The 90,270-nt window shown below is 70.2% G+C and carries 86 protein-coding genes and 2 pseudogenes; 47 read left to right on the forward strand and 41 right to left on the reverse strand.

The window, feature by feature from the left end; translation table 11 throughout:
- Positions 1-170, forward strand: a pseudogene (locus LY13_RS19165) (peptidase M20); the annotation flags it as partial.
- Between the two features lie 282 nt (positions 171-452).
- Here the strand turns inward: LY13_RS19165 and LY13_RS19170 are convergent.
- The gene (locus tag LY13_RS19170; RefSeq protein WP_253829982.1) at positions 453-1,004 is read right to left on the reverse strand and encodes an FxsA family protein; all 552 of its coding nucleotides are present in this window, start codon (positions 1,002-1,004) and stop codon (positions 453-455) included.
- Between the two features lie 160 nt (positions 1,005-1,164).
- Here LY13_RS19170 and LY13_RS19175 point away from each other — a divergent pair, with 160 nt between their 5' ends.
- Positions 1,165-1,632: a VOC family protein gene (locus LY13_RS19175; protein ID WP_253829983.1), complete on the forward strand. Its 468-nt coding sequence runs from the start codon at positions 1,165-1,167 to the stop codon at positions 1,630-1,632.
- A gap of 15 nt (positions 1,633-1,647) precedes the next feature.
- Here LY13_RS19175 and LY13_RS19180 read toward each other — a convergent pair whose 3' ends face one another.
- Positions 1,648-2,202, reverse strand: a complete 555-nt coding sequence (locus LY13_RS19180) for an SCP2 sterol-binding domain-containing protein (protein ID WP_253829984.1) — start codon at positions 2,200-2,202, stop codon at positions 1,648-1,650.
- Positions 2,203-2,827: 625 nt separating this feature from the next.
- The gene (locus LY13_RS19185; RefSeq protein ID WP_253829985.1) at positions 2,828-3,124 is read right to left on the reverse strand and encodes a hypothetical protein; all 297 of its coding nucleotides are present in this window, start codon (positions 3,122-3,124) and stop codon (positions 2,828-2,830) included.
- A 554-nt stretch (positions 3,125-3,678) separates the two neighbouring features.
- Here LY13_RS19185 and LY13_RS25720 point away from each other — a divergent pair.
- A complete protein-coding gene (locus LY13_RS25720; RefSeq protein ID WP_301299370.1) occupies positions 3,679-3,801 on the forward strand; it encodes a hypothetical protein in 123 nt (40 codons plus the stop codon).
- Positions 3,798-4,448, forward strand: coding sequence for a TetR/AcrR family transcriptional regulator (locus LY13_RS19190; RefSeq protein ID WP_253829986.1), 651 nt, complete (start codon positions 3,798-3,800; stop codon positions 4,446-4,448). Before LY13_RS25720 ends, LY13_RS19190 begins: the two co-directional genes overlap by 4 nt.
- Before the next feature lie 13 nt (positions 4,449-4,461).
- Here LY13_RS19190 and LY13_RS19195 read toward each other — a convergent pair whose 3' ends face one another.
- A complete protein-coding gene (locus LY13_RS19195; protein WP_253829987.1) occupies positions 4,462-5,040 on the reverse strand; it encodes a TetR/AcrR family transcriptional regulator in 579 nt (192 codons plus the stop codon).
- A 150-nt stretch (positions 5,041-5,190) separates the two neighbouring features.
- On the opposite strand from LY13_RS19195, the gene LY13_RS19200 reads away from it, so the two are divergent.
- On the forward strand, positions 5,191-6,054 hold the full coding sequence (locus tag LY13_RS19200; RefSeq protein WP_253829988.1) for an NmrA family NAD(P)-binding protein: 864 nt from the start codon (positions 5,191-5,193) through the stop codon (positions 6,052-6,054).
- Between the two features lie 115 nt (positions 6,055-6,169).
- Here LY13_RS19200 and LY13_RS19205 read toward each other — a convergent pair whose 3' ends face one another.
- Complete coding sequence (locus tag LY13_RS19205) at positions 6,170-6,817, reverse strand: isochorismatase family protein (protein ID WP_253829989.1); 648 nt, start codon at positions 6,815-6,817, stop codon at positions 6,170-6,172.
- A gap of 149 nt (positions 6,818-6,966) precedes the next feature.
- On the opposite strand from LY13_RS19205, the gene LY13_RS26015 reads away from it, so the two are divergent.
- Entirely contained in the window at positions 6,967-7,947 is a 981-nt protein-coding gene (locus LY13_RS26015) for a GlxA family transcriptional regulator (protein WP_253829990.1), read from the forward strand.
- Here LY13_RS26015 and LY13_RS19215 read toward each other — a convergent pair.
- Both LY13_RS19215 and LY13_RS19220 read right to left on the reverse strand, forming a co-directional pair.
- Entirely contained in the window at positions 7,934-8,779 is an 846-nt protein-coding gene (locus LY13_RS19215) for a MaoC family dehydratase (RefSeq protein ID WP_253829991.1), read from the reverse strand. The two genes, LY13_RS26015 and LY13_RS19215, sit on opposite strands and share 14 nt — an antisense overlap.
- A 1-nt stretch (position 8,780) precedes the next feature.
- The gene (locus tag LY13_RS19220; protein ID WP_253829992.1) at positions 8,781-10,127 is read right to left on the reverse strand and encodes a 3-oxoacyl-ACP reductase; all 1,347 of its coding nucleotides are present in this window, start codon (positions 10,125-10,127) and stop codon (positions 8,781-8,783) included.
- Between the two features lie 193 nt (positions 10,128-10,320).
- Here LY13_RS19220 and LY13_RS19225 point away from each other — a divergent pair, with 193 nt between their 5' ends.
- Positions 10,321-11,649 (forward strand): acetyl-CoA C-acetyltransferase, encoded by a 1,329-nt coding sequence (locus tag LY13_RS19225; protein ID WP_253829993.1) that lies wholly within the window; start codon positions 10,321-10,323, stop codon positions 11,647-11,649.
- On the opposite strand, the gene LY13_RS26020 is transcribed toward LY13_RS19225, so the two are convergent.
- Both LY13_RS26020 and LY13_RS19235 read right to left on the reverse strand, forming a co-directional pair.
- Positions 11,646-12,047: a DUF4190 domain-containing protein gene (locus LY13_RS26020; protein WP_253829994.1), complete on the reverse strand. Its 402-nt coding sequence runs from the start codon at positions 12,045-12,047 to the stop codon at positions 11,646-11,648. The two genes, LY13_RS19225 and LY13_RS26020, sit on opposite strands and share 4 nt — an antisense overlap.
- Positions 12,048-12,248: 201 nt before the next feature.
- Complete coding sequence (locus LY13_RS19235; protein WP_253829995.1) at positions 12,249-12,806, reverse strand: DoxX family protein; 558 nt, start codon at positions 12,804-12,806, stop codon at positions 12,249-12,251.
- Between the two features lie 499 nt (positions 12,807-13,305).
- Between LY13_RS19235 and LY13_RS19240 the strand changes: the two genes are divergently transcribed.
- From LY13_RS19240 to LY13_RS19250, 3 genes are read left to right on the forward strand one after another with little or no spacing between them, the layout of a single operon-like run.
- Positions 13,306-13,611, forward strand: a complete 306-nt coding sequence (locus LY13_RS19240; RefSeq protein ID WP_253829996.1) for a hypothetical protein — start codon at positions 13,306-13,308, stop codon at positions 13,609-13,611.
- On the forward strand, positions 13,608-14,009 hold the full coding sequence (locus tag LY13_RS19245) for a hypothetical protein (RefSeq protein ID WP_253829997.1): 402 nt from the start codon (positions 13,608-13,610) through the stop codon (positions 14,007-14,009). The genes LY13_RS19240 and LY13_RS19245 overlap by 4 nt, the downstream gene beginning before the upstream one ends.
- A complete protein-coding gene (locus LY13_RS19250) occupies positions 14,006-14,215 on the forward strand; it encodes a hypothetical protein (RefSeq protein ID WP_253829998.1) in 210 nt (69 codons plus the stop codon). The genes LY13_RS19245 and LY13_RS19250 overlap by 4 nt, the downstream gene beginning before the upstream one ends.
- Positions 14,216-15,032: 817 nt before the next feature.
- Here the strand turns inward: LY13_RS19250 and LY13_RS19255 are convergent.
- From LY13_RS19255 to LY13_RS19285, 8 genes are all read right to left on the reverse strand, one after another.
- The gene (locus LY13_RS19255) at positions 15,033-16,172 is read right to left on the reverse strand and encodes a phage major capsid family protein (RefSeq protein ID WP_253829999.1); all 1,140 of its coding nucleotides are present in this window, start codon (positions 16,170-16,172) and stop codon (positions 15,033-15,035) included.
- Positions 16,162-16,731, reverse strand: a complete 570-nt coding sequence (locus LY13_RS19260; RefSeq protein WP_253830000.1) for an HK97 family phage prohead protease — start codon at positions 16,729-16,731, stop codon at positions 16,162-16,164. The genes LY13_RS19255 and LY13_RS19260 overlap by 11 nt, the downstream gene beginning before the upstream one ends.
- Positions 16,732-16,839: 108 nt before the next feature.
- Positions 16,840-17,049, reverse strand: a complete 210-nt coding sequence (locus LY13_RS19265; protein ID WP_253830001.1) for a hypothetical protein — start codon at positions 17,047-17,049, stop codon at positions 16,840-16,842.
- Positions 17,050-17,183: 134 nt separating this feature from the next.
- Entirely contained in the window at positions 17,184-17,309 is a 126-nt protein-coding gene (locus LY13_RS25740; RefSeq protein ID WP_301299372.1) for a hypothetical protein, read from the reverse strand.
- Between the two features lie 1,157 nt (positions 17,310-18,466).
- On the reverse strand, positions 18,467-18,739 hold the full coding sequence (locus LY13_RS19270) for a hypothetical protein (protein ID WP_253830002.1): 273 nt from the start codon (positions 18,737-18,739) through the stop codon (positions 18,467-18,469).
- Positions 18,740-18,829: 90 nt separating this feature from the next.
- Positions 18,830-19,111: a hypothetical protein gene (locus LY13_RS19275; RefSeq protein WP_253830003.1), complete on the reverse strand. Its 282-nt coding sequence runs from the start codon at positions 19,109-19,111 to the stop codon at positions 18,830-18,832.
- A 104-nt stretch (positions 19,112-19,215) separates the two neighbouring features.
- A complete protein-coding gene (locus LY13_RS19280; protein ID WP_253830004.1) occupies positions 19,216-20,112 on the reverse strand; it encodes a tyrosine-type recombinase/integrase in 897 nt (298 codons plus the stop codon).
- Between the two features lie 53 nt (positions 20,113-20,165).
- Positions 20,166-21,221, reverse strand: a complete 1,056-nt coding sequence (locus LY13_RS19285; protein ID WP_301299379.1) for a glycerophosphodiester phosphodiesterase family protein — start codon at positions 21,219-21,221, stop codon at positions 20,166-20,168.
- Between the two features lie 201 nt (positions 21,222-21,422).
- Here LY13_RS19285 and LY13_RS19290 point away from each other — a divergent pair, with 201 nt between their 5' ends.
- The 6 genes from LY13_RS19290 to LY13_RS19315 all read left to right on the forward strand — a co-directional run bounded on the left by LY13_RS19290 (position 21,423) and on the right by LY13_RS19315 (position 28,385).
- Positions 21,423-22,616: an ATP-binding protein gene (locus LY13_RS19290; protein ID WP_253830006.1), complete on the forward strand. Its 1,194-nt coding sequence runs from the start codon at positions 21,423-21,425 to the stop codon at positions 22,614-22,616.
- Positions 22,617-23,231: 615 nt separating this feature from the next.
- Positions 23,232-23,393: a hypothetical protein gene (locus LY13_RS19295; protein WP_183647746.1), complete on the forward strand. Its 162-nt coding sequence runs from the start codon at positions 23,232-23,234 to the stop codon at positions 23,391-23,393.
- 353 nt (positions 23,394-23,746) lie between these two features.
- Complete coding sequence (locus tag LY13_RS19300; RefSeq protein WP_253830007.1) at positions 23,747-24,652, forward strand: septum formation family protein; 906 nt, start codon at positions 23,747-23,749, stop codon at positions 24,650-24,652.
- Positions 24,653-24,763: 111 nt separating this feature from the next.
- Positions 24,764-26,434, forward strand: coding sequence for an alpha/beta hydrolase (locus LY13_RS19305; protein WP_253830057.1), 1,671 nt, complete (start codon positions 24,764-24,766; stop codon positions 26,432-26,434).
- Positions 26,435-26,782: 348 nt separating this feature from the next.
- Entirely contained in the window at positions 26,783-27,076 is a 294-nt protein-coding gene (locus LY13_RS19310; RefSeq protein ID WP_253830008.1) for a helix-turn-helix domain-containing protein, read from the forward strand.
- Between the two features lie 10 nt (positions 27,077-27,086).
- A complete protein-coding gene (locus LY13_RS19315) occupies positions 27,087-28,385 on the forward strand; it encodes an Nramp family divalent metal transporter (protein ID WP_253830009.1) in 1,299 nt (432 codons plus the stop codon).
- Positions 28,386-28,416: 31 nt separating this feature from the next.
- Here LY13_RS19315 and LY13_RS19320 read toward each other — a convergent pair whose 3' ends face one another.
- From LY13_RS19320 to LY13_RS19330, 3 genes are read right to left on the reverse strand one after another with little or no spacing between them, the layout of a single operon-like run.
- Positions 28,417-29,586 (reverse strand): DUF6297 family protein, encoded by a 1,170-nt coding sequence (locus LY13_RS19320; protein ID WP_253830010.1) that lies wholly within the window; start codon positions 29,584-29,586, stop codon positions 28,417-28,419.
- A gap of 15 nt (positions 29,587-29,601) precedes the next feature.
- On the reverse strand, positions 29,602-30,225 hold the full coding sequence (locus tag LY13_RS19325; RefSeq protein WP_253830011.1) for an ABC transporter ATP-binding protein: 624 nt from the start codon (positions 30,223-30,225) through the stop codon (positions 29,602-29,604).
- Positions 30,225-31,064, reverse strand: coding sequence for a TIGR03621 family F420-dependent LLM class oxidoreductase (locus LY13_RS19330; RefSeq protein WP_253830012.1), 840 nt, complete (start codon positions 31,062-31,064; stop codon positions 30,225-30,227). The genes LY13_RS19325 and LY13_RS19330 overlap by 1 nt, the downstream gene beginning before the upstream one ends.
- A 107-nt stretch (positions 31,065-31,171) precedes the next feature.
- Here LY13_RS19330 and LY13_RS19335 point away from each other — a divergent pair, with 107 nt between their 5' ends.
- Entirely contained in the window at positions 31,172-31,909 is a 738-nt protein-coding gene (locus LY13_RS19335) for a class I SAM-dependent methyltransferase (protein ID WP_253830013.1), read from the forward strand.
- A gap of 69 nt (positions 31,910-31,978) precedes the next feature.
- On the opposite strand, the gene LY13_RS19340 is transcribed toward LY13_RS19335, so the two are convergent.
- From LY13_RS19340 to LY13_RS19360, 5 genes are all read right to left on the reverse strand, one after another.
- Entirely contained in the window at positions 31,979-33,808 is a 1,830-nt protein-coding gene (locus LY13_RS19340) for a phosphoenolpyruvate carboxykinase (GTP) (RefSeq protein ID WP_253830014.1), read from the reverse strand.
- 459 nt (positions 33,809-34,267) lie between these two features.
- Positions 34,268-34,978, reverse strand: coding sequence for an MSCRAMM family adhesin SdrC (locus tag LY13_RS19345; protein WP_253830015.1), 711 nt, complete (start codon positions 34,976-34,978; stop codon positions 34,268-34,270).
- Positions 34,979-35,157: 179 nt separating this feature from the next.
- Complete coding sequence (locus tag LY13_RS19350; protein ID WP_253830016.1) at positions 35,158-37,023, reverse strand: dynamin family protein; 1,866 nt, start codon at positions 37,021-37,023, stop codon at positions 35,158-35,160.
- 33 nt (positions 37,024-37,056) lie between these two features.
- On the reverse strand, positions 37,057-37,458 hold the full coding sequence (gene grpE / locus LY13_RS19355; protein WP_253830017.1) for a nucleotide exchange factor GrpE: 402 nt from the start codon (positions 37,456-37,458) through the stop codon (positions 37,057-37,059).
- Positions 37,459-37,461: 3 nt separating this feature from the next.
- Positions 37,462-39,351 (reverse strand): dynamin family protein, encoded by a 1,890-nt coding sequence (locus LY13_RS19360; protein ID WP_253830018.1) that lies wholly within the window; start codon positions 39,349-39,351, stop codon positions 37,462-37,464.
- Between the two features lie 265 nt (positions 39,352-39,616).
- Between LY13_RS19360 and LY13_RS19365 the strand changes: the two genes are divergently transcribed.
- Entirely contained in the window at positions 39,617-40,975 is a 1,359-nt protein-coding gene (locus tag LY13_RS19365; protein ID WP_253830058.1) for a sensor histidine kinase, read from the forward strand.
- Positions 40,972-41,625 (forward strand): response regulator, encoded by a 654-nt coding sequence (locus LY13_RS19370; RefSeq protein WP_253830019.1) that lies wholly within the window; start codon positions 40,972-40,974, stop codon positions 41,623-41,625. The genes LY13_RS19365 and LY13_RS19370 overlap by 4 nt, the downstream gene beginning before the upstream one ends.
- Before the next feature lie 133 nt (positions 41,626-41,758).
- Here LY13_RS19370 and LY13_RS19375 read toward each other — a convergent pair whose 3' ends face one another.
- Positions 41,759-42,685, reverse strand: coding sequence for an SDR family oxidoreductase (locus tag LY13_RS19375; protein ID WP_253830020.1), 927 nt, complete (start codon positions 42,683-42,685; stop codon positions 41,759-41,761).
- Positions 42,682-43,413 carry a TetR/AcrR family transcriptional regulator gene (locus LY13_RS19380; RefSeq protein WP_253830021.1) on the reverse strand — a complete coding sequence of 244 codons (732 nt, stop codon included), beginning with the start codon at positions 43,411-43,413 and terminating at the stop codon, positions 42,682-42,684. Before LY13_RS19380 ends, LY13_RS19375 begins: the two co-directional genes overlap by 4 nt.
- Before the next feature lie 430 nt (positions 43,414-43,843).
- Here LY13_RS19380 and LY13_RS19385 point away from each other — a divergent pair, with 430 nt between their 5' ends.
- The 4 genes from LY13_RS19385 to trmB all read left to right on the forward strand — a co-directional run bounded on the left by LY13_RS19385 (position 43,844) and on the right by trmB (position 47,400).
- On the forward strand, positions 43,844-44,794 hold the full coding sequence (locus LY13_RS19385) for an ABC transporter ATP-binding protein (protein WP_253830022.1): 951 nt from the start codon (positions 43,844-43,846) through the stop codon (positions 44,792-44,794).
- Between the two features lie 47 nt (positions 44,795-44,841).
- Positions 44,842-45,603 (forward strand): hypothetical protein, encoded by a 762-nt coding sequence (locus LY13_RS19390; RefSeq protein WP_253830023.1) that lies wholly within the window; start codon positions 44,842-44,844, stop codon positions 45,601-45,603.
- Between the two features lie 584 nt (positions 45,604-46,187).
- Complete coding sequence (locus tag LY13_RS19395) at positions 46,188-46,682, forward strand: hypothetical protein (protein ID WP_253830059.1); 495 nt, start codon at positions 46,188-46,190, stop codon at positions 46,680-46,682.
- Between the two features lie 22 nt (positions 46,683-46,704).
- Complete coding sequence (trmB, locus tag LY13_RS19400) at positions 46,705-47,400, forward strand: tRNA (guanosine(46)-N7)-methyltransferase TrmB (RefSeq protein ID WP_253830024.1); 696 nt, start codon at positions 46,705-46,707, stop codon at positions 47,398-47,400.
- A gap of 357 nt (positions 47,401-47,757) precedes the next feature.
- On the opposite strand, the gene LY13_RS19405 is transcribed toward trmB, so the two are convergent.
- Positions 47,758-49,977, reverse strand: coding sequence for an FtsX-like permease family protein (locus LY13_RS19405; protein ID WP_253830025.1), 2,220 nt, complete (start codon positions 49,975-49,977; stop codon positions 47,758-47,760).
- A complete protein-coding gene (locus LY13_RS19410) occupies positions 49,974-50,711 on the reverse strand; it encodes an ABC transporter ATP-binding protein (protein ID WP_253830026.1) in 738 nt (245 codons plus the stop codon). The genes LY13_RS19405 and LY13_RS19410 overlap by 4 nt, the downstream gene beginning before the upstream one ends.
- A 145-nt stretch (positions 50,712-50,856) precedes the next feature.
- On the opposite strand from LY13_RS19410, the gene LY13_RS19415 reads away from it, so the two are divergent.
- The 3 genes from LY13_RS19415 (at position 50,857) to LY13_RS19425 (ending at position 54,877) form a co-directional block, all read left to right on the forward strand.
- Positions 50,857-52,716, forward strand: a complete 1,860-nt coding sequence (locus tag LY13_RS19415) for a sensor histidine kinase (RefSeq protein WP_253830027.1) — start codon at positions 50,857-50,859, stop codon at positions 52,714-52,716.
- Positions 52,713-53,372, forward strand: coding sequence for a response regulator (locus tag LY13_RS19420; RefSeq protein WP_253830028.1), 660 nt, complete (start codon positions 52,713-52,715; stop codon positions 53,370-53,372). Before LY13_RS19415 ends, LY13_RS19420 begins: the two co-directional genes overlap by 4 nt.
- Before the next feature lie 194 nt (positions 53,373-53,566).
- Positions 53,567-54,877, forward strand: a complete 1,311-nt coding sequence (locus LY13_RS19425) for an amidohydrolase family protein (protein WP_253830029.1) — start codon at positions 53,567-53,569, stop codon at positions 54,875-54,877.
- A 172-nt stretch (positions 54,878-55,049) separates the two neighbouring features.
- Here the strand turns inward: LY13_RS19425 and LY13_RS19430 are convergent, their stop codons facing one another.
- The 3 genes from LY13_RS19430 to LY13_RS19440 are packed head-to-tail and all read right to left on the reverse strand — an operon-like array spanning position 55,050 to position 57,024.
- Complete coding sequence (locus LY13_RS19430; protein ID WP_253830030.1) at positions 55,050-55,751, reverse strand: hypothetical protein; 702 nt, start codon at positions 55,749-55,751, stop codon at positions 55,050-55,052.
- A complete protein-coding gene (locus LY13_RS19435; RefSeq protein ID WP_253830031.1) occupies positions 55,748-56,668 on the reverse strand; it encodes an ABC transporter ATP-binding protein in 921 nt (306 codons plus the stop codon). The genes LY13_RS19430 and LY13_RS19435 overlap by 4 nt, the downstream gene beginning before the upstream one ends.
- Positions 56,665-57,024: a GntR family transcriptional regulator gene (locus tag LY13_RS19440; RefSeq protein WP_253830060.1), complete on the reverse strand. Its 360-nt coding sequence runs from the start codon at positions 57,022-57,024 to the stop codon at positions 56,665-56,667. The genes LY13_RS19435 and LY13_RS19440 overlap by 4 nt, the downstream gene beginning before the upstream one ends.
- Positions 57,025-57,220: 196 nt before the next feature.
- On the opposite strand from LY13_RS19440, the gene LY13_RS19445 reads away from it, so the two are divergent.
- On the forward strand, positions 57,221-57,931 hold the full coding sequence (locus LY13_RS19445) for a YwaF family protein (protein ID WP_253830032.1): 711 nt from the start codon (positions 57,221-57,223) through the stop codon (positions 57,929-57,931).
- Between the two features lie 87 nt (positions 57,932-58,018).
- On the opposite strand, the gene LY13_RS19450 is transcribed toward LY13_RS19445, so the two are convergent.
- A complete protein-coding gene (locus LY13_RS19450) occupies positions 58,019-58,711 on the reverse strand; it encodes an SDR family oxidoreductase (protein ID WP_253830033.1) in 693 nt (230 codons plus the stop codon).
- A gap of 70 nt (positions 58,712-58,781) precedes the next feature.
- On the opposite strand from LY13_RS19450, the gene LY13_RS19455 reads away from it, so the two are divergent.
- The gene (locus LY13_RS19455; RefSeq protein ID WP_253830061.1) at positions 58,782-59,525 is read left to right on the forward strand and encodes an alpha/beta fold hydrolase; all 744 of its coding nucleotides are present in this window, start codon (positions 58,782-58,784) and stop codon (positions 59,523-59,525) included.
- Positions 59,526-59,719: 194 nt separating this feature from the next.
- On the opposite strand, the gene LY13_RS19460 is transcribed toward LY13_RS19455, so the two are convergent.
- Together LY13_RS19460 and LY13_RS19465 are read right to left on the reverse strand one after the other, a co-directional pair.
- Positions 59,720-61,789 carry a PhoX family protein gene (locus LY13_RS19460; protein WP_253830034.1) on the reverse strand — a complete coding sequence of 690 codons (2,070 nt, stop codon included), beginning with the start codon at positions 61,787-61,789 and terminating at the stop codon, positions 59,720-59,722.
- A 107-nt stretch (positions 61,790-61,896) separates the two neighbouring features.
- Positions 61,897-63,108, reverse strand: coding sequence for an MFS transporter (locus tag LY13_RS19465; protein ID WP_253830035.1), 1,212 nt, complete (start codon positions 63,106-63,108; stop codon positions 61,897-61,899).
- 309 nt (positions 63,109-63,417) lie between these two features.
- Here LY13_RS19465 and LY13_RS19470 point away from each other — a divergent pair, with 309 nt between their 5' ends.
- Entirely contained in the window at positions 63,418-64,059 is a 642-nt protein-coding gene (locus LY13_RS19470) for an HAD family hydrolase (RefSeq protein WP_253830036.1), read from the forward strand.
- Between the two features lie 100 nt (positions 64,060-64,159).
- On the opposite strand, the gene LY13_RS19475 is transcribed toward LY13_RS19470, so the two are convergent.
- Together LY13_RS19475 and LY13_RS19480 are read right to left on the reverse strand one after the other, a co-directional pair.
- Entirely contained in the window at positions 64,160-65,248 is a 1,089-nt protein-coding gene (locus LY13_RS19475) for an inositol-3-phosphate synthase (protein ID WP_253830037.1), read from the reverse strand.
- Between the two features lie 13 nt (positions 65,249-65,261).
- Complete coding sequence (locus LY13_RS19480; protein ID WP_253830038.1) at positions 65,262-65,906, reverse strand: PadR family transcriptional regulator; 645 nt, start codon at positions 65,904-65,906, stop codon at positions 65,262-65,264.
- A gap of 266 nt (positions 65,907-66,172) precedes the next feature.
- On the opposite strand from LY13_RS19480, the gene LY13_RS19485 reads away from it, so the two are divergent.
- The 3 genes from LY13_RS19485 to LY13_RS19495 all read left to right on the forward strand — a co-directional run bounded on the left by LY13_RS19485 (position 66,173) and on the right by LY13_RS19495 (position 71,830).
- Entirely contained in the window at positions 66,173-66,592 is a 420-nt protein-coding gene (locus LY13_RS19485) for a DUF5318 family protein (protein WP_253830039.1), read from the forward strand.
- Positions 66,593-66,697: 105 nt separating this feature from the next.
- Positions 66,698-69,961, forward strand: coding sequence for a transglycosylase domain-containing protein (locus tag LY13_RS26025; protein WP_253830040.1), 3,264 nt, complete (start codon positions 66,698-66,700; stop codon positions 69,959-69,961).
- A gap of 99 nt (positions 69,962-70,060) precedes the next feature.
- Positions 70,061-71,830, forward strand: a complete 1,770-nt coding sequence (locus LY13_RS19495) for a glycosyltransferase family 87 protein (protein WP_253830041.1) — start codon at positions 70,061-70,063, stop codon at positions 71,828-71,830.
- Positions 71,831-72,189: 359 nt separating this feature from the next.
- On the opposite strand, the pseudogene LY13_RS19500 reads toward LY13_RS19495, so the two are convergent.
- Positions 72,190-73,209 (reverse strand): annotated as a pseudogene (locus tag LY13_RS19500) (glycosyltransferase 87 family protein); the annotation flags it as partial.
- Positions 73,172-73,936 carry a deoxyribonuclease IV gene (locus LY13_RS19505; RefSeq protein WP_253830042.1) on the reverse strand — a complete coding sequence of 255 codons (765 nt, stop codon included), beginning with the start codon at positions 73,934-73,936 and terminating at the stop codon, positions 73,172-73,174. The pseudogene LY13_RS19500 and the gene LY13_RS19505, both read right to left, overlap by 38 nt.
- A 181-nt stretch (positions 73,937-74,117) precedes the next feature.
- On the opposite strand from LY13_RS19505, the gene LY13_RS19510 reads away from it, so the two are divergent.
- From LY13_RS19510 to dnaB, 12 genes are all read left to right on the forward strand, one after another.
- Positions 74,118-75,203 carry a hypothetical protein gene (locus LY13_RS19510; protein WP_253830043.1) on the forward strand — a complete coding sequence of 362 codons (1,086 nt, stop codon included), beginning with the start codon at positions 74,118-74,120 and terminating at the stop codon, positions 75,201-75,203.
- 69 nt (positions 75,204-75,272) lie between these two features.
- Positions 75,273-76,379: a hypothetical protein gene (locus LY13_RS19515; RefSeq protein WP_253830044.1), complete on the forward strand. Its 1,107-nt coding sequence runs from the start codon at positions 75,273-75,275 to the stop codon at positions 76,377-76,379.
- Between the two features lie 182 nt (positions 76,380-76,561).
- The gene (locus LY13_RS19520) at positions 76,562-77,515 is read left to right on the forward strand and encodes a hypothetical protein (RefSeq protein WP_253830045.1); all 954 of its coding nucleotides are present in this window, start codon (positions 76,562-76,564) and stop codon (positions 77,513-77,515) included.
- Positions 77,516-77,675: 160 nt separating this feature from the next.
- A complete protein-coding gene (rpsF, locus tag LY13_RS19525) occupies positions 77,676-78,008 on the forward strand; it encodes a 30S ribosomal protein S6 (protein WP_253830046.1) in 333 nt (110 codons plus the stop codon).
- Between the two features lie 10 nt (positions 78,009-78,018).
- On the forward strand, positions 78,019-78,528 hold the full coding sequence (locus LY13_RS19530) for a single-stranded DNA-binding protein (protein ID WP_253830047.1): 510 nt from the start codon (positions 78,019-78,021) through the stop codon (positions 78,526-78,528).
- A 59-nt stretch (positions 78,529-78,587) separates the two neighbouring features.
- A complete protein-coding gene (rpsR, locus tag LY13_RS19535) occupies positions 78,588-78,836 on the forward strand; it encodes a 30S ribosomal protein S18 (RefSeq protein WP_183647620.1) in 249 nt (82 codons plus the stop codon).
- Between the two features lie 14 nt (positions 78,837-78,850).
- The gene (gene rplI, locus LY13_RS19540) at positions 78,851-79,309 is read left to right on the forward strand and encodes a 50S ribosomal protein L9 (protein ID WP_253830048.1); all 459 of its coding nucleotides are present in this window, start codon (positions 78,851-78,853) and stop codon (positions 79,307-79,309) included.
- A gap of 322 nt (positions 79,310-79,631) precedes the next feature.
- Entirely contained in the window at positions 79,632-80,033 is a 402-nt protein-coding gene (locus tag LY13_RS19545) for a hypothetical protein (RefSeq protein WP_253830049.1), read from the forward strand.
- The gene (locus tag LY13_RS19550) at positions 80,030-80,671 is read left to right on the forward strand and encodes a DUF3558 domain-containing protein (RefSeq protein ID WP_253830050.1); all 642 of its coding nucleotides are present in this window, start codon (positions 80,030-80,032) and stop codon (positions 80,669-80,671) included. The genes LY13_RS19545 and LY13_RS19550 overlap by 4 nt, the downstream gene beginning before the upstream one ends.
- A gap of 61 nt (positions 80,672-80,732) precedes the next feature.
- On the forward strand, positions 80,733-82,292 hold the full coding sequence (locus LY13_RS19555; RefSeq protein WP_253830063.1) for a PPE domain-containing protein: 1,560 nt from the start codon (positions 80,733-80,735) through the stop codon (positions 82,290-82,292).
- A 176-nt stretch (positions 82,293-82,468) separates the two neighbouring features.
- The gene (locus LY13_RS19560; RefSeq protein ID WP_253830051.1) at positions 82,469-83,254 is read left to right on the forward strand and encodes an ESX secretion-associated protein EspG; all 786 of its coding nucleotides are present in this window, start codon (positions 82,469-82,471) and stop codon (positions 83,252-83,254) included.
- A 565-nt stretch (positions 83,255-83,819) separates the two neighbouring features.
- Positions 83,820-86,411 carry a replicative DNA helicase gene (gene dnaB / locus LY13_RS19565; RefSeq protein ID WP_504965338.1) on the forward strand — a complete coding sequence of 864 codons (2,592 nt, stop codon included), beginning with the start codon at positions 83,820-83,822 and terminating at the stop codon, positions 86,409-86,411.
- 17 nt (positions 86,412-86,428) lie between these two features.
- Here the strand turns inward: dnaB and LY13_RS19570 are convergent, their stop codons facing one another.
- Entirely contained in the window at positions 86,429-87,154 is a 726-nt protein-coding gene (locus tag LY13_RS19570) for a dienelactone hydrolase family protein (protein WP_253830053.1), read from the reverse strand.
- A 158-nt stretch (positions 87,155-87,312) separates the two neighbouring features.
- Between LY13_RS19570 and LY13_RS19575 the strand changes: the two genes are divergently transcribed.
- Together LY13_RS19575 and LY13_RS19580 are read left to right on the forward strand one after the other, a co-directional pair.
- Positions 87,313-87,672, forward strand: coding sequence for an ArsR/SmtB family transcription factor (locus LY13_RS19575; RefSeq protein WP_253830062.1), 360 nt, complete (start codon positions 87,313-87,315; stop codon positions 87,670-87,672).
- Positions 87,665-88,156 (forward strand): SRPBCC domain-containing protein, encoded by a 492-nt coding sequence (locus LY13_RS19580; protein WP_253830054.1) that lies wholly within the window; start codon positions 87,665-87,667, stop codon positions 88,154-88,156. The genes LY13_RS19575 and LY13_RS19580 overlap by 8 nt, the downstream gene beginning before the upstream one ends.
- A 192-nt stretch (positions 88,157-88,348) precedes the next feature.
- Here LY13_RS19580 and LY13_RS19585 read toward each other — a convergent pair whose 3' ends face one another.
- Positions 88,349-88,936, reverse strand: a complete 588-nt coding sequence (locus tag LY13_RS19585) for a helix-turn-helix domain-containing protein (RefSeq protein WP_372493861.1) — start codon at positions 88,934-88,936, stop codon at positions 88,349-88,351.
- Positions 88,937-89,060: 124 nt separating this feature from the next.
- Between LY13_RS19585 and LY13_RS19590 the strand changes: the two genes are divergently transcribed.
- Positions 89,061-89,675 carry a class I SAM-dependent methyltransferase gene (locus LY13_RS19590; RefSeq protein ID WP_253830056.1) on the forward strand — a complete coding sequence of 205 codons (615 nt, stop codon included), beginning with the start codon at positions 89,061-89,063 and terminating at the stop codon, positions 89,673-89,675.
- The last annotated feature ends 595 nt before the right edge of the window (positions 89,676-90,270 follow it).

The raw sequence follows: 90,270 nt of genomic DNA on the forward strand, positions 1-90,270 counted from the left end.
CGTTCATGGGCCTGCTCGGCGAGAAGTACCCGGAGGCGCAGTTCCTCGTCACGGGTGCGCTCGGGCCGGACTCGAACGCCCACGTGCCCGACGAGTGGCTGCACGTCCCGCAGGCCACCCGGGTCACCGAGGCGGTCGCCCACTTCCTGGACGCCCACGCCCGCGGCTGACGAACACCGCGCGTGTTGCGGATCCCCGGGACCGTGTTGCGGATTCCGGGGGTCGTGTTGCGGATTCCGGGGGTCGTGTTGCGGATTCCGGGGGTCGTGTTGCGGATTCCGGGGGTCGTGTTGCGGATTCCGGGGGTCGTGTTGCTCCCACCCGTCACCCGGCCACCGCCCCTCAACGACGCGCTACCGCGCGACTGCGTTTTCCGGGCGGGCGGGCACGGAACCTGACCGGCCTGCGACGTCGCGAGCCACGTGGCGTCGCAGGCCGGGACCGGCCCTCCGTCAGCCTTCGATGATGCGGGGCGGGCCGTCGTCTCGGTCGTCGTCGCCGGAACGGCCACGCTCGCCGGAGCCGGAACGGCCACGCTCGCCGGAGGTGCCGTCCGCATCGGGTCCGTCGGACACGACCTCGCTGTCGACGACGATCACCCGGCTGCGCATGCCAGGGCCGAACGGGCCTCGGCCGTAGGCGGCCCCGCCCACCGGCGCACGCTTCTCCGCACGGCGCAGCCATGCCCTCCGCACGACCTTGCGCGTCGGCGGAATCAGGAACAGCAGGCCGATGACGTCGCTGACGAATCCGGGCAGCAGGATCACCATGCCGCCCACGCCGACGAGCATGCCGTCGGTGATCTCCTCGTGCGGCGACTTCCCGGAACGCGCCGTCGCGCTGAACGCGCGCATCGCCTTGCCTCCCTCGCGGCGCGCCAGCCACGACCCGACGAACGCACCCGCGATCAGCAGTCCGATGGTCGGGAGGAAGCCGATGAGGGACGCCACCGTCCACACGGCGGCCACCTCGGCGATCACGTACAGCAAGAGCAGAACGGCCATATCGGGTCAACGTACGGGACGTCCGTTTTGATCCTGGTCGTGATCACCGCGTGAAGCCCGGGCCCGCCACATCCGCCCAAACCGGTCATCTCCGGACCAGCTCGACAGCACCGGGTATGGGTGGTCGACGGCGCATCCGGGGCGGGCACAATCGGTGACCATGACCGAAGCGAACGAACCCACCACCACCACCGAGGCCGAACGGACCGTGCCGCCGCAGATGAGCGTGGTCACGGTGGCCGCAGGCAACATCGGCGAGCTCCGCGAGTTCTACCGTGCGCTCGGCTGGGAGGAGGTGCCCGGCAGCAGCGACGACTGGGCCGGCTTCCTGCTCGGCGGTGTCGTGCTGGCGCTGTATCCGCGTGCGACGCTCGCCGAGGAGACGGGCGCCGGTATGTACGGTTCCGGGTTCACGCTTGCCGTGAACGTCGACAGCCCCGAGAAGGTCGAAGAAGCCTACGAGACGGCCCTGTGGGCCGGCGCGGGAGCCGTCGCCGAGCCGCAGGAACGCAAGTGGGGCGGCAGGTCGGCCTACTTCGCCGATCCCGAGGGCAACCGCTGGGAGATCGCCTACAACGAGCGGGTCGCCTTCGGGGAGCGCGGCGAGATCGTCGCCTACGGCGAGTGACGAGGTGAGCGGCTGTCAGGCCGCTCCGGGGAGGTCGAAGAAGCCGAGCATGCGCACGGCGGGCGTGTAGTCGCCCTTGACCTTGAGCCGTCCCCTCATGAACTGCGACGCCGGACGGGCGTTGCCGGTGGCCACGCGGAGGAAGTCCTCGAACTGCGCGGTGATCGTCGTGTCGGGCGTGAGCACGCAGTCGGCGGTCGACACGCAACGCCCGTCCTCGATGACCGTCTGGTAGCGGTCGAAGTCGTCGCCGTTGGGGAATCGCCAGGTCACGACGATGTCGGCGTCGCCGGCGCGTTCGGCGTTGAAGTGGTCGGCCATGCGACGGAACACCTCTTCGAGGAACAGCGCACGCAACTGCGGATGCCGCGCCAGCCCGCGGAGCTGCTCCTTCGACGCCCCGGCCACGACCTCGGCCAGCACCTCCGTGGACAACGAACTGAGCTCGATGCCCGACCCGGTGGCGTCCAGCATGTGCAGCGTCTCCAGCACGCGGAGGAACTGTTCGGTGCTCAGGACCCCCACGTCGATGCTGCGCGCGAACTCGTCGAGCACACTTCCCGTCGGCACGGCGTCAGGTTACTCAGGGGTATACAGCCCGGCAAATGCACCTGCCGGGTACTCCTGGCGCCGGGGATGACGCCGGGGAGAGTCGTCACGCGGCGTTACCACCGGGTCGAGGCGCGTCGCGGGGCCGCTGTCGTCCCGGTCGGTTCCGTCACAGATCGCCCGTGTTCACCGGCGACGAATCCTGCGGAGGCATTCCCGAACCTCCCGACGAAAACCGGAGGAGAAGACCCTCACGCGCCCGCCGCACCCCTTTCAGGCAAGACATTTCTGACGAAAAGGTTCGCATCACAATACATTCCGGGGAGATGTACGGATTGCGACCGACCGGCCGGGGCCGGATTATTCTCGAATTCCGTACCGTCGATCACATCACGCCGGGACCCGAATGGCGGATGACAACGAAAAGTGGTCGACTTAGTTTCGGACGGTCCGGATTTTCCGGAATGCCGCGCCGCCGGTCCGCTCGATTCTCCCCCTCGGCCGGCGATGCGGCGGAAGAGGCCTCGCACGCCCACCCTCCCCGCGACTGACCGGGCGTGCGGGGTCCTTCCACTTCACGGCCCGACACCTCCTCGACACCCCGGCGCCACTCGGGTCAACACCACGGCGGTCAACACCACGGCGGTCAACGCCACGGCGCCCGTTCCCTCGGTACGCAATGCGAACGGGGAGACTCCCCGGGGATGCGCACCAGCCGGGCCGTGACACCGGGGCCGCTGTAGAGGAACGGACCCGTGCGCACCCAGCCGGCGCGAACCAGCGCAGCGTCGACACCGTGTTCCCAGCTTTCCCATTCGTCGGCGTCCGGGATGTCCACGGCCTGCACCGGCGTGCGGTGCTCGTCGGTGGCAGGGATGATCCAGCCGGTGCGGCCGTCGGCCCCGGTGAGGTCGAGCTCGAACGTCGCGACACAGGTAGCCATCAGGACCCCGAAACAGTTCGTGGGGAACACATTCCGCTCTCCGCAGACACTCGGGCCACGTCCGGAATGCGGACAACTGCGCCTGTGAAATCGGGCGCAGCAGGCGGCGTCCGGCCCACCTCGAAAAACCTGCCAACCGTGGGCGGAACCGCCTTCTCACAACGGTGGCGCAACAGCGCCCTCCTCGTCCGAATCAACGTACTCAGGAAGGGAGGTTCAAGCCGGTGCGCGGCCACATTTCAAGGCGCCACCAGGCGAAGAAGGGGCGAGACATTCTTCACCGATACAATTTTTGGCTGACCGGAAATTCTCGCCCGGAAACAGTTTCCGATAGTCGCACCGCCGTACGCAGCAGGTACCGTCACGTCGGCGGGCGGCGGATCCTCGCCACACGGCCGGGTCGAGGGGCGGGCGGCGCCGAGTCCCGTACCGCACGTTGGCGAGAGTCACTCGCAGTTCTCGCGGACACGGGTGGCAGGCGCCGCGTAAGGTTACGCAGCGGTCTGTCGCAGGGGTCTCGTCGCAGGGATCTCGTAGCGCGAGCACGAGCAGCGGTGCAGGGCCTCCTGCCGCAACTGCACGGCACTGCACTGCACTGCACGGCACTGCACGGCACGGCACTGCACCGGGCTGCACTGGGCGACGCCGACGGGTACATCGACAGGGAGGAAGCGTGACGGAGAGCCGGCCGCAGGCGGAGAAGTCGAAACGCCTGCCGAGGGCGGTGCGGGAGAAGCAGATCCTCGACGCCGCCGTCACGGTGTTCGCCCGCCACGGCTACCACCCCGCATCGATGGACGAGGTGTCCGAGGTCGCGGGCGTGTCCAAGCCGATGATCTACAGCTACCTGGGCTCGAAGGAGGACCTGTTCCTCCAGTGCATCCGCCGCGAGGCGAACCGGTTGATCGACGCCGTGCAGACGGGCATCGACGTCGACGCCGCCGCCGACATGCAGCTCTGGACGGGACTGCGCGCGTTCTACGGATTCGTCGCCGAGCACCGCGCGTCGTGGACGGTGCTGCACCAGCAGGCGCTCGCCGTGGGCGGCACCTTCGCCTCGGAGATCAACGCGTTGCGCTCCCACGCGATCGAGATGGTGACCAAGCTCGTGGTGTCGGAGGGCTCTCGCAAGGGTCTCGGCGAGCAGGCGGAGTTCTCCGGCGAGGGCATGGCCGCCGCACTCGTGGGTGCGGCCGAAGCGCTGGCCGACTGGTGGCTGGACCACCCGGACCTGTCACCCGGCGTGCTCGCGTCCTGGCTGATGAACCTGACGTGGCTGGGCTTCAACGACCTCGTCGAAGGGCAGGTGTGGCGGCCCAGCTGACCGCCCCCTGTCGTCACGACCGGCGGATCCCGTCGAGGAGGAACGTGGTGCGGCGTTCGTAATCGGCCGCGGAAGGCCGGGTTCCGTACTTGAGTGCGAGCGCACCATCGTGGATGAGCGCCTGCAGATCGTCGGCCCGGAACTCCGGTCGGAGCTCACCCGACACGTGACCCGCGGCGATGACCTCGGCGTTGAACTCGCCTGCCACGTGGCAGATCGCCATGAGCTGCTGCGATTCGGGGTACATCTGAAGCAGCACGTCGTTGGCGGCGGGCTGGCGGTATTGGATTTCGCGAATCGCGGTGATGTAGTACGCGATCCGCTCACCCGCGTTCGCGATGGTCCTGGCGTGGTCGATGACGGCGTACAGCTCGTTCGCGACGAGTTCTTCGATGACGGCCTCGATGAGTCCGATCCGGCCGCCGAACCTGTTGAAGACCGTCGCCTTGCTCACGCCCGCGGCCTTGGCCACGTCTTCCAGGGGAACGGCAAGGCCCCGGCCGCGGAACGCATCGATCGCGGCACGACGAATCTGCTCTGCGTTGCGCTTGGCATCGGCGCGCAGCCGAGACCCCTCAGGCGCGTCGGTCATGCCTCACCTCCCACCTCGACCGAACACCGCAAGTTGACCCGCTTCGTCAGTTTATCTACCGTTGACAGGCGAGACAAAACTGACCGACAGAGTCAAGTTACAGGGGCGGGCCGATGGACCTCGGCGCGACCCCTGGGAAAGGTCGCCGGAATGATCGTTGTGACGGGCGCAACCGGCACTCTCAACGGGGCCACCGTCGAGCATCTCCTCGACCGCGTACCGGCCGAAAACATCGGGGTCAGCGTCCGCGACGTCACCAAGGCGCAGCACCTCGCCGAACACGGCATACGGGTGCGGCAGGGCTCCTACGACGATCCTGTCGCGCTACGCGATTCCTTCGAGGGCGCCGAGCAGGTGCTACTGGTGAGCTCCAGCGACATGTCGGCCGATGTCGTCGGCCAGCACCGCGCGGCGATCGAGGCCGCCGTCGCGGCCGGTGCCACCCGGATCCTCTACACCAGCCAGCAGAACCCCGTGGACACCTCGTACCCTCCGGCTGCCATGCACGCCGCCACCGAGGCCACCCTCGCCGGTGCCGCCCTCACCAATGCCGGGGTCACGTGGACCGCGCTGCGCAACGGCTTCTTCGGCGACCTCGACCAGTTGCTGGGCCCATGGCGGCAGACCGGCGTGATCGCACAACCGGCCGCCGGCCCCATCCCGTGGACCGATCGCCGAGACCTCGCCGAGGCCGCAGCGGTCATCCTCGCCGGGGACCGTCCGTTCGACGGCCCCGTGACCCTCGCCGCGCCGCCCGTCACCCTCCACGATTTCGCCGCGATCCTGACCGAAGCGACCGGCCGCACGATCGAACGCGTCGTCGTCGACGATGCGCAGTGGCTCGCCGGCCGGATCGCGGAGGGCATGCCGGAGTTCGTGGCCGAGATGACGCTCGGCATGTTCCGTGCCAGCCGGAACGGCTCCTACGCGGAGCCCGCCCCGCTGCTGGGCGACCTGTTCGGCCGCGAGCCCCGCAGCGCCGCCCAGCAGGTCATCGACCACATCGCGACCTGACGTGCGTCACCCCTCGCCGGGTACGCGCATCGAACGCGGCACCGGCGAGGGGAACGTGCGCTGCGGATCGCAGGTGGCGGCCCAGGCGACCGCCGACCCGGCGACAGGTGCCGGTTCAGACCGCGGTGGCCCGCGCGGCCCGCCGAGCACCGTCGACGGCCGAGCTGCCCAGGTCGCCCTTCGGCAGGGGTTGCCGCGCTTCGAGTGCTCGGACCCAGTCCTCCGTCGAGGCGACGGCGGCCCAGTTGGAGTTGAGCAGCGTCATCAGTGTCGTGTGCACCGTCTCGGCGTCCGCCGCACCGGCGTCATTGGCCAGGTTGATCGCACCGGTCGCGTCCGCGAGCACCTCGGTGGCGAATCCCAGGTACTCGGCCTCCACCGCGGAGGCCAGGACGCAGTTGTTGGTCATGTAGCCGACCAGGGTGACGGTGTCGACGTCGTGACCACGCAACCAGTCGGCGACGTCGGTGCCGGCATAGATCGAGCTGTTCTGCTTGACGACGTGTTTCCAGCCGTCACCGCGACGGCGGGCGATCTCAGGGTGCAGCTGGTAGTCGGGCTGGGTCGGGTTGAACAGGGGCGCGTCCTCGCCCATGGTGTGCTGCACCGCGGCGACGGGGATCCCGCCGGCGTCGGCGGCGTCGATGGCCTGGGTGACACGGGCCAGCGATTCCGTGTGCGGCGGGTACTGGATCTCCAACGGGCCGTCGAAGTAGACCTGCTGGACATCGATGACGACGAGGGCACGTCGAGGGGTGGTCACGGAGTCCTCCTTGGACCGGAATCGAGCTCGGACTGGTGTCGCTGCGCCGCTGAGGACGCCGCACAACCGATCGTCGCGATGTTGCCGCCGACCGGCGAGTGGCGTGAATGCCGACATACGATGAGTTCACGCCATTACGGAGGTGACGGGTGCGGATCGGGATCTACGCGTTCGACGACGTCACGATGTTCCACCTCTCGGTACCGCAACTCGTCTTCGACGAGGTCGCCCATCAGGGCCTCGGAACCTGGACGACGTTCCTGTTCGGCGACGGCGCCCCCACGATCCGCACCGCGGAGGGCTACCGCATCGGGGACCTGGCCGGACTCGACGAGGCCCGAGAGGCGGACGTCGTCGTGATGCCGTCCTGGTTCTTCGACGGCCGTCCGGCCGGCGCGGCCGTGCGCACGACACTGACAACCGCGCACGAGGCCGGCGCGACGGTCGTCGGGCTCTGCCTCGGCGCGATCCCCGTCGTCGACGCCGGTCTGCTCACCGGACGCGCGGCCGTCACGCACTGGCAGGCCTTCGACCTGCTGTCGCAGCGACACCCCGAACTCGATCTCGACGACTCCGTGCTGTACATCGACCACGGCGACGTCCTCACCTCGGCGGGTACCGCCTCCGAGCTGGACGCGTGCCTGCACCTGGTCCGCTCGCGCCTCGGTGCGACCGCCGCCAACAAGGTCGCCCGCAGCCTGGTCATCGCACCACACCGCGAGGGCGGGCAGGCCCAGTACATCGAACGCCCCATGCCTCCGCGGTCGGAAGGCGACGCGATCTCCCGCTCGATGGAGTGGGCCGAGCAGCGGCTCGCGGAACCGTTGCCGGTCGAGCGGCTGGCCGCCACCGTCCACATGAGCACACGCACGTTCGTGCGGGCGTTCCGCGCGGCGACGGGTGCGACCCCTGCCGCATGGGTGCGCACGCGCCGACTGGACGAGGCCCGCCGACTACTGGAGACCAGCGAGCTGCCGATCGACCGGATCGCCGTGGACTGCGGCTTCGGCAGCGCGGTGACGATGCGGCAGAACTTCTCCGCCCGGTTCACGATCTCGCCCTCGCAGTACCGCCGACGCTTCCACGCCACTGCGGACGGAACCGGGCCCGCGCCGACTACAGGTGCGTGATCGTGCCCGACAGGTGCGGCTTCGGCTTGCGCGCGTTCCACACCTCGAAGGCATTGCCGTCGTCGGTGCGCCAGGCCGTGAACGCCACCTTCGCGGGCAGCAGCACCGGCAGCTTGAACTTGACGTCGACCGTGTAGGCCTCGGGCAGCCTGCCCTCGAACGCGGCCAGCGCGCGGGCCTTCGTCCACATGCCGTGGGCGATCGCGGAGGGAAAGCCGAACGCCTTCGCCGTCAGCGGGTGCAGGTGGATGGGGTTGCGGTCGCCGGACACCTCGGCGTAGCGGCGCCCGATGTCACCGGGCACCCGCCAGATCGCACCGGGCGTCGGCGCCGCGAGCTGCTGCCCGCCGCCACCGGAGCCGGAACCGCCGCCCCGCCGCAGGTACGTGCTCACGTCCGACCACACGACGTCGTCGCCCGCCAGCGCCTCGCTGATGACGTCGAACTGCGTGCCCTTCTCGTGCGGGCGCAGGTCGGCCACGCGCACGCGCAGCGTCACCGCCTCGCCGAGCCGGACCGGCCGGTACTGGGTGATGCGGTTGGCGACGTGCACCATGCCGAGCAGGGGGAACGGGAAGGACGGTTCGGCCATGAGGGCCATCTGCATGCCGAACGCCTGGACGTGCGGGTAGGTGATCGGCAGTTCGTCGGAGAGCCGGAAGCCGCACACCTGGTTGTAGGCGGCGAGCTCGCCGGGGTCGGCGACGACACCGGTGCGCACGAACTCCACGTCCGGCAGCCGGTCGCCCCCGCTCTTGCGCAGTCCGCCGAGCACGACCTTCGGGTACAGCGCCGCCACGTTCGGGGCGCTGTCGAGCTCCTTGACCGTCATGTCACGCCCCCAGGAACGCCTGGCCGCACACGCGCACGACGTTGCCGTTGACCGCGGCCGACGCCGGGTTGGCGTACCAGGCGATCGTCTCGGCGACGTCGATCGGCAGACCGCCCTGCGACAGCGCCGACAGCCTGCGGCCGAACTCGCGGATCATGATCGGCACCGCGGCGGTCATCTGCGTCTCGATGAAACCGGGTGCGACGGCGTTGATCGTGGCGCCGTGGTCGGCCAGCCGCGGCGCCGTGTCGTCGACCATGCCGATGACGCCCGCCTTGCTGGCGGCGTAGTTGGTCTGGCCCACGTTGCCTGCGATGCCGGCCATCGAGGACACGCCGATGATGCGGCCGCCCGTGCTGAGCACCTTGTCGGCGACGAGCTTGTCGTTGACGGCGAGCTGCGAGACGAGGTTAACGCTCAGCACCGAGTCCCATGCCTTGTCGGTGAGGTTGCCGAGCGTCTTGTCGCGCGTGATGCCCGCGTTGTGGACGACGATGTCGACACCGCCGTGACGCTCGGTGAGGTACTCGGCGAGCTTTGCGGGCGCGTCGCCCGCCGTGATGTCGAGCTGCAGCGCGGAGCCGCCGATCTTGTTGGCGACCTGCGAGAGGTCGGCGCCCTGCGCCGGGATGTCGAGCACGACGACGTGGGCACCGTCGCGGGCGAGGGTCTCGGCGATCGCGGCGCCGATGCCGCGGGAGGCACCCGTGACCAGGGCCGTCTTGCCTTCGAGGGGTGTGTCCCAGTTCTCCGGCGCGGTCGCGGTCGTCACGCCGCCGGTGCCGACGCGGATGACCTGGCCCGCGACGAACGCCGACTTGGCCGACAGCAGGAATCGGATCGTCGACTCGGTGGCCTCCTCGGCACCTTCGGCGACGTACACGAGCTGGGCGGTCGCGCCGCGCTTGAGCTCCTTGCCCACCGACCGGGTGAAGCCTTCGAGCGCGCGCTGGGCGATGCGCTCGCGGCCGCCGACCAGTTCCGGCGGCGTGCCGAGCACGACCACGCGCGCCGACGGGGCGACCTTGCGGATCACGGGCTGGTAGAAGGCGTACAGCTCCCGCAGCTGCTCCGGGTCCTTGATACCGGTGGCGTCGAAAACGAGCGCGCCGTAGCGGGTGTCGTCGCCCGCCGCCGCGGTGAGCACGTCGATGCCCGCGGCACCGATCTGCTTGGTGAGGGTCTTCTCGAGCCGGCCGCCGGGCGCCGCACCGAGCAACGCCGGGCCCGCCAGCGGCGGCTCACCCGGACGGTAGCGCCGCAGTTTCGGCGGGTTGGGCAGGCCGAGCTTCGGAACCAGGAACTTGCCCACCGCGCTCGTGGTGAACTCTTGATACTTGTCCGCCATCGGCTGCGTCACCGCCTTCGTCTGAGTGCCTGTTGCCTCACACCCTAACCTACTCGCCAGTAAGTTACACTCGGACTCGCGAGGCCGAGAGCGCGACCCGACACTGACCAGTGCACAGGCCGCCCAGCGCCCACGACATCAGCGAAGCCCTGTACCAGCCAGCAGGAGCGAGCCCAGCCAGCAGGAGGAAGTCATGACCTCAGCGGAGAAGCCGAGCGGCGGCAAGGCCCGGTCGAGCAAGCCGAAGGCGCCGACCGCGCGCAGGGTCGCGATCGTCGGAGCGAACCGGATCCCGTTCGCACGGTCCAACGGCCCGTACGCGAACGCCTCCAACCAGGACATGCTCACCGCCACCGTCGACGGCCTCGTCAGCCGCTACGCGCTGCAGGACGAAGAGCTGGGCGAGGTCGCCGCGGGCGCGGTGCTCAAGCACTCGCGCGACTTCAACCTGGCCCGTGAGGTCGTGCTCGGCAGCAGGCTGGCACCGACCACGCCCGCGGCCGACGTGCAGATGGCGTGCGGCACCGGGCTGCAGGCCATCGTCAACACGGCGAACAAGATCGCGCTCGGCCAGATCGACTCGGCGATCGCGGGCGGCGTCGACACCACCAGCGACGCCCCGCTGGCCGTCAACGACGACCTGCGCCGCGTGCTCGTGAAGCTCAACTCCGCGAAGACGATGGGGCAGCGGCTCAAGCTGCTCGGCAAGCTCCGGCCCGGCCACATCGTCCCGGAGATCCCGCAGAACGCCGAGCCGCGCACCGGCCTGTCGATGGGCGAGCACGCCTCGCTGACGGCGAACTCGTGGGACATCCAGCGCGCCGACCAGGACGAACTCGCCGCCACGAGCCACCAGCGCCTCGCGGCGGCCTACGACGCGGGCTTCTTCGACGACCTGCTCACGCCGTTCCTCGGCCAGACGCGCGACCAGAACCTGCGCGCGGACTCGACGGCCGAGAAGCTCGGCAAGCTGAAGCCCGTGTTCGGCGGCAAGGACGGCACGATGACGGCGGGCAACTCGACGCCGCTGTCCGACGGCGCCTCCGCCGTGCTGCTCGCCACCGAGGAATGGGCCAAGGCGCACAACCTGCCCGTGCTGGCGTACCTGACGTTCTCGCAGACCGCCGCCGTGGACTACGTGCACGGCGACGAGGGCCTGCTCATGGCGCCCGCCTACGCGGTGCCGAGGATGCTCGACCGTGCCGGCCTGGCGCTCGGCGACTTCGACTTCTACGAGATCCACGAGGCGTTCGCGTCACAGGTACTGGCCACGCTGAAGGCGTGGGAGGACCCGACGTTCGCCAAGGAGAAGCTGGGGCGCGACGAGCCGGTCGGCTCGATCGACCGCGCGAAGCTGAACGTCAACGGTTCGTCGCTCGCCGCGGGGCACCCGTTCGCCGCCACCGGCGGCCGCATCGTGGGCACCCTCGCCAAGCTGCTGGCGGAGAAGGGCTCGGGCCGCGGCCTGATCTCCATCTGCGCCGCGGGCGGTCAGGGCATCACGGCGATCCTCGAACGCTAGTCGACGGCGATGCTCACGGCGGCGACCCCCAGTATCGCGAGCAGGATGCCGACGCCGACCCAGCCGAGCACGATGCCCGCCGTGGCCATCCCCTCGCCGCCCTCGTTCCGTTGCTTGATCTGGCTCTTCGCGATGTAGCCGAAGATCAGCGCGAGGATGCTGCCGAGCCAGTACAGCCACAGGATCCCGAGCACCATCGAGGCCACGGCCATACCGTTGGTCGGCCGCGGCGCCCACGCAGGCGGGTACGGCCCGTACGGCTGGCCCTGCGGATAGGGCCCGTACGGCTGACCCGGTGGGTACGGCCCGTACGGCTGACTCGGCGGTGCGGCGTACGGGTACGGCTGCGGCTCGGGCGGCATCGGGCCGCCGTACTGCGGCTCGTTCGGATCGGACACGAACGGATCTTCTCACGGTGGACGGCGGCGTACCGCTCGGTACGGGCGCGGCCCGGTACGCCGCCGCGTGAGCCCGTTCCGAGGCAGCCACCCGTGGGTGTGGTCACACCCACGGGTGGCGTCCGCGCTACGGCCACGACCGGTCGAGCGCGGGAGTAGGCGCCGGGGGTGGGTCAGCGGGGAGTGGGCGCCGGTGAGTGATCAGCGGGCGGTGACGGCCTTGCCCGCCTTGTCGAGCTTGCTCTCGGCCTTGCCCTTCGCCTTGACGGTCGTGTGCTGCAACGAATCCGTGGTGTCGGCAACCTGCTTGCGCGCCTTGCGGGCGGCGCGCTTGGCGCGCCAGCCGACGGACGGTTTGCCCTCGGTGTCGGCCATCGCCAGGATCAGCCCGCCCGCCAGGCCGGCGTTCTTGAGGAACTGGACCTGTTCCTGAGCGCGCTCGCCCTCGTCGGTCTTCTCCCAGAACGGGTGTCCCGCCACGGTGGTCGCGGTGATGCTGGTGAGCAGCGCCAGCGACGACAACCTGCGGAACCTGCCGAGCGCGAGCATCGTGCCCGCCGCGACCTTCACCGCACCGTCGAACTTCACGACGGCCACGGGGTCGGTCTCCACGGGCAGCGCCTCGGCCACCGGCAGCACGTTCTCACTGAGGAACGGCTCCGCGACCTGGGCGTGTCCCTCCGCCTGGCGGAGGGCGTTCAGTCCACCCGAGATGAAGACGGCGGCGAGCAGGGGCCGGGCCACACGGCGCAGGATCATCGGTGTTCCTCCGGTCGAACGGGGAGTCGCGCTGGGCGAACTTCTGGTCGGCTGAGATCTCTCTACGGATCTTCCGAAGATCTCTGTTCCAAACCTACCCAGCGACACCCGTCTCCCGCTCTCTACCACTTTCTAGCGATGCGACTAGACAGTGGTAGAGAACGGTATGGAGGAGCCCCCAGGGGCACATTGGTGGCACTCAACGCAACCAATGTGCCCCTGGGGGCGTCGTCAGGAGCGTCGACAGGACGTGTCAGCGGCGGTAGCGCTTCGGGAGTTTGAAGCCGTACTCCGCGGCCACCTCACGCAGCCGGTTCGGATAGTCACTGAATAGAACCGCGCAGTGCGGCTTGCTAATCACGTGTTGTTGCAGGTCGGCGAGCAGCGGCGATGGTGAACTATCCCGAACCAGGACCGGGGTCCTTGCGCTAACAAGGCGGCCCCCGGTGGTGCTCACAACACCGCTCCGGGGGCCTTGACCGAGAAGGGACCTCGGCCCGTGCTCACCATAGGTCTCGCGGTCGCGTGCGCACTACTCGTCGCGACTGCTCTCACGTTCGCGTTGCGTTCCCGCCACTGGCGACGCAAGGCCGATGCGTACAAGGGCTTGATGGCCCATCACCAGCAGGGCGCCGGCGACGCCGTGACGCTGCACGAGCTCGACGTGCTGAGCCGCCTTGACGACGTGCGGGTGTTGGCGGCGCGGATGCAGCAGCACGCCGAGCCGGACGGGCTCACCGCGGCCGACGTGCGCGTGTTCGCCGCCAAGCTGCGCGTCGCCGCGATGGGCGGTGAGCAGCGATGACCGGCGACGATCTGCACGCGCTGCGCGGCGAGCTCGACGCCGTCGAACGCCGGCTCTCCGACATTCGCGCACGCCTCGACGAGCACCGCGGTGCCCCTCCCGCCGGCGCCGGCGGCATCCGGTCCACCCACCTCAGCACCGGCGAGGCGCTGGAACGTGTCGAGGCGATGCACGAGGGCGGCACCGTGGCCTACCGCGTCACCGTCGACGGCGAGTGGGTCGGTTGGGTCGGTGACGGCGCCCCGTGGCGCGGCCACCGGTACGGCGGACGCCGCTGGTGGGCCTGCTGGCGGCAGGACGGCGACACCGCCGCCCGCTGGTCCTCCGAACTCGAATACCCGACCCGCAAGCGCGCTGTGGCCGCGCTGGTCGCCCGCATCGGGGGTGATGGGTCGTGACGACATGGAAGTGCAGCCGGTGCCGCCGGCCCTACCGCGGCCGCGGTGACTGGAACATCACCGTCGAGGACGGCGTGGTCGTCGGGGCGTTGTGCCCCCGCTGCCAGACCGTCGACGAGAACACCGAAGCCGTGATCAACGAGGCCACGACGGACTACCTCGGCGCCGGCCCGGACGGCCGACTGAGGGGCCGCCCGAAGTCCTGAGCACCTGCCCGCAACGTCGACGACGTCAGACCCGCTGACGTCGTCGGCCTTGTCGGCAGTGTGCCGGCGATTCCCGGTTTCCTTGACACCGTCCGCCGGGATCACCGCCCGTTGCCGGTCGCCGTACACGACCGCGCGCGGGTAAGACGGGTCCGCTCGTAAACCACCCTGACGAGCGCAGGGCTCCCGGGCCGCAGGCCACGGCTCCGGGCGACATATCCGCACGCCGCGCGTCCACAGTCGACGCGCGGCCGGTCGTGCGGGCGGTGACGCGAATGGTGTGGGAACGTCCCGGCAGGGACCAGGGGAAGGGCCCTTCAGTGTGTCCAAATCCGGGCGAGCGGCAGGGGTACGCACCTCTGCGCACCCTCAACCCCCACAGTGCGCGTGTACGTTGCGCCGCCCGCCACGTGCGCGAGGTTTCCCTGTTTAGTAGACGGTGAAATCGTCGGTGCCGTCCCCGCGTGCGCGGGCACGAGGGGCAGGTGCGTCATATGACGCACCTGCGAGATCACGCCGTCCCCGCGTGCGCGGGCACGAGGGCCTGTTTACTAAACAGACCCCTCCGGTCGTTCGCGAGCGCCAAGGGTGTCCACAGTGGTGACACCCTTTGCCGGCCGTGCCCTATCCACTACATATGTCACCGTTCTGGCGCTGAGCGTGTCTGTGCGGCCCGCAACCCCGGCGGCCAGGGGTTCACACCACCGCGCCACCGAACGGGCACACACGGCGCCAGCAGACGCGAAAGCGGCCACCCGCCCCCGGAGACAGTGGGGACGGGTGGCCGCCTTTCTGTGCGCGCCTGCCAGGGTGCGCGTTACGCGGTGTCGAACGTGATCTCGGCGAAACCGTCCGGCTCGTCGACGGCGAGGTTCACCGCTTCCTCACCGAGGATGGTCACGATGTTGTTCTTCATCTGCGAGTACGGATCGACCATGAACGTCGGCGACAGTCCCACGACGAGCTGAGACGCCGCGCGCCACGAGCCCACCAGGGCGGTACCCGCGCCGACCGCCGACGACGGGTAGACCCGCAGACCGTGCAGCGTCAGCCGCAGCGCGTTCTCCGGGGACTCGCCGGACATGCCCACCGACCCGTCGAACACGTCGACGACGTCTTCCGGATTCATCACGATCACGTCGGGGTCGGCGCCCACCGCGGAGTCGACCACCATCGTCGCGCCGGCCAGCACGCTGGTCGTCTTGGACTCGCCACTGCCGGCGGTGTGGGTCTGGATGCCGTCCGTGCCCAGCGCCGTGGTGATCAGCAGCTCATCCTCCCGGCGCGCGATCAGCGCCGACAGCTTGCGCCGCAACCGGCCCTCGAACCCGCCCATCGAACGCAGCTGCATCGTCACATCGGTCCACGCGGCGATGATCTTCGGCGACGCGTCACCGGAGGTGATGTTGTCGTACTCGCCCTTCGCCGATCCCTCATCGGCGGTGGTGGCCGAACCGTCACCGAACACCGGGAACGTCACCCGCGACCCCACGTCGACCGTTTCCGAGCCCAGCGCGGCGAACTCCGCCAGCCGGCGAATCGACACCGGCTGATTCTCCCGCACAGCCCACTGTTCCGAACTGCCCGCGTCGGCGGTGCCGACCGTGGCGAAACTCAACGCCGGCGTGCCCACCTTCAATGGCTGGCGCTGACTCGCCGCGCGGAACAGGCCAGCCATGTCCGAACGGGTCGGCGTCAGACTCGGCACGCCTTCCATCACGCCGTAGTCGGCCAACGGGTCGCGGCGCTCACCGTCCCCCGGCAGCGGACGCGCCGTCGGATCGACGAACCCCGGCCGCTGGTCCTGCTCGTCGCGCAACCGGTCGAGCTGATGCTCGATCTCCGAGAACCGCGTCGTCGCCTGCTCGTCGAGCGCGTCGCCGCCGGCGTCGGCAAGCAACTGCCGCGCCTCCACGATCAACCGCTCACGCTCCACCTCGGATGTCTCAGTACCCATGGATGAATCCCTTCTCGGCCAGGCGCAGCCGCAGCCGCGCCTGCATGATGTTCAGACCCTTGCGGTGCTCGCCGCTGCCGTCACCGGAGAACCCCGCACCCGCGAACGCCGGCTCGTTCACCAGCGACACCTCCCGCAGCCGGGCCTCGCTGTGCACCAGATCGCCCCGCCGGTCCTCGGTGAACCGCAACGGATCCACCCCCACCGACAAGCCGCTCACGTAGCCGTCGCGCACCAACTGCAACGCCTCATCACCCGAGGCGGTACTCGCGAACTCGAAACCGACCCGCAACCCCTCGGCGGTGTCGTCGAAATCCACCGCCCGCCCGATCGGCAACCGCTGCGTGTCGTGCTCCACGAACAGGCGCACCTTCGACCCCCGCTCGGAGATCGACCGTGCGAACGCGCCGGGCTGGAACCGGTGACGCTGCGGCTCGCCCTGAAACACGGTCGGAGAGGACGCCGTGCTGTACGGCACGGCCAGCCCCCGCAACATGCGGGACTGGCCGCCCTCATCCAGAGCGAACTCAGCAGAGAAGATCAGCAAATCGGCACTCATATGGGCATCTCCCAGGCAGCAACGGACAACCGTTCGCCGCATGGCGACCCTTCCGTCCGGACGGCCCAGGGGAACCGGGCACCGGCGCCGGGGATGCCGAGCGCGCGCTCACCGATCATCGTAGCTCACCTCCGAGACCACAGCCGCCCCAGCCGACTGCCAGAACCCCGGCATGTAGTCCTCGGACTCGTGCGGGAACCGCGACGCGCGCTGATCACACGGCGCATGCGCCACCGCATCCCGCATACCCCCAGGACTGCGCAGCCGCCCGCACACCATGCAGCGACCTTCCCGGGTCTTCTCGTTGCTTTCGGACATGATCGTTCCTTTCCTGTTGAAAACCCCCGCCGACCCCGCGCAAAAAAACGGACAGAGGGACGGGGGGTGTTCGGGGGTCCGGCTGTGGGGAAAACCGCAGGTCACAGCGCTACGATTCGTCGAGTTTGTGCTGGTCATGGGCTTACATGTCTGTCGTTTGTGGACGGTTTCGGGTCGAGGTGGTCGGCGACGAGTGCGGCGGCGTCGGCGAGTTGCCGCAGGGCGTCGGCGAGCAGCGCGGCCCGCTCGGCGCTGGTCATGGTGTGTTCCTTCCGGTGTCGTGTGCCCATACGGCGCGGCGCCGGCGGGCGGGGGACAGGTGGGGTTTGCAGATCAGGCACGGGCGCGGGCGCTCGGCGTCGCGGTCGAGCCAGCCGTGATCGCACTCGTGCGGCTCGGCAGGGGTGCGGCTACTGTCCGGCCCCTTCGACCACACATCCGTAGTGCGGATGTCGTCTCCGGTGGCCGGATCAGTAGTCCGCTCGTCGTCGTCGAGGGGTTCGCCGTAGCGGTCGAGGCGGCTCATGCGGCGTGCCTCCGGCATCCGCGGTTGCCGCACGTGCCGTCGGGGTCGAGGTACATGCCGCACCCCGGGCACTCCGGAGCGCGCGGACGCGAGCCGGCCCGTTCTTCCCCTTCCGAGCGTTCTTGTTCGGCGTCGGGAGTCTCGCGCGCGCGGTCGGGACTCACGTGGGGAAGCCCCGATTGATCCTCCCGTGTTCCTGAGTGGTTCCTCAGTGGTTCCTGGGGGGCTACCTGAGGTGGCCCCGTTGCGACCCCTGAGGTAGCCCCGTCTGACACCTCAGGTAGACCCGTTGCGTCACCTGAGGTAGCCCCGTTGCCCGCTCCCGGGCGGCTCGCAGGTGCGAGCGTTTCGCGATCCTCTGTGGAGGGTGCGGGGGTAACGGGGTCACCTGAGGTGGTCCCGTTGCCGTTGCTCACGGGGCTACGTGAGGTGTCCCCGTCGAGGCGTAGCGCGTACTCGCCCTGACGCCCCGGGGCCGGCTTCACAACCGTCTCGATCGCCCCGGCGCGCGACAGGGCGCCGACGGCCTTCTTGACGTTCCGCGTCGCCCGGGCGTACTCCCGTTGCGCCTCGTCGTCGGACACGGTCGCCGGCACGGCGTACCCGAGCGCGTCGGCGAGCGCGTCGCGGCCACCGAAGTAGCGCCGCGCCGGTTTCCCCTCCCGCGGGGTGTCGAGCGCCGTCAACGCCATGTACGCCAGCAGCCGGAACGGGGCGTGATCGAGGTGCGACCAGCGGGCGTAGACGGCCGCGACGTTGCTGGCACCCATCAGCGGCCCCCGCTCGGCCGCGCGTGCTTGTCGGGGCGGGGAGTTACGCTGGTGTCAGACCTTCCGTCGTCGGTCTGCTGGGCCGCCCGGTTCTCCCGTGCCGGGCGGCCTTTCTCTGCCCTCATGCCGCGTCACCGCCGGTGGTGCGGGCGCGGGAGGACTTGAACGCGAGCCGTTGCATGTGGAGCCGGCGGGCGGCCTCGGCGCGGCGGGAGAGTTCGGGCTCGACGATCTCTGGGTCGGCGTCGAGGACTTCGCGGCGGAACCGTTCGAGTAGGCCGGCCTGGCCGCGCGCGGCGTTGGCGCCGGGGGATTCCTTGGCCCAGCGTGCGAGCGCGGCGATACGCGCGCGTTGGGACCGTTGTTCAGGGGTGAGTGACGTGGACTTGGCCACGGGCTGACTCCTTCGGGCAGCAAAAACTCACCACCGATGGGTGGTCTGCCCGTGAAGTTCTAGCGGCCCACGTCCCGCATCACCGGCATCCTACCGCAAGGCGGAGATGTCGAGTTCCGGCACGTCGTTCTCAGCCAGTGCGGTGAAGCACCGGCGCGCGGTTTCCTGCCGCATTGGCACGTCGCGGCCGCATTTCGGGCACTTTGGACGGAAGGTGTCGCGGATGGTCGGCCGGTCGCCGTCGGCCGCTTGTTTCATCGGTGACCCCGGCGCCCACGGCACAAACGCGATGGTGACTTCGGGAGCGTCGAGTGCCGTCGCGGGCTCGGTCTGCACGGACGTGTGTTGCGGGTTGTCGAGCCACGCGGCCATGTCCTCGGCCGATGGGGTGGCGATCGGCCGTTCCGCGGTGAGCCAACCGAGGTTGCGGGGTGGGTGCTGGCCACGGCCGGTGCAGACGACCTTGACGCGTCCTGTCATCCGAAGTCTCCGAGGTTGAGCCGGCGGGCCTCGGCGTGCGCTCGTTGCTCGTTCGCGTGCTGCGCGTACCGGTCGATCATGTCGCGGCGCGACCATCCCGCCATCGACATGAGCGCGTTCTCGCTGCCGCCGTGCTGCAGCCATCGGGACGCGAACGCGTGACGGGTGCGGTGCAGATGAAACTCAGCGATACCGGCCGATTCGGCGCGCTGTTTCATCGCCTTGGCGAGCCCGTCGTATCCGAGACCTTGCCCGCGCTCGCCGAGCCAGAACGTCGCTGAGCCGGCGAGCGTGTGCCGGCGGCGGGCGCGGCGATACCGGTCGATCGCCGCCCCGGTCGCCGGCCCGAACGTGACCGTGCGTCCCTTGCCACCCTTGCCGCGGCGGACGACAGCGAGGCCGCGCACGAGGTCCACATCATCGGTCGTCATGGCGATTACCTCGCCGGCGCGGAGTCCGCATTCGAGCAGCAGACGGGCGATCGCTTCGTCTCGGCGGTCGCGGAATCCGTGGCCCTGGCATGCGGCCACGAGGTCGCGGCACTCCTCCTCGGTGAGCCCGTCGACCACCTTCTGGTCAAGCTTGGGCGGGGTGATATCGGTGAGCTCGTCCTGGGCGATCTCACCCTCACCGGCCAGCCACGCCGAGAACCGGCGGACGGCGAGTTGCCGCACACGAGCCGTCGCCGGTTCGTGGCCGGCCGCCAGGATCGAATCCGTGTAGCTGCTGACGCTGCGCCGATCGAGTGCCGGCTCGACGCCAGCCCGGGCGCAGTAGTCGAGGTACTGCTCGATGCCCCGCCGGTAGGAATCCAGCGTGTTGGCGCTCTTGCGCTCGGCCCGCAGCCGCAACAGCCACGAGTCGAGCAGCTCACGCAGCTCATCAACGTCCACAGCCTGTTATCTTGACTTAGACCGGCTTGCTATGCAAAGCTTCCCAGCGTTGGCTAGTAAAATGGCTGGTCAATGGCGTTAAGTACCTCACGCAGCCGGTTCGGATAGTCACTGATGATGCCGTCCACGCCGTGGTCGATGAGCTTGCGCATGGTCGGCTTGTCGTTGATCGTCCAGGGGATCACGTCGAGACCCTCGGCGTGCGCCTCGTCGACCAGTTCCTTCGTCGTGAACGGCACGTAGTCGGGATCGCCGACCGCACCGTCCTGCGGGTTGCCGTGCACCGGCGACAGCGCGCTCGCCCCGAACGACGCCGCCGCGCGCGCCGGGCTGCCGCCGAAGTCGTCGATGTCGAGACCGCCCAGCCACGGCGACGCACCCGGCTCGCCGACCTCGAGGAAGCCCGGTTCGGTCAGGGCGACGAGCGGCAGCTTCGGCATCCGCTCCTTCATGGCCATCAGCGCACCCCAGTCGAAGCTCTGGATGCTGACGTTCCGCGCCAGCCCACTGCGCTCGACCTCCGAGGCCACACGCTCGACGAACTGCTGCCGCGGCGCCGTCTCCTCGGGCGCGGCGGCCTCGACCTTCGTCTCGATGTTGAACTTCACGCCGTAGGCGCGGTGCTCGCGGACCAGCGCGAACAGCTCGGCGAGCGTGGGCATCGGTTCGCCGGGGGAGAGCACCTGATCCGGGTGACGCGGGTCCTGCTGCGACCCGCAGTCGAGGGTGCGCACCTGCGCGAACGTCAGATCCTTGACGTACTTGCCCGCGTAGGGGAACTGCGGATCACCCGGCGTCACCGGCTCGGTGTCGAGGCACTTGTCCGGGTCGATCCGCCGGTCGTGGGTGATCACTTCGCGGCCGTCGCTGGTGATCTGCACGTCGAGCTCGAGGGTGGTGACACCGAGGTCGAGTGCTCGGTCGAACGCCTTGAGCGTGCCCTCGACGGTCATGCCGATGCCGCCGCGGTGGGCCTGGATGTCGAAATGAGGGTTGCCGTGGGGTGGGGTTCCGTGGGGCGCGGTCGCGTGGGCATCGCCGGTCGGTGTGGTGCCGCCCGCCGCCCCGGGTGCCTGCGCGGCGGCGGGCGCCGCGCCCAATGCCGTCATGAGTGCCGTCGCGCCGAGCGCGATGGCCGTCTTCACTGTCGTGGTCACGAGCTCCGACGGTGACACGGCAGAGTGAAGGGAGGGTGTCCTCGACATGTAGACATACGGGCCCTTTCGGCCTGCGGCACGTCCGCAACACGCGGGTAGCGGTTTCTCGCGGAAAATCGGACCACCACTAGACAACCCAATAGTGTTGTAGCGATGGACCCCGTGCGGAACCCGTTCGCCCCCGGCGCAGGTCAGCGCCCACCCGAACTGGCGGGGCGTGAACGCGAACTGGACGCGTTCGACGTCGTACTGGAACGCGTCGCACGGGGCAGACCCGAACGCAGCCTGATGCTCACCGGCCTCCGCGGCGTCGGCAAGACCGTGCTTCTCGGCGAGCTGCGCTCGATGGCGATCCGCCGCCGCTGGGGTGCGGGGAAGGTCGAGGCGCGTCCCGACGCCGAACTCCGCAGGCCGCTCTCGGCCGCGCTTCACCGCGCGGTCCGCGACCTGGCCGTCCGCCATCGCGCACCCGACCGCGTCGACGAGGTCCTCGCCGTCCTCAAGGCGTTCGCCCTCAAGTCCAACAAACCGGACGCCAAGATGCGCGACCGCTGGCAGCCCGGCATCGACGTCCCACCCGCACAGGGCAGGGCGGACTCGGGCGACATCGAGATCGACCTCGTCGAACTGTTCACCGAGGTCGCCGAGCTGGCCACCGACGTCGGCTCCGGGGTGGCGCTGCTGATCGACGAGATCCAGGACCTGAGCCCCGAGGACGTCTCCGCACTGTGCGCGGCGTGCCACGAGTTGTCGCAGTCCGGGGCGCCGCTCGTCGTCGTGGGTGCGGGCCTGCCGCACGTACCCGCGGTGCTGTCGGCGTCGAAGTCGTACTCCGAACGCCTCTTCCGCTACACCCGGATCGACCGCCTGAGCAGGGAGGACGCCGACCGCGCCGTCCTGGCGCCCATCGAACGCGAAGACGCCGAGATCGCGCCCCACGCACTCGATGCGCTGCACACCGCGTCCGGCGGCTATCCCTATTTCATCCAGGCCTACGGCAAGGCGGCCTGGGACGCCGCACCCACGAATCCGATCACCGAGGAGGACGTGCGCGTCGCGGCACCCGAGGCCGAGGCCGAGCTCGCCGTCGGCTTCTTCGGCTCCCGCTACGAACGCGCCACGCCCGCAGAACGCGAGTACCTGCGCGCGATGGCCGAGCTGACGCAGGGCAAGGACGAAAGCGCCGTCACCTCCGACATCGCCGTCTACCTGGGCCGCAAGCCCTCGTCGTTGTCACCCGCGCGCGACAGCCTGATGAAGAAGGGCCTCGTCTACTCCGCCGAGCGCGGGCACATCGCTTTCACGGTCCCGCACTTCGGCAACTACCTCCTCACCCGCGCCGACTGAGCGCGTCCGTTCTTCGGCACGCCCACTGCGGCACGCCCACTGCGGCACACCCGCGGCGGCACGTCCACAACCGACGCGTCCGACACCGGCGCAGGCAGCGCCCGTATCGACTCGGGTTCTCGACGTGTGCCGCCTGATCCTGGGACACCGGCGACGCCTCATAGCCGTCGATACCCGCATCTACGGTCATATAGAGCCAGAGCTAGACAGTTCAAGACGGACCTAGCTTTCAATGTCACACGGATGGACCACGCGAAATGCGTAACGCTGCCGACGATCGTCCGGGAAGTAAGCCAGCTCACCGGATGATCAGTGGCGAAGACGGCGAAGATTGCGGATAATAAGTCATGTAGGGATCGAAGTCGAGAGGTGATCGGCCTTCCGTTCACACTCCGCCGGCGCGCAAGCGCCGACGACCCATCGATCAGCCACCGCCGGCCATCGCCATGGGGGCCGCGGCCGACGGGCCGCGAGCGGACATCCGGCCGTCGAAGGGTCCGCATCCGATCCCGACGTCGCGCAGCGGACCGCGCCGCGCGACGACACCGAGCAAGGCCGAACCACGGCCGCGACAGTCACAACCGAGTAGCTCTCGAAGGAGATGCCACACCACAGATGTCGAACCTCGCCGCACGCCTCCGCGCCCGTCGAGCCCACACCCGCACCCGCCGCGCCGTCAGCAAGGCGATCGACACCGCCACCACGACGACGATGCGCGACGAGCTGATCACCCTCGCCCAGACACACGGCTACCAGAAATCCAAGCCTCGGGTGTGACCTGAATTACAATGGGTTTCAGGTGTAACGCCACCGGTACCGGTGTCGATATGCCTCATGACCCCGCGGTGCTGGCGGACCCCCGACCTGGCAGCACCGCGGGGTTTCCATATGTCCAGACCCGCCACCGCACCACCTGCGACCTGCGGTTTTCTTGTAGTCGGGCCGAATTCGGCGGACAACCGCGTCGCGAGTGGACGAATCGGACACCGCGACGACGATCAGTGGGCGATCTTCGCCGTCCACGATGGACGAAGCCGCTCACCAGCGACGATCACGCCGGTGACCCTGCCGACGAGCCGCTGCACCCACTCCTACCGCCCGCCTGACATCACTCGATAGAGTGAGCCTCGATGTCGAGATCAGGGCGAATCACGCTGGCCGCCTCCGCGGTGGCCGCCGCCCTCGTGCTGGCCGGGTGCGCGGAGACGACGATCGGCCTGGCCGAACCCGACCGCATGCGCTCCGCCGAGACGCCCAAGGCCACTCCCGGCGACGTCCCCGCATCCGACGGCAGCGGCAACGACACCGCCCAGCGCACGATCGTCGCCGACGTCGGCGAATGCCTCGACGGTGACAACCCCGGCCCCGTCGAATGCTCCGACGAGCACACCGTGGAGGTCACCAAGAAGGGCACGTTCGGCGGCGACCTCGGTGCGACGCTGGAGGGCAGGCCACCGGAGGCGTCCACCGTGTTCCGCACCGTCTTCCCGCAGTGCCGCGAGGCCGCCGCCGACTACCTCGGCAGCGCATCCTTCGACGCCTCCACCCTCGGTGCCTGGCTCGTGTGGGCCGACGCCGAGGACTGGAAGGCCGGCCACCGCTGGTACCGCTGCGGTGTCGTCCAGCTCGACGGCCAGGGCGCTCCCGTCGAGCGCACCGGCTCGATCCGCCACGCGCTGGCCGACGACTTCGACCGCTACCGCGTCTGCTCCGCGACCCGTCCGTCGGCGGAGCTCCCCGAGACCGTCCCGTGCAGCGAGCCGCACCTCGCCGAGGCGGTCGGCGTCGTGAACGCGGGCAAGGCCGACAAGGCGATTCCGTCCGAACGGGAGTTCAACGACAAAGCACGCACCCCGTGTGGCACGAAGGTGCACCGATTCGTCGGTGCGGACCGGCGCGACGTGGCACCTTCGTGGCGTTGGCCCGACAAGACGAATTGGCGGATCGGGTTCACCAACATCACGTGCTACGCCGAGTTGAACCAGGCCACGACGGGTTCGGTCCGTGGCATCGGCTCCTCTCCGATGCCCAATTAGGACGCACGCGGCTGTCAAGTCCCGGTTTTCCCGACGATCGGCAGGTTGATACCACCGTTCCGGCCCGCTTGAATGTCCCCGATCATTTCGAGATTGAGGGACTCCATGACCATGACGACATTGCGGCGCAGCGTCGTCGCGGGATCGCTGGCGACCGCTCTGGTCGCCACGATCGCCCCCGCCGCCGGGGCCACCGACAGCACTCCCGAGGAACCGCCACGGCAGCGGGCGACCCCGCAGGCGACGACCGCCCAGCCGGAGATCGCCCACGACGTCCCGGAGCGCTACGCCGAGCAGCGGCTGAGCTGGCACCCGTGTTCCGAGGACGAGCTCGGCTCTCCGCCACCGGAGCAGTACGATCTCGAGTGCGCCACCTACCTGACGCCCAAGGACTGGAACGAGGCCGACTCGGGCGAATCCATCACGATCGCCGTGAGCAGGCTGAAGGCCGAGGGCGAATCCACCGCGAGCGTGCTCACCAACCCGGGTGGCCCCGGGGCTCCCGGCCGTGACTTCCCGTTGCGCCTGGCCGAGCAGGACCGCCTGCGCAGGCATCAGGACGTCATCGGCTTCGACCCGCGCGGCACCGGTCACAGCACCAACATCACGTGTGGCGGGGCGATCGGCACGGGCGATTCCCTCGACCCGCGGGACCGCAGCCGCGAGAACCTCGACCTGATCCTCGACGCGACCGAGTACGCCGCGGACTCCTGCCAGGTCAAGTCCGGTGACCTCGGCCCGCTGATCAACACGTTCCAGACCACGCACGACATGGATCTGCTTCGCACCCTGCTCGGGCGCGACAAGATCAACTGGGTGGGCTATTCGGCCGGTACGTGGCTCGGCGCGCACTACGCGCAGCGGTTCCCCGACCACACCGGGCGGTTCGTGCTCGACTCGTCGACCGAGTTCACCACGACGTGGCAGCGCTCGTTCGACTGGCAGCCGCTGGGCTTCGAACGCCGGTGGCGGGAGGACTTCCTTCCGTGGATGGCTCGCTACGACGAGCAGTACGGCTTCGGCGACTCCGGCGAGCGCGCCCGGCAGACGTACGAGCAGGTGCGCGCGGCGCTGGCGGAGAAGCCCGTCGAGCTGGACGGACAGAAGGTCGGGCCGAACGAGCTCGACTCGGCGATCGCGGGCATGCTCTACAGCAAGTCGGCGTTCCCGTCGCTGGCCGAGTACCTGGTCTCGCTCCGCGAGCTGACCGGTAAGGACCGGCGCATCGCCTCGACAGCGGCGTTGGACAACGTGCGCAAGCTGCTCGAGAACACCAAGGCACGCGGTCCGCAGCCGCTCGTCGTCGACAACGGTCACGGCGCGCAGCAGTACGACGACGCCTACGACGCCAGCTTCTGGACCATCCCCTGCAACGAGGGCCGCTGGTTCGGCAACCGGATGACCGCGACGTGGCAGTCCGAGCTGATGGGCCGCCAGTGGCCGCTGCTGGGCTGGGGATGGCTGATCCAGCCGTGCATCTTCTGGAAGGGCAAGCCGATCGACCTGCCGAAGCTGGACGGCGAGGGCGTGCCGCCGACCCTCATCGTCCAGTCGGAGAACGATCCGGCGACCCCGATCGAGGGCGCACGTCGTGCTCACGAGAAGTTCGCGGGCTCGCGCATGATCACCGTGACCGACGAGGGCGATCACGGCATCTACGCGGGCGACAACCCTGCTGTGGACAAGGTTGTCGAGGACTACCTTGTCGACGGCATCGTGCCGGAGGACCAGAGCATTCCCGGCTCGCCGTTGCCCACACCGAACGGCACGAACGGATCGTGATCGGGCGCCCGCACGCGTGACGCGGGCCGTTTTCGCAGCACACGAGGCCCGTCTCCCCGGTTCGACGTAGGGGAGGCGGGCCTCGTCGCGCGCACCGGCCGGTCCGCGCCGGGTCGCACACGCGGTCCGCAGGCGCGCCGACCTCAGCCACCCACACGTACACAGCCTTGTGCACAGCCTCCCCACGTTTTCCACAGAGTTGTCCACAAGCTGTGTCCACACGTCGGGTCGGCGACCCGCGTTCGCGGGTTCGGGTTCGGGTTCTGCGAGCGCTGGTCCTGCGGGGTTCTGCGACCGGTCGACCGTCACCGACCCGCCGTCCGGGCGATCGGTATTACTATTGGCGCCGTGGTGCGAGTGCCGTTGAGCGAAGCCGAACGCCTGCGTGGCGAGCGACTCGGCGTCGCACTGCGCGGCGCCCGCGGCGACCGCAGCATGGTCGAGGTCGCCTCCGAGGCCGGTATCTCGGTCGAGACGCTGCGCAAGATCGAGACCGGGCGCATCCCGACGCCTGCGTTCTTCACCGTGCTGGCGATCGCCGACGCGGTCGGCCTACCACTCGACGACCTGCGCACCGAGCTGGCCGAGACCCCGGGTGCCGACGGCGACACCGCCCTGTCCCGGAGCGCCGACGCCGGTTAGATTGCTGCGCATGTCCCCCGATCCCCGCCACGGTGAGGTGGCAGAACCCGAAGTCCCCGTCGGTCTGAAGGCGAAAGTGCGCCAGATCGGCCCCGGCATCATGGCCGCGGCGACCGGTGTCGGCGCCGGCGACCTCGTGGCCACGATGGTCGCGGGTTCGCGGTACGGCTACGCGCTGCTGTGGGCCGTGATCGTCGGAACGATCTTCAAGATCGCACTGGGTGAAGCCGTCGGCCGGTGGCACCTGACGTCCGGCCGCACGATGCTCTCCGGCTGGCGCACCCTCGGCCGCTGGGTCCTCGTCTACTTCGGCGCCTACGCCGTGGTGTGGGGCTTCGTCTACGGCGCCACGGCCATGTCGGCGAGCGGCCTGCCGCTGAACGCGCTCTTCCCCGCGATCGACGTGCGCTACTGGGCGATGATCTGCGGCGTCGCCGGGTTCGTGCTCGTGTGGTTCGGCCGGTACGCCGTGATCGAGAAGGTGATGACGATCCTCGTCGGCGTCATGTTCGTCGCCGTCGTCGGCACCGCCATCCTCGTGACGCCGAACCTGGTCGAGACCTTCGAAGGCTTCGTACCGCGGCTGCCCGACGGTTCGTTCGTGTACGTCCTGGGCCTGATCGGCGGTGTCGGCGGAACCATCACCATGGCCGCCTACGGCTACTGGACGCTCGCCAAGGGCTGGCGGTCGTCGGGCTGGCTGTCGATGATGCGCCTCGACAACACGACCGGCTACGTCACCACGGCGATCTTCGTCGTCGCGATGCTCATCGTCGGTGCGGAGCTGCTGGCGGGGCACAACGTCATCGACGGCGACGAGGGCCTGCTGATGCTCGGCAACACGCTCGCCGCCGACTACGGCCAGTGGGCACGCATCCCGTTCCTCGTCGGGTTCTGGGCCGTGTCGTTCAGCTCGCTCGTCGGCGTGTGGAACGGTGTCAGCCTGCTGTTCGCCGACTGGTGGCGCACGTGGCGGCTGCCCCGCTACACGGTGGGCGAAGCCGAGGAACTGTCCGACTACGACCACCGCGCGGGCGTCGGCAGCCCCGTGTTCCGCGGGTACGTGGCGTGGTTGACGTTCCCGCCGATGGCGCTGCTGTTCCTCGACCAGCCGTTCCAGCTGACCGTCGCCTACGGCGCGCTCGGTGCGCTGTTCATGCCGTTCCTCGCGGGCACGCTGTTGTTCCTGCTCAACTCCAACCGGGTCGACCGCGTCGGCCGGTCGGGCTGGCTGTCGAACACGCTGCTCACGGTCTGCCTCGGACTGTTCGGCTACCTGGCCGTGGACAAACTCATCGGCCTGTTCTGAGCGCCGCCGAGCCGATCGGCGACGGTCCCCATCAGCGCAGCAACGCCCAGCCGGTGCTCGCGGCCGCCACGATCACGGCCGCGGGCGCCGGCAGCACCGCGATCAACACGCCGCCCAGCACGACGAGGTCGGGCCCGCGCACCAGCTGCGCCACCAGGTGCACCGGTGCTTGACCGAACGGCGTGTCGGTCGCACCAGGGGTGGCGTACTCGACCGGCGGACGCGTCGCGGTGCGTACCACGCCGGCCGCCACTACGGGCAGCAGCGGCAGCACGTCCGTCACGCTCGAATGGCCGCCGCCGGTCGCCGTGACGACCAGTAGGAGCACCACCGCCCATCCCGCTGCGACGACGAGCAGCGCGGCCAAGGTCCAAGCCCGGAGGACGACATCCGATTCGTCCAGCCACCGCCGCAATCCCGGGGAACGCCACAGCCACGCGGCACCGCCGCCGAACGGCACCAGCGCGACGAACGCACACACACCCACGACCACGGCGTCAGGAACGGCGGGTATCACCGGACGGACCAGAGCCGCGATCACCGCACCGGCGACCGCAGCGGGTGCGAACCGCGCTCGGCCCACCACGCTCGCGACGACGAACGACCGCACCGAGCGCAAGCGCAGTCGAACGGGAGACGCGGGCGGAAACAGCAGCCCCGGGTCCAGGAACGTCACGCCCACCGCACGCACCACGTGTTCGCGCCAGCCTTCGACAAGACGCGCCCGGCCTGCCCGCGCCGCCGCGGGCAGTCGCCACGGAACGCCGACACCCGCCGCGATCGCCCATGCGAGCAGGCCGCCTGCACCGACGACGGACGCCATCACCTGCCACGCCCACGACGGCACCTGCCACACGACACCGAGGAACGCCCCGACGTAGGACAGGCCCGCGAGGCGGGCGAGCCAGCCGAACCAGACACGATCGCTGACGGCCCGCGCGCGGTCGTGACGCGGGGCGAAGTCGCGCCACGTCAGCTCGGCGGGGTCGGCCCAGAGGAATCGCCGTCGCAGCATCGAGGCCCAGACGGCGATCGCCGCCACACACACGAAGGCGACCACGCCGGCCGTCCGGGTACCCACATCGACGTCGAGGGCCTCACGCCACCAGTCGATGCGGTAGAAGGCGCTGACCAACCAGGCGCAGAGGAACAGGGCGAGGAGCGTGCTCGTGTCGCCACTGACGAGTTTGCGCAGTGTCATGGACAGGCCTTTTCGCTACCGGGCCGATTCGAGTGCCCCGAGGTCGAGCACGTGGTCGGCCGCGTCGAGCAACGGCGGATGGTGCGTCGCGAGCACCACGACCGTGCCGTTTCCCGTCGCGCGCGTGATGACGTCGGTCAGCCACCGCTTTCCCGCGGCGTCGAGAGCGCGCTCCGGTTCGTCGAGCAGGAGCACGTCGAACGGCCTCGCCGTCGCGCCCAGCAGGAGCAACCGCCGCCGCTGACCCGCCGACAGCGACCCGGCCGTGACATCTGCGCGGTCGGCGAGCCCGGCGTCGTCGAGCAGCGCATCGACGTCGAGGTCGACGCCGAACGAGCCCGCCATCAGTCGCAGGTGCTGAGTCGGCGTGCAGTCGGCGAAGAAGTCGGAGTCGTCGAACAGCACCGACACACGTCTGCGGAACCGGCGGTCCCGCTCGTCCGGCACGCCACCCCCGACGGTGACCGTTCCCTCGTCGGGTGCCTCCATGCCGTACAGGACGCGGAGGAGCGTCGACTTGCCGCTGCCGTTGGGCCCGGTGAGCACCAGACATTCGCCCGGCCGCACGCACAGGTCGACCTCGCGAAGCAGCCACACGTCACCGGCGCGAACACCGAGCCGGTCGGCGACGATCCCCATCAGCGCAGGCGTTCGATGACGTCGGCGAAGGCGGTCATGTCCTTCTCCAGCACGGTGATGTAGGTGAACCCGAACCGTTCCCGCTGGGCGCGCAGCCGGTCGGCGATCTGCTCGGCCGTGCCGACCAGCAACACCGGCAGCTCGCCCAGTTCGTCCGCCGACCTCGTCGCGTCGTACGGGCGGAGACGTTCCAGTGCGGCCGCCCGGTCATCGGTGACCTCGACGTGCTGGATCAACAGGTTCAGTTCGGGGTCCCGCTCGCCCGCCTCGGAGCGCACGAGCGCCACGCGTTCATCCAGTTCGGACGGATCGGCGAGCGTCGCACCGTCGCCGTCGCGGTTGAAGCGGGCGCCCGTGAACCCGACGACGTCGGCCTCCCTCGCCGCGATGCGCAGCATCCGGTCGCGCTGCCCGCCGAGCAGCACCGGCGGCAACGACCGCTCACCGTAGTGTTCCCGCAGCACGGTCAGGCACCGTTCGAGGTGGTCCAGACGTGCGCCGGGGCCTGGGAACGGCAGACCCGCCGCGTCGAACTCCGCCCTGGCGTACCCCGTGCCCAGACCGAGTTCGAGCCTGCCGTCGAGCAACTGGTCCGTGGTGTCGACGTCGCGGGCCAGCATGGTCGGGTTGTAGAACGCGGTGTTGACGACGAACGTCGCCAGCCGCACCCGCTCGGTCGCCTCCGCAGCGGCGACCAGTGACGGCAGCGGCGCGGGCATCCCCAGGTGATCGGGTACGGCGATGACATCGAACCCCAGACCCTCGGCCTTGCGGCACTTGTCGAGCCACTGCGTCCGCTTGCCGGTTGCGCGCATGTTCACGCCGAATCGGAACCCCATGACGGCACGCTACCGAAGTCGGGCGCCGAGCAGACCGCGCGAGCACCGGGTCCGCGACGGGCGAAATCCGTTCGCCGGTGTCGAGTGCCCGCTCGTACCCTCCGCGCATGCCCGACGCGATCTTCGCCGACCCACGCCTCGCAACCCTCTACGACACGTTCGACGGCCCTCGCGACGACATCCCGCTCTACGTGGCCATCGCCGATGAGCTGGGCGCCCGCCGCGTGCTCGACGTCGGCTGCGGTACCGGCGAGCCGGCCGTGGCGCTGGCGGCGGGTCGGGAGGTCGTCGGCGTCGACCCGGCGGAGGCGTCGCTGGACATCGCGCGCGGCAAGAGCACCGACGTCACGTGGCTCTGCGGAAGTGCCGACGTGGTGCCCGCGCAGCTGCCGGAGTTCCGCGCCGATCTCGCCGTGATGACCGGCAACGTCGCGCAGGTGTTCCTCACCGACGAGGACTGGCACCGCACGCTCGGCGCTATCCACGACGCGCTCCGACCGGGCGGTCACCTCGCATTCGAGACACGCCGCCCGGAGGCACGCGCGTGGGAACGCTGGTCGCAGGCTCCGGCCGTGACCCGCGACGTGCCGGGGGTCGGCACCGTGACCGGACAGCTCACGGTTACCGACGTCGACCTGCCGCTGGTGTCGTTCCGGCACATGTATCGCTTCCCGGACGGCACCACACTGGCCTCGGACTCGACCCTGCGGTTCCGCGACCACGACGAGATCACCACGAGCCTGCACTCCGCGGGGTTCGACGTCACCGACGTTCGCGACGCGCCCGATCGCCCCGGCATGGAGTACGTCTTCGTCACACAACGTGCAGACATCCCGGAGCCATAAAAGCCCCCAAGGGCACTGCCCTTGGGGGCTTGAAGGGGGTGACGGTGGTCGTCACCGCCTGTTACGGGGTCAGCCGAGGCGCTGCTTCAGCGCCGCGAGCTCGTCCTTCAGCGCGGACGGGATCTTGTCCTCGCCGATGGAGGCGAACCACTCCTCGATGAGCGGGATCTCCTGCTTCCACTCGTCGACGTTCACGTCCAGCGACGCCTGGATGTCCTCGATCGGCTCCGACAGGCCGGACGTCTCGATGTCGTCGGCGGTCGGCACGAGACCCACCGGCGTCTCCTGTGCGTTCGCCGTGCCTTCGAGGCGCTCGACGATCCACTTGAGCACGCGCGTGTTCTCGCCGAAGCCCGGCCACAGGAACCGGCCGTCGTCACCGCGGCGGAACCAGTTGACGTAGAAGATCTTCGGCAGCTTCGACTGGTCGGCGTTCTTGCCGGTGTCCAGCCAGTGCTGGAAGTAGTCGCCCGCGTGGTAGCCGAGGAACGGCAGCATCGCCATCGGGTCACGGCGCACCTCGCCGACCTTGCCCGCGGCCGCCGCGGTCTTCTCCGACGACATGGTGGCGCCCATGAACACGCCCTGCTGCCAGTCGCGGGACTCGTTGACCAGCGGCACCGTCGTCTTGCGGCGGCCACCGAACAGGATCGCCGAGATCGGCACGCCCTGCGGGTCGTCCCACTCCGGCGCCAGCGTCGGGATCTGCGAGATGGGCGCGCAGAACCGCGAGTTCGGGTGCGCGGCCGGCTCGTCCGAGTCCGGCGTCCAGTCGCGACCCTTCCAGTCAGTCAGGTGGGCGGGCGCCTCCTTGGTCATGCCCTCCCACCAGACGTCGCCGTCGTCGGTCAGGGCGACGTTGGTGTAGACCGTGTTGCCCTTTTCGATCGTCTTCACGGCCACCGGGTTCGTCTTCTCACCGGTGCCGGGCGCGACGCCGAACAGGCCGAACTCGGGGTTGATCGCGTACAGCCTGCCGTCCTCGCCGAACCGCATCCACGCGATGTCGTCACCGATGGTCTCGGCGCGCCAGCCCGGCAGGGTCGGCTGCAGCATCGCGAGGTTGGTCTTGCCGCAGGCGCTCGGGAACGCGGCCGCCACGTAGTAGGCCTTGTTCTCGGGCGAGATCAGCTTGAGGATCAGCATGTGCTCGGCGAGCCAGCCCTCGTCGCGCGCCATCGCCGACGCGATGCGCAGCGAGTAGCACTTCTTGCCGAGCAGCGAGTTGCCGCCGTAGCCCGAGCCGTAGCTCCAGATCGTGCGCGACTCCGGGAAGTGCGTGATGTACTTCGTGTCGTTGCACGGCCACGGCACGTCCTGCTCACCCGGCTCGAGCGGCTTGCCGACCGAGTGCAGCGCGGGCACGAACTCGCGCTCCGTGCCGTCCTCGGTCACGAACTTGTCGAGCGCCTTCTTGCCCATGCGGGTCATGACGCCCATGGAGGCCACCACGTAGGCGAAGTCGGTGACCTCGATGCCGAGCTTCGGGTCGTCGTCGCCGAGCGGGCCCATGCAGAACGGGATGACGTACATCGTCCGGCCACGCATGCAGCCCCGGTAGAGCTCGGTCATGGTGGCCTTCATCTCGCCCGGGTCCATCCAGTTGTTGGTGGGCCCGGCGTCCTCTTCGCGCTCGGAACAGATGAAGGTGCGCTCCTCGACCCGTGCGACGTCACTCGGGTCGGAAGCGGCCCAGTAGGAGTTCGGCCGCTTGTCGAGCTTGACGAACGTGCCAGCCTCGACCAGTTCCTGGTTGATGCGCTCGGCTTCTTCCTCGGACCCGTCGACCCACACCACGCGGTCAGGCGTGGTCAGCTCCGCGACCTCCCGCACCCAAGACAGCACGCCACTGTGCGTGGTCGGTGCGTCGTCCAGCCCTGGGATGGCTACTGCAGTCATCTCTTCTCCTGTCTTCGACGACAAGAGCCCACACCGAACTTCAGCGTCCTGGTGCGGGCTCCGTTGCCGGCGACCGAAATGGCTTCACACACCGCGGCCAAGCGGTGCGTGCGTTTCTTGGGGATTCCCAGAGACTAACGGCCGTATTGCGCCTTCAGGCAGGTCAGCGCTGTCGGTTCTCTCACAAGAACGATCAGGGAATCGATTCAGTTGCAGCCGATCGGCCGAGTTGAAGGATGACTTTCGCCAGGTAGAAGCGGTGAACGCCGACGAAAAGGGCCGCGAACAACTCCGACCCGACGCCACATCGGACGTCGGGCCGGAGAAAGCCGTGGACACGCGCGGAAATGCCGCCACAGAGCCGACAATCCTCACCCGATCGGAGCAAATCCATCGTTGCGCCGCCGATCCGGCGAGGTGGACCCACCCGTCAGCTCCGTGCGGGGGAGCCGCTGCCGGTCAGTTCTGGCTGATCCACTGGCCGGTGGCCGAGTCGATCTTCGCCACACCCTCGACGCCTGCCCCTGCCGAAGCGCCCTCGCCCCACGGGTCGGCCGCCTCGGGGGCACGCGCGGCACCGGACGTGCCGCCGTAGCCACCGCCGGACCCTTCGGTCTCGGTCCACTCGCCGTCGCCGTCGCTCTCGAGCACGACCTCGTTGCCGTGCTCGTCGATGACCACGGCGATGTCCGCCTCGCCGTCACCGTCCGCGTCGGTGAAGGCGATCGTCTTGCCGTCCTCGGTCTCGACGATGGCGGTGTCGTTCGTGCCGTCCTCGTTGGTGTCGATCGTCGCCGGTCCGACTTCGACATCCCCCTCACCCAGGTCGGCGGTGATCATGCCGCCGGCACCGGCGTCCGTCTCGGGCGGCGCGTCGTCGGCGGAGCCTCCGCCCATCTCGATCCACTGCCCGCTGGACTCGTCGTACTTCGCCTCGACGGTCACGTTGCGGTCGGAATCCGCCGCCGCGTACTGGTCGGCGTCGCCGTCGCCGTCGGTGTCGACGAACAGCTGAGCCGAACCGTCCTCGTGCTCGATGAGCGCGGCGTCGTAGACGCCGTCACCGTTGACGTCCTGGTTCAGCTCGGCCGTGTACTCCTCACCGTCGACCGTCACCGTCATCTCTTCGGTGGTGGCCGTGGTGTCAGCGCTTCCGTCGTCGACCCACACTGCAAACTCCCCCTAGCTCAGGGCTGATGATCCTTTCGGCACCCGCCGGCCGCGCCGCGGACTCCCACGGCGATCACCGGCCTCCCCGGTGCTCCCGCCTTGCGCGGGTCTTGTCAGTGGGACTCACGGTATGCCGGTTCGGTTCCCGCCACCAGACACCAGGGCCCGAACGCCGGACGTCATTCCTGTTCGCCGCCCCGGGGCCGGTCCCGTAGCGCCCGGATCCGCCCCAGCAGCGTCTCGGCACGCTCCCGCCCGTCCGCGAGGTCCTTGACCCGCTTCGTCGCGACGGCGAGCTTCTGCTTGCGTTCCTGGGCGTCCATCTTGATGCTCTTGTCGACCTCTTTGAGCTCGGCCTCGATCGACTCGATCCGCCTGCTCAACGCCTCGTCGAGCGCCAGTGACAACTGCTGTTCCGCCTCGATGAGCTGCTCGGACACGAGCTGGTCGAGCGTGGAGCGGGCGTCGGCGATCGACTCGACGAGCCACTGCTTCGAGTGCTGCTTGTCGGCCGAGTGCCTGCGCGTCCTGCCGACCCACCAGCCCGCGCCGAGACCGACGACGACCGTCGCGGGCAGCACGATCGGGTTGAACAGCGCGAACCCCGCCAGCGGCGCGGCCGCCAGTTTCGCCGCGCCGGCACCGCTGGTCAGACCCATGAACACCAGCAGCTTGTCCTCCGCCGACGACGGGCGCTTGTCAGGCGGCCGCAGCTCCACCGGCGGCGTCACCCCGCGCAGGAACTGCGACCGGATGACGGCCAGCTCCTCCTCGGAGAACAGCTCCGCCAGCGTCGCGTCGGCGACCTGGTTGAGCCGATGCGCCAGCATCGCCGAGATGTGCTGCGACGACGCCTGCAACACGGCGTCGACCTGTGCGGGCAGGTCCTTCAGGTCCTGTCGCCGCGCCCCGTCGATCTCCTGGCGGAACCGGGCCTGAGCATCCCGCATCCGCCGCGCCGACTCGTGCGTCAGATCGCTGCGGGCGCGCTGGATCTCCCCGCGCAGCTTGAGCTGCCACCCCCGCGTCGACGAACGACGCGCGGCGGTCAACTCGTCCCGGCGGGCACGCAGCGCGGCGGCCTCGTCCTCGCCGGACGTCAGGGCTCGCTGGTCGGCGACCGCCTTCGCCTGCCGCTCCGACAAGGCCGTGGCCAGGGAGCGCATCGTGTTCGCCTCGGACAGCATCGCCGCCCTGCCGACGAGCGTCTCCTGCAGGGCGCCCTGCAGCTCGGCGACCCCCGACTTCTCGCGCAGCGTCACCGCGGCCTGTTCGTTCGGCGCCTTCGCGGCCATCTCGAACATGCGCGCCGACACCGCGTGGAACGGTGCCTCGGCGAACCTGGGCGCGTGTTCGGCCAGCAGCCTGCGGTCGGCGTCGAGGATCTCCCGCCAGCCCCGGAACTGGTCGGTCTTGGCGAGCACGAACAGCACGGTCTCGACGCGGTCGCTCATCTCGGACAGGAACCGCAGCTCGCTCGACGTGAACGGGGCGGACGCGTCGACGACGAACAGCAGTGCCGTCGCGTTGGCCGCAGCCTCCATCGCGAGGTCGGCGTGGCCCGCGTCCAATCCGCCGACGCCGGGCGTGTCGACCACCGTGATGCGCTCCAGCAGCGGCACCGGGCCGTCGACCTGCACGTATCGCGGCGGCAGCTGCCCCGCGGGCAGTTCACGGGACGCGGAGGACCACGCGGGCAGTTCCTCCATCGGGAACCCCACCGGTGCGAGCTGCCCCGGGTAGCACGCCTTGGCGGACCACTCGTCGGCGTGATCGAAGACCAGGTACGTCGACGTCGCGACCTCGGCGTCGACCGGCGAGAGCCCCGGCGCCGCCAGCACGGCGTTGACCAGCGAACTCTTGCCCCGGTTCGTCTCGCCGACCACCACGACCGTCGGCTTGGCCGCAGCCGCCTTGCGCTGCTGTTCCACCCAGTCGGCGGACTCGGGGGCCTCGCCGCGCAGCAGCGTGAGCAGCGACTCCCGCGCCTGCTTCACCTGCGCGGGCAGCCCTGCCTTGCCGAGCGAACGTGTGGATGCCGTCACAGCGCGCAGCCTATCGGGGACCGGCCACCGGGATCAGCGACGCGTGTACACGGTGACGACGGGTGCGCGCAGCAGCCGGTCGTGGTCGACGAAGCCGGGCACCTCGGTCTCGGCGACCGTGCCTTCCAGCCGGGCCTCGTCGGTGCGCACGGCACCGCCCGCCTCGTGTTGCGCCGGGTCGAACCGCGCGCCGTCGGGCCGCAACGCGTGCACGCCGATGGCCGCGAGCCCCTTCTCGATGCGCTCGGCGACGCCGTCGCTGTGCGCACGGTCCATGGCGTACAGACAGAGCTGGATCAGCGCCTGGCGGTCGGCCAGTGCCTGCTCCGGCTCGATGCCGCTGGCGAGTGCTACTGGGTCCACATCGCATTCCGACGCGCTACGCGCCGGTACGGTTCCCTCGTCCCCGATCCCGTCGGCCACTCGGTCGCCCACGGGTCACCGGCCCTGTCGGCCGGGTCCCGCCGTGTGCGGAGGCGCGGCACCGGGACGGCCCGGCTGCGGCGGCGCCGATTGCGTGCGCGCCGGCTGTCGGGGAGCCCGTTGCGGGTGTGCCGGCTGAGGCGGAGGCGGTTGTGGGGGAGGCGGCTGTGGGGGAGCCGCCGGACGTGGCTGGGCGGCGGGACGAGGACCACCGGGCCGCGCGCCGGCGGCCGGCGCCTCGCCACCTCCCGCGGAGGCGGCACCGGCCTGGCTCGCCCGGGTCTTGAGCCGCTGCCACATCAGGAAGTACGCCCTGTGCACCACGTGCGCCACGCGGGCCTGGGCAGGCGTGGCACCGAACGACGCGAACGACCGCCACCAGCCCGCGCGCTCCAGCGCGAACGACGACAGGTCCTCGGCCGACGCGCCGGGCATGCCGAGCTGGGAGTCGACCTCGGCGCTGCTGCCGACCCGCAGTACCTCGTCGGTCAGGTCCTGCGGCATGTCGACAGCACCGGACGTCACCAGCGTCAACGCCTCGAGCAGGCGCAGCTGGTGCGCCTCGGGCCGGGCGAGCAGCATCTCGATCGCGTCGTGCACCCGCTGTCGTTCCGCCTGGTCACCGGACTGGTGGGCGAACGCCGTGATCGAAGCCAGCGCCGCGGCGGCCTTGATGCCGTCGGCGCGCGCGGCGAACACGGTCGACAACCGCCGGTGCACCGCATCGAGCCCCGAGACGTCGAGCAGCCGCCGGTGCAGCGCACCGACCGTGATCCGCTCGTCCTCACGGATGATCTCGATCGCACGCCGGATGCCGAACAGGTCGAGCTTCTCCAGCAGACGCACCCGCACGCCCGCCGGAACGGCGCACTCCCACGAGGTGAAGATGTCGGCCGAGACGAGCATGACCTCCAGGTCGCCGTCGTCGAGGCCCGCGAGGGTACGGAGGGCATCGGCCTCGGTGCCGGTGAACGCCCCGGTCTCCGTCGACTCGGCGAGCAGGCCGATCACCGGCAGCACGTCGGCCACACGCGGCCGCAGCAGGCTCGCCTGCTTCTCGGCGAGCTTCGTCGCGGCGGCCCACACGTCGCCGTCGGCGCCGTCGACCGACTCCGGCGGGATCGTGTCGGCCTTGTTCAGCACCGCGATGGCGTTGACAGGGCCTGCCTCGCGACTCGCCGTCGCCGCGGTGAACGCCGCGAGGGCCTGCTGGTCGTCGGCCCGGATGCCCTGCGTCACGACGTACAGCACGGCCTCCGCGCCGACCAGCGCACTGCGGGACGTCTCGTCGAGCGTGTCGGCGTCCTCCGAGAACTCGGCGTCCTCCGAGGACCCGCCGTCGCCGGGCTGTGCGGGCTGTTCGACGGCGTCGTCGTCATCGTCGTCGGTGAGCGAACCGCTGAGTCGGGTCGCGCCGAGCGCCCGCTGCGTACGCGCCACCGACGACGTGTCGAGCGACCCCAACCCCGGGGTGTCGATCACGGTCATGTCCCGCAGCACGGCGTTCGTCAGGTACGCCTCGATGTGCGACACCCGGTCGATGTCGACGCCCAACTCCGCCGGGATCCCGCCGTCGGGCGCAAACGGTTGCACCTGCTTGGTGCCGTCGGTGAACACGACCTCGATGCGGTCGACCGTGCCGTACTGGAACCGCGTGACCAGCCTCGTGCACTCGCCGACGGCCGTGGGCGCCACGCGCCTCCCGATCAACGCGTTGACCAGCGTCGACTTGCCGGACTTGATCCGCCCGGCGACCGCGACCTGCAGCGGCGCCTCGAGCCTGCGCAGCACCTCGGTGAAGCCCGCCGCCGTGCGCGGGGACACCTGACCGCGCAGCCGGTTGCACAGATCCGCCACCGACTCCGAAAGCGGGCCGGCCGGTCTGCCTTCACCTGCCGCCGTCATCGAACCCCCTGCCGGCCGTACCTGCCACCGCTGCTTGCGGGCACATCCTCCCACCCGGCCGCCCGCCCCGACCACCGCGGACGCGGGGACACGCCGGTGACGAACCGGACATCACGCCCGGAAGCGCCCGTCGCGCGGGGAGCGCGTCGTCCCGAGCGTGCTCCCGGGCGTCATCCCCCGCGACGACCCCGTGTGCGACCTCGGGGCGACGCGCGGGCACACCGTCGCCACCTACCGTGGGCGAGTGCGCCGGATCAGTCTCTGGATGAGGGCCCACCCCGCGGTGGGCGACAGCCTCATCGCCATCGTGTTGCTGGCACTCGACGTGCTGATCTACGGCCTGTTCGTGGCCTTTCCCGCGCCGGACGTCGCCACCCCGCCGTGGTACCTCGGCCTGCCGCTGATCGTGATCCTGCTGGGCGTCGTCCCACTGCGGCGCAAGTACCCGCTGGTCATGGCGTACTGGGTGCTCGTCTGGACGGTCCCGTACGTCGCCTCCGGGTTCGGCGACGTCGCGTTCAGCGTGGCCGTGGTCAGCTGCATCGCGCTGTACACGGTCGTGGTCTACAGCGGCCGCAAGCAGGCCGCGATCTACACCGCGTTGACGCTGGCCGTGAGCCTGGTGCACCAGGCGCTCCAGTACCCCGACGACTGGATCGTCAACACGGTGACCGTCGTGCTGGCGCTGGCGCTGTGCTGGGTGCTGGGCGAGTTCGTCGGCGCGCGGCGCGCGTACCAGGCGGAGGTCGAGGCGCGGCTGCACCTGTTGGAGAACGAACGCCACCAGGCCACGCGCATCGCCGTCGCCGAGGAACGCGAACGCATCGCCCGCGAGCTGCACGACGTCGTGGCGCACGCCGTCAGCGTGATCGTGGTGCACGCCGACGGCGCATCCTTCGCGGTGCGCAGAGACCCCGACCTGGCGGAACGTGCGATCGGCACCATCTCCGACACGGGCCGCAGCGCGCTGAGCGAACTGCGGCGGCTGCTGGCGATCCTGCGTGACGACACGTCCGACGACGGCGGTGACGAACAGAGCGGTGTCGGCGGGGAAGGGGCACGGACCCCGCAGCCGACGGCGGCCGACCTCGTCGAGCTGGCCGAGCGCATCGAGACGGCCGGGCTGACGGTGCGACTCGACCTGGACGAGGGCATCGACGACCTGCCCGCAGGGGTGTCGCTCGGCGTGTACCGGATCGTCCAGGAGGCACTGACGAACAGCCTCAAACACGCGGGCGTGGGCACGCGCGCGCAGGTGACGGTGCGTTGGGACCGCGGCGGGGGCGGCGACGGGGGCCGGGACCACGCCGGGTCGGTGCTCATCGAGGTGGAGGACGACGGCGCGGGGCGCGCGAACCCGGTGCTGGCGGGCGAGGCCGCCGGAGGCGGAACCGCGGGCCGCACCCCGTCGGCGTCGACGTCGGCGTCGGGATCGGGGGCGCCGGGCTCGTCGGCAGCGTCGGCAGCGTCGGCGACGGGGGCGGAATCGGGGGCGTCGAGCGGGAACGGGCTGATCGGCATGCGGGAACGCACGAACGTCCACGACGGCACCCTCACCGCCGGGCCCGCCCCCGGCGGAGGGTGGCGGGTGCGCGCCGAACTCACCGTTAGGTTGGGCGCATGATCCGGGTGCTCGTCGTCGACGATCAGGAACTGATGCGCGTGGGCTTCCGCATGGTGCTCGACGCGTCCGACGGCATCGAGGTCACCGGCGAGGCAGGCAACGGCGAGGAGGCGGTGCGGCTCGCCGAGGAGCTGGCCCCCGACGTCGTGCTGATGGACGTGCGCATGCCCGTGCTCGACGGCGTCGAGGCGACCCGGCGGATCGTGGCGGCCGCCGGCTCCCGTGTGCTGGTCATGACGACGTTCGACCTCGACGAGTACGTCTACTCGGCGTTGCAGGCCGGAGCTTCGGGTTTCCTGCTGAAGGACACGCCGCCGGACGACCTGATCTCGGCGCTGCGGTCGGTGGCGGGCGGCGACGCGGTCGTCTCGCCCGCCGTGACGCGGCGGCTGCTCGACCGCTTCGTCGGCACGGGAGCGATCGCACCGCGGGACGAGAGCGCGCTGGAGGCGCTGACCGAACGCGAACGCGAGGTGCTGGTCCACGTCGCGAAAGGGCTGTCGAACACGGAGATCGCGGGGGAGTTGTTCCTGTCCGAGGCGACCGTCAAGACCCACGTCGGCCGTATACTCACGAAACTCGACCTGCGCGACCGTGTCCAGGCCGTCGTCCTCGCCTACGAGACCGGCCTCGCCCGTCCCGGATCCTGACGCCCGCCGAAAATCTTCCGGAGCGAGCCGTGACTCCAATGCCCCAAGGGCACCTTGGTCGCGTTGAGTGCCACCAAGGTGCCCTTGGGGGCACTGCCGAAACGGGGCGGGGTGGAAAAGTTCCGGGAGGCGGTCAGCGGTACACCGACGTGTCGACCGTCTTCGGGTCGACGCCCGCCTGGAAGACCTCGCGAAAGTAGCGGCCGAAGTCGGGGCGGCTGCCGTCGACGTCGGTGACGTCGTACATCGGCGCCAGCGACCACGACGCGAGCGTGCGCCCCGCGAGCCGGCGCACCTCGGGATCCGCCGCCAGCGCCGCGACGCACCGCGCCAGGAACGCGGGCGTCTCCGACACGGCGAACTCCGGGCGCTCGTCGGTCACCGCGTCCCGCCAGTTCTCCTCGGTGACGCCGAACAGCTCGAGCATCGCCTCCGACCGCAGGAATCCCGGCGTGACCGACAACCCCGTGCAGTCGTGTTTCGCCAACTCCGCACCGAGAGCCCTGCCGATCGCCCGCACACCGCACTTGACGAGGTAGTACGGGATGCCGGCGCCGAGATACTCGTCGTCCTCCCCGTCGGTCACCTCGACGACCAGCCCACCCGGATTGCGCACCACGAGCGGCAGCAGCCGATGCAACGCGATCAGGTGCGTCTCCAGCCCACCGCGGACGACCGTCAGCGCACTGTCCAACGACGACTCCCAGTACGGGTTGTCGAAGTCGACGTACGGATCGCCGCCCCACACGTCGTCGACGAGCACGTCGACCCGGCCGCCCGCTTCCGCCTCGACCCTGGCGACGAGTCCGTCCACATCGGCCGCATTCGAGACGTCGCACCGGACCGGGATCCCACGGCCGCCCAGCTCCTCGACGAGTTCGGCCGTCCCCTCGATGGTCTCGGGCCTGCCCATCGGCGACGCGTGCTCGCGCGTGGTCCTGCCCGCGGCGAACACGGTCGCACCGGCCCGTCCCAGTTCCACGGCGATCGCCCGGCCGCAGCCGCGCGTCGCACCCGTCACGACGGCGACCTTGCCCGCCAGTGTTCCGGCTCCCGTCATGGCAGCCACCCCTTCATGATCACGTCGATGGTTTCGGCGAGGCAGTCCCGTAGCGCGGGCCTGCCTCCCGTGTCGGCGGTCGCCGCAGCCTCCGGGGGCACAGCCTCCGGGTGTGACGACGCCGCGTGGTTCGAACCGGCACCGTTCGAACCCGCGTCGTTCGAACCGGCACCGTTCGAATCGGCGTCGTCGGAATCCGCGCCGCCGCCCGGCAGAAGCGACCAGTCCAGCGCCGCGCCGTTGACCGCCGAGAGAAGTACGCGTGCGGCGACGTCGGGCTCCGGTCCACGCCACTCGTCCGCGGTGCCCGCCACCCGCAGCAACCCGGACAGCTCCTGTCGCAACGCCGCGTAGTGCAGACCGAGCAGTCCGCGCAGTTGTGGGTCGGCAAGGTCGGTGCCGAGCTGGGCCAGGTGGTTGGTCACTCCGGAGTCACCGCCGCTGTCCAGACCTGCGAACACCGCGAGCAGCGCCGCCCGGACCGCCGACTCCGGTGAGTCCGCCGCCTCGGCCGCCGACCGCATGCGCTCGACGGCCTGTACGCGTCCGGCCTCCGTCAACGCCCGCAGCAGCCCCGACTTCGACCCGAACCGCTGCGCGACGCTGCCGACAGCCACACCCGCCTCGCGGGCGACCTGCGCCAGCGTGAACCCGGGCCCGGTCCGTTCGATGACGGCGGCGGTCGCCGCCAGAAGCCGTTCGTCGGTGATGGTCCGCGGTCTCGCCACCCCATTAATGAACCATAGTTCAATAACTACCGCAAGCCGTGGTCACGTCTGTCGACACGCCTCCCGCCGCCCGCACCTCCGGGCCGGCGGCGCGCGGTTCAGGGGGAACTCAGGGTTGTCACCGATCGCGCACAGGCGCCCGATCCGCGAAGCTGTGAGCACCGGCGACAGCCTGGATCGACCCGACCACCGACCGCCGCGTACGACCACGGGCCAACCCGATTTCGGTCTACAGGATGACGCGCGGGCGGCCGGGTAGCCGGAAAGATGAAGCGCACCACAGGCGATGAATCCAGGCGACATCGCCGCACCGGGGACGACAACGACGTTCGACGGCCACCGCGGTGACCGGGGACCTGCCGGGGGCGGGTCCCGTGAAACCCGATCCGACCACACCGACGGCCGTCGCACGCCGCCACAGGAGGACACCATGATCGAGGCGCAGAGCCTCACCAAGAGGTACGGCGACAAACTCGCCGTCGACGACCTGTCGTTCACCGTCGAATCCGGACGCGTGACCGGATTCCTCGGGCCGAACGGCGCCGGCAAGTCGACGACGATGCGGATGATGCTCGGGCTCGACAACCCGACCGGCGGCGTCGTCACCATCGGGGGTAAGCGCTACTCCGAGCTGCACCATCCACTGCGGACGGTCGGCGCGCTGCTCGAGGCGCACTGGGTGCACCCCAACCGCAGCGCCCGCGCGCACCTGTCGTGGATGGCGAAGTCGAACAAGATCTCGCCGAAACGCGTCGACGAGGTGCTCGACATCGTCGGCCTGTCCGAGGTCGCGAACAAGCGCGCAGGCGGGTTCTCACTGGGCATGTCGCAACGGCTCGGCATCGCGGGCGCGCTGCTGGGCGACCCGGAGGTATTGCTCTTCGACGAGCCGGTCAACGGCCTCGACCCCGAAGGCATCCTCTGGATCCGCAAGTTCATGCAGCGCCTCGCCGAAGAGGGCCGCACCGTGTTCGTCTCCAGCCACCTGCTCTCGGAGATGGCGCTGACGGCCACGGACCTCGTCGTCATCGGCAAGGGCAAGCTGATCTCGCAGAGCACCACCGAGGAGTTCGTCGCACGCGCCACCGACAGCACGGTCAAGGTGCGCAGCCCGCACCTCGACCGGCTGCGTCCCGCGCTCGACCGCGTCGGCGCGACCGTGACGACCACCGACGACGGACTGCTCGTCGCGGGAGTCGCGGGCGAGAAGATCGGTGAGTTGGCGATGGAGAACCAGGTCACGCTGCACGAGCTCGCCCCGCAGCAGGGCTCGCTGGAGCAGGCGTTCATGCAGATCACGGGTGACTCGGTCGAGTACCACGCCGATCTCGAGACCGAAGCCGCCGAGCAGCCCGCCGGTCACGCGGCCGTCACGAACTGACGGCGACGGCCCACCGACCGCGCCACGAACCAACAGGGGACACCGACATGACTCTTCTCGCAGTCGAACGCATCAAACTGCTCAGCACCCGCTCACCGTGGTGGTGCGCGCTCACGGCGCTGCTGCTCACCGGCGGCTTCACCGCGCTTGTCGTGAGCCAGAGCAACGCCCAGTTCCCGGCCACCGTGTCGGCCACGCAGTACGCCTACAGCTTCGGCATGGCCGTGATCATGGTGCTGGCAACACTCGCCGTCACCACCGAATACCGGTTCGGCACCATCCGCACCACGTTCCAGGCGGTACCGAACCGCGCCGCGGCGCTCTCGGCCAAGGCGGCCGTGATCGCGCTGGTCGCGCTGGTCATCGGCGAGATCATGGCCTTCCTGCCGTGGGGCCTGGCCACGCTGATCCAGCCGGAAGCCGACCTGGCGCTCAACAGCACGGCCGACTGGATCAACGTCGCCGGTGTGGGGCCCGCGTGCGCGCTGGCGGCCGTCGTCGCGATGGCGGTCGGCATCCTCGTCCGGCACAGCGCGGGCGCCATCTCGCTCGTACTGATCTACTTCCTCGCCGCCGAGAACCTGGTCACGCTGATCCCGGGGATCGGCGCCGACATCTTCAAGTGGCTGCCGTTCAACGTGCTGCACAAGTTCGTCACCGGCAACGGCGAGTCCGCGAACGGTGCGACGTACGGGCAGCCGCTGTCGACGTCGACGCTGAGCCCGTGGTGGGCACTGGCCTACTTCGCCGCGTTCGCCGTGGTGCTGCTGGCCATCTCGATCGTCACCGCGCGCAAGCGCGACGCGTGACCGCGTGGGCGTCCTCGGGGGAGGGCGCCCACGCCGGGGAAGGACCGCCCACCCGCGAAAGGCGAACGGGACCGCCGCGGGGCCGCGGGTGGGCGGGACCCCCGCAGAGGGGGAGCAATGGGCCCGGGCCGCGTTTCGGGGGCGGCCCGGGCCCCTTCGCGTGCCCGGCCGGCATGATCGCGGGTGGACGTGCGACTGCGGCATTCGAGTGGACCGCGCCTCGTTTCCGGCGGAATTCGAGAATCAACCGCGGGTAAAACCTGGTGTGAGTACCCCCACGGAGGACGCGCGACGGCGACGGTTCGGGGGATGCTGGATGTCAGCCCGTCAGGACTCTACGGAGGTGATCCTTGACGGTGTCCGATATTCAACAGGAGTTCCAGGCCCCGCGTCGGGACGGCGGCACACCGCCGGAAGTCGGCGGACGACCGAACGGGGACCGACCGCGCAGCGGTGTCCCGGTGAGCGGTGCCCCGGTGAGCGGCGTCCCGGCTGACCGCGCCTCGGGTGGCGGCCCACCGGGCGGTGCCGTCGGCGACGGTGCGGCGAACAGCGCCGACGACCCCTCGCTCAACCTCGAGCCGATGGCCGGCCTGGAATGGTCACAGGCCATCGAGCTGCCGCTCGTGAACGGCGACGCGGCGAGCCCGGCCGACCTGCGCGCGGCGTGGGTCCACCGCGCACCGCTCAGCCAGGTGCTGGCCGTCTACCGCGCGGCGGGCAGGTCCGGCGAACACGTGCCGTCACCGTGGTGGCTGCGCGCGCTCTCGGACGGCAAGCTCGAATCACGCGACGCCGGATTCCGCATCGAGGACCGCGTGCACAAGCTGCTCAACCGCCGCCCCGGGTGGGAATTCGTACCGTGGGCCGACGACGGCGAATCCGGATTCTGGGAGTTCCTGCCGTCCGAGGGAACCGGCGAGCACCGCCGAATGCCCACGACGATCGTCAACACGTCCCGCCACACCGGGTGGATCGACATGGTCCCCGCACACGAGTCCGTCTCGCCCGAGCCGGTAGCGATCGGCGGACTCGCCGCACTGCGCTCGCGCCTGGGGGAGATCGAAGCGGTCCGCTGAGCCGCGGCTATCGTCGGCGTCCGTGGAGAGCGAAGGACAACCCCGGTTGCGCAGCGTCGTCAGCTACGTCAAGCGCGGCGGGCGGATGACGGTCGGCCAGCAGCGCGCGTGGGACACCCGGTGGCCCGAGCTGGGCCGGGCGGTGTCCGAACTCGAACCCGGACCGATCGACTTCGAGGCATGGTTCGGCAGGGCCGCACCCGTCGTGCTGGAGATCGGTTCCGGCATGGGTGAGGCGACGGCGCAGCTCGCGGCGGCCGCACCCGAGGTCAACTACGTGGCCATCGAGGTCTACGAGGCGGGCCTGGGCCAGCTGATGCTGCGCGCCGACAAGCTCGGCGTGACGAACCTGCGGCTGCTGCACGGCGACACGGTGCCGTTGCTGCGCGACCACGTCGAACCCGGCTCGCTGGCGGGGGTGCGCATCTTCTTCCCCGACCCGTGGCCGAAGAAGCGCCACCACAAGCGGCGACTCGTGCAGCCCGCGTTCGGCGAGCTCGTGGCGTCGCGGCTGGCTCACGGGGGCACACTGCACCTCGCGACGGACTGGCAGGACTACGCCGACCAGATGCTCGAGGTGTGTTCGGCGGAGACGTCGCTGGTCAACCGGTTCGACGGGTGGGCACCGCGACCCGAATGGCGTCCCGTGACGAAGTTCGAGCAGCGCGCCGAGGAGGAGGGCCGCGTTTCCCGCGACCTGATCTTCGAGAAGCGCTGACGGCCCGGGCCCGAGTCACGGCGGCGGGCGGTCCTGCCCCGGAAGCCCCGAGCGCCACGTGCTCCGAAGCGGGGCCGCGCGTAGCGCGTCGTCGGGCCGGTGGGTGGGCGACGGGAGTGCGCAACACAGGCCCCGGAAAACGCAACACGGGCTCCCGAGGGCGCAACACGGGCCCCCGAAGGCGCAACACGGGCTCCCGAAGGCGCAACACGGTCCCCGGGAGGCGCAACACGGCGGGGCGTCCCCCGATGAACGCCCCGCCGTGTCTCCCCTTGTTCCCCCGATTTCCCCGTTCCCCCTGGTCCCGGGGTTGTGGTTGCCGGGCCCCGAGACCCGGCGACCGGCTCTTCCCTGCGGTTACTCGTCGGCCAGGGGCTCGGCCTGCACGCGGCGCAGGGCCGGGCTGCACACCGACGACGCGATCAGCGCGACACCGATCCCCAGCACCACCGGCGCCGCGAGCCACGGCGTGAGCACCCTCGCGCCGTCGTCGACGACGACGGCGAACAGCCCGATCCCGACGAGCGTCCCGGCCACGCCGGCGCCGACCGTCGCGACCAACGCGGGCAGCGCCGCCTCCGCGCGCAGTGCCCTCGCCAGCACCCGCACCGGCGTGCCTGCCGCCATGAGCGCACCGAACGTGCGCCGCCGGTCGAGCACCGATCCGGCCGTGCTCACGGCCGCGCTACATCCGCCGAGCACCGCCGCCACGATCAGGCCGATCACCGTGACCCGCTGCAGATCGTCGAGCTGCGAGTTCTGCCCGGCGAGGCGCGCCTGCCTGCTCTGCACCTGCAGTCCGTCCGCGGCGGATGCCAGCGCCGTCCGGACGACGTCGACGTTGACGGGCGTCGACGGCACCGCAACCACACCCGTGCTCGGGGTGAAGTCCGAGGGGATCACCGCCGAGTCGACGATCGCCTCGGGTGCCGCCTCGGACGTCGCCGTCATCGGCCGCACCGGCACGTCGGCGGCCAGCGATGTTCCGGGCCGATCGAAATCCGCCGAAACGGTGAGCTCGCCCCGCGAAACACCCGGGTACGGCGTGTACACGCCCGGCTCGCCCTCGCACGCCCCGCGCATGTCGACCGCCAGGAGTTGCTCGGCCGCATCGCAGTCGACGACCTTGGCGAGGGCATGCTCGTCACCGAGGAAGACGTCGCCGATCGTCGCCGCACGCTCGTCCTGGCCGTAACGCGCCAGCGCGTCGTTGGTGTCGGCCGCGATCTGCCGCAGTGAGTCGTAGTCGGTCTCGACGTACAGCACGCCGTCGGCGTACTCCCGCAGCGCGCCCGCCTGGCCTTCGATGCTCGGCAGCACCGTCAGCGCCATCGAGCCGGTGAACACGGCCAGCACCACACCGGCGGTCGCCCGGTAGGCGCCGCGGGGATCGTCCCGCAGCCTGCGACCCGCCAACAACGCCGACGGCTTGCGCCAGCGCCGCACGAACAGACCACCGATCGCCGCGGTGATCCACGGGCCTGCGAGCGTCAGCGATCCGATCACCATCGCCATCGACAGCAGCAGCAGCGTCCCTTCGAACTGGCTGTCACCCGTCGCGACCAGGAAGGCGAACAGCGCGCCCGACACCGGCAACGGCACCAGCCGCCACCAGCGCAGCGGCTTGGGCGTGTGCCCACCCGCGGCACCCAACGGTGCCGACAGCACCCGCCGCAGTCCGAGGACCGCGGCCAGCAGAACCAGCACCGGCACGCCCACGACGATCGCCACCGTCGGCGCGGGGCCGAGCACGAAGTCGGCGGCCTGCCACGTGCCGCCGTTCCAGGGCACGACGGTGGCCGCCTGCCACAGCAGCGGGCTCACCGCCCAGCCGAGCAGTGCACCTCCGGCCGCGGCGATCGCCGTCTCGGCCGTGACCATGCCGATCACCTGACGTGGCGTCGCGCCCGCCAGCCGGAACGCGGCGAGCCTGCGCTCCCTGCGCGCTGCGATCAGCCTCGCCGACGACGCGACCAGCACCATGCTCGGCACCGTCAGCACCACCACCCCGACACCCGCGAGCAGGCCGAGAAACGGGTCGGCACCCTGCCCGGAGGGGTTGAACCCGTCCTGCGGCATCGCCGTCCCGGGCAGGTCACCGGGCGTGTGGCCGACCAACGCGACCAGCTGCTCCGGATACTCCAGCGCGTCGTCACCGAGTACCCCCGCCTTCTCGCCGAACCGCTCACCTAGCTGCGAACCGGGCGTGTGGTCGACCACGTCGGCCAGCTCGGGAGACAGCAGCGTCTCGCCGGGTGCGGGCAGCCGGTCGATGCCGGGTGGAAGGTCGATCTGCGTGGGGTCGGCCAGGGCGGCGACGTCCACCCGCTGGATCTCCCTGCCGTCCGGCGCCACGTCGTCGCTGACGGCCAACTTCAGTGACGCCCCGTCCTCCGACAGCTCGCCGTACTGCTGCCACGCGGCCCGGTCCGCGCGCGTCTCGGTGGCGCCCGGCAACGCGACGAGCAGCAGCACCAGGGCCGTCGCGACGGCCACGCCGACGGCGATCAGGATCGCCGAGACGCGGGTGCGGCCGTCGGTGCGCAACACGCGCAGCGCGAGCTGGAAGCTGTTCACGCCGGCACCACCGCTCCCGTACGCGTGTCGGCGTCGATCCGGCCGTCCCGCAGGCTGACGGTGCGCGGCACCGACGCGGCCAGGTCCCGATCGTGCGTCACGACCACCACCGCCGCGCCGGATCCGGCCGCCGCGTCGAGCAGTGCCTGCATGGTTTCGCCACCGGTTCGGGTGTCGAGCGCTCCGGTCGGCTCGTCGGCGAAGATCACGCTCGGCCGATGCGCCAGCGCCCGCGCGATCGCCACGCGCTGTGCCTGCCCGCCGGACAGTTCGCCGGGGCGGTTGCGTTCCTTGCCGGAGAGGCCGAGGTGTTCCAGCCACCGGCGCGCCTCGGCCAGTGCCTCCCTGCGACCGGTGCCCGCCAACAGCGTGGGCAGCGCGGCGTTCTCCTCCGCCGACAGCTCGCCGACCAGCATGCCCGACTGGAACACGAAGCCGAACTCGGTGCGCCGCAGCTCGCTGCGTTTGGTCTCGCCCAGCGAGTCGATACGCCTGCCGCCGAGCGCCACCTCGCCGTCGTCGGCGGGAAGGATGCCCGCGAGCACGTGCAGCAGCGTCGATTTGCCGGACCCGGAGGGCCCGACGATCGCCATCGCCTCACCAGGCGTGACGTCGATATCCACTCCGGACAACGCGTACTGCGTGCCGTACCGCTTGCTGAGGCCGCGGCCGCTCAGCGCGGGCCGGGCCCGATTCTCCGATGAGGGTGGTCGTTCCGAGGTCCGTGTCGTCATGGCTGTGCAGCTTGCCGTGGGCGGACGGCCGCCCACTTCGGACGGACGGCCGGAACGGTCCGGTGGGGCATCGGCCGATCGGCCGACCCGACGCGAGCCGTCCGGCCGGGCCGCACCCGGAACCGGCTCGACTACCGTCCGCGGCATGCCCGACACGTCCCCGGTCCGCGACCGCGCCACCCGGCTGCTGCGCCAGGTCGATCCCGCGGACATGGTGCTGCTCGCCGCCGTGCTGGCGGACCTCGCCGTGCTGCTGCCCGCGTCGGTCGACGGCGCGGGCTCGCCCGGCCTCGATCTGCTGCCACTCCCGGGAATCCTGCTGCTGGTGGCCTGTGCGGTGACCGGCAAGTCCAGACCCGTGCTCGCGGGCTGGTCCGGCGCCTGCGTGCTCGGCGCGAACTCGGTGCTGATCGACTTCGTCGACGCCCCGACGTTCTCGACACTGCTGCCGGAGACGTCGTTCGCCGAATGCGTCGCCGGCATGCTGCTCGTCTACTACTGCGCGCGGTCGGCGCCCGCCCCGATGGCGATCGTGACGATCTCCGCGCTCGTGGCGGCCGAACTGGCGACCGCGGTGCTGCGCGATGCGAACGTGCACCTACTGCAGCTGGCCGGTATCGGACTGGTGCTGCTGGTCGTGTCCGTCGTTCCCGGCGCCAGTGCCCGCCAGGGGATCGGCGACGGCGCGCTGGGCACGCTGCTGCGACAGCGGTGGCTGCTCGTCGGCGTGCTCGCGGTGGCGCTGTTCTTGGACGCATCGATCATGCTCTCCGAGCTGTGGCCCGAGCTGGTGATGGCCGTGCCCGCGATCGTCGCCGCGGTGCTGGCGCTCCGCGCGCCGAACTCGCCCCTGCGATCCGCGTTCGGCTTGGCCGGTGTGGTCGTGGCAACCACGGTGCTGGCGGTGGCGGTCGACACCGACCGGTACGTCTCGTTCGGCGGACTGCCCGTCGCGGCCACCGTTTCGGGCATGATCGTCACGGCGCTGCTGGTGCGCCTCGAATCGCCGTGCCGTGCCGTCACGGCCATCATCACGCTCGCCGTTGCGGTCGCCGCAGGGACGATCGCGCAGGTCGTGACGTTCATCGAACCGGCCGTGTACGGGACAGGTCTACGGGCCGAGCTGCTGAACGGCATGAGCATGTTCGCGGTGCTGCTGCTCGGCATCAGCGTGGCGGTCGGCCTGTTCCTGCGAGCCCGCGACTCCGAACGCAAGACCACCGTCGAAGCCGCGGTCGCCGAGGCGCAGACCGCCGAGCGGATGGCGCTGGCCCGCGAACTGCACGACGTCGTGGCACACCACGTCACGGGCATCGTGGTGCAGGCGCAGGCGGTGCGGATCGTCGCCGAGCAGAATCCGCACGTCGTCGCCGATTCGCTGGGGCAGATCGAGCACGCCGGCACCGAGGCGCTCGCGGCGATGCGACGTCTCGTGCGCAGCATGCGCGGGGAGACGGGCGAAACGGGCGAGTCCGCCACCGGGGAGCAGCCTGCGGCATCCGGGGAGCAAGCGACCACGAACCTCGATGCCGACCTGCGCAAACTCGCCACCTCGGCGGCACACGGCATGCCGGTGGAACTCGACGTCGAGGTGCCGCCGGAACTACCGCAGGAGGTGGCGCGCTCGGCACTGCGCATCGTGCAGGAGGCGCTCACCAACGTCAGCAAGCACGCCGCGGGTGCCTCGGCGGTCTGGGTGAGCGTGCACGGCGAAACCGGGGACGGCTTGCCCGGTGGCGATTCCGGTGGTGATTCCGGTGGTGATTCCGGTGGCGGCCCCGGCAGCGGAGCGCGCGACCTGCTGCACATCCGGGTGGCCGACGACGGCGCACCCGGCGACCCGGGACCGCTGGCTGCGGTCGGCGGCTACGGTCTGGTGGGCATGCGCGAGCGGGTAGAACTGCTCGGTGGCACGCTCAGCGCCGGCCGGATCGATGACGGGCACGGCAGCGGCTGGGTCGTCGAAGCGTCGCTGCCGTTGCGGGGAGAGGGAGAATCGCAGTGATCCGGGTACTGATCGCCGATGACCAGGACATGGTGCGCACCGGCTTCCGCATGATCGTGGACGCCTCCGAGGACATGGAGGTCGTGGCCGACGTGGCGGACGGGATCGACGCCGTGAGCAAGGCACGCGAGCTGCGCCCGGACGTGTGCCTGCTCGACATCCGCATGCCCGGCATGGACGGCCTCGAGGTCACGCGGCACCTGGCGGGCCCCGGCGTCGCCGACCCGCTGAAGGTCGTGGTCGTGACGACGTTCGACCTCGACGAGTACGTCCACAGCGCGCTCACCGGAGGGGCGTCGGGATTCCTGCTCAAGGACGCCGGGCCCGCACTGCTGCTGGAGGCGATCCGCGCGGCCGCGCGCGGCGACGCCCTGGTGTCGCCGCAGATCACGGTGCGGCTGCTGCAGCACTTCGCCGACGCCCCTGCCGACGATGCGCCCACAGTGGAGGAGCCTGCGGAACCGCTGACGGCGCGGGAACTCGACGTCGTCCGGGCTGCGGCCCGCGGGCACACGAACACGGAGATCGGGGAGGAGCTGTTCCTGTCGCTGTCGACGGTGAAGACGCACCTCGCCGCGGTGCAGAACAAGATCGGCGCCCGAAACCGGGTCGAGATCGCCGCATGGGCCTGGCGGAGCGGCATCGTCGCCGACTGAGCTGCACCCGGCCACGCGATTGGTGACAGTGTGTCTGATCGAACGTGGCGTGGAGGGGTGGCGATGGCTCGACCTGGCCTCGCTGTCGATGTCGCTGATCAAACCGCATGCATGGCCGGGGCTCGCTCGGAGCGGCTGTATAGCTGAGGACACAAGACCCGGGTGACGGGCGAGTCGCTCGATAGAGTGGGCACATGATCCACCGCCTGACAGCGCCCGTGGTACTGCCCGCCGATCCGGAGTGTTCCGTCATCCGCGATGGCGCCGTCGACATCGACGAACACGGCCGCATCACGTACTGCGGACCGGCGAGCGAAGCCCCGGCGACGGCCGCGACGACCACCGCCAAACAGGGAATCCTGCTACCTGGTCTGGTCAACACGCACGCGCACAGCCCGATGGTGCTGCTCCGCGGCATGGGCGGCGACCTCCCGTTGCTGCGCTGGCTCCGCGAGGTCATCTGGCCCACCGAGGCGAAGCTCCAGCCCGCCGACGTGCACGCCGGCATGGTCCTGGGATCGGTCGAAATGCTCCGCCGCGGCGTCACGACCAGCGCGGAAATGTACTTCCACGCCGAACAGCTGGCCGACGCAGTGCTCACCACGGGCGCACGCGGCGTCATCGGCGGTCCGATCATCGACCTGCCCGGCCTCGACTGGCGCGCGCTGCTGGCCGACGCAAGCAAGTGGATCGACGCCGACGGCCTGCGCTTCGGGCCGGGCGAGCGCATCGAGCTGTCGTACGCGGGCCACTCGGCGTACATGCTGCCCCCGGAGGCGCTCGGCGCGATCGCCGACGAAGCCGCCGCGCGCGATGCCCTGGTGCAGATTCACGTCGCCGAAGCCGCGGACGAGGACGCCGCGCAGCGCTCCGCACACGGTTCGGTGCCGAAGCTACTCGACGAGGTCGGCCTGCTGCGCGGCAGGATCGTGGCTGCCCACGCGGTTCATCTGTCCGATGAGGACATCACACTGCTGGCCGACCGCGGCGCCGGTGTCGCCCACTGCCCCGGATCGAACGCCAAGCTGGCTTCCGGCATCGCCCGGCTGGCCGACCTTCGCGCCGCGAACATCCGCATCGGACTCGGCACCGACGGCCCTTCCAGCAACGACGACCTCGATCTGTGGGAAGAGGTGCAGCTGTCGGCGATGCTCGCACGCCTCGCCGAAGGCGACGCCACTGCGCTGACGGCGTCGGCGGCTCTGCTGCTGGCCACCCGCGGCGGTGCCGACGCCCTCGGCCGCGACGACATCGGCGCACTCGAACCCGGCCGCTGGGCGGACGTCGTGCACGTCGACGTCGACGATCCGGCGTTCGCCACGGGCCTCGACGTGCCCGACGACCAGCTCCTCGGCAACCTCGTGTGGGCCGCGGGGTCCCGCCGGGTGCGGGACGTGTGGGTCGCGGGCGAACAGGTCGTCGCCGACGGCGAGTCGTCCCGTGTGGACCGTGGCCGGGCGCAGGCCGACGTCGCCGCCGCGGCACAGCGTCTCCGAACCACCTGAGTCTCCGAACCACCTGAGGCGGCGGCGCCACCTGAGCCTCCGCGTCTCCAGAGGTGCCGGCGCCACCTGCGGGTTCGCACCACCAGCGGCTCCGCACCGACTGAGCGTTCGCCCGGACAGCGTTCTCCCCGTTACCGGAAAGCCGCGTGCGCCCGCTGATTCATCGGGCCGGTCACGGAACCGCGCGACGGCTGGTCGCGTAGGTCGCCGCCGCCAGCACCGCGGCGATCACCGCCGGATAGACGGCGAACAACACCAGCGTCGACGTCTCCGCGAAGAAGTCGAAGACCGGCTGCCACCAGTCCTGCCAGCCGATCAGCGCCAGTAGCCCGACGAGCAACGCCCCGAGCGACAGCATCAGCACCCACACGCCCGGCTGTCCCCAGCGTTGGTAGACGATGCCCGTCCACAGTCCCGCGAAGGACAACAGCAGGAACGGCCCCGTGTAGACGAGGATCTGCGTCACGACGTTGCTCTGCTGCAGGAACGCCAGGTCGAACATCGCGAGGTCGAGGCCCCAGCCCCCGGTGGCGCCCTCGATCAGCGACATCACCCAGATGATCACCCCGTACAACAGGGCCTGCCCGACGACGACGAGTCCCGCCGAGGCCACGAAATCCCGTCGCGTGATGCTGAGGCCGAGCGCGAACGGGAACATCTGCGTCATCGTCTGGACGTGCGTCACCAGCGTGACGATGTAGACCGAGATCAGCGCGCCCGTCATGGGGGCATCGCCCGGTGACTCGGGGGCCTGGATCGCCATGAAGATGACGATGTTCGCCGCCAGTACGCAGGCGAGCACCAGCAACGGCAGGCCGAGCACCATGCGCGCGTTCACCAGTTGGATCCGCGCGACTTTCACGAGCTGTGTCATGACCGGTCCCCCTTGCCAGTGCCGTTGCTGTTACCGGGGCCGTTGCCCGCGCCCGCGAGCTCGGCGTCGTGGAACTGTGTGGTCCGGACGACGAGCTGCTGCAGCGACACCGGTTCGACCTGCAGGCTCGCCGTCTCGCGTTCGCTGGGAACGCCTGCGAGCAGCACGCGGGTGAAACCGCCGAGGTCCTCGCGGTGCAGCACGTCGTGTCCGTCGGAGAACTGTTCGACCGCCTTCGTCGGACCGCTGACGGTCACCGCCTGGCTGCGCAGGTTCTCGGACGAGTCGTCCATGACGATCCGGCCGCGGTCGATCACCGTGACGTGCTCGATGATGTCGGCGACCTCGTCGATCAGGTGTGTCGAGAGCACGATCGTGCGCGGGTGTTCGGCGTAGTCGGCGATCAGGTGGTCGTAGAACGCCTGGCGTGCCACGGCGTCCAGTCCCAGGTACGGCTCGTCGAACAACGTCAGCGGCGCACGCGCCGCGAGGCCGATGATCACGCCCACCGACGAGAGCTGCCCGCGCGACAGTTTCCTCACCCGCTGCTTGAGCGGCAGTCGGAACTCGTCGACCAGCCGGTCGGCGAAGTCCTGGTCCCAGTTCGGGAACACCATCGCCGCCGCCTCGAGCGCGTGCCGGGCGATGAAGATGTCCGGGTAACGCTGCGATTCCTTGATGAAGCACACCCGTTGCAGCACGTCGGCGTTCTCGTACGGGTTCTCCCCGAACACGCGGATCCGGCCCGACGTCGGGACCTCCTGTCCCGTGAGCATCCGCATCGCCGTGCTCTTGCCAGCCCCGTTGCGGCCGAGCAGGCCGTGGATGCGGTTCTCGTGCAGGTCGAAGGAGACGTCGTCGACAGCCCTGGTCTCGCCGTAGCGTTTCGTCACCCCCTGCAGACTTACCACGCTCATTGTTCGTCCCTCCAGGCGTCGATCATCTTCTTCACGTCCTCGGCGTCCATTTCGAGTCGTTTCGCCTCGGCGAGCAGCGGAGCGATGTACGACCGGCCGAACGCCTCCTGCCTGCGCTCGACGAGCTTTTCCCTTGCTCCCGCCTGCACGAACATTCCGACTCCCCGTTTCTTGTAGAGCAGGCCGTCGGCCACGAGCTGATTGATGCCGTTCGCCGCGGTGGCCGGGTTGATCCGGTGGAACGTGGCGAGCTCGTTCGTGGACGGCGCCCTGCTCTCCTCCGGCAGGGACCCATCGATGATCGAGTCCTCGATCTGTTCCGCGATCTGCTGGAACAACGGCCGCGGGTCGTCCATCACGATCGCCTCCCCCTGAACCACACCGGTTCATTAGTCATGTAGGTAACCATGTCACCAGGGCGCTGGGGTGTCAACTCACCGCGACGCGGAAGACGCCCCCAGGGGCACCCTGGTCGCATTGAGCGCAACCACAGTGCCCTTGGGGCTACGGAAGGGGCGGCCACACACGGCGGGCACAGTTAGGGTCCGCAACGTGATAGCGGTCACGACTGCGGGAGAGTTCTCCCCGTACGGGTTGTCGCACTGGCTGGCCGTGGGAGTCTTCGCGGTCGGCGCGCCGCTGGTCGTCCACCTGGGCCGAACGCAGCGGACAACGGCCCGGGCGCAACTCTTCAGCCGGGTATTCGCGGCGACGATCGTGGTCGTCAGCGGGGCGGACCTGGTGTACGAGGCGGTCCCTCCGACTCTCGAACGCTCGGTGCCGTTGCACCTCTCCGACCTCGTGCCGCTGGTCGCCGCCTACGCGTTGTACTTCCGGCGCGCGTGGGCGCACGCCCTCGCGTACTACTGGGGGCTGGTGCTGAGTACCCAGGCGCTGATCTCACCCGCGCTGACCGGCCCGGACTTCCCGCACGCCAACTACCTGCTGTTCTGGGGGAGCCACCTACTGGCCATGCTGGCCGCGATCTACCTCACCTGGGGCCTGGGGATGCGCGTCGACTGGCGCGGCTACCGCCTCGCGGTGGCCGTCACGCTGGCGTGGGCGGCCGTGACGATGACCTTCAACGGCGTTGCCGGCACCAACTACGGCTTCCTCAACGGCACGTCGGACACGGTCTCGATACTGGACGTGCTCGGCCCGTGGCCCTGGTACCTCCTGCCCGTCGCCGCGCTGTTGCTCGCGGTGTGGGCACTGATGACCTGGCCGTGGGTACGGCTCCGCGATCGCGACCGCGCACCGTGAGGCGCCGCCGGACCACGCCGCCGGACCGGGCCGCCGGCCGCGGAACAACCCGGCCGTGGCACCGATGCCCACCGGCCCTGGCCAGGACTACCGGTGGGGCCGGGGGCGGACGGTGATGTCGGTCAGGTGGGCGTCCGGGCCCGCCAGAACGGCCGCGGACACCGCACCGGCGACCGACTCCGGGCGCAGGTACTTCTCCGGCCGGTACTCGCCGCCCTCGGCCGCGACGACGGCCTGCTGCATCTCGGTGTCGGTCCGGCCGGGGTACACCGACGTCACCCGCAGGCCGCGCGGCTCCTCCTCGGCACGCAGCGCGTCCGCGAACGCGCGGGCGCCGAACTTGCTCGCCGCGTACGGCCCCCAGCCCTCACGGGCGGCGAGCCCCTGCCCGGAGTTGATCACGACGACGTGGCCGTGGGCGCTGCGCAGGGCGGGCAGCAGCAACCGCGTCAGCTGGCCCACAGCGACGACGTTGACCTCGAAGTCGGCGCGCCACGCCTCGGCGGGCGAATCCGCCACATCACCGAGCCGGGCGACACCCGCGGAATGGACGAGCACGTCGAGGTGGTCGATCCGCGCGGCGGCGTCGGCGACGGCCGCCTCGTCGGACAGGTCGACGGGCCAGGGCCGGGCGTCGGGCAGTTCGGCCGCGAGTGCGGACAGCGCTGCGGAATCCCTGCCGCCGAGCAGCACGCGGTGGGTGCCGGCGAGACCACGGGAGACGGCAGCGCCGATGCCGCGGGAGGATCCGGTGACGAGTGCGAGTGGGCGATCGGTCATGACGGCCACGGTAGTGCGCATGTGCCACGCTGGTGCCACGAGATCAACGACGATCGAGGAGGAACACGGCATGCGGAAGGTCGGCAGCGGCGAGCACATCGTCATCGCACTGCACGGATGGTTCGGCTCGAGCCGGGCGTGGACGGCGTTCGAACCCCACCTCGATCGCGAACGGTTCACCTACGTCTTCCACGACTACCGCGGCTACGGCGATCGTCGAGACGAGTCCGGCGACCACAGCATCGCGGAGGCGGCCGCCGATGTGCTGGCACTGGCCGACGAGCTCGGCGCGGAACGGTTCTCGCTGATCGGGCACTCGATGGGCGGCAGCGTGATGCAGTACGTCTGTGCCGAGGCGCCCGAACGCGTCCGCGCGATGGTCGGCATCTCACCCGTTCCCGCGAGCGGCGTGCCGCTCGACGAGCAGAGCAGGCAACTGTTCGCGGGCGCCGCGGACTCGGCCGACAACCGGCGGTCGATCGTCGACTTCACCACCGGCAGCCGTCTCACCGGCACGTGGCTCGACGCGATCGTGCGGCACTCGCTCGAGGCCGACCGCGACGCCGTCGCCGCCTACTTCGAAGCGTGGAGCGGCACCGATTTCCACGAGCGCATCATGGGAAGCGACGTTCCGATCAAGGTGATCGCCGGTGAACACGACCCGGCGCTCGGCCCGGACACGATGAAGGCGACGTTCGCCGAGTGGTACCCGAAGGCCGAGCTCGAAGAACTGGCCAACGCGGGTCACTACGGCATCGACGAGACGCCGGTCGCCCTGGCCACGTCCGTGGAACGGTTCCTCGCCGAGGCGTGACGCCGCGTAGGCAGCGACGTGCCCCCAAGGGCACCCTGGTTGCGCCCACCCGTCGGCCACCACCCACACGTTCGTATCGAACGCGCCGAGTAGTCGCATGCCCAGTTGGCCGTTGCGACCGCCTCGGATGGGCGGAGGTGGGAGACGGGCGGGCGTGCCCTTGGGGGCAGAACCGCGTTACCTGATCGAGAGGGTCAGGCGCCGATGCGGCCGCCGTCGGCCTTACGCACCGCGACGATCGCGGGCCGCGCGTGGCCGCCGTCGGGCCAGCTCGACCCGGGCTCGCCGCCCTCACCCGGGTGCTGCACCGCGACGAGCACGAGGTCGTCACGCACCACGGGACCGCACGTCTCGGCGCCCACCGGAACGGTGAGGAACTGCTTCACCTCACCGCGGTTCGGGCCCGTGACCGGCACGGAGAACAGTCCGTCGTTCGAGCCGAGCGCGTTGCCGTCGGTGGAGACCCACAGGTTGCCGTAGCCGTCGAAGGCCACGTTGTCCGGACACGAGATCGGGCTGACCTGGCTCTTGTCGAACCCGCCGAAGTACGTGTCCGCCGCCTCCGGGTCGCCGCACACGAGCAGGAGCCGCCACACGAACTTCGTCTCGGTGCCGTCCTCGTCCCACTCGAGGACGTGGCCGTTCTTGTTGCCGTTGCGCGGGTTCGGCTCGTCGACGCCCGCCTTTCCGCTCGCGCCGCGGTCGGTGTTGTTCGTCAGCGCGGCGTAGATCCGGCCGTTCACCGGGTTGGGCTCGATGTCCTCGGGACGGTCCATCTTGGTCGCGCCCACCTTGTCGGCGGCCAGCCGCGTGAAGACGTAGACCTCCTCCGCGGTGAATCCGTCCACGAACGACTCGTCACCGCTGGCCAGCGGCAGCCACTCGCCGGTGCCGTCGAACTCGCCGTCCGAGGGGAGCCGGCCGCTGCCGTCGATCTCGCTCGCCGGGCTGTTCCCGGTGAACTTGGCGACGTACAGCGTGCCCTCGTCGAGCAGCGCCATGTTGTGCCTGCGGGCGTGCGCGCTGCGGCCCGGCTTGAACCGGCCCTTGGAGACGAACTTGTAGATGTAGTCGAACCGCTCGTCGTCACCCGAGTACACGACGACCCGGCCGTCACGCGCGATCTTCACGTTCGCGGCCTCGTGCTTGAACCGGCCCAGCGCGGTGTGCTTGATCGGCTTGGCGTTCGGGTCGTTCGGGTCGATCTCGACGACCCAGCCGAAGCGGTGGACCTCGTTCGGTTCCTGCGAGACGTCCCAGCGCTTGTCGAACCGCTCCCACTTGCGGCTGGTCTCGCCGCCGGCGAGGCCGTACCGCTCGAGCCGCTCGGCCTGCGCCGGGTCGGTGACCCGCTCACCGTGGGCGAAGTACTGGTGGAAGTTCTCCTCACCGGACAGCACCGTGCCCCACGGCGTGACACCGCCCGCGCAGTTGTTCTGCGTGCCGCGGACGACCGTGCCCGTCGGCTCGGCCGACGTCTTCAGCAGGTCCGAACCCGCGGCCGGGCCGCGCACCTCGAACTCGGTGTCGATCGTGATGCGGCGGTTGTACCGGCTGGGCTTGACCTCGAGGCCGCCGTCGCGGGTGCGGTCGGCCTGGACCACCGACAGCCCGTGCGCGGCCCACGCGATGCGCACCTGCTCCTCGGTCGGGTTCGCCGCGTCGTAGGTGCCTTCCGGGAACATCTCCGTCTCGGTGGTGTACTCGTGGTTGACCACCAGGAAGTTGCGCTTGCCGGAGCCGTCCTGCGGGATGAGGCCGACGAAGTCGTTGTTGTAGCCGAACTGCTTCGCCTGCGCCGCCGCGGTCTGGTTGTTCAGGTCGAACTCGGGGGCGCCGGGCACCACCGGGTCACCCCAGCGGATGACGACCTGCTGCTCGTAGCCGTCCGGGACCGTCACCGCGTCACGGGTGTTCGGGGCGACGGGCGCGAAGTCCGTGCCGGGCACGGCGCGGCCGCCCGGGCGCCCGTGACCGTGGCCGTTGCCGCGGCCGGGGTTCGCGGCCAACGCGGGCACCTCGGCCGCGGCGGTACCCGCCATGGCCGCGAACCCGGCGGCCGTCGCAGCCATGACGCCACCGGCACGCAGCGCGCCGCGGCGGGACACGACGTTACGGACGACGTCGCCGAAGTATTCGTTCTCGGAGGTGTTCGGGGCGGGGTGGGAACACTGATTGCCGCACCGGTATTCGCACGTCACCGGCGAACGGCCGGTTCGGTGGGTAGTCAGCAGTGGGAGAAAACGCCCAGGCTTGGCGGACACGCGGCCTCCAGTCACTCGGTCAGGGGAACAGTCGTGACGTTAGGTGCCGAACTTGAGTGACTCCCATCCGCGAAGTGAACGACGGGAGAACGGGCGGACTCCCTTGTTCAGACCTCCTCACCCACCAGAGCCGCTTCCGTGGGCACCCGAGTGGAGTCCTTACCGCCGCGCGGAACGAGGAGCAACCCGGCGGCGATCGCCGACAGCACGGCCGCGGCCAGGAACGGCGCGCGGTCGAAACCGAACCACTCCGCCACGTGGCCCACGAGCGTCGCCGCCGCGGCACCGCCGAGCCAGCGGCAGAAGTTGTACCCGGCACTGGCGACGGGACGGGGCGCCTCGCTGATCGACATCGCCGTCCCGGTGAACAACGTGTTCAACAGCCCGGAGATCAGGCCGCTGACGACGATCGCGACCACCAGCAGCGGCTTGCTGGGCACCGCCATGACCAGGAGCAGCACGGCGTAGCCGGCGACGGCGAGTGCCGTCGCGTGACGTTCGCCCAGCCGCGCGGCCAACCGCGGCGCGAGCACGACACCCGCGATCGCCACGCACAGTCCCCAGCCGAAGAAGATCAGCCCGATCTCGATCGCACCCCATTCGAGCACGAACGGCGACCACGCCAGCACCGCGAAGAACCCGGCCGTGTAGAGGGCCGATCCGATGGACGTGCGCAGCAGGCCACCGTGGCCGAGCGCGCGCAACGGATCGAGCAGCTTCACCCGCGGCCGCGCCTGCCCCGCGTCGCTGTTCAGGAACACCGCGCACAGCACCAGCGCCGCACCCATGAGCACGGCCGTACCCATGAACGGGCCGCGCCACGACAGGTGCCCGAGCAACGCACCCAGCAGCGGCCCGACCGACAGGCCCAGCCCGAGCGCCGCCTCGTACAGCAGGATCGCGCCCGCCTGACCACCCGCGGCCGCGCCCACGATCACCGACAGCGCCGTCGCGATGAAGAAGGCGTTGCCGAGTCCCCACACCGCGCGCAGTCCGATCAGCTGCTCGATCGAACCCGCCGCGGCGCACAGCGCGGTCGCCAGCACGATCAGCGTCAGCCCCACGACGACGGTGCGTTTGGCGCCGAACCGCGCGCTCGCCGCACTCGTGAACAACATCGCGACCACCTGGATCGCCAGGTACGACGAGAACAGCAACGTCGTCTGCTGCGGCGTCGCGTCGAGGCCGTCGGCGATCGACAACAGGATCGGGTCGACCAGTCCGATCCCCATGAAAGCGATGACCGCGGCGAACGCGGTGATCCAGACCTGTTTCGGCTGACCCTTGACGGCCGACAGCAGCGAATGCTGCTCACTCATCGGCGCGAACCTCCAGACACGGATATCGATGTGACGACCGGTTCGTGACGGCCGGTCGAGATTCCGGTTCGTCGTGGCGCAGTTGCATTCGGCGCGCAGTGGTGTTCGGTGCCGTAGTGATCGGGGTGCCGGCACGCGGTGGATGCGGCCGCGGGCGGCAGTGGCCGTAGCGGTGGCCGTGGCTCGACGGTGAACCGCACTACGCGACGTTCCAATTAGCTATGCTAATCAAACTAACTTAGCCATGCGAAGTAAGTTCGCTCACGCGCCGGAGCGATATCCGGGACTCACCGCGGCTACGATCGGGGCATGCAGGCGGTCGTGTTCGACATGGACGGAGTGCTCGTCGACTCGGAGCAGCTGTGGGACGAGGTGCGGCGACAGGTCGCGGCCGCCCACAGCGGCACCTGGAACGACGAGGCCACCCGCGCGATGCAGGGGATGAGCACTCCGGAGTGGGCCGAGTACCTCGTCACCGAGGTCGGCGTGCAGCTCACGCCCGACGAGGTCGCCCGCACGGTGATCGACGAGATGCGCAACCGCTACGCCGGCGCACCTCCGGTACTGCCCGGCGCGCCCGATGCCCTGGGCAAGGTCGCGGAGCGCTACCCGGTCGCGATCGCCAGCTCGTCACCGCCGGTGCTCATCGAGTCGTTCCTGACCGCGACAGGCCTCGCCGACCGCGTTCCGGTCGCCGTCTCCAGCGAACAGGTCGCGAAGGGCAAACCGGCACCCGACGTCTACCTCGAAGCGGCCTCACAGCTGGGAGTCGACGCGGAGGAGTGCGCGGCCGTCGAAGACTCGACCAGCGGGCTGCAGGCCGCGCTGGCCGCGGGCATGACCGTGTACGCGGTCCCCAACCCGCACTACCCCCCGGACGAGACGGTCGTCGCCAGGACACACCGCACGATCGACAGCGTCGGCGACCTCCCCGCGGCCCTCGGCCTCTGACGGGCCCCGGACACGCGAAGGCGGGGCGGGTTCCGCACCCGCCCCGCCTTCGCCGCGTGACCACGTGATCAGCGTGGCTGCGTGAACAGCCGCTGCGTACCTACTTGTCGCCCGCAGGGTCGATGAACTCCTCCACCGCGTCACGCGCCGTGGAGTCGTCGTACTGCACCGGCGGCGACTTCATGAAGTACGAGGACGCCGACAGCACCGGGCCGCCGAAACCGCGGTCCTTGGCGATCTTCGCCGCCCGCAGCGCGTCGATGATGATGCCCGCGGAGTTGGGGGAGTCCCACACCTCGAGCTTGTACTCCATGTTCAGCGGAGCGTCACCGAACGCGCGGCCCTCGAGGCGCACGTAGGCCCACTTGCGGTCCGACAGCCACGCGACGTGGTCCGACGGGCCGACGTGCACGTTCGACTTGCCCATGTCGCGCTCGACCTGCGAGGTGACGGCCTGCGTCTTCGAGATCTTCTTCGACTCGAGACGCTCGTTCTCCTTCATGTTGAGGAAGTCCATGTTGCCGCCGACGTTCAGCTGCATGGTGCGGTCGAGCTGCACCCCGCGGTCCTCGAACAGCTTCGCCAGCACGCGGTGCGTGATCGTGGCACCGACCTGCGACTTGATGTCGTCACCGACGATCGGCACCCCGGCCTTCTCGAACTTCTCCGCCCACACCGGGTCGGAGGCGATGAACACCGGGATGGCGTTGACGAACGCGACGCCCGCGTCGATGGCGGCCTGCGCGTAGAACTCGGTCGCCTCCGTGGAGCCCACCGGCAGGTACGACACGAGCACGTCGACGTCGGCGGCCTTCAGCGCGGCGGCGACGTCGACCGGCGCCTCGTCGGACTCCTCGATGGTCTCGCGGTAGTACTTGCCGAGACCGTCGAGTGTGTGGCCGCGCTGCACGGCCACGCCGAGCGGCGGTACGTCACAGATCTTGATCGTGTTGTTCTCACTCGCGAGAACGGCCTCGGACAGGTCCTGGCCCACCTTCTTGGCGTCCACGTCGAACGCGGCGACGAAGTCGATGTCACTGATGTGATAGCCGCCGAACTGGACGTGCATCAAGCCGGGGACACGCGAACCCTTGTCGGCGTCGCGGTAGTAGTGCACACCCTGAACCAGCGAGGCCGCACAGTTGCCAACACCCGCGATGGCCACCCTCACGCGGCGATTCTCGCCCATGCCGGTATCTCCCTTACTCGTGTTCCGTACTACCTGGGTCACGCCGAGTGGTCGCCCGTGTCGACGTCTCCTGCTCGGCCTTTTCATGCGCGATGAGCTCGTTGAGCCAGCGCACCTCCCGCTCGCTGGTCTCGAGTCCCAACTCGTGCAGCTCGCGGGTGTAGCGATCGATCTTTTCCTCGGCCCTGGCCAGCGCTGCCCGAAGACCTTCGCGGCGTTCCTCGACCCGCCTGCGCCTGCCTTCCAGAATCCGCATGCGGACGTCGGCGGGCGTGCGTGAGAAGAACGTCAGGTGGACGCCGAATCCCTCGTCGTCCCACGTCTGAGGACCGGCGTCGGCGAGCAGTTCGGCGAACCGCTCCTTGCCCTCGGCCGTGAGCTTGTACACGCGCTTGGACTTGCTCGCCCTGCGATTCCACGGCGTCGTGGCAGAGGCGTGCGCTGCCTGCGCGGGGCCGCTCGCCGGGCCGGCCGCGACGTCACCGTCGGCCGTGTCCTCGGCGATCCAGCCGGCCCGCTGCATCCGGCGCAGTGTCGGGTACAGCGATCCGTAGCTGAACGTGCGGAACATCCCCAACGACTCGTGGAGACGTTTCCGCAGCACATAGCCGTGCATGGGCGCCTCGTGCAACAGGCCGAGAATTGCGAACTCGAGCACACGGGCACCCCCTTCGGGAACGAATCGACGTCGACCGGCGTTTCGCCCTGCCGGATCGACAGGCCGCCGGATGACTACGACCCAATGTACCGCCTCACTATATCGCGTTGATACATCGCAGTGGTGTAGCTAACCGCTCGGCTACCCACGCAAGGGACAACCGTCACTCGACCGTTACCCGATTCGACGGCGTGTCGCCTCGCCGCCGTCGATCCGTTCGACGAACGGCCCGTGGCCAATCACCGCGAACCACGTACTCTGTTGAGGTGCAGAACCAGCGGCAAGTCGTCGACTACGCACTCCAGCGCCGTGCGTTGCTGGCCGAGTTCCGGACGGGACGGGCCAGCACCATGGACGTGTGTGACGCCACCCCGCAGTTGCTGCAGGCCGCCAAGTTCCACGGCGTGCCTGACGACGACGCCTGCCCCGTGTGCGGCAAACCCGCGATGGCGCAGGTCAGCTGGGTGTTCGGCGACGAGCTCAAGCACGCTGCGGGTTCGGCGAGGAAGCCGGACGAGCTCGAGCGCATGGCCTCGCTTTTCGCCGAGTTCACCGTCTACGTCGTAGAGGTCTGCCGGGCATGTGCGTGGAACCACCTGGTGCTCTCATACGTCCTGGGGACGGCCGAGGCACCGGAGCGGGCTCCCCGCACGACACGGAACACACGGAGGACCGCGGGACAGTGACGACGTGACGACCGCGACCATGCGGCCGGGGACCGAGCCGCTCACACGAGAGGGTTGGGTCCGCAGAACGGCGTTCCCCGACGCGCCGATCTGGGAGGGTCTTGAGTGAACGACCAGGGAAATCACGGCTGGCCGGACGAGGAACCAGGCCGCCCACGGCAGCCCCGGCACCCCGAAGCCGGTGACGCTCCGCAGTGGCCCGGTGACGGAGCGGACGAACCGCCGAGACCTCCGCGTCCGCCGCGGAACGCGCCGCAGGGCGACCAGCCCCGCAGGCCGCAGCGGCCTCCGCAACAGCCCCCACAGCAACAGCCTCCGCAGCAGCCCCCGCAACGGCCGCCACGGCAGCAGCGACCGCCGCAGGAGGGCCAGCAGCCGCCCCGTGGCCAGCGGCCGCCGCAGGAGCCCGGCCAGCAGCCTCCCCGCAGGCCCGGTCAGCAGGGCCAGCCCGGCCAGCAGCCTCCCCGCAGGCCCGGTCCGCAGGGCCAACCGCCGCAGGGCGGCAGGCCGCCACGGCAGCCGCAGCAGCCCGGCCAGCCCCGTAACCCCGGTCAGCACCCGCCGCCCCAGCGCCCACCGCAGGGCAGGCAACACCCCGAGGCGGGCCGCGACGCCGCAGGCCGCCCTGTGGATCCGCAGCAGGACCCGCGGCGCAGGCAGGGCCCGCCGCCCGGTGGTCCCGACCAGCCGCGGCGTGACCAGCGTGGCCCGGACGACCGGCGTCATCAGGGGCAGCAACACGGCGAACAGGCACCCGGTGCGCGCCGGCCCGATCAGCAGCGTCGGCCGGACCAGCAGGCACGTCCCGACGATCGCCGCAGGCCCGACGACCGGCGTCCCGAAGGCAGACCCGAGGAACTCCCCCAGAACCGCCCCGGCGCTGCGGCGGCGGGTGCGGCCGGCGCCGCGGCGGGTGGCTACGCCGCGCACGCGTCCGAGGACGCCGACCCGGGCCTGATCACGCACCAGGGCTACGGCAGGCGCGACTACTCCGACCCGTACGGCCACACGGCGTACCGGGCCGACCCGCTCACCGGCGCCTACGACGAGGACGGCTTCTCCGACGAGGCCGTCGTCGCGTCGTCCCACGCCGAGGGTGGTGTCGACGATCCGGACGGCGAGGAACCGACCGACCGCAAGGGCAAGAAGGTGCTCACACCCGCTCAGCGCAAGAAGCGGCGCTGGCGGCGGATCCGGCGCACCGCCTACGCGTGCGTCGGGCTGTTCGTCGTGCTTCCGGCCATCGCGTTCGTCGTGACGTACTTCCTGGTGGACGTGCCGACCCCGGAAGAGGTCGCCGCCGAGCAGGGCAAGGTCGTCAACTACTACTACGCGGGCGGCGAGAAGATGGCCGAGGAGGCGCCTCCCCAGGGCAGGCGCGTCATCCTCAAGCCGGAAGACATCCCGGACACGGTCAAGCACGCGGCGTACGCGGCCGAGGACGCGACGTTCGAGACCAACTCGGGCTTCGACGTCACCGGCATCCTGCGCGCGGTGTGGAACCAGGCCACGGGCGGAACCGGCGGTGGTTCGACCATCAGCCAGCAGTACATCAAGGTCGCGACCAACAACGACGAGTACTCGTACACGCGGAAATGGACCGAGCTCGTCAAGTCGTTCAAGATGAACAACGAGCAGTCCAAGCCGGAGATCATCACCGCGTACCTGAACACCATCTACTTCGGACGCGGTGCGTACGGCATCGAGACGGCGGCGCAGTCGTACTACGGCAAGAGCGCCAAGGACCTCAACGCCTCGGAGGCCGCGCTACTGGCGGGCATGATCCAGCAGCCCGGCCGTGTCGAGGACGAACAGGTCCGGGAGCAGCGCTGGTCCTACGTGATGGATCAGATGGTCGCCAACGGCTGGGTGTCCAAGCAGGAGCGGAACGCGGCACAGGTACCGCAGCTGATCCCCGACGAGAAGGCCAGACCGGAGGCGCTGACGGGCCCTGACGCGTTCATCAAGAACCGCGTCATGGCCGAGCTCGCCGAGAAGGGCTACTCCCAGGAGAAGATCCAGACCGGCGGCTACAAGATCTACACCACCATCGACAAGCGGGCTCAGAAGGCTGCCAAGGAGTCCGTCAACGAGGTGATGAAGGGCGAGCCGAAGAAACTCCGCAAGGCGCTCGTCGCCGTCGACCCGAAGGGCGGCGGGGTGCGTGCCTACTACGGCGGCCCGAACAAGCCCGGCGTCGACGAGATGGACTGGGGCAACGTGCAGCGCAACCCCGGGTCGTCGTTCAAGCCGTTCGACTTCACCGCACTGCTGCAGCAGGGCGAGAAGGGTCTGTACTCGACGTACGACGGCAGTTCGCCGCGGCAGTTCGGCACGGTCACCGTCGGCAACTCCAGCGGCGTGGAGTGCAACCCGTGCACCGTCCGCGAGGCGATGGAACGGTCCATCAACACCGTGTTCTACGACATGGTGACCAACGACGTCGGCCCCCGCGCGGTCGCCGAGGCCGCGCAGGCCGCGGGCGTCCCGGAGAAGCACGGCGAGAAGCCGACGATGGGCAGCCTCGACGGCAACATCTCCATCGGCGGTGGGCAGACCCAGGTCACGCCGACGGACATGGCGGGCGCGTACGCGACGTTCGCGGCCGAAGGCATTCAGCGCGACACACACTTCGTGGCGAAGCTGGAGACCTCCGACGGCGAGGTGCTGTTCGACGAGACGACGCCTGCCGCGAAGAAGGGCGAGCAGGCGTTCGACTCCGACCCGGAGAAGAACCGGCAGATCGCACGCAACGTGACCGAGTCGATGATCGACGTGCTGCCCGGTTCGGACCTGTCGTGCCCCGGCGACCACGCGTGCGCAGGCAAGACCGGTACGCACCAGTACGACCAGGGTGACGTCGAGTCCGACGAGAACTCGCAGGCCTGGATGGTCGGCTACTCGCCGCAGATCTCGGCGGCCGCGTGGGTCGGCACGGGCCGGGGTGAACCGATCCGGGACGCCAACGGCAGTCCCATCTACGGCAGCGGCCTGCCGGGGTCGATCTGGGAAGAGTTCATGACCCGGTACCTCGAACCGCTCGACCCGGAGCAGTTCAGCGAGCTCAGCTCCGACGAGATCTTCGGGCCCGCGCGGGCGCCGGTGACCGACGACTCGTCGCCCACGCAGGAGGAGCCGCCCGAGCCCACCTCCAGCGAGGAATCGACCAGCCAGGAGAGCAGCAGGCCGCCGCGGCCCTCGCAGTCGCACGGCCCGCCGTCGCACGGCAGTTCGAGCCAGCCCAGCTCGCCACCCGAAACCCAGCCCAGTGAGGACGAGGGCGGCGGTGGCGGCATCTTCGATCCGGGCCAACCCGACGACGCCGAGAACGCCAACGGAAACGGCAACGGCGGCGGACGGGACGGCTGATCGGGCCCCGCGCTGCGCCGTGCCGCCTGCCGAGGCCACGGCGCAGCGCGGGGGACGCATTACAGGAGCGTCACCGCTACCGCTTGTAACATCCGACGCGTGCCCAGCGATATGCCTTCTTCCTCGTCGCACGCCGGTCCGGCGGGCCCGCCGGACGCCGGCTCCGACGACGAGCCGGACCGGGCGGGCACAGACGTCCCCGCGGAGCGCGAACAGGCGGTAACGCCGACGGAAGCGCGGGCGGGCACCCCGGAGACGGCGTCGCTCGACCTGTCACAGCGGGTGATTCCGAGCCACACCGATCCGCTGGCCGAGAAGGCCACGACGCCGCTGGGCGGACCGCTCGGCGAGCACGCCGCCGTGGGCAGGCACTGGTTCTGGTCGCCGCTGCGAGTAGGGCTGCTGCTCGGCGTGCTCGCGCTGATGCTGTCGTGGTTCGGCAAGGCGGCGTGCATCCAGCAGTACGAGGACTCCGCAGGCAACCTGCAGCTGGACTGGCAGTCGAACCGGCAGTACGTGGCGATGTGCTACTCCGACATCGTCCCGCTGTACTCGGCGGAACGGCTCGACCGGGGCGACACGTTTCCCTACGTGACGCACTGGAGCGAGGAGGTCTCCGAGGGAGAATTCCAGCGCCGCTACATGGAGTACCCGGTGCTGACGGGCCTGTTCCAGTGGGGCAACGCGAAGCTCACGCACGGCTGGGTCGGGGTCGCCGACAAGGGTCTGCTGCCGGGCGCACTGCCGGTGGCGGTGTACTTCAACATCACGGCGCTGTTCCTCGCCGCCGCATGGTTGACGACGATCTGGGCCACCGCACGGATCGCCCGCCGCAGACCGTGGGACGCGGTGCTGGTGGCGATCTCACCGCTGATCATCGTGCACGCGTTCACCAACTTCGACACGGTCGCGGTGGCACTGGCCACGTGCGGCCTGCTCGCCTGGGCCCGCCGCAGACCCGTGGTCGCGGGCGTACTCCTCGGCCTCGGCGCGGCGGCGAAGCTGTATCCGCTGTTCCTGCTCGGACCGCTGCTCGTGCTGTGTGTCCGGGCGGGCAGAATCGGCGACTGGGCGAGGACGACGCTGGCCACCGCAGGGACCTGGCTGGCGGTGAATCTGCCGTTCCTGGCCGCGTTCACCGAGGGCTGGCGCGAGTTCTTCCGCCTCAACACCGAACGCGCCATGGACCCGGACTCCATCTACAACGTGATCTCCCACTTCACGGGCTGGGCCGGGTTCGACGGGCCGCTCGAAGCGGGTGAGACGCCGAACGTGCTCAACACCGTCAGCGGCGCACTGTTCCTGCTGGGCTGCCTCGCCGTGGCGTACGTGGCACTGACGGCGCCGCGACGGCCGCGGCTGGCACAACTGTGCTTCCTCGTCGTGGCGGTGTTCCTGCTGACGAACAAGGTGTGGAGCCCGCAGTACTCGTTGTGGCTGGTGCCGCTGGCCGTGCTCGCGATCCCGCGTTGGCGGCTGCTGCTGAGCTGGATGCTCGTCGACGCCCTCGTGTGGGCGCCACGGATGCTGTCGTACGTCGACGTCTCCGAGAAGGGCCTGCCCGACGACTGGTTCCTGGGCACGGTCGTCGTACGCGACCTGATGGTCGTCGCGCTGTGCGTGCTGATCGTGCGGGAGATCTACCGGCCGTCGGCCGACCAGGTGCGCTGCCCGTCCGGACCCGGTTCCGGGGACGACGATCCGCTGGGCGGCGTGCTGTCGGGGTCACGGGACGCCGTGGTGCTGCCCGGGCTGTCGACGCTGGTGCGCCGCAGGCCCGCCCGGACGTCGCCCTCGTCACCGTCGTCGCGGCAGGCGGGCCCGCCGGTGTCGGACCCGCCTGGCGCCGGCCGGTCGGACGGCAGGTAGCCCGGCGGCGACGCCCGTGGGAGGCGGTGGTCGGTGACCGCGCGGGCGCCGAGGAACGCCACGAACAGGCCCGCCAACAGCGCCGCCCTGCCCCACACGCCGATGACGACGGCCTGCGCGGCGAACCCGTCCGCGATCGACTGCTGGAAGTCGCCGTACCAGCGGAAGATGCCGATGCCGAGCGCCACGTCCGCAGCGAGGTAGGCCGCGATCCACCCCCAGCGCACCCGCAGCAACACGAACATCGGCAGCAACCACAGCGTGTACTGCGGCGAGTGGACCTTGTGCAGCAACAGGAACCCGCACAGCGCGGCCGCGCACACCTGCAGCAGCGGGAACTCGCCGTCACGCTGGGCGCGGTCCCAGCCGATGCCGCAGGCGAGCACCAACGCGGTCAGCACGGCCAGCGGCGACGCGACGTCGGTGAACTGCTGGAACGCCACGTCACCGGAGAACAGGTGCCGCACGCCCCAGTACCAGATCGAGTTCGACGTCCCGTCCGCCTGCCGCTGCCCTTGGAACTCGATCGACGCCCACCAGCCGTCGAACCCGGCCAGCACGAACGGCAGGTTCACGGCCGCGACGACGCCGCCTGCCAGCAGCGGCACCCGCAGCGCCTCCCGCACCGCGCGCCGCGCGCCGTCGGTGCGCGTGCTCTCGACGTAGACATACAGCGCGAGGGGCACCACGAACAGCCCCGGATACAGCTTCAACGCCGTCCCGACGCCGAGCAGCACGGCCGCCCAGCCCGCGCGGCTGCGCAGCGAACCACGAGCGCGCTGCAGCACGAAGAACGCGGCCACCGACGCCGCGACCACCGCCAGGTCCCAGTTGTGGAAGGCGTACAGCACCAGCGGCGGCCCGAGCGCCCACAGCAACGCCCGCCATCCGGCGAGCCTGCCCAGCATCCACGCCGTGAGCAGGCCGAAGGGCGCCAGCAACACGGCCGACCCCAGCAGGAACCCGGCGTCGGTGTCGGCGACGGCGGCACCCGCCCACACGAGCATGCCGGTCAGCACCGGGTACTCGAGCGCGCCGCCGACCAGCTGCCCCTCGGCCGTGATGTCCCCGTGGACGTAGGGGAACACGTGCTTGTCGACGTCCCGGCCCAGCCAGAGGAACTGGATGTCCGAATAGCACGCGTCGTGGTAGTTGCGCTCGGCGTAGTTCGGCGTGCTGCGGCCGTTCTCGTCGAACGCCGGACCGGTGCAGCGGTGCTTGTTCAGCAGCCCCAGCACCAGCGTGATGCCGCACAGCAGGATGGCCGCAGCGGCCGCGGCGCGCGTGGCCGGCGACGGGCCGCACCCGGTGGCCGAGTCCCCGGTGTCGCCGGACGGGCCGTCATCCGCGGAGGTATGCGATGTCGTCTCGCTGGCCATCGGGTGGAGTCTCCACGATCACGGGCGCCTGCGCGGCGAGCGCCACGGCACGCAGCACCTCGGCGTCGATCGCGCCCTCGCCGCCGACGACGTTCGCGTGCCGGTCCCGCTGCGAACCCGCCTCGTCGCGGGAGTTGTTCAGGTGCACCAGGTCGATCCGCCCCGTGATCGCCATGACGTCGTCGACGACCGTCGTCAGGTCCCAGCCCGCCGCGTGTGCGTGACACGTGTCGAGGCAGAAACCGGCACCGAACTCGCCGACGGCGTCCCACAGACGCGCCAGCATGTCCAGGTCACGCGCCATGGCGCTGTCGCCGCCCGCGGTGTTCTCGATGAGGATCGGCACGTCGAACGACGACCGCTCGAACAGCTTCCGCCAGTTCGCGACGCCCTCGGCCGGATCCTCACCCTTGCGGACGTGCCCGCCGTGCACGACGAGTCCCCGCGCACCGACCGTCGCGGCCGCCTCCGCATGCTGCGTCACACCCTTGCGCGAGGGGATGCGGATACGGTTGTTCAGCGACGCCACGTTCAGCACGTACGGCGAGTGGATGAACACCTCGACATCGCTCGCGACCAGGTCCTCGGCGTGCGGATGCGGCTGCGGCTTCTTCCACCCCTGCGGATCCGCGAGGAAGAACTGGACGGCGTCCGCGCCGACCTCACCCGCCGTGGTCAACGGATCGTCGTCCCGGACGTGCGCCCCGACACGCGTAGCGAGCTCCATCGTCCGAGGGTATCGACCACCCACGACACCCATCGAGTACCTTCACCCGTGACGACACCGATCACCCGGCGCGGTACGCAGAGTGATCGGCCGCGGCGGCAGCGCGGCAGTGGCCGCGGCGAGGGCGGCGCGGTGACAGCGGACAAGCCAACGGCAAGTCAACGGAACGAGGGTGGGGCTCGTGAGGATCGTCCGGAAAACGGCGCGTGGGGGCGTCGTGCGCACGGGCGTCGTGACGGCGGCGGCCGGCGTCGCCGTGTTCGGTTTCGGCGGTGTGGCGCAGGCGGCGGACGGCGGTGCCGACACCGGCCTCGTCGACGGCGACCGCGTCGGGAGCTCCACGCTGTCGGAACCGCGTGACGCCACGACCGACTCCGGGGACAGCAACTCCGGGGACAGCGCATCCCAGGACACCACGTCCACCGAGAGCGCAACCACCGACAGCGCAACCACGGACGACGCAGCCACCGACAGCGCCTCCCAGGACGGTGGCGCCGACGACCGTGACTCCCGGGACACGACATCCGAGGACAGCGCACCGAGGGTCGTCGACGGCGAGTGCGACTCCACGCTCAAGGGCGAGGACGGCGAACCGCTGGCCGTCGACGTGGGGGCCGCGGTGGGCGCCGAAGGGCTCGCCGGCATCGGAACCGGGTCGGAGGCCGAGGACACGCTCGTGTCGCTGCCGTTGAAGGAGACCCTCGCGACCCTGGGCGTGAACGAGACCGGCCTCGTCGTCGACTCGCTCGGCCAGGTGTGCGACACCACCCGGCGCACCGTCAACACGCTCGGCGCGACGACCCACGGGCTCACCGAGGGCCTCACCCCCGAGGAACCGGCACCGGAGGAACCCGGCGACCCCGAACAACCCGGCGAGCCGCAGCCCGAACCGCAGCCCGAACCCGAGCCCGGGCCGGAACGTCCCGGCACCGACCCGGGCGAGGACGAGTCCGGGGCGGACGTCCCGGACGCTCCGGCACCGGCACCCGTCGACCAGGACGTGCTCGCCCAGCCGCTCAGCCCGGTGGAGCTGCCGCCGTCCGCGGACATCACGGTGCCGAAGGCGCCCGTCGGCCCCGGCATGGACGTGCCGAACCAGGGCAGCAGGCCGGGTGCGCAGGAGAACACCACGCGCAAGTCCGGGACGGCCCGCGCGTTGCCGCAGGCCTCGGAGACCGACCGCCTGCCGCTGGCAGTGTCGGTCGGTGCACTGCTGCTGGTCGTGGCGGGTCTGAGCAGGGCGTGGGTCGCCCGTAAGAACGCCTGATCGGAGGGCATGCGTCACGCCTCCCCGTGTGGTTCGTTGTTCCCAGTGAACCGATCTGGGAGGCCCCCGATGCGCACATCCGGCACCGAGGCCGACAGCCGCGCCCACGAGGACGGGACCGACCGCGCAGCCGAGCCGACCAAGCGGACGCTGACCTCGACGGTCGCGAAACCGGCCGCGGTCGCCACCGCGGGGCTGGTGCTCGCGGCGACGGCGGGGCTCGCCGCCCCGGCGACGGCGGTGGCCGAGACCAAGCAGGTCCGGTGCGGCGGCACCGTCACGGCCGAACCCGGCGACCGGATCCAGGGCATCACCGCGCTCGGCGTGCCGCTCGACCTGGGCGTCGTCACGGACACGATCGGTTCGCTGCTCAGCGGTGTCTGCAAGGTGACGGTCAACGTGGTCGACACCGCGGTGCGGCCTCTTCCCGGCGCCGGCGACCCGGCGGCCGACGCCGTGGGTGACACCGTCGACCGCGTGACCCGCAGCGCGAAGAAGGCCACCGACACGCTCGGTGGGCGCGAGGTCGTCGTCCCCGGTCCCGGTGAGGACTCCGACGAACCGTCCGAACCCGCACCCGGCGGCGGCTCGGATTCCGGTGGCGACCCCGGGGCGGGTTCCGGCGACGGAGCAGGCGGGGGCAACGGCTCCGGCAGCGACGGCTCCGGTACCGACGACGGCCGGGGGATGCGCGAACCGAACAGCCCGGTCGTGGCGCAGGGCGAGCCGGCGTCCCGTTCCGGTGGCAACGGCAACGGCTACGGCGGTGCCTCGGCGCTGGCCGCGCCCGCGGCCATGTCGCCCGAACTGCGGTACGCGGGAATCCCCGTCGCCCGCGGTGCGATGTTCGACGCCGCACCGGGCCTGCGCTACGGCGGCCAGATCCCCGGTTACAACCCGGAGTTCGGCGTACTCGGCAGCTCCGACGGCCCGGACCACCCGACGAACGGCACCGACGGAACCGCACGAAACCCGGACGCCGACGGGCAGGCGACCGGCCCCGCGCACGGCAACGCCGACCTGCGCACGGCCGGCGACGCGTCGTCGTTGCCGTCGGCCGCGCCCGAGGACGGGCACGGTCCCTCGGTGCCGTTGCTGCTGGCCGTGCTCGCGCTGGCGGGCGTCAGCGCGGGTCTGGTACGTACCTGGGTCCTCCAGCGCGCGAACACCTCCTGACGCGGGCGAGACCCGCCGCCCGGCCGTGGCCCACACCACGTCGCTTCCGCGGCGACGAGTGGCTACCGGCCCGTATCCCTCCGCCCACACGGTCGTTTACCTTGATAACGCCTCGCCGTACCGACGCCGATGGCTTCAGGTCCAGGCCGGGCAATGCCGTTCGGAAAGGGATACCGTTCGAAGTGCGTACCAAGACCGTTCTGACCCGTGCGCTGGGTACGGCCGCCGCCACGGCGGTCGCCGCAGGCCTGACCGCGCTGTCCGCGCCTGCCGCCGGCGCCGCCACCCAGACGGTCGTCGACTCGTGCACGTCGACGGCCTCGGCCCCGTCCGGCGCGACGGTGCTTGTCGACGGTGTGTCCCTCAAGGGTCCCGTCGAGCAGGGCGCACGTGAGGCCGACCGCTTCCTGCAGTTCACCTATCCGAAGAACCTCGCCGACGAGATCGGTAAGCACAAGCTCGACGTCGGCACCGTGCCGAACGAGCCCACCGGGGTCATCGGCGGTGCGGACGTCGCCGCGGCGGTCGTCGAGAAGCTCGAGGGCAACCCGGCGCTCGGCTGGCCGCACAAGCGGGACGACGTCCTCGCGTCGATCCACCGCAAGGTCGCGGGGGTCTGCGGCCTGTCGGTGACGTCGACCGACCGCTCGAAGCCCACGAGCTCGCAGCCGCAGCAGTCCCCGAACCGGGGTTCGACCCCGCAGCAGGGCGGCTCCGATGGGCATCAGCAGCAGCCGTCGCAGCCCGGTGGGCAGCAGCGCGGCGTGCCCGCGACCCCGGACGGTCCGCAGGGCAGCGGCGACGCGTACGCGGCTCCGCGTGACTACAGCAACATCCCCGAGGCATCCGTGCCGACGCAGGGCAACGCGGTGCCCCCGGACATGCGGTACTCGCCGCAGGACGGCGTCCCCGGTGCACCCGACTCACCCGAGTACGGCGTGCTGAGCGACGGCGGCATCGGCGAAGGCGGCAAGTCCGGTGCGGGCGACGTGCGCAACGCGGGCAACGCCGACGCGCTCGCGGCCGATGACGGGGCGCCGAACCAGGTGCAGCTGCCGATGCTGCTCGCCGTCGTCGCCCTCGCCGGTGTCACAGCGGGCCTCGTTCGCACCTGGGTCCTCCGCAGGGCCACCTGACGCCCCACCCTGCTCGCCACGAATGCCACGTGGGCGTTCCGCTGCGGTGACCGGACCCGGAACCGGTTCTGTCGGCCCTCCCGGCTAGACTGGCCGTTCGACATTGCCCTCCTGCCACGGATCGTCCGTGGCCGCCCGAGCCCATAGGAGGTGAGTGGTTGTGTCACGCCATTACGAGGTAATGGTCATCCTCGACCCGTCGCTCGACGAGCGGACGGTCGCGCCCACCCTGGAGAACTACCTCAAGGTCATCCGCAACGCGGGTGGCAGCGTGGAGAACGTCGACATCTGGGGTCGTCGCAGGCTCTCCTACGAGATCAACAAGAACGCCGAGGGCATCTATGCCGTGCTTGAGCTGATCTCCGAGCCGGACGACGTCAAGGAGCTCGACCGGCAGCTGTCGCTGCAGGAGACCGTGCTGCGCACCAAGGTGGTCCGCCGCCAGGAAGTGCGCGGAGCCAAGCGCGCCGCGAAGATCGCCGCGAAGGCCTGAGGCGATAGCCATGGCCGGAGACACCATCATCACGGTGGTCGGCAACCTGACCGCGGACCCGGAACTCCGGTTCACGCCGTCCGGCGCCGCCGTTGCGAACTTCACCGTCGCCTCCACCCCGCGCCAGTTCGACCGGCAGAGCGGTGAGTGGAAGGACGGCGAGGCGCTGTTCCTGCGCTGCAACATCTGGCGCCAGGCCGCGGAGAACGTCGCCGAGACGCTCACGCGAGGCGCCCGGGTCATCGTGCAGGGCCGGCTCAAGCAGCGGTCGTTCGAGACCAAGGAAGGCGAGAAGCGCACCGTCGTGGAGCTCGAGGTCGACGAGATCGGCCCGTCCCTGCGGTACGCGACGGCCAAGGTCAACAAGGTCAGCCGCGGCGGTGGCGGTGGCGGCGGCTTCGGTGGCGGAGGCGCCGCGGCGCCCGCAGCCGCCGGCTCCGGTGCGCCCGCCGACGACCCGTGGGGCAGCGCGCCTCCCGCCGGCGGCGGTGGCGGCTTCTCCGACGAGCCTCCCTTCTGAGGCCGCGCTCGCCAGTCCCGACATCAGCAACCACGCACTAAGTTCCCCAGGAGTACACAGTGGCCAAGCCACCGGTTCGTAAGCCGAAGAAGAAGGTCTGCGTCTTCTGCAAGGCCATCAAGCAGGGTCAGCCCGAGGCCATCGACTACAAGGACACCAACCTGCTGCGGAAGTACATCTCCGACCGCGGCAAGATCCGTGCCCGTCGAGTCACCGGTAACTGCAGCCAGCACCAGCGCGACGTCGCCATCGCGGTGAAGAACTCGCGCGAGATGGCGCTGCTGCCCTACACGTCGACCGCGCGCTGAGAAGGGAGTCAGTCATGGCGAAGATCATCCTGACGACCGACGTCGATCATCTGGGCGGTCCCGGCGACATCGTCGAGGTCAAGGACGGCTACGCGCGCAACTACCTGCTGCCGCGCGGCTACGCGATCCCGTCCTCGAAGGGCGCGGAGAAGAACGTCCGCACCATCCGCCGTGCCCAGGAGGCCCGCCGGATCCGCGACCTGGACCACGCCAAGGAGCTGAAGACGCAGCTCGAGGGTCTGGGCCACATCGCGGTCGCGGCCAAGGCGTCCGAGGGCTCGAAGAAGCTGTTCGGTTCGGTCACCCCGGCCGACATCGTCGGTGCGATCAAGGCCGCGGGCGGCCCGCTGCTCGACAAGCGGGTCATCCACGTCGACGGCCACATCAAGACCGTCGGCAAGCACGCCGTCACGGCCCGCCTCCACCCCGACGTGAAGGCGGACGTGAAGCTGGACGTGCAGCCCACCAAGTAAGCACGGCTCACACCCACGAGTGGCGGGTCCTCCGATACGGAGGGCCCGCCACTCGTCGTTGGTCCACCCACCCTCCGCGGGGGTGAACACTGCGTGAACCACGCTCGCGGATGCCCTGCTTGCGGGCCTTTCCCGCGGTCTCGGAAAGATCTCCGGAGACGAAGGAAACCTTTCCGCCGCCAGGATCGTCCTACTTTCGACACGGTTGACGCCCTTTCGCGAGGGCGTGAAGCTTGCGGGCAGGCGGTGTCGAAACCGCCTGGGGGACGAGAGGAAGGGGCAGGGCGTGGAAGCGCAAATGGCCGGCGGTGGCATGTCGCGGATGCCTGCACCGATGGTGCAGATGGCCAAGAACTCGGCGAGCCACGGCGCGTTCGCCAAGGAGGCGGCGAGCTCGGCGGCCGGCGGCGGCTACTCCTTCAGCCCCGAAGAGATCGATGCGGTGCTGGCGCAGTGGGAGCAGCTGCGCGCCGACCTGGAAGCAGATCTCACCGAGGCGAACAAGATCGCCGGTGTGCAGGCACCGGGCAACGAGCCCGCGAGCAGCACATTCGTCGGTTCGGCCAACCCCGCGGGGAAGGCACTCCTGCAACAGACCGCGAGCATGCTCGAGCACACCACGCAGTACATCAACGCGCTGCGGAAGGCCAAGGGCGTCACCGAGGAGGCCGAGGCGCAGGCCGCCGACGACGCCGGCAAGGCGGGCAACGGGGTCCTTGGATGAGACGTCGCCCCGCCGGTGCGGTACTCGGCGCTACGGTCGCAGGCCTCGTGCTGGCGAGCTGCGGTTCCGAGACCGCGGGTGAGGCAACTGGTGGTGGGGACCCGACGACGCCCGGAACGTCGGCGGCCACGGCGCCCCCGTCGTCGCCTGCCGGGGACACCGGGGGACAGGCGCCGCGGGTGAGCGACCCGGTCGACGTCGCTCCCCTCCGGCAGGACCCGTGCGCGGCGCTGTCGAGCGCGCAGACGCGGGAGCGCAACCTCGAACAGGGCGAGTCCGAGCCGATGTCCGACGGTTCGCCGACCTGCATTTACCGCTATGCCGACGGTTCCGGCAGTCAGGTCCGGTTCGTCCAGGTGCAGGACTTCACGAACGGTCTGGACGACGTCTACGCCCGCGCCGACGCACTGGCGGTGTTCGAACCGACCGAGGTCGAAGGCCACCCGGCGGTGATCACGCAGACTCACCAGGACGACCGCGACGAGGGCTTCTGCGACCTGCAGGTCGGCCTCACCGACCAGTACGTGGTCTCGCTGATGACCCATGTCTACGAGGGCAGTGACGACTACCCCCAGGGGTGCGAGGTCAACAAGGTGCTCGCCGCCGACATGATCCACAACCTTCGTGGGGAAGCGTGACGCGCATGGAACCGCGCGCAGGGACCCCACGTCAGAACCACATCGACTAGAGGAGCCTGAGATGGTGCTGCCAGTTCTCGTTCCGATCGCGGCGGGTGCCGCAGGCAGATACGTCGCCGACTCGGTGGCGAACAGTCAGGACGGCCAACAGCAGGTCAGCTCGTCCGGCTGCATCGACGCGCACCAGATCTACCAGGCCATCACGGGTGGTCCCGGCCCGGCGTCGCTGCACGAGGGGCGAGTGGCGACGACGGTGCTGCAAGGCCGGTACCAGCAGCGAGTGGCGCAGATCCAGGAGCTCGACCAGAAGATGGACGCCGCCTGGACCGGCGAGGGTGCGTCAAGCGCGCGGATGGGCGCCGAGCCGCTGAAGGTCTGGATGGAGGACTCCAACGTCAACCTCGGCAAGAGCGGGGCGGTCCTGGAGAACCAATCGAGCGCGTTCGAGAAGGTCCGCGCGACGGTGCAGCCGCTGCCGGCGAATCCGCCGGAGAGCAACTTCCTGAACGACATCGCCCCGTGGGAGACCGACACGGACCGCAAGATCCAGGAGTACAACGAGAACGCGAAGCTCAACGTCGCCGCGTTCGAGGCGTACAACGGCCAGAGCACGCAGAACGCGTCCATGATGCCGCAGTTCAGCGAGATGCAGGGCGCGTTCGGCGACGTGTCACTGGCCGAGTCGGGCGTCACCGAGAGCAGCCTCGCGAAGGACTTCGTCCACAACGGCGGCGGTTACGACAACGGCGGCGGCAGCGGTCCGTACCAGCCCGGCCCGATCCAGCCCGGCCCCGGCTATCCACCCGGCACGCCCGGTCCCGGGACTCCCGGTCCTGACACGCCTGGTCCTGACACGCCCGGTCCCGGCACTCCGGGTCCCGGGACCCCCGGTCCTGGGATGCCCGGTCCCGGCAACCCGCCGGTCAACCCGGGTCCGGACTACCCACCGGGCACTCCCGGTCCGGGCGAGCCTCCGGTCTACCCGGGGCCCGGCGTTCCGGATCCCGACTACCCGCACCTGCCCGGCCCGGACTATCCACACATGCCCGGCCCCGGCTACCCGGAGGCTCCCGGGCCCGACTACCCGTGGATGCCGGGACCCGGCAACCCGCCGGACGACGGCACCGACACGTCGGGCTTCGACCCGGGCACGCCGATCGGCACCACCCCGATCGGCAACACGCCGCCCGCACCGGGATCCGGCTTCGGCCCCGGCGGCGGCCCCGGAGGCAGCGGTAGCTCGTTCGGCCCGGGCGGCGGCGGTGTCGGCTTCGGTCCCGGCGCGGGCGGTGGTTACGGATCCGGTGCGGGCTACAGCGCAGGCGCCGGTGGTGCGGCCGGTGCCGGAGGTGCCGGTGCGGGTGGAGCCGCGGGCGCAGGCGGTGCGGCAGCGCGCGGCGCGATGGGCATGGGCGGTGGCGCCATGGGCGGCGCCGCGGGTGCCGCGGGCGCCGCAGGTGCGGCCGGAGGCCGCGGCGGCATGATGCCGATGGGTGCGGGCGGTCGCGGTCAGCAGGGCGAGGACGACGAGGAGCACGAGCGGAAGTTCATGATCGACGAGGACGGCAACAAGCTGTTCGGGACCGATCAGAAGACCGCTCCGCCCGTCATCGGCGAATAGCACGCCCGGACGGGCCGGACACCCGACGACGCTTCATCCGGTCGGGCCGCTGCCACGTGGTTTTCCGGCAGCGGCCCGACCGCAGGCCCACCTGTTACCACTCGAATCCTGGCCCGATTCCGCGGTCGGCTCACCCCGCGGACCCCAGGGCCGTTACTCACCGAAGAGGCAGGACCGTGCTCGAGCACCAGGAGATCCTCCGTACCCGCACCCTCGTCCGCCTGTTGCAGCGAACCGGCACCGAGCCGCATCCGACCCTGGAAAAGGGCGCCACGTGGTACAGCCGCGAGGTGCTGCAGCAGCTGGACGCCGAGATCCACGCCGAACTCGCGCAGGTGGGCCTGGCGGGGGACAGCGGGGTGCATCCGGATCTGCTGGCGACCGTCGAGGCCATCGCCCATCCCGAGCTGGAGTACTACGGCTGGTTCAACAGCGTGTACGACGGCGCACCCGTCGACTTGTCCGTGTTCGCGGGCAGCGGTCGCGGCGAAGCGTTCACGCTGGTCAACAACGAGGCCGCGGGCGTGGTCGCGCTGGCGAGCGTTCCCGCGCGGGAGTTGTTGGACGCGTTCATGCTGCAGGTGCCGCAGCACGGCCCCGCGAACGCGCATGCGCTGTCGGTGCCGAAGGCCAAGGTCGAGGGCAGAGTCGGCGCGTCGAACGAGGACATGTCGGTGCTGCGCTCCGAGGTGCCGGACGCGGCCCAGCAGGACCTCGCCGAGTTCAAACGCATCATGGGGCTGGAGCGCACGGGCGGTGGACAGCTGTACGTCGCGGCGCGTGGCAGGTCTGGACAACGGCAACGCGCGGACAAGCCGGTCACCTACCTGGACACCGTCGAGGGCCGGTGGCTGGTCGAGGAGACGCCCGGCGCGGGCGAGCCGATGCTCGTGGCCGCGCCGGCACCGGCGGACCTGCTGCGATCCCGGTTGCGGGAGGCGCAGAACACCCTGGTCGGCTGACGGCGGACGCGTCCGCGTTGCGGACACCGAGATCGACATTGCGTGATGGTTCGTGACGACGGATGCCCGCCCGATCGGCCGCTGGACAGCCCGGGGACCGCACCGGCCGTGATCGCATCGGCATCCGCGGTATCCACAGTCGGACGGGCGACCGCTCGGGCGCGACACGCCGAGGCCGCGTTTCCCGGCGACACGCCGAGAGTGTGACCACAAACTTATCCACAACCTGCCCACAGGGTTTGACCAGGGGATTTCCCTCGTCCGGGCGACATCTTCCCCATCTTGTACACAGGGCGGCAATCGCTTGTGATTGGTTCGGGCCATCCATCCACAGGCAATGCACAGCGGCGCCCGCCCCGGTCCCCAGGCCCGATTGCAATGCGCCGTCCGAGCGATCTAGCGTGCAATTCGCGCGCCCGTCGGCGCGCACGAGAGACCGCCCCGACACCGCCTGCGACAGCACGACAGTGCGACCGGACTGCGCTATAGTTCGAACTTCCGTTCGATGACGTCCACGGCCCCGAGGGCGGCCGCTCGAACCACGACGAAGGAGGTGCGCGAACCGGTGGCGATCACCGACGACCGCGGTCCCACGACGAGCGGCGGCGAGCACGGCACGTTCGACCGTCAGCCGCCACAGGACGTCGCCGCCGAGCAGTCCGTGCTCGGCGGCATGCTGCTGTCGAAGGATGCGATCGCCGACGTCGTCGAGGTGCTGCGGCCCGGCGACTTCTACCGGCCCGCGCACCAGGCGGTGTACGACTGCATCCTCGACCTCTACGGCCGCGGCGAACCGGCCGACCCGATCACGGTGTCGGCGGAGCTGGAGCGCCGCAGCGAGCTGAGCCGGGTCGGCGGGGCGCCGTACCTGCACACCCTCATCGCGACGGTGCCCACGGCGGCGAACGCCGGGTACTACGCACAGATCGTCGCGGAGAAGGCCGTACTGCGCAGGCTCGTCGAGGCGGGCACGCGGATCGTCCAGTACGGCTACGGCGCCGACAACAGCGGCGGCGACGGCAACGACATCAACGAGGTCGTCGACCGCGCACAGGCCGCGATCTACGAGGTCACCGAGCGCCGCACCAGCGAGGACTACGTCGCGTTGGAGGAGCTGCTCCAGCCGACGATGGACGAGATCGACGCCATCGCCTCCCGCGGTGGCGACGCCCAGGGCATCCCCACCGGCTTCACCGACCTGGACGAGCTGACCAACGGCCTGCATCCCGGCCAGATGATCATCGTCGCCGCCCGGCCGGGCGTCGGCAAGGCGCTCGCGCTGGACACGCCGCTGCCGACGCCCGGCGGCTGGACCACGATGGGGCAGGTGCAGCCGGGCGACCGGCTGATCGGCTCCGACGGCACGCCCACCACCGTCGTCGGCGCGACCGATGTCATGCACGGACGGCCCTGCTACGAGGTCGAGTTCTCCGACGGCTCGACGATCGTCGCCGACGCCGAGCACCAGTGGTTGACCGACACCCGCGCGAGCCGCCGGGTACGTGGCCCCGCCGAGGTCCGGACCACCGCCGAACTCGCCAACACCGTCCACTGCGACACCGCCGACGAGCGCGTGAACCACTCCGTGCGGCTGGCCGACCCGTTGGAGCTGCCCGAACGCGACCTGCCGCTGCACCCGTACGCGCTGGGCGCCTGGCTCGGCGACGGCCACTCCGACGGTGCACGCTTCACCACCGCCGACCCGGAGATCATCACCTACCTCGAGGCCGAGGCCGACCTGTACTGCCCCCGGCGCGGCACCTACGCCTACTCCCTCCGCTTCCCGACCCCGGATCCGGTCGAGTACCGGTCGTGCACGGTGTGCGGCGAGCCGTTCGTCCCGCGCACCAGCGAAGTCCGGACCTGCGGCCGCTCGTGCGGTGGCAAGGCACGGTTCGTGTCGGGGCCGGTTCCGGCGTCGACGTGCCCCGACTGCGGCCGTCCCTCGTCGGGTTTTCGGCAGTGCCAGGAGTGCCGGAACCACCATGGCACCGTCCAAGCAGTGCTGCGGTCACTCGGGGTGCTCGGCAACAAGCACGTGCCGGCCGAGTATCTGCGCGGTTCGGTGTACCAGCGGCGCGCGCTGCTGGCCGGGCTGCTCGACACCGACGGCACGGTCATCGGGTCGGGCGGCGTGCAGTTCTCGGTGACCGACCACCAGCTGGCCGCCGACGTCTACGAACTGATCGTCAGCCTCGGTTACCGGTGCTCGTGGACGACGAAGCGGGTGCGGGGTCGCACGGAGGCGTCGTCGACGGCGTACACGCTGAGCTTCACCACCCACGACCGCGTCTTCTGGTTGCAACGCAAGCACCTGCTGCACAAGGAGCGGATGACCGGCCGTCGTCCGCGGCCCACGCCGCGCTACATCGTGGACGTGCGGCCGATCGACAGCGTGCCGGTGCGGTGTGTCGAGGTCAGCGCCGACGACCACCTGTACCTCGCGGGCCGGTCGATGATCCCGACGCACAACTCGACCCTGGGACTCGATTTCGCCAGGTCGTGCTCGATCAAACACGGGATGACCAGCGCGATCTTCTCACTGGAGATGAGCCGTACCGAGATCGTCATGCGCATGCTGTCCGCGGAGGCGCGCATCCGGCTGGCGGACATGCGCGGTGGCCGCATGTCCGACGACGACTGGACACGGCTGGCGCGACGCATGAGCGAGATCAGCGAGGCTCCGCTGTTCGTCGACGACTCGCCGAACCTGACGATGATGGAGATCCGCGCCAAGGCCCGCCGGCTCAAGCAGCGCAACGACCTGCAACTCGTCGTCGTCGACTACATGCAGCTGATGACGTCCGGTAAGCGCGTCGAATCACGACAGCAGGAGGTCTCGGAGTTCTCCCGGCAGTTGAAGCTGCTGGCGAAGGAAATCGAGGTACCCGTGGTCGCGATCAGCCAGCTGAACCGTGGTCCGGAGCAGCGGACCGACAAGCGTCCGATGCTGTCGGACCTGCGTGAATCCGGTTCACTGGAGCAGGACGCCGACATCGTCATGCTGATCCACCGGCCCGACGCGTTCGAACGCGACGACCCGCGCGCAGGCGAGGCGGACCTGATCCTCGCCAAGCACCGTGCCGGTCCGACGAACACGGTCGCCGTCGCGCACCAGCTGCACTACAGCCGCTTCGCCGACCTCGCCCAGGAGTAGGCGCGGTCACGACCGGGTCAGCCTGCCACGGGCAGGCATTCGGCCAGCAGGTCGATGACGTCGCGCCACGCCCGCTCGGCGTGCTGCGGGTGGTGCCCGACACCGGGAAGGACGATCTGGTCGACCGGCGGATGGTGGAAGGCGTGCAGCGCTCCGCCGTAGACCACGAGGCGCCAGTCGACGCCCGCATCCTGCATCTCGGCGGTGAACGCGTCCCGCTGCTCGGGCGGCATGATCGGGTCTTCGGACCCGACCCCCGCCCACACCGGGCAGCGGATGTTCCGCGCCTCACCCGGCCTGCCCGTGACCAGGCCGTTGACCGTGCCGATCGCACACAGGTCGACGCCTGCGCGGCCGAGTTCCAGCGCGATCGCGCCGCCGGTGCCGTAGCCGACGGCGGCGATCCGCTCGGGGTCGGTGCGCGGCTCGTCGCGCAGCACGTCGAGGGCCGCGTGGCCGATGTCGCGCAGGCGTTCGGGATCGGCGAGCAGCGGGGTCACCCGCGCCAGCATCTCCTGCGGGTCGGTGAACCAGTGCCCGCCGTGCAGATCGAAGGCCAGTGCCACGTATCCCAACTCGGCGAGGGCATCGGCCCGGCGTCGCTGGAAGTCGTTCAGCCCCGGCCCCTCGGGACCGATCAGCACGGCGGGCCTGCTGTCGTCACCGGCAGGAGCCGCGAGGTGCCCGAGCATCGTCAGGCCGTCGGCCGGGTACGTGACCGTGCGCGTGGTGACAGTCGACATGACAACGAACCTAGGCCTCTTCGGCGGCCGCCGGGCCTGTGTTCACCGCCGGCGGAATGCGGCCCTGCCACCGCGACACTCCCGTGCCCGACGAGTTCTCGGTCAGCCTTCCGCCCTTGCGGTTGACATGTGACCTTTTGGTCACATATTTTGGACGCATGGAGGACGACCTCGTCTTCAAGGCGCTGGCGGACCGGACACGCCGCCTGCTCCTGGACACACTCTTCGAGCGCGACGGCCGCTCGCTCGGGGAACTGGAAGAGGTCGTCAACCAGCACACCGAGATGTCCAGGTACGGGGTGTCCAAACATCTGCGACTTCTCGTCGAGGCCGATCTCGTCACGGTCCGCAAGTCCGGCCGTGAACGGCTGCACCACCTGAACGCGGTCCCCATCCGGCTGATCCACGACCGGTGGATCGACAAATACACCGAGCCGCACATCCGTGCGCTCACCGATCTCAAGGCGCTGGCCGAAACCGAGACGCCGGCCGAACGTGAAGGGCACGACGATGGCTGACACCCGCACCACCCAGATCCACTCCATCTACATCGACGCACCGGCCGAGAAGGTGTGGCAGGCACTCACCAGTTCCGAGTACACGAACAGGTTCGGCTACGGCGGCGACATCACGTTCGAGGCCAAGCCTGGCGGGAGGATGATCCACCACACGACACCCGCCATGAAGGACATGGGCATGGGCGACGACGCCCTGATCGGAACGGTCGTCGAGGTCGAGCCGCCCAACAGACTCGTTCTCGACTGGCAGGCCGCCTGGCACACCGACGAGCCGCCGCAGCGCCTCACCTACGAGCTCACCCAGGGACCGTCCGGCCTGACCCGCGTGACCCTCACACACGACGTCACCGACGCCCCGGAGACGGCGAAGGACGTCGCGGGCAACGGAAAGGTCGAAGAGGGCGGCGGTGGCTGGCCGTGGGTCCTGTCCAGCCTCAAGACCCTGCTCGAGACCGGCCGCACCATGACGACCGCGGGCAGCTGAGGCGTCCACAACGGACGTGGGTGCGGCGGCGGCCCGGCGGGCTGTCGCCGCATCCACGTCTCGCGCACCCACGTCTCGCGCACCCGCGTCTCACGAATCCGCGTCTCACGAATCCATGTCTCGCGCATCCGCTGATCACACAGGCGCGGATCACACGGGCGCGGTTCCGCGGATCACCGCGTCGAGGTGCGGTCACGGTCGATAGCTGGCGCGGACGTGGAACCGTTCGCCCTGCGGGCCGAGGATGCTGAGGAACTCGGCGGGATTGTCGTCGGCGTTGCCGAACCAGTGGGGAAGATGTGTGTCGAACTCGGCGACCTCGCCCGCGGCGAGTACCAGGTCCTGATCACCGAGGATGACCCGCAACCGTCCGTTCAGGACGTACAACCAGTGGTAGCCCTCGTGCGAACGTGGCTCCGGCGCGCGGTCGTTCGGCCTGCCCGGCAGGATGTGCTTGAACGCCTGCAGCCCTCCGGGCCTGCGCGTCAGGGGCAACACGGTCAACCCGTCGTGCTGGATCGGACGGGGGTACACCCGGGGGTCGGCGACCTCCGGCGCGCCGACCAGGTCGTCCAACGGCACCCGGTAGGCCCTCGCCAGCGGCAACAGGAGGTCGAGACCCGGTTTTCGCTGGCCCGATTCGAGGCGCGAGAGCGTGCTCACCGAGATGCCTGTTGCCTCGGACAGCGCGGTCAGGGTCAGCTCGGCCTCCGCGCGCAGCTTCCGCAGCCGGGGGCCCACAGCCGTCAACACGGTGTCGAAGTCGTCCACCCTCGGCATTGCAGTTCCGGCAACGCACTTTGTCAATGTCGCGCGGTCGGTATCCGTGCGGTCGTCGGCACACGTCTTGCTGTTTCGGCAAGAAAGTTTGCCGGATCTCCGCGACCGGGAGCACCGTGGTGGTATGACTCAGCAGCACACCGGCGGCGCCGAATTCTGGGACGAGCGCTACCGCGAGCAGGATCGGCTCTTCAGTGGGAACCCCAACGGCGTACTCGTCACCGACACCGCGGACCTGCCGCCCGGCCAGGCGCTCGACGTCGGCTGCGGCGAGGGCGGTGACGCCGTGTGGCTCGCCCGGCACGGGTGGCACGTCACGGCGATCGACATCTCACGCGTGGCACTCGAACGCGCCGCCGAGGCCGCGCATACGCACGGTGTCGACGGGCGGGTCAGTTGGGTCCACGGCGACCCCACGACGATGCCGCCACCGGCGGGCGCGTTCGACCTCGTGTCCGTCCACTACTTACCGATGCGCCTCGACGCGGGACCGGCGGCCGTCCGCGGCCTGCTCGACGCCGTGGCTCCCGGCGGCACGCTGCTGTTCGTCGGCCACGATCCGAGCGGCGTCGACGAGAGCCACGACGTGTACGCCTACTACCAGCCGGAACACGTCGCCGACCTGCTCGACGACGACTGGACGGTCGAGTGCCACGAGACCCGCGCCCGCACGACGGCACCGCCCGAAGGGACCCACCACACCCACGACGTCGTCCTCCACGCCCACCGCAGGCCGTGACCGAGGCGGGCACCACACCGTGACGGGACGGCCGACATTCCGGCGGCACCCGCCGCTACCTCGACCCCTGCAGGAACCACGAGCGAGCTGCGTACACGGACGAACGGCTGTGGCCGCTCTACCGGTTCGATTTCGGATCGGTGGCGGCTCGCGGCGGTGGGGCTCCGGCGGGGTGGCGGCGCGTCTGGGCGTCACGTCCCGGGGCGTCGCACCGAGGGTGCGTGACGTGCTCGGGTGTCGCGGGCCGGGGTGGTGCGTGTCCGTGTGAGGACGGGTTCGCGGTGTGCGGTGTAGGTCGCCCCGTGTGGGGTTCTCACTCGGGTGACGCCGTGGACCGGGTCGTAGCGGGCACTCCAACGAGGATCGTGTTTGAGTCGGTGGTGGCGTCGGCAGCGTGGACCACCGTTGGCCACCGACGTGGCGCCGCCACCGCCGTCGGTGGTCCAGGCTTGTTCGTGGTCGTGGTCGCAATGCCGAGCGGGACGGTGGCACCAGGGCATGACGCATTCCCGGTCGCGCACCCGCACAAGCTCGCGGATCGTCGCGCTGGGTCGCCGCCGCGTCCGTCCCAAGTCCAGGGGCTCGCCGGTGCCCG

Origin of the sequence: Prauserella aidingensis (assembly GCF_024171865.1) — a bacterium.
Classification (GTDB): Bacteria; Actinomycetota; Actinomycetes; order Mycobacteriales; family Pseudonocardiaceae; genus Prauserella; species Prauserella aidingensis.

Bases quoted from the DNA above. Each gene is read 5' to 3' on its own strand.
- LY13_RS19170 (WP_253829982.1), bottom strand. From the start codon at position 1,004: ATGGCCGTTCTGCTCTTGCTGTACGTGATCGCCGAGGTGGCCGCCGTG.
- LY13_RS19175 (WP_253829983.1), top strand. From the start codon at position 1,165: ATGACCGAAGCGAACGAACCCACCACCACCACCGAGGCCGAACGGACC.
- LY13_RS19185 (WP_253829985.1), bottom strand. From the start codon at position 3,124: ATGGCTACCTGTGTCGCGACGTTCGAGCTCGACCTCACCGGGGCCGAC.
- LY13_RS19195 (WP_253829987.1), bottom strand. From the start codon at position 5,040: ATGACCGACGCGCCTGAGGGGTCTCGGCTGCGCGCCGATGCCAAGCGC.
- LY13_RS19200 (WP_253829988.1), top strand. From the start codon at position 5,191: ATGATCGTTGTGACGGGCGCAACCGGCACTCTCAACGGGGCCACCGTC.
- LY13_RS19215 (WP_253829991.1), bottom strand. From the start codon at position 8,779: ATGACGGTCAAGGAGCTCGACAGCGCCCCGAACGTGGCGGCGCTGTAC.
- LY13_RS19220 (WP_253829992.1), bottom strand. From the start codon at position 10,127: ATGGCGGACAAGTATCAAGAGTTCACCACGAGCGCGGTGGGCAAGTTC.
- LY13_RS19225 (WP_253829993.1), top strand. From the start codon at position 10,321: ATGACCTCAGCGGAGAAGCCGAGCGGCGGCAAGGCCCGGTCGAGCAAG.
- LY13_RS19235 (WP_253829995.1), bottom strand. From the start codon at position 12,806: ATGATCCTGCGCCGTGTGGCCCGGCCCCTGCTCGCCGCCGTCTTCATC.
- LY13_RS19245 (WP_253829997.1), top strand. From the start codon at position 13,608: ATGACCGGCGACGATCTGCACGCGCTGCGCGGCGAGCTCGACGCCGTC.
- LY13_RS19255 (WP_253829999.1), bottom strand. From the start codon at position 16,172: ATGGGTACTGAGACATCCGAGGTGGAGCGTGAGCGGTTGATCGTGGAG.
- LY13_RS19260 (WP_253830000.1), bottom strand. From the start codon at position 16,731: ATGAGTGCCGATTTGCTGATCTTCTCTGCTGAGTTCGCTCTGGATGAG.
- LY13_RS19265 (WP_253830001.1), bottom strand. From the start codon at position 17,049: ATGTCCGAAAGCAACGAGAAGACCCGGGAAGGTCGCTGCATGGTGTGC.
- LY13_RS25740 (WP_301299372.1), bottom strand. From the start codon at position 17,309: ATGACCAGCGCCGAGCGGGCCGCGCTGCTCGCCGACGCCCTGCGGCAA.
- LY13_RS19275 (WP_253830003.1), bottom strand. From the start codon at position 19,111: ATGGCCGCGTGGCTCGACAACCCGCAACACACGTCCGTGCAGACCGAG.
- LY13_RS19285 (WP_301299379.1), bottom strand. From the start codon at position 21,221: ATGACGGCATTGGGCGCGGCGCCCGCCGCCGCGCAGGCACCCGGGGCG.
- LY13_RS19290 (WP_253830006.1), top strand. From the start codon at position 21,423: ATGGACCCCGTGCGGAACCCGTTCGCCCCCGGCGCAGGTCAGCGCCCA.
- LY13_RS19295 (WP_183647746.1), top strand. From the start codon at position 23,232: ATGTCGAACCTCGCCGCACGCCTCCGCGCCCGTCGAGCCCACACCCGC.
- LY13_RS19300 (WP_253830007.1), top strand. From the start codon at position 23,747: ATGTCGAGATCAGGGCGAATCACGCTGGCCGCCTCCGCGGTGGCCGCC.
- LY13_RS19305 (WP_253830057.1), top strand. From the start codon at position 24,764: ATGACGACATTGCGGCGCAGCGTCGTCGCGGGATCGCTGGCGACCGCT.
- LY13_RS19315 (WP_253830009.1), top strand. From the start codon at position 27,087: ATGTCCCCCGATCCCCGCCACGGTGAGGTGGCAGAACCCGAAGTCCCC.
- LY13_RS19320 (WP_253830010.1), bottom strand. From the start codon at position 29,586: ATGACACTGCGCAAACTCGTCAGTGGCGACACGAGCACGCTCCTCGCC.
- LY13_RS19325 (WP_253830011.1), bottom strand. From the start codon at position 30,225: ATGGGGATCGTCGCCGACCGGCTCGGTGTTCGCGCCGGTGACGTGTGG.
- LY13_RS19330 (WP_253830012.1), bottom strand. From the start codon at position 31,064: ATGGGGTTCCGATTCGGCGTGAACATGCGCGCAACCGGCAAGCGGACG.
- LY13_RS19335 (WP_253830013.1), top strand. From the start codon at position 31,172: ATGCCCGACGCGATCTTCGCCGACCCACGCCTCGCAACCCTCTACGAC.
- LY13_RS19340 (WP_253830014.1), bottom strand. From the start codon at position 33,808: ATGACTGCAGTAGCCATCCCAGGGCTGGACGACGCACCGACCACGCAC.
- LY13_RS19360 (WP_253830018.1), bottom strand. From the start codon at position 39,351: ATGACGGCGGCAGGTGAAGGCAGACCGGCCGGCCCGCTTTCGGAGTCG.
- LY13_RS19365 (WP_253830058.1), top strand. From the start codon at position 39,617: ATGAGGGCCCACCCCGCGGTGGGCGACAGCCTCATCGCCATCGTGTTG.
- LY13_RS19370 (WP_253830019.1), top strand. From the start codon at position 40,972: ATGATCCGGGTGCTCGTCGTCGACGATCAGGAACTGATGCGCGTGGGC.
- LY13_RS19375 (WP_253830020.1), bottom strand. From the start codon at position 42,685: ATGACGGGAGCCGGAACACTGGCGGGCAAGGTCGCCGTCGTGACGGGT.
- LY13_RS19385 (WP_253830022.1), top strand. From the start codon at position 43,844: ATGATCGAGGCGCAGAGCCTCACCAAGAGGTACGGCGACAAACTCGCC.
- LY13_RS19390 (WP_253830023.1), top strand. From the start codon at position 44,842: ATGACTCTTCTCGCAGTCGAACGCATCAAACTGCTCAGCACCCGCTCA.
- LY13_RS19395 (WP_253830059.1), top strand. From the start codon at position 46,188: ATGGCCGGCCTGGAATGGTCACAGGCCATCGAGCTGCCGCTCGTGAAC.
- LY13_RS19410 (WP_253830026.1), bottom strand. From the start codon at position 50,711: ATGACGACACGGACCTCGGAACGACCACCCTCATCGGAGAATCGGGCC.
- LY13_RS19415 (WP_253830027.1), top strand. From the start codon at position 50,857: ATGCCCGACACGTCCCCGGTCCGCGACCGCGCCACCCGGCTGCTGCGC.
- LY13_RS19425 (WP_253830029.1), top strand. From the start codon at position 53,567: ATGATCCACCGCCTGACAGCGCCCGTGGTACTGCCCGCCGATCCGGAG.
- LY13_RS19430 (WP_253830030.1), bottom strand. From the start codon at position 55,751: ATGACACAGCTCGTGAAAGTCGCGCGGATCCAACTGGTGAACGCGCGC.
- LY13_RS19435 (WP_253830031.1), bottom strand. From the start codon at position 56,668: ATGAGCGTGGTAAGTCTGCAGGGGGTGACGAAACGCTACGGCGAGACC.
- LY13_RS19440 (WP_253830060.1), bottom strand. From the start codon at position 57,024: ATGGACGACCCGCGGCCGTTGTTCCAGCAGATCGCGGAACAGATCGAG.
- LY13_RS19450 (WP_253830033.1), bottom strand. From the start codon at position 58,711: ATGACCGATCGCCCACTCGCACTCGTCACCGGATCCTCCCGCGGCATC.
- LY13_RS19455 (WP_253830061.1), top strand. From the start codon at position 58,782: ATGCGGAAGGTCGGCAGCGGCGAGCACATCGTCATCGCACTGCACGGA.
- LY13_RS19465 (WP_253830035.1), bottom strand. From the start codon at position 63,108: ATGAGTGAGCAGCATTCGCTGCTGTCGGCCGTCAAGGGTCAGCCGAAA.
- LY13_RS19470 (WP_253830036.1), top strand. From the start codon at position 63,418: ATGCAGGCGGTCGTGTTCGACATGGACGGAGTGCTCGTCGACTCGGAG.
- LY13_RS19475 (WP_253830037.1), bottom strand. From the start codon at position 65,248: ATGGGCGAGAATCGCCGCGTGAGGGTGGCCATCGCGGGTGTTGGCAAC.
- LY13_RS19505 (WP_253830042.1), bottom strand. From the start codon at position 73,936: ATGGAGCTCGCTACGCGTGTCGGGGCGCACGTCCGGGACGACGATCCG.
- LY13_RS19515 (WP_253830044.1), top strand. From the start codon at position 75,273: ATGCGCACATCCGGCACCGAGGCCGACAGCCGCGCCCACGAGGACGGG.
- LY13_RS19530 (WP_253830047.1), top strand. From the start codon at position 78,019: ATGGCCGGAGACACCATCATCACGGTGGTCGGCAACCTGACCGCGGAC.
- rplI (WP_253830048.1), top strand. From the start codon at position 78,851: ATGGCGAAGATCATCCTGACGACCGACGTCGATCATCTGGGCGGTCCC.
- LY13_RS19545 (WP_253830049.1), top strand. From the start codon at position 79,632: ATGCCTGCACCGATGGTGCAGATGGCCAAGAACTCGGCGAGCCACGGC.
- LY13_RS19550 (WP_253830050.1), top strand. From the start codon at position 80,030: ATGAGACGTCGCCCCGCCGGTGCGGTACTCGGCGCTACGGTCGCAGGC.
- LY13_RS19555 (WP_253830063.1), top strand. From the start codon at position 80,733: ATGGTGCTGCCAGTTCTCGTTCCGATCGCGGCGGGTGCCGCAGGCAGA.
- LY13_RS19570 (WP_253830053.1), bottom strand. From the start codon at position 87,154: ATGTCGACTGTCACCACGCGCACGGTCACGTACCCGGCCGACGGCCTG.
- LY13_RS19575 (WP_253830062.1), top strand. From the start codon at position 87,313: ATGGAGGACGACCTCGTCTTCAAGGCGCTGGCGGACCGGACACGCCGC.
- LY13_RS19580 (WP_253830054.1), top strand. From the start codon at position 87,665: ATGGCTGACACCCGCACCACCCAGATCCACTCCATCTACATCGACGCA.
- LY13_RS19585 (WP_372493861.1), bottom strand. From the start codon at position 88,936: ATGCCGAGGGTGGACGACTTCGACACCGTGTTGACGGCTGTGGGCCCC.
- LY13_RS19590 (WP_253830056.1), top strand. From the start codon at position 89,061: ATGACTCAGCAGCACACCGGCGGCGCCGAATTCTGGGACGAGCGCTAC.